This is a genomic window from Bifidobacterium sp. MSK.13.1 (assembly GCF_019131435.1).
Classification (GTDB): Bacteria; Actinomycetota; Actinomycetes; order Actinomycetales; family Bifidobacteriaceae; genus Bifidobacterium; species Bifidobacterium pseudocatenulatum.
In genome coordinates this window covers 1-115343 of sequence record NZ_JAHOMM010000003.1, presented here as the reverse complement: position 1 = coordinate 115343, position 115343 = coordinate 1, and the positions used below count along the sequence as shown (strand labels likewise).

Here is a 115343-nt window from a genome sequence, read left to right as displayed (position 1 = left end):
TCCAGAACGATATCACGCAGTCCACTCCGGCCAGCTTCGAGCCGACCATCGACTACGTGGTCACCAAGGTCCCGCGTTTCGCCTTCGAAAAGTTCCCGGGTGCCGATCCGACGCTGACCACTTCCATGAAGTCCGTGGGCGAGGCCATGGCTCTGGCAGGCAACTTCCAGGAATCCCTCGGCAAGGCCATGCGTTCCATCGACAAGCGCCACATGGGCTTCAACTGGGACGGCGACAAGCCTGACGTACAGGAAGTCGAGCAGCTGTTGGAAGCCATCAAGGTGCCGACCGAGCATCGTTATCTGCAGATCCAGCGCGCCCTGTGGGGAGGCGCCACCGAACAGCAGATCTTCGATGCCACCAAGATCGACCCGTGGTTCATCCGCCAGTTTGTACTCATCAACGAGACCGCCCTTGAAATCAAGGAAGCGAGCAAGCTGAGCCGCAAGCTGCTAAAGAAGGCGAAGCTGGCAGGTCTTTCCGACCTTCAGATCGCACACCTGCGCCACTTGGGCGACGAAGGCGAAAACACGATCCGCGAACTGCGTTGGTCGTATGATCTTCGTCCGGTTTTCAAGACGGTCGATACCTGCGCTGCCGAATTCGACGCGGTCACGCCGTACTATTACTCCTGCTATGCGGACGAAAGTGAACTGCGTCCGCGTGAGCGTGAAGCCGTGATCATTCTCGGCTCCGGTCCGAACCGTATCGGCCAGGGCATCGAGTTCGACTACACCTGCGTACATGCCGTGCAGGAGCTGGGCAAGGACTATGACACCATCATGGTCAACTGCAACCCGGAAACCGTGTCCACCGATTACGACATGTCCGATCGTCTGTACTTCGAGCCGCTTACCTTCGAAGACGTACTCGAAATCTACGAGGCCGAAAAGAAGATGGGTCCGGTCAGGGGCGTTATCGTTCAGCTCGGTGGCCAGACCCCGCTGTCTCTGGCGGCTCGTCTGAAGGCTGCCGGTGTTCCGATTCTCGGTACCACGCCTGAATCCATCGATCTGGCTGAAAACCGTGAGCTCTTCGGCGAAGTGCTGAAGAAGGCCGAGATGAACGCGCCTCGCTATGGCACCGCTCTGAGCCTTGACGAAGCCCGTGAGGCGGCTCATAACATCGGTTATCCGGTGCTGGTGCGCCCGAGCTACGTGCTTGGCGGTCGCGGCATGGAAATCGTGTACGACGACGCCCAGCTGTGCAAGTATGTGGATCGCGCATTGAAGGAAGCTCAGGCCGATACCGTGGTTTCTGGCCGTCTGCCTTCTCCGTTGCTGATCGACAAGTTCCTGCAGGATGCCGTGGAAATCGACGTCGACGCCTTGTTCGATGGCGAAGAGCTGTATATCGGCGGCATTATGGAACATGTTGAGGAAGCTGGCGTGCATTCCGGTGACGCCGCATGCACTCTGCCGCCGAGCACCCTTTCCGATGACCAGATCCGCCGTCTGCGCGAAGGCACCTATGCCATCGCCAAGGGCTGTGGCGTGCAAGGCCTGATCAACGTGCAGTATGCCTTCATGGCCAACACCCTGTACGTTATCGAGGCGAACCCGCGTGCCTCCCGTACCGTGCCGTTCGCATCCAAGGCGACCGGTGTGGCACTGGCCAAGGCCGCGGCCCGCATTATGGCCGGCGAAACCATCCAGCAGCAGCGCGATAACGGCTTGCTGCTGCCTCATGGAGACGGTGGTGACATTCGCCGCGGCCAGCAGGTTGCCGTCAAGGAATCCGTGCTTCCGTTCAAGCGCTTCCGTACGCCGCTCGGCAAGACCGTAGACGTGCTGCTCGGACCGGAAATGCGTTCCACCGGCGAAGTCATGGGCTTCGACCGTGACTTCCCGCATGCGTTCGCCAAGAGCCAGCTGGCCGCCTACGATGGCGGTCTGCCGACCAGCGGCAACGTGTTCATCTCCGTGAACGATACCGACAAGCGTCAGCTGCCGTTGTTCGCTGCGCGACTGGTGGAGCTTGGATTCAACATCTGGGCCACCGAAGGCACCGCATCCGTGCTTCGTCGTTACGGCATCGAGTCCAAGATCGTCGACAAGATCAGCGTGCGTATGGATTCCAATCCGGACGATCCGATCACCACCTACCATGCGGAGGGCAGCGTCGGCAAGAACGTCGTTCAGCTGATCGAAGAGGGTGCCATTGATCTGATTCTCAACACGCCGAATTCTCGTGGCTCCCGTTCCGACGGTTACGCCATCCGTTCAGCCGCTATTGCCGCGGATTTGCCTCAGTTCACCACCATGACGGAATTCTCCGCCGTGTTGATGGCCATCGAGGCCGTGCGTAATAATGATTATCAGATCATGAGCATTCAGGATCATTCCCAGCAGCTATTCGAGTTGGAAAGCCGTGAGTAATGATGAGCAGCCTCAGCAGTGAAGAAATGAGTGCCCAGCGTTCGGACTTCGGTCTGCGACTGAGCAATTCCATGGCCCAATATGGTCCGCTATGCGTGGGAATCGATCCACACAGGCAGCTTCTTACTGACTGGGGCTACAACGTAGACGCATTGGGTGCCGAACTATACTCCATGCGTATGCTGCAGGCAGCCAATGGGCGAGCGGCAGCTGTCAAATTCCAGTTCTCCATGTTCGAGCGCTACGGTTCGAAAGGTATCGCAGCGCTCGAGCGGGTACTGTACGCAGCCCGTCAAATGGGTATCATCACCATCGTTGACTGCCTGCATGGAGGCTTGCCGACTACGGTGTCCGCATTCGCCGATGTCTATTTCAAGCCGAGGTCTCCGTTGCTTGCCGACGCCATCACTTTGCTGCCATATTATGGCGCACGCTCGTTGGGCGGTGTCATTAACGATGCCCTGAACAACGGTCGAGGTGTATTCATTGCATCGCTGACCTCGAACCAAGAGGGCGCCAGCCTGCAGACCGCCATTCGTCAGGCAGGCGAGTACAAGGGCAGAACAGTGGCGTACGGCATTGCCAGCACGGCTCAGAAGTTCAATAAGGGCAATGACGGTATGGGTTCCGTAGGCTTGATCATCGGTGCCACCATCGGTCAGTGGATCAATGATTCCGGTGTCGATCCAGCCAAGTTCACTGGTCCTATTCTGTCTCCGGGCTACGGATGGCAGGGTGCTGAAACCCGCGACCTCAAGACGGTGTTCAAAGGCACCAAGGGCAATGTGCTCGTCACCGTGTCTCGCTTCATCGCCACGCATGGTCCGGATATTTCCAGTTTGGCCGCGGCTACGGAATCCGTGGCGCTCGATATTCGTCAAGCGCTCATCGAGGCCCAGAACGAAGTCGATGATGAGATTTTGGATGATGAAGAAGACGAGTAAATCATCATCGATTTGTCAACAATAATTCCTTCTTGTAAATATCTTCAGCAACTAATACAGAGTGAGGAAGCAATGACCGACTCCCAGCATGGCCGTTTGATCGTCCTTTGCGGACCGGCAGGTGTAGGCAAAGGCACTGTTCTCGGGCGCGTGCGCGAGCAGCATCCGGAAATCTGGCTGTCGGTATCCGCAACCACACGACAGCCTCGTCCAGGTGAAGTGGATGGCGTGAACTATTTCTTCATGCCCGAACAGGAGTTTCTCGACAAGGAAGCTGCCGGTGAGTTCTTGGAAACCGCCGACGTGTTTGGTCTCGCACATTACGGCACTCCCGTGAAACCTGTCGTGGAACATCTTGAGCGAAATATTCCAGTCATTCTGGAAATCGATATTCAAGGTGCTCGCAGTGTCAAGCAGCGTGCGGGGGAGTTGGGTATCGAGGTAATGACCGTGTTCATCGCGCCGCCGTCATTTGAAGAACTGGAACGACGCTTGATCGGGCGCGGCACTGAAACTCCGGAACAGCAGGCGAAACGATTGGAAACCGCAAAAATCGAGCTTGCCGCGGAATCGGAATTCGACAAAGTCATCGTCAATAATGTTGTGGATGAGGCAGCAGATGAACTGTGGAACCTTATCGCAACGGAATTCGATTTGTAATCATAATAATTACAAGGATTGTAATATGCGCTCGAACATATCGGGCGCATATTTTTATATAAAAGAAGCCAAGTATGAAATAAAAATGAGGATTGCGCAGCATATTAACTGCACAATCCTCATTATGTTATTTAATATTCGCTAGGATCAGGCGAGACCGGAAAGCTTGTTGATCAGCTCCGGATCGCGCGTGGCACCCTTGTCTGCGGAGCGGGCGAACGCCGCGTAGGCCTTCAGCGCCTGGGAGACCTTGCGGTCGCGGTGCGCCACATAGCCGTCGCCGGCTTCGAGTTCGGTGCGGCGCTGGGCCAGCTCTTCGTCGGAAAGCTCGACGTTCACCGTACGGTTCGGGATATCAATGTTAATGATGTCGCCGTTCTTGATCAGGGCAATCGGGCCCTTGTTTGCCGCCTCGGGAGCGATATGGCCGATGGCCAGACCGGAGGAGCCGCCGGAATAGCGGCCGTCGGTCAGCATGGCGACCTGCTTGCCGATACCCTTGCCCTTGACGAACGACGTTGGGTACAGCATCTCCTGCATGCCAGGGCCGCCCTTCGGGCCCTCGTAACGGATGACCAGCGCCATACCGGGCTTCAGAGTGTCGTTGAGGATGACCTCGATGGCCTGTTCCTGGGATTCGACGACCAGTGCCGGTCCACGGAAGGTCCAAATCTCCTTCGGCACACCGGCGGTCTTCACCACGCAGCCGTCAGGGGCGAGGTTGCCACGCAGCACGGCCAGACCGCCTTCGGTGACGGCCGGATGATCGATGTCGTGAATCGCGCCGTTCACACGGTCGCGGTCGAGGGAGTCGAACAGCGTGGTATGCGTCCACGGATCAGGGGACACGATGTGACCCGGGGCCGCCAGATACATCTGCTTGGCTTCCTCGGTGCAGGTATCACGCATGATGTCCCAGTCGTTGAGTTTGTCCTCAAGCGTCTTGTAATCGATGGAATGCACGTCGCGGTGCAGCTTGCCGGCACGGTCGAGCTCGCCGAGAATGCCAGTGATGCCACCGGCGCGATGCACGTCGGAGATCTCCCATTCGCCGGACGGCGAAGCCTTGCAGATGCAGGGCACGGTGTGGGAGATGCGCTCGATGTCGTCAAGCGTGAAGTCCACGTCGGCGGACTGCGCCATGGCGAGGATATGCAGCACTGTATTGGTGGAGCCACCCATGGCCACATCCATGGTCATGGCGTTCTCGAACGCTTCCTTGGTGGCGATGGAACGCGGGAGCACAGTCTCGTCATCATCGTCGTAATACTGCTTGGCGATCTTGACGATCTGCTCGGCGGCGCGCTTGAACAAATCCTTGCGGTAGGAGTGCGAAGCCAGAATGGTGCCATTGCCTGGCAGGGCCAGGCCGATGGCCTCGGTCAAGCAGTTCATCGAATTCGCGGTGAACATGCCGGCGCAGGAACCACAGGTCGGGCAGACGGTCTTCTCATAGGCGAGCAGATCCTCTTCGTTCAGATTGTCGTCGGCGGAGGCATACATCACGTCGATCAGATCGGTGTTCTTCTTCACGGTTCCGTCGGGAAGTACCGTGGTGCCGGCCTCCATCGGACCGCCGGAGACGAAGACGGTCGGGATGTTCAGACGCAGAGCGGCCATCAGCATGCCCGGCACGACCTTGTCACAGTTCGGGATGCAGATCAGGGCGTCGGCACAGTGCGCGTTCACCTGATATTCCACGGTGTCGGCGATGATGTCACGGCTCGGCAGGGAGTACAGCATGCCGGTGTGTCCCATGGCGATGCCGTCGTCAACGGCCATCGTGTTGAACTCACGCGGAATGCCGCCAGCTTCCTTGATGGCCTCGGAGATCAGTCGACCAACCTTGTTCAGGTGCACGTGGCCGGGCAGGAACTCATCGAAGGAATTGGCAATGGCGATGATCGGCTTGCCGAAATCCTTACCGTCCACGCCAGCGGCACGGTAGAGGGCGCGTGCGCCCGCGAATACTCGTCCATTCATCAGTTTTGCAGATCGCATTTCCATGTTCTCTATTGTGGTGGTTAAGCGGGACACGGTTTTGTCAAGAGTCACTATGTGGAATTCCCAGAAGCGTTATATTCGCGAGCATTGCCGAAGATGCTTGCGCTTGCCGAAAACATGAGAGAAAGGGCTTGAATCAGGTCCAGTGGCGGCCCTATACTTAAGACTTTGGAAAAGAAGCTTTTGGCTTATCTGATGATTGGGAGATAATCAATATGGCATTCGGCACTCAGCCAACCCCGACCGGTCTTGCGGAACCGCCGATCGATGACTTGATGGAGCATGCGGACTCCAAGTACGCTCTTGCTATTTTCGCAGCCAAGCGTGCTCGCCAGATCAATTCCTATTTCACCCAGCTCAACGAGGGCCTGCTGCAGAACGTCGGTCCGCTGGTGGAGTATCAGAATCAGGAAAAGCCGCTATCCATCGCTTTCCGTGAGATCAATGATGGTCTGCTTGAAGAGACCCTCGGCGAAGACGATCTGACCGAAGGCAACTGATGTAACGGTTCTTGCGATAAGAACCGGATTCCAAGTTTTCATTCGCCCCGATACCTGAGCGGTGCGCTTTGAATAGTCCATAGTGAAGCTATTGATTGCGTATGCGAAGGACGGGGCGTTTTTTTCGTAGCAATCAGAAGGGCGAACGTGTGGGGCGTTCGTGAAAGGAGCAGCCAGATGGCTGAATTGAAGTTGATTTCCGCTGAGTCAGTGACGGAGGGGCATCCGGACAAGGTCTGCGATCAGATTTCCGACGCGATTCTTGACGATATGCTTGCTCAGGATCCGCAGTCCCACGTGGCCGTGGAGACATGCGCCACGGTTGGCCAGTTCTTCGTGTTCGGCGAAGTGACGAGTGAAGGCTATTCCGATATTCAGAGCATTGTGCGTTCTGTGGTGCGCAATATCGGCTATACCAGTTCTCGCGTTGGTCTTGATGCGGATTCATGCGGCGTGACCGTTTCGTTGACCGAGCAGAGCTCTGAGATTAACCAGGGTGTGGCTCGTTTGAGTGGCGAAGCGGAGTCGAAGGCATCTCGCGAGCAGCGTTATGAGGCGCAGGGCGCCGGCGATCAGGGCGTGATGTTCGGCTATGCGTGCGACGAGACCGATGTGCTGATGCCATTGCCGATTTATTTGGCTCATCGCTTGGCTTACCGTCTTACTGAGGTTCGTAAGAATGGCGAAGTGCCTCATCTGCGTCCCGATGGCAAAACCCAGGTGACCATTGAATATGATGAGCATGATGCTCCCGTTCGTCTTGACACGGTGTTGGTGTCCACGCAGCATGATCCTCAAGTCGATCAGGCGTGGCTTAAGGAGCAGTTGACGGAACATGTGATTCGTCCTGTGCTTGATGATGTGCTTGCCGATCGTGTGGCGCATGATGAATATCGCGTGCTTGTCAATCCGACCGGTTCGTTTGTGTTGGGCGGTCCGGCTGCCGATGCCGGTCTGACCGGTCGCAAGATCATCGTCGACACGTATGGCGGTGCGGCTCATCATGGCGGTGGCGCGTTCTCCGGCAAGGATCCGAGCAAGGTGGATCGTTCCGCTGCCTATGCGGCGCGTTGGGTGGCCAAGAACATTGTGGCGGCAGGTCTGGCCCACAAGGTTGAGGTGCAGGTGGCGTATGCCATCGGCGTGGCCGATCCGGTGTCCATCAATGTGGAAACGTACGGCACTGAAAATGGTGTGACTCGCGAGCAGATCCAGCAGGCTGTGCGTAAGGTGTTCGACCTTCGACCGGCCGCCATTATCGACGAGCTTGATCTGAAGCGTCCGATCTATTCCAAGACCGCTGCTTACGGTCATTTCGGACGCAACGATGCTGATTTTACCTGGGAGACCACCAATAAGGTCGACGAGCTGAAAGCCGCCATCGAAGGCTGAGTTACCCTTGAATCATGAGTACTGAGGATGCCGAGCAGCTGGCGCTTGACGGGCTCGCCCCGCGCAAGCGGCGCAAGCGTGCGCCCGCGGTTAAAACGCCGGCTGCGGAGCATCCCATAGCCCAAGTGGTGCTGGATATTCAGGCCATCCATTTGGGGCAGACCTTCGACTATTACGTTGAGGAGAAGTATTCCGAAGCCGCCCAGCCCGGCGTAATGGTGCGTGTCCGCTTCGGCGGGCAACGGGTCAACGGCATCATTTGGAAACGGACCGATACCAGCGAAACCCCTGAATCGTCATTGCGGTTCATCGAACGGGTGGTCATCGATCGTGTGCTTGTGTCGGAATCCATGCGCAACGATGCCACACTTATCGCGGACGCATTCGGCGGAACGCGAGCCAATATCCTGCGTTTGGCGGTGCCTCCGCGCGTGGCTCGCGTCGAACAGGAACAACGTAGCGGCAATCGAACGGGTATTGAAAAAAACGGACGTATCGAATCGCTTGCCAAGATCGAGCGGGAATCGTACGAGCAGTTGCAGCGGCAATACGGTAATATCGACCTGCTTCGTACGGCATTGGAAGGGCAACGTTTCCAAGCGTTCGTGCTCGACCCATTGCCGGGATCCCATCATTGGAGGCAGTGCGTGGCCTGGATGGTGGCCGCGGCCTTATTGCAGGGCAAACCGGCGGTACTGGTGTTGCCGACCATGCGTGAGATTGAGGACATGGCCGAAACGTTGCAGTCGATCGGCTTGCGCTGTTTCGCGCCAACCCAATCATCCAACGGTGCGTACGGCGGCGATTTCGCCATTCTGAACGCGCAGATGGCGCCTGCTGAACGGTATCGTGCGTATCTGGCCATCAGTGGAGGGCAGGTGCGGTGCGTGATCGGCACACGGGCGGCGATGTATGCGCCGGTGGATGGCAATGCGTTGTTCCTCATTCTCGATGACGTGTGCTATCAGGATGCCGATGGCATGATGCCTTACGCCAACGCCCGCGGAGTGTTGCGGTTACGTGCAAAAGCGCATAATGGCGTGTTCGTCGCGATGGCCAATGCGCGCAGTGTGCAAAGCCAGTGGGAAACCGATGCGGCGCATGTCGGTGCCACCCAGGTCAGCGGTTTCAGTACGCCGATTCACGCATTCCCTGCCGTAACCAAGGAAGCGAGTCCTTGGATTCGTTGGCTGAACCGTGACGAATTGGCAAGACTTGCGGATTCGACCATCGGAGCGCGTGTGCCGCACACTGCGGTGCGAGTGCTGTCGAAGGCGTTGGAAAGCGGTCCGGTGCTGTTGAGCATTCCGCAGGATGGCATCGGTGAAGCATTGAGCTGCGCGAAATGCCACCGTCAGGCTCGCTGCTCGTACTGCACGGGTCCATTGGAACGGTTACGGGATGGGTCGGTGCGTTGTCGTTGGTGCGGTGTCGCCACTGTGCAATGGGCTTGCCCGGCATGCCATAACGAACGTATGCGCGTGGTTCGTGTGGGTGCCGCCGGAACTGCGCAGGAGCTGAGTCGACTGTTTCGTGGCGTGCCCATTGTGCTTTCAACGCCGAGCCAGCCACGCGGCATTGTTCCCGATATCGGGTTTGCGCCGCAGTTGGTCATCGCCACTCCCGGCGCAGAACCCCGTGTGCGTGGGAGGAACCCCTCGGAATGCGAATACCGGGCCGTGGCCATTCTCGACGCATGGACCAGCTTGTACGCCTTCGGCATTGACGCGGGCGTAGACACGTTGACGTCGTGGATGCGCGCGGTTTCGCTGTGCGCGCCGCGAATCAGGGGAGGTCAGGCCCTGTTGATCGGCGAAACCGATCCCACGCTCGCTCAATCGTTGATGCTTTGGAATTCAACGTTGCTGGCGCAAACCGAATTGCGGGAACGTGAACAAACCGCATTGCCGCCTGTGTTTGCCGCCGCATGCGTATGGGGACGTCGTGACGCGGTGAAGGTCACGCTGGAACGTATCGGCGCGTTGGGTGGGGGTGACCTGTCCGCCATCGAAACCACCGAAGGCATGCTGCCGTCCGTATTGGGGCCGGTACCTATTCCGCAGCCTCGGACCATTGATTCGCGCGAATTGGAAGGCACTGCGGATCGTGTCAAGGCGGTGGTGCGTGTGCCGCAAAGTCGCCGAGGTGAGTTGGCGTTGCGTTTGCGTTCCGCCAGTGCCCGCCATGTGGCCGCGCGCGAACCGGGAGAACTGCGTTTTCAGCTTGATCCGAAGGAGCGAATCTGACGCACGTCCCCTCGCCGTGAAAAACTAGACAGGTTGGCAGTTCGGCATGAGGCCGCACAGCAGTGAATGGAGGATCATATGAAGGGTTGGCCTGGAGAGCCTGATATGGAGTACGACGTGCTCATGGCTGACGGCGAAGCTGCGGTGAATGCGGGCAAGCCGATCACCGATGTGATTTTCGATTTCGGCAACGTGCTCGTCTACTGGGATCCGGTGGCCGTGATGACGCCCCGCTATAGCGACGAGCTTGTTGAACAGTTCCTTGACAACGATATTTCCGGCTTCTACGACATCAACGATGAACTGGACTGCGGCATGTCGAATGATGACGGCGTCGCCCTGATGCGTGAACGTTATGGAGACAAATGGGCCGACATGCTGCAGTACTATCTCGACAATTTCGTCGACTCGTTGACCGGCGTGGTGCCGGGCGCCCGCGTGCTCATCAACGATTTGAAAGCGGCCGGCGTGCATGTGTGGGGATTGAGCAACTGGCAGAAGGATCTGTTCCCGATCGCGCTCGACAATTTCGATATTCTGCGCAGCCTCGACGATCGTGTGGTTTCCGGATATGTCTCCCTGCGTAAGCCGAATAAGGATATTTACGAGTTCGCGTTGCAACAGTTCGGCATTGACGCTTCCGGCGCGGTGTTCGTGGACGATAAGGCCATGAATATCGTAGGTGCGAACAATGCGGGCATTCGTGGCGTTCGATTCAAGGATTCACGTGCGTTGCGTGCGCTGCTGATTGATGCGGGTGTGAAGATTCCCGCGGTGCATCAGGCATAGTGTGTTGCGTTCCGCTGCCTTACATGCTGTTGATGCGGCCGGAATGATTCCCACGATGATAACGATGTGATGAGGATTTGATAAGGAGGACTTTTCGTGCTGAAAGTGCTGTTTGCCGGTACTCCGGATGTTGCGGTGCCGTCGTTGAAAATGCTGGCTGAAGATACCGAGCGTTTCGAAGTGGTCGCAGTGCTCACCCGACCGGATGCTCCTACCGGGCGTGGACGCAAACTGGTACCGAATCCCGTGAAGCAGGCCGCTCTTGATCTTGGTTTGCCGGTGATTGAATCCGATCCGAGCGAGGAAACGTTCATTTCCGAACTTGCTGCGACCGGTGCCCAGGCCGCGGCAGTGGTGGCGTATGGCAAAATCCTGAAGCAGGATGTGCTCGACGCGCTGCCGATGGGATGGTACAACCTGCACTTCTCGCTGCTTCCGCAGTGGCGTGGCGCGGCTCCCGTGCAGCGTTCCATTTGGGCGGGCGAGAAGGTGACCGGAGCCACGGTGTTCCGCATCGTGCGAGCCATGGATGCCGGTCCGATTCTGGCGCAGTCCACTGTGGAAATCGGAGCGCATGAAACGGCGGGTGAGCTGCTGAACCGTCTTGCCGAGGATGGTTCCCGTTTGCTTGCCGCCTCGCTGCAGGCCATGGCCGACGATCAGATCGCGCCTGTGGAACAGCCTGCCGGCGCATATGAGGTGGCTCAGAAGATCACGGTTGAAGACGCGCATATTCGTTTCGACATTCCTGTATTCGCGGTGGATCGTCAGATTCGAGCCTGCACGCCCAATCCGGGCGCATGGTGCGAACTGCACGCCAATGCCGAAGCAGAACCGGCCACGTTGCATGTGTTGCGTGCGCAGGGCGCCGATATGAGCAATCCCAACACACCCGTTTCGCTAGAACCAGGGCGGATCGTGGCCGGAAAAAAGAACGTGTGGGTGGGTACTTCCTCAGATCCTTTGGAATTGCTGGAAGTCAAAGCCCAAGGCAAAAAAGCCATGCGTGCCGCCGATTGGGCGCGTGGCGCGCATCTCGACGGAGCCTACTGCAAGTAGTGTCGAATAAACGGATCATAACGATATTGCCGTGTGAACATCATCATTTCACACGGCAATATCGTTATCCTGCAATATCGGATTTTGCTATATCGCGACTCGGATCTATCGGGATTCGCATCATCGAAGAATGCGAATCAACGAAGAAAATCAAGAATCCGGGTCAAATCACGTTCGTTCACACGATGCGGAGCATCCGCCTGAACCGCAGGCTTGGCGCAGAACGCCACGCCAAGCCCGGCGGCATGAATCATCGGCAGATCATTGGCTCCATCGCCAACCGCAACAGTCTGACCCATGCTGATGCCCATGCGTGAAGCCCAATCACGCAGTGACTGCAATTTCACATCTTTCGTAACGATATCGCCAAGCACATGGCCGGTTAAACAACCATCAGCGGCTTCCAAACGATTCGCAATCCAAAAATCAAGATGCGCGTCGGCGGCAAGACGGTCCACGACTTCATGGAAACCGCCGGAAACCACGCCGACCTTCCAACCATGCGCATGCAAAGCGTCAATCAAATCAAGCGCCCCCTGTGTGAAATGCACGCGACGATACACATCATCGAACACCGAAGTCGGCAGATCCTTAAGCAGCGCAACACGAGCCTGCAACGCCTCGCGAAAATCAAGTTCGCCATTCATCGCACGTGCGGTAATCGACGCGATCTGCTCGCCAATTCCAGCGGCGGCGCCCAGCTCGTCGATGACTTCCTCATCGATCAGCGTGGAATCCACATCCATCACCAGCAGTCCAGGCTGGGAAAGGGTGGGAGTGGGCGCAATGTTCGGCGATTCTTGTTCAAGCATGGTTTTGATTGTCGGAAATCATGAGGACAATGGGTATTCTTAAGGGTTGAGCATGTTGAATGCGAATGCGCCATGACATGACGAAATGACGGAACGGCTCGAAACGCATTCGGTGGAAAGCGAGGCTGATGAAATGGATCAACGTGATGAGACGTTGGCGTCGTTGGGTGAGGCCAACGACCAGTTGATGGCCAAGAATCATGCGTTGGCCAAGGCGTTGAGCCGTGCCACCCAGGAGCTCACCAAGGCCAAGGCCCAGCTGAACCAGTTGGCGGGACCGCCCATGACCTTCGCCACCATGGTTCGCGTGCATTCCTCTCGCACGGACGAACAGGGGGTACAGCATGCCAGCGCCGAGGTGATTTCCGGAAGCCGTCGCATGATCGTGCCGGTTGCGGCGAATGTGCAGGCATCCAGGCTTGAGGCTGGGCGCACGGTGCTGCTCAACGAGAACATGGTGGTGGTTTCGCAAGCCGGCACCGATGCTGTGGGCGCAGTGCGCACGGTGAAGCAGGTCATTGATGATGGGCGATTGCTGGTCGCGGATGGCGGTGGAAACGTTGCGTTGGTCCGCCGTTCGGGAGCGCTGTCGAAAACTTCGATCAATGTGTCCGACCGTGTTACGGTCGATTCGTCCATGAGATTCGCGCTTGCGTTGGTTCCCGCGCAGGATGATGCCGACTTGGTGCTTGAGGAAGTGCCGGATGTCACGTTCGCTGATATCGGCGGTTTGGATGAGCAGATCGAACGTATTCGCGATGCCGTGCAAATGCCGTTCCTGCATCGCGAACTGTTCGAACGTTATGATTTGAAGCCGCCGAAAGGCGTGCTGCTGTATGGGCCTCCAGGCAATGGAAAGACGCTGATCGCCAAGGCTGTGGCCAATGCGCTCGCCGAAGGCGCTGCCGGCGGTCGTGGCGTGTTCCTGTCGGTGAAGGGGCCGGAACTGCTCAACAAGTTCGTGGGCGAGTCGGAACGCCTGATCCGCATGATTTTCAAGCGTGCGCGTGAGCGTGCGGCGGATGGCAAACCGGTGATCGTGTTCATTGACGAGATGGACTCGCTGCTGCGCACTCGTGGATCCGGCGTGTCGTCGGATGTGGAAACCACTATTGTGCCGCAGTTTTTGGCTGAACTTGATGGCGTGGAAACGCTTGGCAATGTTATGGTCATCGGCGCTTCGAACCGTATCGACATGATTGATCCGGCGGTGTTGCGTCCTGGTCGTTTGGATGTGAAGATTCGTGTGGAGCGTCCGAAAGCGGCTCAGGCGGCGCAGATCATCCGCCATTATCTGACCGACGATTTGCCGTTGGTGCCAGGGGTGGATGCGAAGGCTTTGATTGGGGTGCTGGTCAGCGATATCTATTCGACGGACGAGCACCGGTATCTGTGCGACGTGTGCGATGAGCATGGGCAATGGCATCCGATCTATCTGGCGGATGTGGTGTCGGGTGCGGTGCTGAAAAACATTGTGGATCGTGCCAAAACCCGTGCTGTGAAAATCTCCATCGAAAGCGGACAGCCGGCGGCGATTGGCGTCGATCTGTTGGCGAAGGCCGTCGACGAGGAGTTTCTTGAAACCCGCGATGCGGTGTTGGATGCCAATCCGGAACAGTGGAGCCGTATCAATGGTTTGGAAGCAGGGCGCATCACCCGTATACGACCAGTCGAATAATGCTGGCAGGCAACGCGAAATCAGACGAAGGGAAGTCGTATCAATGAGCGTTCGTCGAATCATGGGCACGGAAACGGAATACGCGGTTTCCGCTCTCGAAATGGAGCATTACAATCCGGTGAAGCTATCGTTCGATGTGGTCGGTGCCGCGGCGAACGAACAAACCAAGCATATTCGCTGGGACTATCGGCAGGAGGATCCGGTCAACGACGCCCGCGGCACCAGGCTGGAACGTGCATCCGCGCATCCTGATCTGTTGACGGACGCGCCGCAGCTCAACATCACCAATGTGATTGCAGTCAATGGCGGCCGTGTGTATGTGGATCATGCACATCCTGAATATTCCGCGCCCGAAACCGATGATCCCTTCGATGCCGTGCTCTACGACCATGCCGGCGATCTCATCATGCGTGAGTGCGCGCGCAAAGCCAGCGAACAGACCGGTATCGCAATCGCGCTGCACCGTAATAACGTCGACGGCAAAGGTGCAAGCTGGGGCACCCACGAAAATTATATGATGCTGCGTTCGGTGCCGTTTGACCAAGTTGCGAAACTCATGACGGCACATTTTGCAGCGAGACAGATTTTTACCGGATCAGGTCGCGTCGGTATCGGCGAACGAAGCGAAACCGCCGGATACCAGCTCAGCCAGCGCGCCGACTATTTTCATATGAAAGTCGGTTTGCAGACCACATTCGACAGGCCGATCATCAATACTCGAGACGAATCGCACAGCACGGATGCATACCGTCGATTGCATGTGATTGTCGGGGACGCCAATCGTATGGATGTGCCGCAGGCGCTGAAACTCGGCACCACCAGCATGCTGCTGTGGCTGCTTGAGCATGCCGAAGAGGCGGGATTGAACATAGACGAAGCGTTGGAGCCAATCATGCTCGCCGATCCGGTGAGCGCCATGCACGAGGTGTCTCATGATTTGACATTAGGTGCCATGTTGCCGCTGGAATATGGCGGCGAGACCTCGGCATGGCAGATTGAGGTCACCCTGCGTGGCCTGGTGTATGCTGCCGCTGCCGTGATCTATGGAACCGACACGTCCGGTGAACCGGCATGGTCTGACCGTTCGACCCGTAACATCATGGCGATGTGGGGGCAGGCGCTCGCCGATGTGGCTGCCATCAGGCATGCCGATGATGATGCGCGTTTGACGATGCGCGAGCAAGCTGGCCGCATTGAATGGCTATTGAAATGGCAGTTGTTGGAGAAGCTGCGTCGTAAAATTGGCTCCGGTTGGGATGATGCGCGTATTGCGGCCGTCGATTTAAAGTGGGCTGCGATTGATCCCGCTGACTCGATTTTCGATCGGTTGCGTGCCCAAACGGAGCGGTTGTTTACGGACGGGCAGTTGGTGCAGGCTTCGGTGGAAGCGCCTTCCGATACCCGTGCTTGGTTGCGTGCCGAAATGATTCGTCGTTTTCCAGAACAGGTTGTGGCCGCATCGTGGTCGCATCTTACGGTGCGCCATCGAACGATTGGTGATAATACCGTGGAGAATCCGATGGTCTCATTGGATATGTCAGACCCTCTGAAATATAGCAAATCTCAATGTTCCCGCTATTGTGAGCGTGTCCAAGATGCGGCGTCGATTTTGGAAATGTTACGGTGAAATGCAATCTGTGCGGGTAACATTGCCATCAATTGGTCGCGAAGAACGACCATTGACAACAGGTAACATCATCCCGGTATTTTGAGGAGAGGACGTGCCGGGACTGTACAGAGGAAACGAAAAGGCATATCTATGGAACTGAGGCAAATCGCCCTCGAAGTCGCACGCATCCTGCAGGACGCAGGCAAGCATGCGTTGAACGACCAGATGAATCCGCACGACATGAGAAAACTGGAAGTGTCCGAAGACTGCTTCCACTTCACTTCAGACACCGACAAGCGCCTGCAGCAGTTCATCAGCAACCGCCTGACCTATGTCAACGTGTTCGACGGCTTCTGGCAGCTTCGCCCTGAACAGTGCTATCCCGGCCAGCGATACTGGTGTGTGGGTGGCATCGACGGCGTGATCAATTTCGCGCGAAGCATGCCGGAATGGGCCATCACCGTGACATTGTTCGAATTCAACGACCAGTGCTCCGCACAGCCGATCCTTTCGATTGTGCACGCTCCGGCACTGGGATTGACGTATCTTGCGGTGCGTGGATCCGGCGCGATTCGTATTCGCAAAACTCCGTTGGGAGACAAACGCGAGAAAATCATTCCTTCCACCACGTCGTCCCTCGATGGTTCGGTGGTGAGTTTCGGCATGTCTCCGGTATCGTCCGAATCGCAGCGTGCGCTCGATGTGGTGGCGAAGATTGCCGGACGTCCTGCCGATATTAAACGTGTCGGCCCGGCGTCCCTTGATTTGTGCAAGGTGGCCGACGGTACGTACGATGCGTATTTCGAACCGCACTTGCATGAGTGGGACGTACCTGCCGTGTCTGCTGGTGCTGTGGTGATTTGGGAGGCGCAAGGCCATCTGACCCAGTGGAACGGCGAAAGCGTTCACTGGCGCCAGGAGAACGATGTGATGGCCACCAATGGTCTGATCACCAATGATCTGAGCCAGTATTTGGCATAGTGTTGCATGCTGCGCCACACCTGATATAAGGTGTGGCGCAGCGTTTTTTTGCAGGTTTGCAACCGGAAGTTACAGGGAGGAATGTCATGCCTCAGGAATTTGAACAGGCTCAATCCGCATCCGCAGGCCAAGAGGTGGGTGACATTGTCGAATCCGCCGGCGTACAAGTCGACGGAACCGCTGATGCGTTGGATGCCGTGCTTGACGATATCGAATCGGTGCTCGAGTCCAATGCTGAGGAATATGTCGGTAGTTTCGTGCAAAAAGGCGGCGAGTGATGCCGCAGCTGCGAGACAGCGGCAATCATTCCTCGTCACCGCTTGATGCGGGAACGTTGCGTGAGGTTCATTCTTTCGCTCGTATTTTCGGCATTGAAACGGAATACGGCGTCAGCGTGACCGGTGCGGATGTGCCATGCGACGCCAGCCAGACGGCAATGATGATGTTCCAGCCGATCGTTGCCTCCGCGCGATCGACCAATACGTATATTGAAAACGGGTCGCGACTGTATCTTGATGTCGGATCGCATCCTGAATATGCCACGTCCGAGGCCTGCGATCCCATGGACGCCCTTGCCGTGGATGCGGCCGGCGAACTGGTGATGCGCGATCTTGCGTTGGACGCCCAGCAAAGGCTTCGAGCCACGCATGGGCCACGTGCCACAGTGCATGTGTTCAAAAACAATGTGGATTCCGCAGGGCATTCCTTCGGCTGCCATGAAAACTATCTGGTACGTCGTTTTGTGTCGTTGGACGTCATCGAACACGAATTGCTGCCGTTCCTGATTACCAGGCAGCTGTTCACTGGCGCAGGCAGGGTGACGGAATCAGGTTTCCAGATCACGCAGCGTGCCGATTTTCTGGATGAGGCTGTTTCATCGGCGACCACAAGATCGCGTCCAATGGTCAACACGAGGGATGAGCCGCATGCCGATCCCGACGCCTTCCGAAGGCTGCATGTGATCATCGGCGATTCAAACCGTTCTCAATGGGCCACGATGATGAAGCTGGCCACCACGCATCTGGTGCTGTGCGTTATCGAACAGGCTGGGCGTGAAGGACGTGAGTCGGGATTCTCGCGGTTCGCGTTCGCGGACGCCGGTGCCGCAAACCGTGCGGTCAGTCGCGATATGAGCGGCGTGAATGCTTCGTTTGCCATGGCCGATGGATCGACGTTGCAGGGTGGTGCCGTAGCCATGCAGGAACGTTATCTACAGGCTGTGGAACAGTTCGTGGATGAGCATCCGGAAGTGGCTTCGTCGTTGCCTCGCACCGATGTGCACGATGTGCTTCGTCAGTGGCGCAATACGTTGGAAGCGTTCCGTTCCGGCAATGCAAATGCTTTGGGAGACAGCGTGGACTGGGTGTGCAAGTACCGCCTGTTTGAAGCGTTACGTGCCCGTTCCAGTGCGGATCTTCCGCTGAGCAAGCTGGAACAGTTGGATCTGGACTATCATGACGTGGCCAATGGCGCGTTGTATGCGTCGTTGCTTCGCCGTGGTGCCTTGCGTTCGCTGATTGACGGTCGTGAGGCGCAAAAGGCGCGTACCATGCCGCCGGCGGATACTCGTGCCGCATTGCGCGGCAGATTCGTCAGTGCGGCCAAATCGCATGGCGCGCAGTATTCCTGCGATTGGACCAGACTATCGTTGCATGCGCCGCGGAAGATGGATATGGTGCTGCTGGATCCGTTCCAATGCAGGGAGAATGAGGATTTCCAAGCCATGATTGGCGCTTTGGAGTAAGCGATGGTGGCAATGGGAAACGTCGATGGGAGTGGGGTGTGGCCGACAGGCTTCGGTCACACCCCACTCCCATATCGGTATGTTCTCCTGAATTGTTTTGCGATTGCGCTGCGGTCGCTTTCGTTTTTGATTGGCTTGAATCAGGCTTCGCCGCGATATTTCGCCATCATCTGCGATTGCAGCTGTTGCGCGCTTGGCGGCGTCCATGTGATGGCATCCGCGCCCGCTTCGATGGTGGCGAGGATGCGATCTTCGGATCCGCCTCCCGATGCCAGGATCGGTATTTCCGGATGATGCGCACGTATGCTTGCCACGACTTGCGCGGTGCGTGCTCCGGCTGCGACGTTGATGATGGCCGCACCGGCGAGAATCTTGCATTCGGTGATTTCGTCGTCTTCCGTGACTGTTGCGATAACGGGAATGTCGACCATGGACATGGTGGTTTCGATGGTTTCCGCGGGTGCCGGCGCGTTGATGACGACGCCTGCCGCACCTTGCATTTCAGCCACCATGGCCAGCTCGGTCACACGCGGACCGGTGGTGGTGCCTCCTCCGACGCCTACGAAAAGTGGCATTTGTGCCACAGTGAGCAACGCCTGTGTGATCACCGGTTCTCCAGTGAACGGGTAGACGGCGAGAATGGCGTTGGCATTGGTATTACGGATGATCGCAGCGTCGGTGGTATAGGCGAACGATTTGAGCGTATGGCCTTTGACTGTGATGCCGCCGCAATGTTGCGATATGACTGCGGGTACTCTCGCATTGGGGGAGGAGAGGCGACCTTCGATGCGTGCGGTTCCATAACGGGTTCGTGACACATGTGGTGTTGTGGAATGCTGTTCCACGGCCACGGCTTCACTGGGAGTGAACAGGGATCGTTTGTCGATGCGGATTGGTTTGGGGGCATTTGCTTCGGGAATGGTCTCCTGCTCGTCGCTCATTCCTGCACCTCCGTATCTGTGTGATTCAGCATAAGGAATTCATGGATGGCTTTGCGTCGCTCGACAACCTCTTCATCGAGAATCCTGGTGTCGGTGTTGTCGATGATGCGCTGCAGAAGTTCGCTGAGGGTGGAAAGATCCTCGGTGCTGAGGCAGTCAAGCATGTGCGTTGCCGTGTCATGGCTTTTGGGAAGTTGTTGCAGCGGTGGCACGCCACGACGTGCCGCTTCGACGTTGCATACTCGTGTGGCGGCTCGTAGCGCGGTCTGTGTGCGTGTGGCCTTCAGCTTGGTATGCAGCAGCAGAATGTTCAATTCATGCAGTTGATTGATGACTTCCTTGCGTTGATCGGTCATGTCTCTCTCCATCTATATGGACACGATGTCTAATATATATGCATAGTGTAGCGCAGAATGACGCTTGTACAAGTGTCATGAACGACGAAAGCCCCGACCGTCATGGTCGGGGCTTTCGTCGTGTAAGCAACATATCAGTACATGACTTACTTGGTGACAGCCTTCTTCAGCAGGGAGCCGGCGGAGATGCGAACGCCGTAGGTTGCCGGAATCTCGATGGTCTCGCCGGTGCGCGGGTTGCGTCCGGTGCGGGCGGCGCGCTTGACGCGCTCAGCGGAGAACAGGCCGGTCAGCTTCAGGCCTTCGCCGGACTGCATCGCCTCGACGAACACGTCCTGGAAAGCGTTCACAGCTGCCTCAGCCTGTGCCTTGGTCAGGTTGGACTTCTGAGCGATCTTCGAGACGAGATCAGACTTGTTGTATGCCATAAAGCATCCTTCTTGGGTCAGGGGACATTCTGATTACGAACATCCACGTTCTCTATGATATTAGCGCACTCTTATGAGGAAAATGGCATTTTACAAGGGTTTTGGTCGCTTTTTTGAAAATCAGGGGGAAAACAAAGTGTACGGGGGTGTTTGTCAGATCAAATTATGCATGTCAAGCCATTTCATGGCCAACGCACCGACCGGAATACGCAACCAGTAGAAGGCGATTCGGTAGACAAGAGTAGCGGAAACCGCGATGGAGGAGGGGATGCCCACGGCAGTGAACGCCACCGACAGCACGGCCTCCACGGCACCCAGACCGCCAGGAGTGGGAACCGCGGAGCCCAAAGTGTTGGCAAGCAGGAAAATGAAGGTGGTTTCCGCAGGATTCGTGTGGTATCCAAACGCCATCAATGCTGCCCAGAATCCCAGTCCGGTCGCAAGGTTAAGCACCAGTGCGCCGGCAATGCCAAGGGCCAGTTCCTTTGGCCGTGCAAGCACATTGACCAGGTTGCGCGCGTATGCTTTGACCACTGGAAGGTATTTCTCGGTCACCAAATGACGCACTGGAGGAATCGCCATGGCGGCCGACACAACCAACGCGACGATGGCGATCACCATGATCAGCGTATTGGTCGGAATCATGCCGGACAATGTGTTGCGGCCGGTGAATAGGCCAATCGTCAGCAACAACACGATGGTAGTGCCTCCCTGTACGGCCCAGACCGCGCTCATAACCGCGGTCGCAGCCGTACTGCGATAGCCGCTTTTACGAAGGAACTGCAGGTTGACGAATGCTGGACCGACGCCGGCCGGCATGGACACCGCAGTGAAACCGGACGCCATCTGAGAGCAATACAAGCCGATCGTGTTGCGTTTATCGGAATCCATGAACACACCCAAGGTGATAGCGGAACCAAGCCACGCCACAAAGCCAAGCGCGACGCAAACCAACGCCATGGCGAGATTGGCGTCTCTGACGGCCTTGATCATTTCGGCCGGCTGAATCTGGGTGAACACCACATATACGGCGACCACCAGCAGCGCAATCGCAATGAACGAGCGAAGACTGAACCGGGAAAGCGTGACTTTTTCCATGGAATCCGCGACATCCTGCGGAGCGAGCGCCGAAATACGCGTACGTAAATCGGTAAGCACATGCTTGTCCCAGCCAGGCAATGCGCGCGTGGAAGCGGGAATGGCAGCCTTCTGTATGAAGGGTGCCAAATCGATCAGCTGCTCGTCTCCCCAAGTCCTGCGAGCGCAGGCGATCGCACGATCATTGCCATTGAGTGTGGCAAGAAGAACCAGCAACTGTACTTTGTCGAGTGCGAAGTTCGGAGCGGAACTGCCATAATCGCCATTATGCCAACCTGCGATTACCGGATGCCCGTTTTCCATGCGGGACAGGGTTTCCGGAGTGATGCGACGATGGGTGAAGCCATGATGGTGTGCTGTGGTGAGATATTCCATGAACGCTTCCATATCATGGTCGGACATGGTGTTTTGGTTGCATTCCAATGGCATGCGGTTGCGGTGGAACACCAGAATGGAGGATTCTCCATAATCGGCCACACCATACACGCGCGGAGTTTCCAAACCGGCATTGGACAGGCCGAGAATCATGGCGTAATGATGGTGCATGGCGTCAACCGAGGAACGGTCGCGACGCATGGAAACACCGGTCAGGCGAAGCCACTGCCATACTTGGTTGAGATATCCGGCCGCATGCACTTGATTGTCGAGTACGGAAACGGTGTATTGCTTGCCGTCATAGTCGACAACATCGTAAATACGGGAATTTTCGGTCAGATCGTCATCCAGCGTGGCCTTCAATACTCCCGAATCGACGTAGGGGGCGACTCGGCGGGTGAGCAATGATGTGTCAATACCGATGGAACGCAATGATTGCGCGATTTGTGATCCCCACGCGCCATTGTTCTGCGTGCCTATGGCGAAACGGATCAGCATGCCGATAACACGGCCTATGGCGTAGGATGCGATGACGCCAGCCAGTGAATTCCATGAAAGCACGACCATCAGCACTGCCACTGCATACAGCACGTTCCAGCCCCATTTGGTGCATGAGCGGATACGCCGAGGGCCGGAGACGGTGAGGAACGATGCCATGGCGGCATAAAAATCGGGGAGCAGTCCAGTGCCTACGGATGTGCTGTTGGATTGCAGTGGAATGATCAGCATGGTATTGCCGGAGTTGCTGATCAGCGCGGATATGCCCCACACCGCAAAGAATCCGAATATGAGGGAAACCACGGAAATCACGCTTTGCAGCCACTCTTTGGAAGTAAGCAGCTGGATGAGCACGCTGACGGTGATGCATACGATGGCAAGCTGCTGCAATAATGCCGAGGGAACATCCATCAGCCAGCTGACCACGCGGCCGGCGGAATGAACGTCGGATTCCACGCCGGACGCGGTGCCATGCAAGTACACGGAGAACAGAATCACGCCTATGCCGAGCACCAAGGCGAAGAATGCGTGCGTCAGATCGGCGAAATCACGACTGCGCTTCGGCGGCACATCGTCGATATGCGGGGCGGGCTTATTGACTGCAGGGGAGTGAGACACTGTTGACTTGCTCCATACGTGAGATTGGCTTCAGGTGGGTCATATCGCCCCACTGCATTCGATAATACGCCCTGAGGGTGGCTACGAAATACGCGGCCACCCTCAGGGCGTATGGTTTTGGTACTTATTTGACAGCTTCGGTTCAGCGGTCGAAATCTACCAGTTTGCTGGCGACGCCGGTATATGTTGCCGGAGTCAGCGCCTTCAGACGAGCCGTGGTAGCGTCATCGAACGCCTGCTGATCGATGAACTGCTCGACGGCTTCCTTGGAGATCTCATGGCCGCGCATAAGCTCCTTGACTTTCTCGTACGGCTTGTCCATGCCCGGCAGGCCGGCAAGTTCGCAGGCGCGCATGGCGGTCTGGATCGGCTCGCCAAGCACCTCCCAGTTGGAGTCCAGCTCGGCTTCGATGGCGATGTCGTTCGGATGGATGGAGTTCAGACCGCCCATCAGATTGTTGAGCGCGAGCACGGAGTAGCCCAACGCGGAGCCGATGTTGCGTTGCGTGGTGGAATCGGTCAGATCGCGCTGCCAACGGGATTCGACCAGCGTTGCGGACAGCGTGTCGAGCAGCGAGCAGGAGATCTCCAGATTGGCTTCCGCGTTTTCGAAACGAATCGGATTGACCTTGTGCGGCATGGTGGAGGATCCGGTAGCACCCTTGACTGGAACCTGGGCGAACACGCCACGGGAGATGTACATCCACACATCCACGCACAGGTTGTGCAGAATGCGGTTGGTGTGGCTGATGGTGCCATACAGTTCGGCCTGCCAATCATGCGATTCGATCTGAGTGGTGAGCGGATTCCACGTCAGACCCATGCGGTTGGTGACGAATTCGCGGGAGACGGCCACCCAATCGACATCCGGGCATGCGGCCAAATGCGCGCCGAACGTGCCGGTAGCGCCATTGATCTTGCCGAGATATTCCTGAGCCCTGACCTTGTTCAGCTGGCGGTTCAGACGGTACACGTACACTGCGAGTTCCTTGCCAAGCGTGGTCGGTGTAGCAGGCTGGCCGTGCGTTAACGACAGCATGGCCTTGTCACGGTATTCCTCAGCCTTCTGAGCCAAATGGTCGACGATGGCCTGAGCGCCCGGCAGCCACACATTCTCGATGCCGTTTTTCACGCAGCGGGCGATGGACAGGTTGTTGATGTCTTCGGACGTGCATGCGAAATGTACCAAAGTCTTCAGGCCGGTCAGCTGGGTGTCGTGGCCAAGCACGTCGGCGGCCTTGTCGAGCTGGTCGTCGATGTAGTATTCCACGGCCTTCACATCATGATGGGTCTTTGCCTCATGGGCGGCGTGTTGCGCGATACCCTCGGCGCCGAACTCCTCAGGAATGGCGCGCAGAAACGCCTGTTCCTCATCGGTGAGCGGCTTGACGCCGGGAACGATGGTCTGGTTGCCGTTGCCCTCGAAACCGTTGGCCAGCAGAATCATCCATTCGACTTCGACGCGCATGCGCTCGCGGTTCAACGCAGGTTCGCTCAAATATTCGACAAGCGGAGCGGTCTGCTGATGGTAGCGGCCGTCAAGAGGGGTCAATGCGATTGCAGGGGAGATATCAGTAAGCTTCATAGACTACAGCATACGTTCAGCCGTAAACGAGAGTTGCGTATCTGTCCGCTCGGTGGATGGCTTTCATGATGTATGCCGTGATACCGTTCTTGTTGCGCCGTGGCTGCAGTGTTTTTTCATTTGCTCATGCGCCCTTCGAAATACATGACTTCCTGCAGATCGCCGTCGATGATCTCATCGAAATGCCGTTCGTGGGTGTTCACTGCGGTGGATCCCATGTCCGTTGCGTTCTGGTATGCGGCTTGGTGATATTTGAGCCAATGCGTGATTTCCTTGTTGTCTGGAGCGTCTGTGACGGGAGTGCCTGCGAACGTTGATTCCTGGTTGCTGCTGGATTTGCTTGCGGTGCCGCGTACGGTCAGCCAATGGTCGGAACTGGGGTTGGCGGCGCCATCGAGGGCCGCCACGAGCTCGTCGTCCATTTCCACGCTGGTCACCCATGTTTTTTCCGGAATCGGATGATTGGCGACGGGCGACCCGGCGGTAACCACATGTTCGATGTCATAATCGTCTTTCAGGTCCGAGGCGATGGTGGCGGCAACGATGCCACCTTGCGAATGTCCGATCAATGCGACGGGCTCATTGGATTTGATGCCGGCCTGTTTCATGGCTTCCTGCACCATTCGCGCACTGTCCGCTTCCATGCGTTGCTTGCTGTCCGAACTCATGAGTTCGACGTTTTGCGGCCACCCAAATGGAGAATCGTGCTTGCCGTCTGTGCCTGGAATGGTGACGAGCCATGAGTTGGTTCCGTCGGATTTACGGTATTTGGAGATGGCGATGGTGCCGTAGTCAAGTCCGCTGTCGAGATCGGTCTTGCCGAGACGTTCCTCGGCAAGACGTCGAAGATCCTCCATGGCCTCTCCGACATTATGCGATTCACGCACCACTTCGGTTTTCGGATGGACTTGGGTGACGGTGAGATTGTTGCCCTGGATCAGGTTGTAACCGCGCGACGATGCCTTGGAGATGGTGCCGGCTGCATGGTTGACCTCATCGGTACGCAGCAGGCCTTTGGCCTTGCCGTATCCGCTGACCGCGGCGCCGGCCGCGCTCATGATGCCTTCCTGCGCCCAATCCAACGAGTCCAGCAGATATATGGGATTGGATTTGCCCTCATTGGTGGATCCCATCACATATCCCAAGGCGGACATGGCTGCGCCGGCGAGTATCGATTCCTTCGGGAACGATGTGATCGCCACTTGCAGCAGTTCGTTCAGTGTTCTTCTGCCAGCGTCGTCGACCTGGGAATATAACGATTGCGCGCGAATGATCAGCGCCGATAGCTCAGACAATCTTGCCGCCATGGCTCCCAGCGCGCTTGCATGGGCGTCACATTGTTCGACGAGCTGGTCGTATGGCAGTTCGATGTGATCCGTGGCATTGCAATAGGGGCTTGATCCGGACAGCGAGGCGATGGCCGACGACGCATAGGGGTAGGAGGAAAGCTGAAGGCTCAATGCCCGGACTGAATCATGGGCGCGGTTCAGAGCGTCGGCTTGATGGCTGAGGGCTTTTGCCGCGCGCATATATGCCTCGGTTTCCTCCGTGGAGTATTTGCATCCGCCGCTGACTTTGGCGGTCACTTCCCAGCTCATGCCGCACCTACTGCCCATAGGAGACGCAAGGTGGCGTTGATCGAATCCCGTAGCGTCAGGGATTGCTTGCGTAACTCATCAAGCCGCGCGCGGTATGATTCGGCGGCGGTTCCTGTCCAATCGGGCAATGAACTGGATGCGAGCGTGGCGTCAAGATCGTCAAGATGTTTCGATATGGATGTGAGCTTGGCATTGACGAGCAGTTGGGTGGTTCGCACGCCAGCACGGCAATGGCATGGCATGCCTGGCGTTGAGGCCAAGGTGTTGATGAGGTTGAACCCCAGTCCGGGAATAAACGGATAGGTGATTGATGCGTTCATAGCTATATTGGAGCACATCGGGCGGTTGCCCAAGCCGGCGAACAAGGCTTGTGGTCGGAGGACGGGCGAAAAGCACGATGTCGGCGTGTCATCGTTGAAAAATCAACAAAAACACGCCGACATGCCTGTGGATAACTTCCTGAAATAAGCCCCCTTACCAGGGTTTTGCGGGCGAAGATGTTTGGTTGGAATCCTGCTTGGCCGCCGAACCGGAATCATCGGAATCGGATTGGGCGGACTGTGCGTTCTGGGCCAGAAGCTCCTCCACCTTCTGACGCTGCTCGTCAGTCAAGGTTCCTCCGTTGCCTTGGCCTCCATCGGTGACGGATTGCCCACCTTCGATGGCTGTGTCGGCCTCGGTGCCGTCGGCATGCTGCATCTCTTCGATTTTCTTGCGTATGGATTCGGTCAGTTTTGCCGAAACTTCGGCATTATGCTCGATGGATGTGCGTACGTTTGGCAGCAGCAACATGCCGGCCGCGCCAGCTTCACGGAATTGCGCGTCGGTCTGCTGCTGTTGGGTCTGCAATTTGTCGAAATCGGCGTCTTGCTGTTGGCTGGCTTTGATATTCGCATTCAGACTGTCCGTGGCCTGGTTGTAGTTGCTGACGGATGCGAGATTCACTATGCCAAGCACGCCCACAATAACCGATATGGCTGCGATGACGGCGATGGCGATGCGAACGGGCAGCGATGCACGCGCTGTAACGGTTGTGCTCACAGCAGCCTCCTTGATTGCGTGATCCATGCCCCGGCCTCGAACGTCAGCAGCAGCGCTACGGCAATGGCGAACGGCCAGACCATGGCGACGGTTCTTGTGCGTTGCTTGGATGTCTGCGTGACACGCCATTTGCTGGATGCCTCTTTGGAATCCCCGCCACTCATGGTCGTCGTGGCATTGAGCTGGATGGCGGTTCCACTGAGCTCGTCGGCGATGGCGTTCATTTCGTCGGCATTCATACGGGACACGCCAGGCTCGCCGGTTTCCGGATCGGTGACCCATTGCGTGTCGCCTTCCTCCACGCCATCGCCGGTCACGGGGATATTGCCTCCCTGCTCGCTGCCCACGGCGACGGTGAACGCATCGGAAAGGTAGCGTCGCAACGATGAGAACGTTCGGCGTGTTTTCGACGAGGTCTGCTCGCCATCCGAAATCAGGTACAGCACGATCGCATCATCGGGATGCTGATCGTGAATCGACTTGCATGTGAGCAACAACTGGTCAATCGGCACATCCAAGGTCGAACCGGCCGAAATGGAAGTCGATTCCGGTGCAAGCGTGTCCGCCCAATTATCGATCGCCTTCGAATCAGGCGTCAACGGAACATCCAACGTTCCCGAAGCGCCGAATCGCAATGCCGCGAAACTGGAATTCGGATACATGGCGGCAATATCCTTCACCGCCTGCTTGGCAACATCCAAGCGGCTGAGCTGTTCGTCGGAACCATACTGCGCGTCCGCGACCGCCATGGAACCGGTCACATCCACCGCCACCACCACATCGGTGGTGTTAATCGCACGGCTGTTCGTGGACGAGACGATGCTTGGCGTCAATGCCATGATGGCCACCAGCGCACAAATCATCGATCGTCTTGCGCAAGCCCAGACGGTTTCATCGCTTTGGCTGCGTCTACGGATATGAAGCACAATCTGCGCGACTGCGCAAACCAGCATGATCACGCAGATCGCCGTGCCTAAAGGCCATCCCAAAGCAGGGGAGAGCGTCAGATTGGTCATCGCCTCAACCTCCAAGCCAAGAGCAGCCAAATCACTATCGCCACTGCCAATGCCAGCGTCCACCATCCCGGTGCGTCCGATATTGCGGCCTTGCTGCTTGCCGCGCTGTCATGGTTGCGCCGCGATTCGATTTGCTTGACCAGCTCAGCCACGGAAGCGCCGTTCGATTGCGTGAGAAACACGCCGCCATGCGATTCGATTTCGGATTCGAACTGTTTGGTCATCTGTTCCGATTCGCTTTGCTGCGGTCCGGAGAACAGTCCGTCCACGGTGATTTCCGCCTGTTTGGTCAGGTCAAGAGCCTCCTGAAGCGTGTATGTCGGATCTCCGGAAACGACATTGTCGGTGGCGAGCACAATGGAAGCGGCATGTTGACGGGATGCGGTCTCGGCGTTGGAACTGCCGTAGGCGAAACCTGGCAGCATGGCTGCGCAACTCACCACGCCGTCGCCGATCAGGGAAGTGGCCTCTTTACGATTCTGCGTACCTTCCAGCCAGTCGGAAATCGCTTGGTAATCGCTGTCTTTCATCTTGTCGATATCATCCTGCGATTCGACGCCTTTCAGTATCGTGCTGGTCTTGTCGAGCTGTTCGGACACCAATTCGTAATCGTCGGTCAACGGAAACACGGTACGTGACGTGGAATTGAAAATGCTCAATCCGATGCGCTCGCCCTTGAAATTGTCCACCAATGTGCGGTAGGTATCGATCACTTCGCGGTCGTATGGCAACGCCGAACCAGATACGTCCAAGCACAGCACGATGTCGCGGCTGCTCGCACGCTCCTCTCCCTCATCCACGGTGCTGGGGCGTGCCACCAGCGCTATCGCCAGCACCAGTGCCATCACCAACAGAACGACGGCGGCACGTGACATGGTGCGCCACTGCCGAAATAATCTCGATGCGGTTTCGGTGTTGAGATCGTCATCCAAACTGAACGTCCGCACGGATCCTGAGTCGTTATGCCTGCGTTTTGCGGACGCCAATACCATGATGGCGATGACGGCCAATGACGCAATCAGGCCTGCAAGGCCTACCCACGGCCAGTGCCATGACAATTCCATTCATCGCCACCTTTCCACAAGATTGGCAACCCACTCTCCAGCCTGTTCAACCGTGGCCTCTCTGGCCGTGTGATTGCGTTCGGCATCCGCGAATTCCGGCGGATACAATGCCTCGATGGTCTGCCTGAGCAGGGTGAGCCCATGCTGGTTGCCGGTCGTGCGAGGTGTCGCTTCAATATCGGTGAGCGTCTGATTGCGCACGTCGCTGCCGGTGGCCGTGGAGACGAAATCTCTGGCGATCGATGCGAGCAGGGCGAACGCTTCCTCTCTTCCGAGATCGCCGTTGGCATGACGGTCCACCACATCGTTGATGCGTTCATGCCATATCGACGTGCCCGTCGATGCGTCGTGACGTCCGCGATTGGTTTTCTTCGTTGGCTTGAGAGTTGGTTTCGACAGCCATACCACCAAGACGACAAGTGCCACGGCAAGGATGAGGCATACCGCGACAACGATGCCCAGCCCCGTTTCGATATGAATCGGGTCCAGTGTGTCGAAATCGTTGCGAGACAAGGCGATGTGATTCATGCTTTGCCTCCCAAGGTGAGTGAGGACGGTGCTTTGAGCTGATTGCGTGTGGAGCGAGATAGGGATGCGGATACCATTCGTACGAATTCCCGGAACATACGTTCGCTTGAATCGGCACGGATCACTGTGGAACCGCAACGATTCAGCTCATGTCTGATGGACGCGGACAGATATTCGCGATGCGTGCGAACCTCCTGCGCCGTTTTGCCGGTGCGCAGGAATGCCGGAATGCGGCGGTCGCTGCCCGCGTCGAATACGTCGCGCGCATGGCTATTGTCGAACGGATTAATGGTTGCGACATCGATGAGCACCATCGGATGGGTCCTTGCGATCCTGCAAATGGACTCCACGTGACGTTCCTTAAGTGCGTGCTCATCGGTGGCGATCACCACCAACGCATCCCTGTCGCGAATGCGACGGGCGTACTCCAGCAAAGCGTCGATATTGCGAGGTTTGTTCCAATCACGCTGCAGCGCATTGTCCAACGTCTGTTCGAATTGCGTAAGTCCGCCATTGAATGGCACACGGGTGATCGAGCCTGAATCGCCGAATACTATGGACACTTCGTCACCACGACGCAGGCTGAGCGCCGCGAACATGCATAGGGCGTTGGCTGCGACCTGATGAACCTGTTCGCCGGAAACGCAGGTACCGGTCATTTCCTGTCCGACATCGAGCAAAAGCCAGGCGCGTGAAGTGGATGGGCGTTCGCGCTGCACCACCATGGGGCGGCCCACACGGGCGCTGGTCTTCCAATCAATCCGTTTTGCCTCGTCTCCAGGCTCATAGATGCGGATATCCATGACATCGTCGGCGCCGAAACGCTTGTCTGATGCGTGCGCACCCTCAAGAACACCGAGCGCCTTGCGAACAGTCGGCAGGCTCAACGTGGTTCCGAGGGTTTCGATCTTACTGCGGATCGGATCTTCGGAACGAATTGCGTCGATCATGGAACGGGAACCGCCTGAACGATCGAGTCCACGACCTGATCGCTGGTGACGCCGTCGGCAAGGGCCTCGAACGTGAGCAGGATGCGGTGGCGAAGCACTTCATGTGTGAAGGCTTTGACGTCTTCCGGAATCACATAGTCGCGGCCTTGCATCAACGCGTTGGCCTGTCCGATGCGAGTCAGCGCGATGGACGCGCGTGGCGAGGCTCCGAGACGCACTAGTGTGGACAATCCCTGCACCGGCTTGGTGCCGGCTCCTCGGGATGTGGCAGTGATATCGACCGCGTATTTCATGATTGCGTCGGACACATGCACGCGACGGGCCGCGGCGCGCAGGAATTCGACATCGCTGATGGACACGACGTCACCGGTGAGCGTTCGTGAATCAAAAGTGTCGGAGCCGCGGTGGGTGAGCATGGTGAGCATGCGCTGTTCCTCCTGCGCGGTCGGATACGTCATGACGGCTTTCATCATGAAACGGTCCATTTGCGCCTCAGGAAGGTTGAACGTGCCTTCCTCCTCGATTGGATTCTGTGTAGCGATGACCATGAACGGTTTCGGCAGTGCGATGCACTGGCCGCCGATGGTGGTGGCTCCTTCGGCCATGGCTTCAAGCATGGCCGATTGGGTTTTTGCGTTTGAACGGTTGATTTCGTCGAGCAGCACGAAGTTGGCGTGGATCGGGCCGATCTGCGTGGAGAACTTCTGCGTCGCGAAATCGAAGACCTGGGTGCCCACCAGATCGGATGGCATCAGATCAGGCGTGCATTGCACTCGCTTGAACGATCCGGACACGGAAGTCGCCAGCGTCTGCGCGGCCGTGGTCTTGGCCAGACCCGGTACGGATTCGATGAGAATATGTCCGCCTGCCACCAGCGTGGTGATCAGCGATTCACGCAGGTTGTCCTGTCCAACTAGGGTCTGCGCGAAGCGTGCGCGGATGCACGTGCCGAGCTGTTTCGCCCGGTTGATGTCCTCTGGGGGCAACGTGCTCGGTTTGGTGACGGCCGGCATTGGAACGGGGGTTGGTGTCGGTACCGGATTCTTCGGAGGGAATAAAGCCATAGTTGCTACTGTAACGGGTCAAGCTGACGGGAGGGACCAGTCCACAGGCTTCTCGCCTGCGGCGATGAGCGCTTGGTTGGCGCGGGAGAACGGTTTTGAACCGAAGAATCCGTATCGCGCGGACATAGGACTCGGATGAGGTGAGGCGATAATATATGCGTTGGTGAGCAGCGGTCCCAGCGTCTGCGCCTTGCGCCCCCACAGGATGGCGACCAAGGGTTTGATGCTGCCATCGGGATTGCGGCGGTTGTTAAGCGCTTTGATCGCCGCGTCGGTAACGATCTCCCACCCCTTGTCCTGATGGCTGCCGGGCTTGCCCGCTTCGACGGTCAGGCATCTGTTGAGCAGCATAACGCCTTGATTCGTCCAAGGCGTCAGATCGCCGTTCGTGGGCATGGGTACGCCGAGGTCATCCGTCAGCTCCTTGTATATATTGGTCAGACTACGAGGAATGGGCTGGACATCGGGCGCCACGCAGAAGCTCAGTCCCACCGGATGACCGGGGGTTGGGTAGGGGTCTTGGCCCACGATAAGCACCTTGATGCTGTCGAATGGGATGGTGAAGGCGCGCAGAATGTTCGCGCTGGCGGGAAGATACCGGCGTCCGGCTGCGATTTCGCCTCGAAGGAAATCGCCCATGCGGTGCACCTGTGGCTCGACCTCGGCGAGGGCATTCGCCCATCCGGGCTCCACGAGATCTTTCAACGGCTTGATGTTCGATTGTGTCATGCATCTTACTGTACGACGTGTTGCGGTCCTGATGACAGGGGTGGTTTGGTTTTCACGGGATGGTTTCACGAACGTTCGGAATAGGGGTGGGAATGCGGCTCGATTGTGTTCTGACTGAGGTGGTCGGTACACTTGGCAGATAAGTGTGTGAGAAACGAGGTTTGCAATATGGCTAAGCAGGACAAGGAGACCTACGATTCCTACGAGAAGGATGTGTACGACAATCCTCCGGCGGGACCTATGGGTGTTCACCGTGGCGCGCGTTCCGCGGCGTCCCGGGCCATGCCGTACGTCATTGTCATCATTGTGGCGCTGCTTGCTGGTTTGCTGTTCTGGAGCATTTATTCAGGTGAGATCAACAATCTGAAGATGCCGTGGTCGTCGCAGGAGAGTTCGACTACTTCAAGTGCCGAAAAGAGCAAGAGCGGCGAGAGCAAGTCCAAGTCCCAATCCGACTCCGCTTCCGGCAATAAGACGGACGCATCCAATGCCGATTCGCCGACCGACTCGCAGCAAAATGATCAGAACGCCGACCAGAATGCCGGCCAGAATGCCGAGCAGACGGATAACGCCACTGCGCAGCAGGCTGTGAACACGGGTACTGAGGTTCGCGTCGTGAACGCGACGAATATCACCGGTTATGCGCAAAGCAAGGCCGACGTGCTGACCCAAGCCGGGTATACCAGTGTTTCTGCCAGCAATCCGACGGGAAACGTTCCTTCGCAGACCGTGGTCTGGTATCAGAACGAGACCGATAAGGCGACCGCCGAAAACGTCGCACAGACGCTGGGAATTTCGAATGTGCAGCAAAGCGATGGGCTCGTCACGCCAATCGTTGTGGTGTTGCTTGACTGAAAAACGCCGTGAGCGAAACAAAAAAGCCTTGTTCTTTTCCCAAAGAACAAGGCTTTTTTGTTTTCCTTGGAATTCCAACGTTGATGGCTTATTTAGACGAACAATTCTTCTTGCTTACAGCGCAACTGGCGACATGGAGTTTGGCACTCTCGTCCTGAGAGTGCTAATCTGCCAGTTAGCACTCGAGGAGCGAGAGTGATAACTGGCAGCTGACGGCTGGTGCGTTCTTCGCTTCGAAGGTGGGAATAATACCGTGTAGCCATATGTGGAGGAACAATGGCAAAGATCATTGCATACGACGACGAAGCTCGTCAGGGAATGCTCGCGGGCCTCGACAAGCTCGCTGATACCGTCAAGGTCACCCTCGGTCCGAAGGGCCGCAACGTGGTCCTCGACAAGACCTACGGCGCTCCGACCATCACCAACGATGGTGTCTCCATCGCCAAGGAAATCGACCTGGACGACCCGTACGAGCGCATCGGCGCCGAACTGGTCAAGGAAGTCGCCAAGAAGACCGATGACGTCGCTGGCGACGGTACCACCACCGCAACCGTGCTCGCCCAGTCCCTGGTGCACGAAGGCCTGAAGAACGTCACCGCCGGCTCCAACCCGATCGCTTTGCGTCGTGGTATCGAGAAGGCTTCCGAAGCCATCGTCAAGGAGCTTATCGCAGCTGCCAAGGACGTTGAGACCAAGGATCAGATCGCTGCTACCGCAACGATTTCCGCCGCCGATCCGGAAGTCGGCGAGAAGATCGCCGAAGCTCTTGACAAGGTTGGCCAGGACGGCGTCGTGACCGTTGAGGACAACAACCGCTTCGGCCTGGATCTGGACTTCACCGAAGGCATGCGTTTCGACAAGGGCTATATCGCTCCGTACTTCGTGACCAACGCCGAAGATCAGACCGCAGTGCTCGAAGAGCCGTACATCCTGCTGACCTCCGGCAAGGTGAGCTCTCAGCAGGACGTCGTGCACATCGCCGAGCTGGTCATGAAGACCGGCAAGCCGCTGCTGATCATCGCTGAAGACGTTGATGGCGAGGCTCTGCCGACCTTGATTCTGAACAACATCCGCGGCACCTTCAAGTCCTGCGCCGTCAAGGCTCCGGGCTTCGGCGATCGCCGTAAGGCCATGCTGCAGGATATGGCCATCCTGACCGGCGCCCAGGTTGTGTCCGACGAACTCGGCCTCAAGCTCGACTCCGTCGACATGTCCGTGCTCGGCACCGCCAAGAAGGTCATCGTCTCCAAGGACGAGACCACCATCGTGGCCGGCGGCGGCTCCAAGGAAGACGTGGCTGCCCGCGTGGCTCAGATCCGTGCCGAAATCGCCAACACCGATTCAGACTACGATCGTGAGAAGCTGCAGGAGCGTCTGGCCAAGCTGGCTGGCGGCGTTGCCGTCATCAAGGTTGGCGCTGCCACCGAAGTCGAGGCCAAGGAACGCAAGCACCGCATCGAAGATGCCGTGCGCAACGCCAAGGCCGCCATCGAAGAAGGCCTGCTGCCGGGCGGCGGTGTCGCTCTGGTCCAGGCTGCAGCCAAGGCCGAGAGCGATGTCAAGCTCGAAGGCGACGAGGCAACCGGTGCCGCGATCGTGTTCCGCGCCATCGAAGCCCCGATCAAGCAGATCGCCGAAAACGCTGGACTGTCCGGCGACGTGGTGATCGACAAGGTTCGTTCCCTGCCTGACGGCCAGGGCCTGAACGCAGCCACCAATGAGTATGAGGACCTGCTGGCCGCCGGCGTCACCGACCCGGTCAAGGTCACCCGTTCCGCACTGCAGAACGCAGCTTCCATCGCTGGTCTGTTCCTGACCACCGAGGCTGTTGTGGCCAACAAGCCGGAACCGCCGGCAGCCGCTCCGGCCGCTGGCGCTGACATGGGCTACTGATCCAACGGTTTGGCAAAGCCTGACGGCATAAGCAAAAAGCTATAAGTGGAGTCCGTTTCCCATAGTGGACGCGGGCTCCACTTTTTGTTTGCGCCAGCTATTGCTTTGATTGCGTCGGAAGTACCTGCCGCTACTGCGCAAACAGACGCGATGCCTGCATTTCGGTTTCCGCATACAGTGCGGATGCCTGCGTCAGCGCATGCTGAATCGATTCGAGCGACTGCTCCATCTGCTGTTGGGCGGCACGCCATTGTTCCGCCACCGCATTGAACTGTGTGGCCGCTCCGCCCCTCCAGACGCTCTGCAGATTGTTGAGATTGGCGTACATGCCCTGCACCGACTGACGTATCGCTTGGATGGAGGCGTTTACCGCCGCGCTCGAGGATTGAATCTGCTCGCTGTCCACCTGAAACTGTGCCATGATGATCCTTTCGTTGCCAGGTACTTTTGTGTGCTCGGTTGGTACCGTTCGCTCGCACTTGACGTATCTGAACGGTAATGTGGACTGTATGGCAACAGTGAACGCGATGAATGAAAAAACCAGGGTTGTGGTCGGAGGATGTGCGAAAATGTGCCCAATCGGTGTGTCGCGACAACGGCAAAACTTCAGAAATCGTTGGAATGTAGCGGCTTGCATGCTTCTTTCTATGCTGTTGTGTTGTGCGATGATGTTGTGGATAACTCCCGTCGGCAGCGCGGAAGACAATACGGGCACCGGAATCACGGCCACGGAAAATATCACCGACACTGAGAATCTGCTCGGATCAAACGTCGCCGAGATCACGGATGCCATCAGCGCGACAAAGCAGGAAACGGGCGTCACCGTGCATTTGCTGTACCTGGCAAGTTTCAACACCGAAGAAAAACCTGCAAAATGGGCGAGCGCGCTGTTGGAATCGCTTGATCCGAAACCGAATACGGTTTTGCTGGCGGTCGCTTCGAACGATGGCAATCTCGTGGTTGCCGTTTCGTCGAATTCCGACGAATGGTTGAAGAAGAAGTCGACGGTCGATGCGCTTTCCGATGCTGCGCAGAAACCTTTGATGGAAAGCACTCCGGATTGGTCGAAATCCGCAACCGATATGATGGATCAGATTGCGGTGCAGAAGAAGACCTCGACGTCGTCGCAGACCGTGCTGTTGGGTGTTGGCGGCATGATAGCCGTGCTGGTGCTGCTGATTGTGATTATGGTGGTGTTCCATATTCTGCGCAAGCGTGGCATCATCAAGCGCAAGGTGCGCAAGCATGCGGGAAGGCATGCCGCGATTACTGTGCGTTCCGAGCCGGTGAAGGCGTGGAGTGTCGATGGTGAGCTGTCCGTTGAAGCGCATGATGGAGGGCAGACGTCAAAGGAAGACTCAGAATCCGTTCAGGAAACATCCAGTGAACAGAGTGATGCTTAAAGCATGAGCAAGCCTATTGAAGCATCCATTGTCGTTGTTGACGACGAACCGTCCATCCGTGAGCTGTTGGTGGCATCCTTGCATTTTGCGGGTTTTGAAGTGAATACCGCGGCTTCGGGATCTGAAGCCATCGAAGTCATCGAGAAAATACAGCCTGATTTGATTGTGCTTGATGTGATGCTTCCGGATATCGACGGTTTCACGGTGACCCGTCGTATCCGTCAGGAAGGCATCACTACGCCGGTGCTGTATTTGACGGCTCGCGATGATACTCAAGACAAGGTCATGGGTTTGACCGTGGGGGGTGACGACTATGTGACCAAGCCGTTCAGTCTTGAGGAGGTCGTTGCGCGAATCCGTGCCATTCTGCGCCGTACCCAGGAGCAGGTTGAGGATGATCCGATTATCCGCGTCGCGGATCTGGAGATCAATGAGGATTCGCATGATGTGTCCCGTGCCGGACAGCCGATCGATTTGAGCCCCACCGAATACAAGTTGCTGCGTTATTTGATGGATAACGAGGGGCGTGTGCTCTCGAAGGCGCAGATTTTGGATCATGTGTGGCAGTACGATTGGGGCGGGGACGCCGCGATTGTTGAATCGTACATTTCATATCTGCGCAAGAAGGTCGACGGACTTACGGTGGAGGATGAGAACGGCGAGAAGCGCAAGGTGGCTCCGCTTATCGAAACGAAGCGTGGCATCGGCTACATGATTCGTGCGCCGAAGAACTAAACGGTCCCGCGATGAGTCAGGATACCCGTCAGCCGTCGGCTGACCCGCAGAACACGCAGAAGAACGGCGGCCAGCCGCGTCCGCAACGTGTGCCTTGGCATCGGCGGATCGGCAGGAAGGTGCAGGCCATTCCGTTAAGCACCAAGCTGGTCACTTGCATCATTGTGTTGTTGACCATTGGCACTATCGGCATTTCCTTTTCCATTCGCACGCTTGTGGGCAATTATCTGCTACAGAAAACCGACACGCAGTTGGTGAATCAGGCGCAGATGATTTTCAATAGCATGGATTCGCTGGACAGCACCACGAGCGAGGATGGCCGGAGCTTGGTGAACACGTATTATGTCGAGGTGCGGGACAGCGAATACAAGCGTACCGGCGCTGGGTCGGTGCCTATGCTCCGTGAGGGCGTGGTGTCCGAGCCGAGTCTGCCTTCCGACGGCAGTATCGACGGGGTCACGCTCGGAGAGCCGTTCACCACACAGGCGGTGGTGCACGTTACCACCAGCAGGGTGCCGGATCATGCCATCATGCAGGCCGCACAGTCGCCGTGGCGTGTTGTGGCGCTGCCTTGGAGCGAGAAAACCAAAACGGGGCAGGTCAAAGACAGCGGCGTCGTGTTCATCGGATTGTCGCTGAGTGACCAGATCGACACGTCCAACACGTTGACGCGGTTCTGTGCCATGGTCGGCATCGCGGTGGTGTTGATCGGCGCCATTCTTGGCACCATCGTCGTGCAAAGCACGCTTGCTCCGCTGAAACGTATCGAGAAGACCGCTGCGAAGATTGCGGCAGGGGATTTGAGCCAACGTGTTCCCGATTTGCCGGAAAATACGGAAGTCGGATCGCTGTCCATGTCGCTGAACACCATGCTGACGCGTATTGAGGAAAGCTTCCACGCGCAGGAGGAAACGACCGAGAAGATGAAACGGTTCGTTTCCGATGCCAGCCATGAGCTGCGTACTCCGCTTGCCGCGATTCACGGATATGCGGAGTTGTACAAAATGCAGCGTGACATGCCCGGAGCATTGGAACGTGCCGATGAGTCCATTGAACATATAGAAGCGTCCAGTGCGCGTATGACGGTGCTTGTCGAGGATTTGCTGTCATTGGCGCGGTTGGATGAAGGACGTGGCATCGATATCACCCAGCAGGTGAAGCTGACTTCCGTGGTCAATGATGCGGCTGATGATCTGCACGCGCTCGACCCGGATCGTGGCATCACCTGCGGCCAGGTGGTATTGCAGGCGGGATCGGATATGGAACATCCTTCGCGTCTCGCCTTCCAGCCGGGAACCATGCCGGACATCACGTTGACCGGCGATGCATCACGCTTGCGTCAGGTGGCCACGAACATTGTGGGCAACATCCATCGGTACACGCCGGCCGATTCCCCGGTTGAAGTGTCCATGGGCGTGCTTCCGGCGTCCATCAGCCCGGAATCATTGTCTCGCATGCCATCCAACGAGCAGTCGTTGCATCACTTTATCGAGGCCATCGAGGTGGGGCAATCCATGCAAGTCGGCATGAATTACGCAATTGTGCGATTCAGCGATCATGGTCCCGGCGTTCCCGCAGATGCACGCTCGAAGATCTTCGAACGGTTCTACACGGCGGATCCGTCCAGAGCACGACAGAAGGGCGGTACGGGTCTCGGCATGGCGATCGCCCAGTCCGTGGTCAAGGCACACCATGGTTTCATCTGCGCTTCCGGCAGTGACGGGACTGGATTGACACTGACGGTAGTGCTTCCGGTGGCTCCTGTGGAACCACGTCCGTTGGCGCAGACCAGTGACGAACGCAAGGTCGACAAGCGTGGGCGCAGGCCGAAAAAACAATGATGCAAACATGCAAAAAGGCATGATCTGACGATTGTTGGCGCAAGAGATGGTTACATATCCCACCTCTTGCGCTAAACTGTATCTTTGATTTGTAATCGGCGGACGATTGTTCTTTCGTTCGCCTGAAGGTATGTGGATTACGTAAGAGTGAGGTGACAATGCCTAGCGGACGCGTTCGTTGGTTCGATGCGAACAAAGGCTATGGTTTTATTCAGAACGAGCAGGGTGCCGATGTGTTCCTGCCTGCAGCCGCCCTGCCGGAGGGCGTGAAGACGTTGCGTAAGGGTGCAAAAGTCGAGTATTCCGTGGTGGAGGGCCGCCGTGGTCCGCAGGCAATGGGCCTCACCCTTGTGGCATCCGCGCCGTCTCTGGTCAAAGCAACTCGACCGAAGCCGGATGATATGGCCGCCATTGTGGAGGATCTTATCAAGCTGCTGGATTCCGCGGGGAACCAGTTGCGCCGCCACCATTATCCGTCTCCGGCTGAAAGCAAGAAACTGGCCACGCTGATGCGTGCCGTGGCCGATAACTTCGACGTACAGGAATAATTCATGTCCGATACCACAATGGATCCCAAGGCGATCGCCCAGGCGGTGGCCATCGAAGTCGCCGATGAGGATGGCCAAGTCGGTGACTTCGTCGAAGCCATCGACTTGGGAGACAACGTTACTGATTTTCGTTTTGAAACCTGCATACGTGGGTATGAGGGATGGCAGTGGTCGGTGACGTTGTATCGCGATGCTGAGTTGGACCATTGGACGGTCAATGAGTCATCGCTGGTGCCTACCGACAAGGCGTTGCGCCCACCGGAATGGATTCCATGGAAGGATCGTCTTGAACCGACCGATTTGGCGGTGACCGATTCGATCGGCACCGATCCCGATGATCCACGTATGGAAGAGGGGTTCCGCAGAACTAAACCCGTTGAGTCTGCCGAAAGCGTTTCCGACGATGTGCAGACCGTCGAAGCGGCGGACGGCGGCGACAATGCCGGAGCGGACGCTGACGTGGTTGACGGTTCGCAAGACGAGAATGCCGTAGCATCGGTGACCTCCGAAGAGGACATCGACGAGGCGGTTGAGGAATTCGATCTGTCCCGCAGGCACGTGCTCACGCCTTTGGGCCGTTCCCAGACCGCGAAACGCTGGTATGAGGGACCGCGCGGACCGAAATCGTTGTCCACCAAAACATCGGATGGCAATCCATGCTCGACGTGCGGATTCTTCATTCCTCTGAAAGGCGAACTGAATCTTCTGTTCGGCGTGTGCGCTAACAAGTGGAGTCCTGATGACGGTCGTGTCGTATCCATCGACCATGGCTGTGGCGAACATTCCGAAATCGAGCCGCCGGAACCGTCTCACTTGTGGGTGCAGTCGAAACCTGCATTTGACGACCTGCATATCGATATCATCGCGCAGGCGCCGCGTGATGAACGCGGTTCCGTCGAACTGATCGAGCAGCTGTCGGCGAATGAAGACGGCAATCCGAACGATGAGGAAGAAGCCTCCGAAGCCGATATCGAAGCCAATACCGTGGATGATGATGCGAATCAGGAGGAAGTGCTCGAACATACGGCCCAGCAGGATGAGCCGGAGGTGGAATCCACCGTTGATTTGAGCGATGACGAAGAGCCGGTTATCGTCGGATCCGAAGAGGATGAAGCGACGGATGCGGAACCCACCGAAGCCGAGGAAACGGACACTGCAGAGGAAAACGCTCCGGAAGCTGAGTAATCCTGTCTTATCGAGGATATGAAAGAAGTCCGTTCCCTATGTAAGGAAGCGGACTTCTTTCATATCCTCAAAGGTTTAGTGCACGACAGTGACGGTGCAGTCGGCGAAATTGACGATTTGCTTGGAGACGGAACCAAGGAAATGCGCGTCCAAGCCGGACAATCCACGGGAACCGACCACTAGATGGCGTGCGTAACGGGATGCCGCGATCAGCCCCTTCGCAGCGGAAATATGGAAGGCGTGCGATTCGATCTGGAAATCGTCGGGAATGCCGGCAGTGGGAATCTCAACCGAATCGAGCAGCTCGTCAAGAATGCGTTCCGCCCGTTCCTGACCGACGGCAATCGGCGCTATGGCGTTCTCATATCCCTCGATGACGCCAAGATCCTTGAGCTGCCAGCAGAACATCACCTGCAGGGGAGCGTGATGCAAAGCCGCCAGGTCGATAGCGAATCGCAAGGCGTGTCGCGAGGTTTCCGAACCATCGACGCCAACCACGATCGGCCGCTGGTTCTTAGGCAGAGGGGAGCCGGGCAAATCGTACGTCACCGTGTTCTCCGAAGGCGTAAGCGCGTTGGCGATGGCATCCTGCACGCTGGATTCCTCGTCGTCGAGAATGCGAACTATGGTAACGGGAACCTGTGCGGCTTCGGCAAGCGATTCCGAAAGCGAGCCGAGGAACCAGCGTGCCACTCTGCCGAGTGAACGGCGTCCGACTACGATCTGCTGCGCATCCTTGCCGATCTCCAGCAATGCGGACGTTCCTGTGGCCTTGACCGACGTGAGTTTGACATGATCCTCATTGATGGTCATGCCCTGCGAAGCTTTGGAAACCCAGTCGCGAAGCCGTTGCGCGATCTCATGGCGGACTTCGGCCCACTGCTCTTCATCTTCCGGTTCCGAGCCCATATCCCAGGAATGGGACCATGCGAACACCGCATTGACCTGCTGGCCGGTAAGCGATGCCTCGTTCAGCGCCCAGCGTAATGCGGCGAAGGATTCGTCGGAACCGTCGACGCCGACGACGATGTCGTGCAAGCGGATATCTGCGAGCATCCCGGATTCGGTTGCATTTAGGGTGGTGTCGCTCATCTTGGTGACCTCCTTGGTCGTTGCTATATGTCAAGCATATCCGTTGCGTTGCGTCGAGAGCGCAATTTACGCGCGGATGAAAACAAACGTCATCGCGAATCGGTAGAGTGTTGATGGACTAACAAGAGTGGAAGGACAAGCATGTTCGAACGGTTTACCGACCGTGCGCGGCGCGTGATCGTGCTGGCGCAGGAAGAGGCTCGTACCCTCCAGCACAACTACATCGGTACCGAGCATCTGCTGCTTGGCCTGATTCGTGAGGGTGACGGCGTCGCAGCCAAGGCGCTGGCCTCAAAGGGTGTGACCTTGGATGACACCCGCAAACAGGTCGAAGAGATGATCGGTAAGGGGAATGCCACGCCGAACGGCCACATTCCCTTCACCCCGCATGCCAGGCAGGTGTTGGAGCTGTCGCTGCGTGAGGCGTTGCAGCTGGGGCACAGCTATATCGGCACCGAGCATATCCTGCTCGGTCTGATTCATGAAGGCGAAGGCGTCGGCACCCAGGTGCTGATCAAGATGGACGTCAATCTTGGCGAGCTGCGCAGCGCCACCATCGACCTGATCCGTGGCAATTCCGGTGATGGCAAGGGTGATGGCAAGGGCGATTTGGCCAATGCCGGTGGCGTGCAGGATCGTCGCAACCAGACCGGTTCCGCGATTCTTGACCAGTTCGGCCGCAATCTGACCGCTGAAGCTGCCGCCGGCAAGCTTGATCCGGTGATTGGGCGTTCGAGTGAGATCGAGCGTGTGATGGTGGTGCTGAGCCGCCGTACCAAGAACAATCCGGTGCTGATCGGCGAGCCGGGTGTCGGCAAGACGGCCGTGGTCGAAGGCTTGGCGCAGAAGATCAATGCCGGCGACGTTCCGGAGACGCTGAAGGGCAAGCAGGTCTATTCGTTGGATCTGGGATCCATGGTGGCTGGCTCGCGGTACCGTGGCGATTTCGAGGAGCGTCTGAAGAAGGTGCTCAAGGAGATCAAGACGCGCGGCGACATCGTGCTGTTCATCGATGAGATCCACACCATTGTGGGTGCTGGCTCCGCAGACGGCGCTCTTGGCGCTTCCGACATGCTGAAGCCTATGCTGGCCCGTGGCGAACTGCAGACCATTGGCGCCACCACCACCGACGAGTACCGCAAGTACATCGAGAAGGATGCGGCTCTGGAACGTCGTTTCCAGCCGATCCAGGTGCACGAGCCGAGCATTGCCGAAACCATCGAGATCCTTAAGGGCTTGCGTTCGCGTTACGAGAACCATCACCATGTGACGATCACCGATGGTGCGTTGCAGGCCGCGGCCGATCTGTCGAGCCGTTACATTCAGGACCGTCATCTGCCTGACAAGGCCATCGATCTGATCGATGAGGCCGGTGCGCGTCTGCGCATTCGTCGTCTGACCGCTCCGCCGGAACTTAAGGAACTTGACACGAAGATCGCCAAGCTTGCCGAAGAGAAGGACCAGGCCATCAAGGGTCAGGACTTCGAAAAGGCCGCTGAGCTGCGTGATAAGCAGGAGAAGCTGGAAGCCGAGCGCAAGCAGAAGGAATCCTCATGGCGTGAGGGCGAATCCGATGTGAAGATGGTTGTGGATGAGGATGTCATCGCCGAGGTGATTTCCCAGACCACCGGCATTCCGGTGTTCAAGCTCACCCAGGCCGAGTCCAAGAAGCTCATGACCATGGAAAGCGAGCTGCACAAGCGCATCATCGGCCAGGATGAGGCCGTGTCCGCATTGAGCCGCTCCATCCGCCGCGCGCGTGTTGGTTTGAAGGATCCGAAGCGTCCGTCCGGTTCGTTTATCTTCGCTGGCCCCACCGGTGTTGGCAAGACCGAGCTGGCCAAGACGCTCGCCGAATTCCTGTTTGACGACGAGGACGCACTGATTCGTGTCGACATGTCTGAATTCTCCGAGAAATATGCGGCTTCGCGCCTGTTTGGTGCTCCTCCGGGATACGTCGGTTACGAAGAGGGCGGCGAACTCACCGAGAAGGTGCGTCGCAAGCCGTTCTCCGTGGTGCTGTTCGATGAGATCGAAAAGGCCCATCCGGATATTTTCAACACGCTGCTGCAGGTGCTTGATGACGGTCATCTGACTGATGGCCAGGGCCGCAAGGTGGACTTCAAGAACACCATCATCATTCTGACCACCAATCTTGGTACTCGTGACATCGCCAAGGCCGCCAACACCGGCTTCAACTTGGGTGCCAACACCGAGTCGAGCTACCAGCGCATGAAGGATCAGGTTTCCGCGGAGCTGAAGCAGCAGTTCCGTCCGGAATTCCTGAACCGTCTGGACGACATCATCGTGTTCAAGCAGCTCACCGAGCCGCAGGTGCGTCAGATCGTCGATCTTGACGTCAAGCAGCTCAATGACCGCTTGTTCGATCGCCACATGTCCCTCGAGCTTACCGACGCTGCCAAGGATCTGCTCGCGCAGAAGGGCTTCGACCCGCTGCTGGGCGCGCGTCCGTTGCGTCGCGTGATTCAGCGCGACGTCGAAGACGCCATTTCGGAGAAGATCCTGATGGGCGAACTCGAAGATGGCCAGCGCGTGAAGGTCGATGCGGAAGGCGAAGGCATCCTGGGCGAGTTCACCTTTACCGGTGAGGCGTTCGAAGAGCCAAATACGGAGCCTGCTGAAGGTGAAGTCGCAGCTGAAACCGAGGCACCTGCCGAATCGACGGAATCGACGGAACTTACGGAATCCGCAGAATCTGTTGAATAAGCAATCGGTGCGTAAGTAACGCGACACACGAAAGGCCTTGAAATCGTATGTAATGATTTCAAGGCCTTTCGTATGCCGAAAGTATTTCGAAACTTGACGAATTACAGTGTCAGCAGATCGAGATCGGCAGTGATTGACGTGTTACGGGTGAACAGTGTGCGACCCTCTCGTACCGAGCGAAGCACTTCGCAACGCTCGTATACGGCGTCGAACACGCTGGAAGCATCAAGCACAATGAAGTTTGCGGGCTTGCCTGCCTCAAGACCATACGAATCGCGCATGCCGAGCGTGGTTGCGCCGTTGACTGTCAGGAACTTCAACGCATCATCGATCTCTTCAAAACTCATCATCTGCGCCAAATGCAGCACATAATCGAGAATCAGCATCATATTGCCGTTACCGACCGGATACCAGGGATCTTGCATGGAATCCTGACCAAGCGACACATTCACCCCAGCTTCGGTGAGCTCCTTGACTCGCGTGATGCCACGACGCTTCGGGAACGTGTCTTGACGCCCCTGCAGATACAGATTTTCCGTAGGTGCGCAGGCGAAATTGATATGTGCGGCCTTCAACAGCTTGGTCAGATGGAAGAAATAGGCATTGTCGGCCGATCCCAAGGAGCAAGTGTGGCTTGCCGTGGTCTTCGAACCGATACCGGCGCGATAGGCGAGTGCGGACAGCAGTTCAAGATAACGTGAGTTTGGATCGTCGGTTTCGTCGCAATGCACGTCGATGAGCTTGTCGTACTTCGAAGCCAGTTCGACCACGGTGTGCATGGAACGTTCGCCGAACTCACGGCACTGCTCGAAATGCGGAATGCCACCGACGCAATCAGCACCCATTTTCAGGCCTTCCTCAACCAAATCCGCGCCGGATTCGCCATGAGGACCTTCATAGGAGTACATGCCCTCCTGCGGGAAGGAGACGATCTGCAGCGTGACAGTATCTTTCAGTTCCTCCTTAAGCTCCAGCAGAGCTTTGAGCGAGGTAAGATTCGGGTCGGTCACATCGGCGTGCGAACGAATGAACTGCACGCCATGACGCATTTCCTTGGCGATGCCGATTTTCGCGCGTTCCTTGATCTCGTCGACAGTGAGATCTGCCTTGGTTTCACTCCAACGCTGAATGCCTTCGAACAGGGTGCCTGACTCGTTCACCGCGCCGGGCTTGCGTGCGGTAAAGACGTAATCAAGATGCAGATGGGTGTCGCAGAATGGTGGACAGACCAGCTTTCCGCCCAAATCGACGACTTCCACGCTCGCCATATCTTTGCCTTGTGCTTCGAGTGTTGCTTTGAGATGGGGTGCAATGCTGATGAACTTGCCGTCTTCGACGAGAATATCTTGGATTGCCGCTGTTTCGGCTGCGGTGCTGCCCGGCATGCCGGTGGCGATGTGTGCGTTGATGAACAGTTGCGTGCTCATAATCACTCCTTCCAATACGAGTTTTCATGCGAGTTTTCGGGTTCCGGCAGACGTTTTGTCATATGTCCATTGGGTTACGGAAGGGAACCTTTGACGTAATCGTTGATGGTTATTGTCGGCGTATTGCTTTGCGGTCACGTTACTTGATGTGACATGTGTATTACTTCGGATTGGACGGTTTGTATGGCTGTTACGGTGAGGGAAGTGCTCGATGATGCCTTGGTTGCGACGGCGGAACCACAGGTTGAAGTTGCTGGCGATAGCTTGGATAATCCGGTGCGTTGGGTGTTCACCAACGAACGCGAGGACGTCGCCTCATTTCTGGCAGGAGGCGAGCTTCTGGTGGTGGAGGGGCGATCTTTAGTTGCGGACGGTCGTGAAAAACGTGCGGACGAATATGTGAAAAGCCTCGTGAATGCTGATATTGCGGCATTGATGGTCGAATTGGTTGAAGAAGTCACCCAACTGCCGAAAATGTTGGTGAAGGCAGCCAAGCATGAAGGACTTACGATTATTGGATTGCGCCGTCGCATTCCTTTCGTCGATATCTGCCAGAGCGTCAATACCATGATTGTGCGTGATCAGATGCGTATGCAGATGCAAGTGGACGTTATGTCAACTTCGTTGCGTTCTGAGCTTGCTCAAGCGTCCAATCCCAAAGCCGTTGCCGATGGCATTGCGAACCTGTTCGGCGAGGATGTGGTCATATTCGACGTGGACGGTCTTGAAGTCGCCCGAGCCGGACAGAACATCAATACCGCTACAGATTGCGGCATTGTACTTGCACTGGAGGAACAGAAACGGCCTTTGGGTGCTTTGGAGATCAGCCAGCGCAATACGGTGTTCGATGAAGCGATGTGCAGAAGGATCGAACAGATTGCCGCTCCGGTTTTGACACTGTATCTCGATGGGGGAGCGCGCGTCGGCATGGTGGCGCATCTGATTGCGGGGCCGGAAGATGGCGTGCATGTTTCGCCGATGGAGGCGCGTGAGGGCCATGCCATGCTTGATGCGTTGGGATTCGCCGCTTCGGGCGTGTATATGCCATTTGCCATGAAACTCAAGTCGGTGGCCAACGCCATGCCGGCAATCGTGTCGATGATCGACGATTTCGAATCCAACGGCGGTTGCGAATCGATCTGTTTGTTGGAAGGCGATTTAATGATCGGTTTTCTCGCGGCGCAAGACAGCGGCGGCGATGTGTCGGTATTTTCAGATCGGTGTTTGCATGCGTTGACGCAAGTCGCTGCAAACGAATACGTATATACCGTGCATGGACGCGCAGCGTTGGACACGATTTCATTGATGGACGCGTTCGGTGCGTTGCGCAGTGTGATTCGAACATGCATTTCGAACGATGCGGAATGCCCATATGGAACCCTCGAATGTGTGGATTCCTCGTTGCTGGAACGCATGTTGGGAATGGAACGTACCGATGAGGCCGTGCGCATGGTGATCACGCAGACGGTTGGGCATGAGCTTATGCATAACGCCATGCTGATCGACACGTTGTGCGCCTGTTTCGACAATCTCGACAACAAGACCGGCGCATGCGAGCAATTAGGTATCCAACGGCAGACGTTGTACAACCGATTGGACAAAGTGACACAGATCGTGGGCATAGCGCCTACCGATAAAATCAGCTGGTCAATGCTGCTTTTAGGTGCGAAAATGGCGAAATCGCAACATAATCACACCATATCTTCCACTTCGGCGCTGTAAGCAAGGGGAACTTGGCAAAACGTCAAAAACAAACGGTTGCGGTTTAACAATCAGTTCACTTTGGCGCAAATACTTCGGGCGATAGTCAGAGTCACAACGTTCGCCGGGTATGAAGAAAACGCGAACGTACAGACAGATTCAGCAGAAGAAAGCAGGTGACATGATGAGTGCCAGTGCAACAATCGCAACCGCCAACAGGGCTTCCGTGTCTGAACAGTCCGAAGAGCAGAAGATGGTCAAGAAAGTGGCCGTCTCGTCTTTCCTCGGCAACTTCATTGAATGGTTCGACTACGCTTCCTATTCCTACTTCGCGACCACCATCGCTTTGGTGTTTTTCCCGTCCGGCAATCACATGGTCGCCATGCTGCAGACGTTCGGCGTGTTTGCACTATCATTCGTGCTTCGTCCGATCGGTGCACTGTTTTGGGGTAACTTCGGCGATAAGAAGGGACGCAAGGGCGCTCTTGCGATTTCCATCATGTTCATGTCGGGTGCATCGTTCCTGATTGGCTGCCTGCCGTCATATGCTGTGATCGGCATTTTCGCTCCGGCACTGTTGCTGCTGCTTCGCATGGTGCAGGGCTTCTCCGCTTCCGGTGAATATGCCGGCGCCGCAACCTTCCTTGGCGAATACGCGCCGACCAAGAAGCGTGGCATCTACTGCTCGCTGATTCCGGCATCCACCGCCATCGGTCTGCTCGTAGGCTCCACGCTCGCCACCGTGATGACCGCTTCGCTGAGCTCTGATGCACTGACCTCTTGGGGATGGCGTATTCCGTTCCTCATGGCCGGCCCGCTTGGTCTGATCGTGCATTTCATCCGTACCAAGCTCGCTGATTCGCCGGTGTATGCTTCCATGACCGAAGCTTTGGACGACAAGCAGCAGTTCGCTTCCACCACTAAGAGCGTTTCCCCGCTGCGCGAGCTGTTCCAGAACCACTTCAAGACTTTGGTCATCAGCTTCGGTGCCTGTGTGCTCAACGCGGTCGGCTTCTACACGGTGCTCACCTACCTGCCGACCTATCTGAGCGACACGGTTGGCATGGCTGCCGCACAGTCGTCCACCATCACCACCATCTGCCTGGTACTGTATGTGGCTTTGGTGTTCGGCATGGGTCACATCTCCGACATGTTCGGACGCAAGAAGGTGCTGATTGGTGCATGCGTGGCCTTCATCGTGCTCACCGTTCCGGCCTTCATGGCGCTGAACACCGCACAGTTCTGGCCGGTGCTGATCGTTGAGCTCGCCATGTGCGCCACCCTGACCGCCAACGACGGTACGCTTTCGAGCTACCTGACTGAAACCTTCCCGACATCGGTTCGTTTCACCGGCTTCGCATTCAGCTTCAACCTTGCCAACGCCATCTTCGGTGGAACCGCGCCGTTCATCGCAACCTGGCTGATCTACACCACCGGTTCGAGCATCGCTCCGGCCTGGTACATGGTGGCGGTGGCCGCCGTGGCACTGGTCGCCATGATCCTCTCTCACGAAAACACGGATAAGGATCTGAGCCGCATCTGAGAAGAAACGGTTTTTACGAAACAATTCCTCGAAACAATAAACGCCGTCCCTGAAACATCGATTGCAACATCGATTCGCGGGGACGGCATCATCGCAATCATTATCAATTGTTGAAACGCAAACCAACAACAGCACATAAAGGAGCAATCATGAGCAGCAGCCGTCGGATGGACCATATGACCTGGCCGGAAATCGAAGCATCGAAATCAAAGCCGGTTATTGTGCCAATCGGCTCCACCGAACAGCATAGCCAGCATCTTCCCCTTGGTGTGGACGCCATGATCGCCAGCCATGTGTCTGAAGACCTCGCCGAACGCATCGACGGCATCGTGGCACCGACCATGAACTACGGGTACAAGTCGAAGCCGCTTTCCGGAGGCGGCCCATTGTTCCCCGGCACCATCGACATGAACGGTGTGACGGTGATCAATCAAATGCATGATGTGCTTGGCGAGCTGATCGCGGACGGTTTCACCAAAATCGTGGTGATGAACGCGCATTTCGAAAACGAGGCATTCATTATCGAGGCAATCGATCTGATCACCCGCGAAACCAGGGGAGTGGCCACCATCGTCGAAACCAACTGGTGGGATCCGCTGCCGGAGAACGTGGTCGAGCAGGTGTTCGACGGACTCGTGTTCCCCGGTTGGGCGTTGGAACATGCCGCAGTGACGGAAACCTCATTGATGATGCATTACGAGCCGGAATTGGTGCATATGGACCGTGTGATTGACGAAGGCAATGTCACACCGAAGGCTTACGTGCGCTACCCGGTGCGCAAGGGCGACGTTCCGGATTACGGAGGACTGGCCACTCCTGCAGGTTCCAGCGCCGAACGAGGTAAGCTCATCGTCGATGCCTGCATTGATGCGGTGGCCGATATTTGTGCTACCGAATTCGGCGAATGATAGTTGAATATTCTGTATGGTGATTGCGCACGTGAGAACACGTGCGATTATACGAAGAAGGCTGGTATGTGACGGATGTCGTTACGTACCAGCCTTCTTGATTATGCCTGAGTGAAGTCCAGCTGATATTTGACCGCATCTCTGTGGTGCAACCAAATATCAGGATGTGCGACTTACTTGATGGCGTTCAGCCACTGTTCCTTGGTGGCCTTCTCGGATTCGAGCTTGGCCTTCTTCTTCGGATCGGATTCCGCGGCGATCTTCTGATCAAGCTCAGCGAGCTGAGCGTTGAGCTGTTCTTCGAAGGAGGACTTGCGGGCGTCGGCTTCCGGATCGGACTGCTTCCAAGCGGCATCCTCAATGGCCTTGATCTGCTTGTCTACAGCATCGAGACGGCCTTCGATGCGGCGCACTTCGTCACGCGGCACGTAACCGATCTGGTCCCACTCCTCCTGAATGGCGGCGAGAGCCTGACGGGCCTGCTTGGCCTCTTCTTCGCTTTTGACGGGAACCAGCGCCTCGGCCTTGACCAGCAGCTCTTCCTTCTTGGCAAGATTTTCCTTCTCGGAGGAGCTGATCTGATCACGATCGGCCTGACGTGCGTTGAAGAAGGTGTCTGCGGCGGCGCGGAAACGCTCCCACATGGCATCATCGTCACGACGACCGGCACGACCGGCCTTCTTCCAACGATCCATCAGCTCGGTGAACTTGCGGGAGGTTTCAACCCAAGCGGTGGAATCCTGCAGCGCCTCGGCCTCGGCGATGATGGCTTCCTTGGTGGACTTGGCGGAATTACGCTCTTCGTCACGGTTCTGCACCCACTTGCGGCGGGCGAAATTGAACTTGGTGCGGGCCGCGGAGAAACGAGCCCACAGGGCGTCCGCATCTTCCTTGTCGATGCGGACGTTGTTGCGCTGATGCTCCTGCCACTGCTGGAAGAGCGAACGGAACTTGTCTGCGGTGGAACGCCAGTTGGTGTTCTCGTCGAGGGAATCAGCCAGCGCCTCGGCCTTCTCCACAATGGCGGTGCGCTCCTCGACGGCCTTGGCGATAGCGGCCTTGCGTGCCTCGGTCAACGCGGTTTTCTTGGCTGCGCCTTCCTCCTTCAGCGCCTCGAACTGGGCCTTGAGAGCGGCCAGATCACCCACCACTGCCGGCTGTTCGGTTTCCGCGGACAGCGTCTTGATGGTCTCGTCGATTTCGCGGGACTTCACATTGTTGGACTTGAGCTTGTTCGCGAACAGGTCCAACTTGGCCTTCAAATCAAGGTAACGGCGGGCATACAGAGCCAGCGCCTCTTCCTTGGAGGCATCAGGGAACTGACCGACCTCACGTTCTCCTTCGCCGTCCTTGACGAACACAGTACCATCGTCGGCGACACGGCCGAATGCTTCGGCGGTCTTCACATCGGCATCGGAGAAGCCGGTGGATGCGGCAGCCGGAGCGGTGTGCTGTGGAGCTTTCTTGGCGAAGGCCGCGGGGCTCGGAGCATGGGGCTTCATCGAAGCCGGGCTCGGAACGGCCGGTTTGCTGGCCTTGACTGCGGGCGTCGTTGCCTGCTCGGTGGTTTCATTGGTGTTCTCGGACGCGGTGACATTCTCGTCGGCCATGGCCAGCTCCTTTAAGTAAGCTTCATGTAGTGCAGGGGATGCGGATCGTGCGAACGTGCTTTCAAAGCCTGAAAAACGCGCTGCATTTTCCGCAACCTCATTTATTATAGGGAATCGTGGCAAAAGGCGCATCTATTTCAGGATTTCCAGAGTGGCTCCCCTCTGAACGTGTTGTGGAGCAGCGTGTTATCGACACGCTCCGTGAAGTTTTCGAGCTCAATGGCTTCATTGGCATTGAAACTCGTGCTGTTGAGCAGGGTTCGAGTCTGCTCAAGAAGGGCGAAACCAGCAAGGAAATTTACCTGCTGAGCCGCCTTCAGGAGGTCGGTCATGAGTCCGACACTCCGATTGAGGACCGCCTTGGTCTGCACTTCGATTTGACTGTTCCGCTGAGCCGTTATGTGGTCGAACATTCCGGCGATTTGGCATTCCCTTTCAAGCGTTGGCAGATTCAGAAGGTCTGGCGTGGCGAACGCCCGCAGGAAGGTCGTTTCCGCGAGTTCGTGCAGGCCGATATCGATGTGATCGGCAACGGTGATCTGCCCGATCATTACGAGGTCGAGCTGCCGCTGGTCATGGTATCGGCATTGGAACGTCTGCGTGAGTTCGGTTTGCCGAAGGCCACCGTGCATGCGAACAACCGTAAGCTTTCTGAAGGTTTCTACCGTGGTCTTGGCTTGACCGATGTCGAGGGCGTGCTCCGTGAGATCGATAAGCTCGACAAGATCGGTGCCGACGAAGTGGCCAAGTTGCTGGTCGAAGGCTGTGGAGCCGACGAGAATCAGGCACGTGCGTGCCTTGAGCTGGCTGAACTGACCGCAGCTGACGGCGCTGAACTGTCCGGCAAGTTCGACACGCTGTGCGAGAAGCATGGCATTGCCAATGATTCCGAGGCGTACGTGCTCGCACGTCAGGGTCTTGACACGTTGGCGATGATTGTTGACGAGGCCGCTCGTATTCGCCCGGGCTCCGTGATCGCTGATTTGAAGATCGCGCGTGGTCTGGATTACTACACCGGTTCCGTGTATGAGACGTTCCTTGACGGTGCTGCGGCTCTTGGTTCCATCTGTTCCGGCGGTCGTTACGACAATCTCGCATCGCAGGGCAATAGGAAGTATCCGGGCGTGGGCCTGTCCATTGGCCTGTCCCGTCTCGTTTCATACATGCTGCACACCGCCGGTGCCCATGCGAATCGCGTGTCTCCGGCTTCCGTGCTCGTGGCCGTGTGGAACGAGGAGGACCGTTCCGCTTCCAACCAAATCGCCAATCAGCTGCGCGCCCGTGGCATTGCGGCAGATGTGGCTCCGACCGCAGCCAAGCTTGGCAAGCAGATCAAGTATGCCGACAAGCTCGGCATCCCATACGTGTGGTTCCCCGCGGACAAGTCCGCGCAGGACGCTTCGGACGAAGTCAAGAACATCATCACGGGCGACCAGCAGCCGGCCAACGCACAGTCTTGGGAGCCGGATACTGTGTATGCCCAGCAAACCGTTACCGTAGAAGCCTGAAATCGCAAGACTTCAATCATTAGAGAACAAGGAATAGGGGAAGCATGAGCCAGACGGCTTATAGAACACATCATGCAACCGAAGTGACCGAGGAACTCGTCGGTCAGAAGGTGACGCTCTCCGGTTGGGTCGATCGTCGTCGTGACCACGGTGGCGTGGCCTTCATCGATCTTCGTGACAACACCGGTCTTGTGCAGGTAGTTATCTACGACGAAGACATGGCACGTCCGCTGCGCTCCGAGTTTGTGATTCAGGTGGTGGGCGAGGTCCGCCTGCGTCCGGACGGTAACGAGAATGATCATCTGGCCACCGGCAAGATCGAGGTTGTGGCGGAAAACATCGAGGTGCTCGCCAAGTCTGACGCGCTGCCGTTCCAGGTGTCCACCGCGTTGGAAAACGAGTCCGAGAACAAGCTGCCGGGCGAGGAAGTTCGCCTCAAGTACCGTTATCTCGACCTGCGCCGCCCGTCCATGCAGCGCAATCTGAAGCTGCGTTCCCAGATGTCGAAGGCTGCTCGCCACGCTCTGGAAGAGATGGGCTTCGAAGAGGTCGAAACCCCGACCATGATCAAGTCCACTCCGGAAGGCGCTCGCGATTTTGTGGTGCCGGCCCGCTTGGTGCCAGGTTCTTGGTACGCGTTGCCGCAGTCCCCGCAGCTTCTCAAGCAGCTGCTGATGGTTTCCGGCGTGGAACGCTACTACCAGCTGGCCCGCTGCTACCGTGACGAGGATTTCCGTGCAGATCGTCAGCCGGAGTTCACCCAGCTCGATATGGAAATGGCGTTCGTGGATCAGGAAGACGTGATGGCCATGGCCGAAAAGGTCATCGCCGCCATCTGGAAGTCCGCAGGCTATGAGATCCAGCTGCCGATTCAGCGCATCACTTGGCAGGAAGCCATGGATAAGTACGGCTCCGACAAGCCGGATCTGCGTTTCGGCAACCCGCTGATCGAGCTGACCGACTACTTCAAGAACACTCCGTTCCGCGTGTTCCAGGCTCCGTACGTTGGTGCGGTGCTCTTCAAGGGTGGTGCGGCCACGCCTCGTCGCCAGTTCGACGCTTGGCAGGATTGGGCCAAGCAGCGCGGCGCCAAGGGCCTCGCCTACGTGGTGTTCGCTGAGAACGGCGAGCTCAAGGGACCTGTTGCCAAGAACCTGTCTGAAGAGGAGCGCGCTGGCCTGAAGGAAGCCGTTGGCGCAGAAGACGGCGATGCCGTGTTCTTCGCAGCAGGCCGTCGCACCTCCGCTCAGGAGCTGCTGGGTGCCGTGCGTGTGGAACTGGCCGATCGCGCCGGTCTGCTCAAGCCGGACGACTTCGCTTTCACTTGGGTTGTGGACTTCCCGCTGTTCAAGCCCACCGACGATCCGGATGACGACGATGTGGCAGTCGGCCACTCCAAGTGGACCTCCATGCACCATCCGTTCACCATGCCGTCCAAGGATTGGATCGACACCTTCGACAAGGATCCGGAACACGCCATGTCTGATTCCTACGACATCGTGTGCAACGGTAACGAAATGGGCGGCGGTTCCGTGCGTATCCACCGTGATGACATTCAGGATCGTGTGCTCGATGTGCTCGGCATCACTCCTGAAGAGGCTGCCGACAAGTTCGGCTTCCTGCTTGAAGCCTTCAAGTACGGCGCTCCGCCGCACGCTGGCATCGCTCTCGGTTGGGATCGTACCGCCGCCATCCTGGCTGGCGCCGACTCCATCCGCGACGTCATCGCCTTCCCGAAGGCTGGCGGCGGTCGTGATCCGCTGACCGGCGCCCCGGCTCCGATTTCCGACGAACAGCGTGCGGAAACCGGCGTTGATTATGATCCGGAAGAAGACGAAGACTGATAGTGTTTTCGCTTTGAGATAACAGGCTGTCTTTGCATGAGAGACCGTGCAAGGACAGCCTGTTTTTATTGTTTACGCTGTCTATTTTCTCTTGCTGCCGGTATGGTGGAGCAAAGATGAGTATCTGAAATATTATGAGAAAGAACTGAATCTGTAGTATGAATTTGAAGCAATCGTTGGAAAAACATGATTTTCATGGTGTCTGGATGCGACTTCTCGCGTTGGCGATGATACTGATTGTGGCAGTGAGTGCACTCATCGCATCCCCAGTTAGTGCTAACGCCGCCGAAGTCGGAGATCCCTCCGCAGTCAAGGGCAAAACCTACGCGGTCGGCACCGATACCACATTCGCACCGTTCGAATATCGCGAGAACGGCAAGATGACCGGTATCGATATGGAACTGATCCATGCCATCGCCCAAGAAGAAGGATTCGAAGTCACCATCCAATCATTGGGTTTCAATGCAGCATTGCAGGCTTTGAGCTCCAATCAGGTGGATGTGGTGATCGCAGGCATGTCAATCACCGACGAACGCAAGGCGACCTACGATTTTTCCAATCCTTACTTCCAGTCCGGTATCCAGATGGCCATCGCTGAAAACAACGATAGTATTACCAGCTACAAGGATCTTGACGGTAAGACCGTTGTCGCGAAAACCGGATCGGAAGGCGAATCCTACGCCAAACAGCATGCAAGCGAATACGGCTATACCGTGACTTCCGTGGACCAGTCATCAACCATGTATGAGATGGTCAAATCCGGCAATGCGGATGCCGTGTTTGACGACTATCCGGTGCTTGCCTACGGTGTTTCCCAAAACAACGGTTTGAAGATCGTGACTCCGAAGGTGCCGCATGGTGAATACGGCATGGCCGTGAACAAAGGCAAGAACGCCGATCTGCTGGCCGCCATCGACGATGGTCTGAACAAGCTCATCGCTTCGGGCGAGTATGAGACGATTGTCGCACAGTATTTGGGTGCCGATGGCGCGAAGGAACAGGTCGAGGCGATTTCCGGCAAGGTCACCGACAACGGTGCCGACGGTGAGGCGCAGAAGAAGGTCGGTTTCTTTGGTCTGGTCAAACAGTCGATGCCGGCTTTGCTGACTGGTCTGAAGAACACGCTGTTGATCACGTTGCTGTCGTTTGTGATCGCACTGGCGTTGGGTGTTGCTTTCGGCTTGATGAAAGTATCGGAGAACAAGATTCTGAGAGGCGTGTCCAAGGTTTATATCGCAGTGTTCCGCGGCACTCCGATTCTGGTGTGGGCGTTCTTCTTCTATTTCGGTGTGCCGCAGCTTATCGGACACAGTGTGAACATTTGGGTTGCAGGTGCGTTGACGTTGTCGCTCAATTCCGGCGCATATCTGGCGGAGATCGTGCGTGGCGCCGTGCAGTCCGTTGACTCTGGTCAGATGGAGGGAGCACGATCGCTTGGCCTCAACCATCATCAGGCCATGGCGCGCGTGATCATGCCTCAGGCCACTGCAATCGCCATGCCGTCGATCATCAACCAGCTGGTCATTATGATCAAAGATTCCTCGCTGCTGCTGGCCATCGGCTTTGGTGAATTGCTGTATCAGGCGCAGCAATTGTATGCGGCGAACTTCCGCGTCACCGAAACGTTGCTGATCGTCGGTGTGATGTACTTCGTGGCCATCACCATCCTCACATGGCTGGCCAATATCGTTGACAGGAAGGTGAATCGATGAGCGAGAACTGCAATCACGGCAACAATGATGGCGAAGTGATCATCGACGTCAAGAATCTGCATAAAAACTATGGTCATATGGAAGTCATCAAAGGCGTCGATCTTACGGTACGCAAGGGCGAGGTGATCTGTATCATCGGACCGTCTGGTGCCGGCAAATCCACCATGTTGCGTTGCCTGAACGGACTTGAACAGGCATCCAGCGGCCAGATCGTGGTCAACGGTCATGATCTGGGTGATCCGCATGTGAACATCGACCAGGTTCGAGAGCAGGTTGGCATGGTGTTCCAGCATTTCAACCTGTTCAACAACATGAGCGTGATTGACAACATCACGCTTGCGCCGAAACTGGTGCACAAGGAAACCGACGAGCAGGCGCGTGAACATGCGATGGCATTGCTGAAAACCGTGGGATTGGCCGAAAAGGCCGATGTCATGCCTCGCTCGTTGTCTGGCGGTCAAAAGCAGCGTGTTGCCATCGCACGATCCTTGGCCATGCGTCCGAAGGTCATGCTGTTCGACGAGGCCACGTCGGCGCTTGACCCGGAGATGGTCGGTGATGTGCTCGAAGTCATTCGTGAGCTGGCCGAAGACGGCATGACCATGGTGCTGGTGACCCACGAGATGGGTTTCGCCCGCGAAGTGGCCACCCGCGTGATCTTCACCGACGCCGGCGTGATCGAGGAGGAAGGCACTCCGGACGAGATCTTCAACCATCCAAAGAGCGAACGATTGAAGACGTTCCTTTCCAAAGTGCTCTGAGTGCTCTCTTGGCCCCGGCGATTGCTTAATCGCTGATCGCGGATGAAATGCTGCGATCGTGTGACGGATGGTCATACGAATCTGCATGTAAAAGACAGGCGAATGTAGGGTGAAATTCATCTTGCGTTCGCCTGTTCGGCTCTTTCTCGTTGCTTGGCGTTCCTACGTTGGTATGCATGAGCATTGGTGATACATGGCGTCGCGTTGTGGATGGTTTCAAATCCAAGGTGCCCGAACGAGTGGTGTTCGGTGCGGTGGTTGTATTGTTCGTAATAGCGGTGCTGGCTATCGAATTGCCACGATGGTGGTAGCTGCCACGTACGGCGCTCAAGATATCGGTATTGCGGTCGATAACGCGCTATGATGCATTTTGGGACAACGTTGTCTCATATTTCGAGCACGTCAGGGGGTGGTGACGGCCGCGGAAACATGGCTTTCATATACTATCCGTATGACAGATATCAAAGAAACGCAAGAGACGCGCCCGATCATGCCGGGTACGGAAGACAGCGACCGCCCGCTGGTCGAATTGACCCACGTTGAAAAGCACTACGGTGACTTGCATGTGCTCAAGGACATCAACCTCACCGTCAAGAAGGGCGAGGTGCTGGTCATCGTCGGTCCATCCGGTTCCGGCAAGTCCACGATGTGCCGCACCATCAACCGTTTGGAAACCATTGATTCCGGTGATATTCGCATTGATGGCAAGCCATTGCCCCAGGAAGGCAAGGAGCTCGCCAGCCTGCGTGCCGAGGTCGGCATGGTGTTCCAGTCGTTCAACCTGTTCGCCAACAAGACCATTCTTGAGAATGTGACGCTTGCGCCGATCAAGGTGCGCCACATGGATAAGAAGGCGGCCGAGGATCTCGCCATGGACCTGCTCTCCCGAGTGGGAGTGGCTTCGCAGGCTTCCAAGATGCCATCGCAGCTTTCCGGCGGTCAGCAGCAGCGTGTCGCCATCGCCCGAGCGCTTGCCATGCAGCCGAAGGTCATGTTGTTCGACGAACCGACGTCCGCACTTGATCCGGAAATGGTCAATGAAGTGCTTGACGTCATGGTGGAGCTGGCTCACGAAGGCATGACCATGCTGTGCGTGACCCACGAAATGGGCTTCGCGCGCAAGGTGGCCGACAAGGTCGTGTTCATGTCCGACGGCCAGATTCTTGAGCAGAGCACGCCGGAGGACTTCTTTGAAAATCCGAAGACCGATCGTGCCAAGGACTTCCTGTCGAAGATTCTCACCCACTGAAATGACTGACGGGAATAAGACAGAAGAAGGATTTTCGATATGAGACTTTCTATGAGGGCGAAGCGTATGCTACGCAGGGTTATAGCGACCTTCTGCGCATGCGCATGCGTGTTCGCAGTGTCCGCCTGTGGCGCGGACGACGCCGATGGCAAGATTCGCGTCGGTATCAAGTTCGACCAGCCTGGTTTGGGATTCAAGAAGTCCGGCACCTATGTCGGCTTCGATGTGGATGTGGCCAAGTACATCGCCAAGAAACTCGGCTATTCCGAAGACCAGATCGTATGGAAGGAGGCACCGTCGAAGCAGCGTGAGGCCATGCTGCAGAATGGCGATGTCGATTTCATCGTCGCCACGTATTCCATCACCGACGAACGTAAGAAGGTTGTCTCCTTCGCTGGACCGTACTTCGTTGCGGGTCAGGATCTGCTCGTGCGTAAGGACGAAACCTCCATCAAGGGACCTGAGGATCTGAACGGCAAGCGTTTGTGCTCCGTAACCGGTTCCACTTCCGCGGTCACCGTCAAGGAGAAGTTCGCCAACGAAGTGCAGCTCATGGAGCAGCCTGGTTACGCGGAGTGCGCTACCGCACTGTTCTCTGGCATTGTTGATGCGGTGACCACCGACGACATTATTTTGGCTGGTCTTGCCTCCGCGTCCCGCGGCCGTCTGCGCGTGGTCGGCAAGCCGTTCACCCAGGAGTATTACGGCGTCGGCATCAAGAAGGGCGATACGAAGCTGGCCACCCAGATCAACAACGCCATCGCCGATATGATCCAGGATGGTTCTTGGCAGCGTGCCATTTCCGACAACACGAAGGGCACCGCATACACGCCGAACGCGAAGTACAATCCGCCGGAGCCGACTGAGGGGGAGAGATAATGGAAGCGTTCATCTCATTGTTCAGCCAGTACAATGTGCCGGCTGCGTTCTTGGTGAACATTGAACTGACCCTGTGGTCGGCGTTGTTCTCCACGATTCTTGGCGTCATCCTCGTGATGATGCGCATCTCGCCGGTCGCGTCGCTGCGTATGGTCTCGGGTGCTTACGTCGAGCTGTTCAAGAACCTGCCGTTGACCATCATCATGGTGTTCATGGTGCTGGGTGCCTACGCGCAGCTGAAGCTCAGCTTCTCCGACACGTTCGCCACCAACTTCTTCTGGCTTGCCGTCACCGGTTTGAGCCTGTATACGGCGGCCTTCGTGTGCGAATCGCTGCGATCCGGCATCAACACCGTGCCGCTTGGCCAGGCTGAAGCCTGCCGTGCGCTGGGATTGAACTTCATGCAGTCCGCCACCCAGATCATTCTGCCTCAGGCGTTCCGTGGCTCCGTGGCACCGCTGGGCAACACGTTGATCGCATTGCTGAAGAATTCCACGGTTGCGGCCGCGGCTTCCGTCGCCACCGAAACCTCGTCGTTGATGAGCGAAATGATCGAATACCGTTCCGACGTGATTGTTCCGATCTTCCTGATCTTCGCATTCGGTTATGTGATTCTGATCATTCCGATCGGCATGCTGACCACGTATCTGTCCAACAAGCTCGCGGTGAGGAGGTGACGCACCATGGCAAGCGATGAAAGCGCGGTGCTGTTCGACCAGCCCGGTCCTAAGACCCGTAAAACCATTCGTATCGTCAACTGGATTGCCGGCATTGTCTTTGCAATCGTAGTTGTGCTCATTCTCATGAGGCTTCACAATCCGCCGGATGGCGAGAACCAGCTGAGCTGGGAGTTGTGGAAGCCGGCGCTTGACGCTGAAGCATGGACCGATTTCTATCTGCCCGGATTGTGGGCCACGATTCGAGCTTCCGTGTTGGCAGTGATCGGCGCAGTGCTGTTCGGTCTGATTTTCGGTATCGGCCGTCTGCTGCCGAATATCGTGATTCGTGCGGTTTCCGGCGCCATCGTTGAGTTCGCACGTGCGGTCCCTGTGCTGCTGCTCATGATCTTCTTCTGGCGTTGGTTCGCTTTCGCAGGCATGTCAAGCCCCGCATACTGGGCTGTGGTGCTCGCATTGGTGATCTACAACGGTTCCGTGGTGGCCGAGCTGGTTCGTTCCGGTGTCGGCAACCTGCCGAACGGCCAGCGTGAGGCGTCGCTCGCCTTGGGCTTGACCCGCACGCAGTCGCTGATGGAAATCGAAGTGCCACAGGCCATCTACGCCATGCTTCCTGCCGCCGTGACGCAGTTGGTGGTGGTACTGAAGGATACCGCTCTCGGCTCGATCATCATGTACACCGATTTGCTGCAGGAATCGCGTCGACTTGGTTCGATGTACTTCAATATTCTGCAGACATTGGTTGTGGCTGCCGTCATCTACTTCATCGCATGCTGGCTGCTGAGCCGTCTTGCGGAATGGCTGCCGGAACGCATGCAGAAGCACACTGCGGCACCTGCCGAACCGGAACCGGTCGCTCCGATCGCCATTATGGATCCGTCGAACGTGAACCAGATCGCCGTGGCTAGGGAAGGTGTGCCGCTTGGCGGTGCCCAGCGCCTGTACCATGTGCACCATCGTGGTTCCAACGCGTCGATTCGCCATTGGCGTCAGACCCGCTATGTTCAGGGATTCGATGAGACGCATCCGGAAAGCCAAGTCGAGTTCGATAAGAACGGCAGGCCGATCAAAGATACGTCCAAGCAGGACAAGCTGAGATTCGACAAGCCGAAGTCAGACAAATCAAAGGGTGATAAGCCCAAGCAGTGACGTCATTTGATCTGAGAAGACCGATAGGGCGCTGGTTTCTTGCAAAGAGCGAGGAATCGGCGCCCTATTGCGTGAAAGAAGTCAGACAAAACGTCAGAAAAGCGGGATGCGGCGATTGGGTGCGGCGATGCCACGGTTCAATCGCCGCATCGTCTATCATAGGGGACAAGCGAGGAGGCTTGACATGTCAGACAAAGACAAGGATGCGAAGACGTCGTCCATTGCGAAGACGTTGAACAAGGTTGAGGACAGGCTTGAGAAGGGGGAGAACTGCAGTTCCGTTGCCGAAGGGCTTGCGAATGTTGCCAAGGCCAGCGAGTTGCTCAGTTCCGTGTGGACGCTTCCGCCCAGTCAGTTATTGCGATTCCATCATGATACGAGGGTCGCTGCAATCGATGGCGATTCCACGCCGGGTTTCGACGGCAACAAAGATGATGCGGAACGATTCATTGCGATCAGTTCTTCTGAAATCGCACGATATCAGCGGCTTATGTACGCCAATGGAGTGAAAGGTTCCCGCCGTCGTCTGTTGATTATTCTGCAGGGCATGGATGCTTCCGGCAAAGGCGGCATCGTGCGTCACGTATTCAGCCAGGGCGATCCGATGGGCATGCATTATCACGGTTTCGGTGCTCCCAAAGGCGAGGAAAAGGACCACGATTATTTGTGGCGCATCAAACGGGAACTGCCGCAGAATGGTTGGATCTCCATTTTCGATAGATCGCACTATGAAGATATCGTCATGCCGCGCATTTACAAAACCTATCCGGAAGAGGTATGGCAGGCGCGATATGACGAAATCAACCGATTCGAATCGCAATTGGTTGCGGACGGATGCTCCATCATCAAAATATTCCTTGTGGTGAGCAAAGAAGAGCAGAAGGAGCATTTCCTCGGCAGGCTGGAGGATCCGACCAAATATTGGAAGTTCGACCCCAGCGACCTTGAAGCGCGTGCCCGTTGGAACGACTACATGGCCGCATGGCAGGACGTGTTCGCGCGTACGAGCACCGAGCAGGCGCCCTGGTACCTGGTGCCTGCCGACAATCGTTGGTATTCAAGGGCGGTTGTGTCTGAACTGCTCCGTAACGTATTGAAGAACATGAACATGATCTGGCCGCCCCTGGAAGTCGACGCCGACGAGATGCGACGTCAGTTGGAAACGCTGTAGTCGAAGAACACGACTTCGCCGCTCGACTGTGTGGTGTCCAAATCGACGGTTCCGGTGATGGCCCAATCATGGTCGCCATCGGAATCGTCGATGATCTGACGCACCTTCCAACTGTGCTCGCTGTTCTCCTTGGAATCGTCGAGGATGAACAGTTCGCGGCTACGGGCCTTCGCATCCGTGTTGACGTATTCGTGCTCATCGTAGAAGTCGTCGAGCGCATCCTCCCATTCGTGAACGCCATAACCCCAGTCTTTGTCAAGCGCGCCGAGCTCGTCGGGTTTGTCGAGATCCATGAGCTGTACGCGGCGGAACATGGCGTTGCGCACGAGCACGGTGAGGCCTCGACGATCCTCCACCACGGCCTGCTTCGCGCCGGGCGCGGCCAGGTTCGCGGCGGCTTCGGAAGCGTCGGTGCCGGCTCCCGCGTTCTCCCATTCGTCGACCAGCGAGGAGTCGATGGAACGAACCACAACGCGCAGCCAGGAGATGATGTCCCGTAACTGTTCGTTGCGCTTCTCCAAAGGAACGGTACGCGCCAGCGCGCGATATGCGTCAGACAGATAGCGCAGCAGCGTGCCTTCGGAGCGGGCGATATTGTAGCGCGCGATGTAACCGGTGAAATCGGAGGCCGTTTCGACCATGTCCCGGATCACCGATTTCGGGCTCAACCAATAATCATTGGCCCAAGGCACATCGTGACGGTATTCGTCGAACGCAGCCTGAAGCATGTCTTCCAATGGTTTCGGATACGTGATCTCCTGCAAGCGGTCCATACGTTCGTCATAGTCAAGACCGTCTTCCTTCATGCGGATCATCGCCGCGTCGCGGGCTTGACGTTCCTGCGCGCGCAACACCTGCTTCGGATCCTCCAACGTGGCTTCCACCATGGAAATCACGTCAAGCGCGTAACTTTCCGATTCCGGATCAAGCAGTTCCAACGCAGCCAGCAGGAACGGGCTCAACGGCTGGTCAAGCGCGAAATCATCCGGCATGTCGACGGTCATGAAATAGTCCTTGCCACCATCATCGCGGTCTTCCGTTTCGATCACATTCGTGTCGAACAAGGTCTGGAAGATCTCGTCGGCACGATCATGAAGACGCTCCTTCTGTTCCGGAGTCTGCGCAGAATCGTCGATCAGGCGATCGATGCGGTAGCGTGCGTCGCCGCCCTGCGCCACTTCGTTCAACACCATGGAATGCGTGACCTTCATATGCGGCACCAAAGTTTCAGGGTCCGCGTCGATCAGCTTATCGAACGTGTTCTCATTCCACGTGACGAAGCCCTCAGGCGCCTTCTTGCGCTTGACTTTCTTGAGCTTCTTCGGGTCGTTGCCCGCTTTGGCGAGGGCCTTGGCGTTCTCGATTTCGAATTCCGGACCCTCGGCGATGACCAAGCCCTCCGTGTCGAAGCCCATACGTCCCGCACGCCCCGCGATCTGATGGAATTCGCGGGCACGCAGCTTGCGCATCTTCGTGCCATCGAACTTGGTCAATGCGGTCAACACCACGGAATGAATGGGCACGTTGATGCCGACACCCAACGTGTCAGTGCCGCAGATCACCGGAAGAAGACCCTGCTGGGCGAGTTGCTCGACCAGACGGCGATAGCGGGGAAGCATGCCTGCATGGTGAATACCCACGCCGGTACGCAGCAGACGCTGCAGAATCTTACCGAACGCCGTGGTGAACTTCGTGCCCTTGATCGCCTCCGCAATGGCCGCACGTTGCTCCTTGCTGGACACTCCCGTGCTCGCCAGGGCGTTCGCCGTCTCCAATGCGGCGTCTTGGGAGAAATGCACCACATAGATCGGCGTTTCCCCTCTGCCGAACGCCAGTTCGACGGTTTTCTCCAACGGGTCAAGCGTGTACTCGTACGTCAACGGTACCGGACGCGGCGCATCGGCGATGATGTCGACGTCCGTGTCCGTCATGTCCTCCAACTTGTCGGCGATTGCATCGACGTTGCCCAATGTGGCGCTCATCAGCAAAAACTGCGTGTTCGGCAATGTCAGCAGCGGAACCTGCCAAGCCCAACCACGCTCCGAATCGCCATAATAATGGAATTCGTCCATCGCCACACAGCCGACATCGGCATGACGGCCCTCACGCAATGCCTGGTTCGCAAGAATCTCCGCAGTGCAGCAGATGATCGGCGCATCGGCGTTGATGTGCGTGTCTCCGGTGATCATGCCGACGTTCTCACGACCGAACACCTCCACCAAATCAAAGAATTTCTCAGACACCAACGCCTTGATCGGAGCCGTGTAATACGAGCGACGGCCCGTGCACAACGCAGCGAAATGCATACCCAACGCCACCAGTGATTTGCCGGAGCCGGTGGGCGTGTTCAAAATGACATGATCGCCCGCGAGCAGGTCCATGATGGCCTCTTCCTGATGGGGCCACGGCTCAACACCTTTGACGTCCGCCACCCACTCGAAAAAGCGCTCGTAGATCTCGTCCGTGTCGATGTTGCGCTCGCCATCGCTCCAATTCGGCGCCAAGGCGCCCAAAGAACCGTAATTCGTATCGTCAGCCATGATTGCCAGTCTAGCGGCTGGCATGAACTCAAATGTCGAACGTGTGTTCGAATTATTGCGTATGTTGCGGTACAGTAGAAATTATGACTGAGGATTTGTTTGGTGCGATGGACGCTCCCGAAGATATGACACGCCCGCTGGCCGTGCGCATGCGTCCGTCGAGCGTGGACGAAGTGGTGGGCCAATCGCGGGTGCTGGGACAGGGCTCTCCTCTGCGCAGACTCGCCAATCCGGCGTCTAAAGGCTCGCTGACCGCGCCGAGCTCCATTATTCTGTTTGGACCTCCCGGAGTCGGCAAAACCACGCTTGCCTATATTGTGGCCAAACAGTCCGGTCGAGTCTTCGAAGAGCTTTCCGCAGTCACCTCCGGCGTCAAGGACGTGCGGGATGTACTCAGACGCGCCCATGATCGTCTTGTTGCGGAGGGCAAGGAAACGGTACTGTTCATCGACGAGGTGCACCGATTCTCCAAATCGCAGCAGGATGCATTGCTGCCAAGCGTGGAAAACCGTGACGTCACTTTCATTGCGGCCACCACGGAAAATCCAAGCTTTTCCATCATCAAACCGTTGTTAAGCCGATCCGTGGTCGTCAAACTCGAATCGCTGGAACCCGACGACCTGAAAACGCTCATCAACAGGGCCATCGAAAGCGAGCGTGGGCTTAAAAACGAAGTCAAAATCAACGACGAAGCCGTTGACGAAATCGTGCGTATGGCCGGAGGCGACGCGCGAAAAACACTGACGATCCTTGAAGCCGCCGCGGGGGCGCTTACCGGAGACCAAGCGCGCAAAAAAGGTACGAAACGGCCAATCATCACTCCCGACGTGGTATCGCAGGTCATGGACGTGGCCACCGTGCGCTATGACAAAGACGGCGACGACCATTACGATGTGATTTCCGCATTCATCAAATCCATGCGTGGATCCGACCCGGACGCCACCATGCACTACTTGGCACGGATGTTGCGCGCCGGCGAGGATCCGCGATTCATCGCACGGCGCATTATGATCGCAGCTTCCGAGGAAGTCGGTATGGCGGCTCCGCAGATACTGCAGGTCACCGTCGCGGCGGCACAAGCCGTGTCCATGATCGGCATGCCCGAGGCGCGCATCATTCTCGCGGAAGCCGCGCTCGCCGTTGCCACCGCTCCGAAGTCGAACGCCAGCTACAACGCCATCAACAGCGCGCTCGCCGATGTGGACGCGGGATTGATCGGTCAGGTACCCTTGCACCTAAGGAATGCGCCGACCGCCCTGATGAAAAGTTGGGGCAATCATGAGGGGTATCGGTACGCTCATGATTGGCCGGGAGCCGTGGCTCCGCAGCAATACATGCCGGACAAGCTGGCAGGGCGGGAATACTACCATCCGAACGATCGCGGCTACGAGCATGAGATCAAACCGAGACTGGAGAAAATTCGCAAAATCCTGCATGAGAAGAACGGTGATAGGGGCTGATCGTTTCTTCCCGCCGCTGACGAGTTCACCCATATCCGTGTACAATGCTGACCTAGTGAACGTTAACATACGTTCGTGCTCAACGTGGAGGGCGAGTCTGGGCAAACTTGGACGCAGTGTTGAAGGGAATGACGAAGCAATGCGAAATATGCAGGATGAGTCTAATCAACGATTGATCATGATCGTCGACGACGATCAGGCTTTGGGCGAGATGCTATCCATCGTATTGGAGAGCGAAGGATTTAAAACCGTGACCTGCTTGGATGGGTGGCGTGCGGTGGAAATGTTCCCGACATTGCAGCCGGATTTGATGTTGCTTGATGTGATGCTCCCCGGTTTGGATGGCGTCCAGGTGGCGCAACGCATACGGCAGAACTCGAATACGCCGATCATCATGCTTACCGCCAAATCCGACACCACCGATGTGGTGAAAGGCCTGGAAGCGGGGGCGGATGATTATGTGTCCAAACCGTTCGAGGTGGTGGAGCTTATGGCCAGAATCAGGGCTCGGCTGCGCATGCCCAAGGTAAACGCGCCTGCAGGCAAGGATGAGGGCGACCTGACTGAACGATTGCAATGCGGCACGCTCGTAATGGATAGGGCTGAGCATACCGCCACCAAAGATGGTGTGGATCTGCAGCTGACGCCGACGGAGTTTGAATTGCTGTACGTGCTGGCGGCTCACGCGGGTGAAGCCCTGAACCGTGCGAACTTGCTGAAACGTGTTTGGGGATACGTAAGTGGCGGAGATACCAGATTGGTCAACGTGCATGTGCAACGGCTGCGCATAAAGGTGGAGACCGATCCGGAGAATCCGCGGATCGTGCAGACCGTGCGCGGGATCGGATACAAGTTCGTAGCCCCGACGGTATAAGCGAACCATGCTGATGAGAACCCATCGAGTGTGGTGTATCTGGCATCGTGACAGACAGCAGGTGCGCCGATCATTGCAGGCGAGAACGGTGGCCGTGTCGATGCTGGTGGTGTTGCTGACGGCCGCGTTGCTGTCTTTGTTTTCCATGTACGTCATCAGGGGATCCGTGCTGAAGCAGGCGACGGATGACTCGCGCAGCGATTTCTCATCGCAGATTGTGCGCGTCCAGAAGCATCTGAATGCCTCGAATCTAACTGGAACGGACCAATACCAGCAGTTAGTGAGCAATCTGGCGTCCGAATTGCAAAGCAATGGTTCGAGCAATCTGGTCGGCGTGTACCTGATGGAACGTGATGCAGCGGATTCTGCGGAGCGTGGATTCGTGCCGGTATCGACGGAGCCGGAATATTCAAATCTGGTGTCGTCATCTATGCGCAACCGCATGCGTGCCGATACGTCCGGATTGATCTACTATCAGCCGGTACGTATTCCGAGAACTTCCGGAGGTACGCCCGGCGCGGTTTTGGGATCGGTGATTTCGTCGAATAACATGGGCTCATTGGAAGTGTTCGCACTGTACTCCTACCAATCGCAGCAGCAGGCGCTGAGTCAGATCCAGATCAACATGCTGATGGTGTGCGTGGCGTTGAGCGTGTTGATCGGGATGATCATTTTTCTGGTCATGCGTTCGGTTATCACTCCGGTACGGCGGGTCGCCTTGGCTACGGAAATCATGGCATCGGGAACTTTCGACGCCCGCGTGGCGGTGGACAGGGCCGATGAGATAGGCGTGCTGCAGAAATCGTTCAATGAAATGGCCGAATCGTTGGAGAATCAGATCGAAGAGCTGGAAAAAGCCGGGGATATGCAACGCAGCTTCGTTTCGGACGTCAGCCATGAATTGAGAACACCGGTGACGACCATGCGTATGGCCGCCGACATGCTGTCGATGCACAAAGACGAATACGATGCCACCACAAAGAGAACGGTGGAATTGCTGGATGGCCAGATCCGCAGATTTCAGGAAATGCTCGCCGATTTGTTGGAGATTTCGCGTTTCGACGCCGGGTATGCGGCGCTTGATTTGGTGGAGGCCGATATACGCGAGCCCATCGAACAGTCGGTTGAAGCGATTTCCGCCATCGCCCAGACCAAACATGTGCCACTGGATGTGCATATGCCCAACGTGGAAGTGCTTGTGAGAATCGATACGCGTCGTATAAGCCGTGTCGTACGCAATCTTCTCGCTAATGCCATCGATTTCGCGGAGGGCAAGCCGGTTGAGGTCCGTCTTGCCGCCAATCAGCGAATGGTAGTAATCAGCGTGCGCGATTACGGCGTTGGCATGACCTCGGAACAGTGTTCCAGAATGTTCGACCGGTTCTGGAGGGCGGATCCTTCCAGAGCGCGCACTACCGGAGGAACCGGTTTGGGCATGTCCATCGTACTGGCTGACACGAAACTGCATCATGGTGATGTTGCGGTGCGATCGCGGCTGGATGAAGGAACATGGTTTTTGGTGACGTTGCCTCGCAATCCGGACGATGTCGATTGCGGTATGAACAACGCTCCGATTCGATTCGCGACCGATGGCGACGATATGCGGGTGGTCGGAGGCTTTGGCGTTGCCGATAACGGATTCGTGGACTATCTGACCAATAAACCCATGGTGGAGGGGCTGTGATGACTGCGAAAAACATTCGTCGTGTGATTGCCGCGGTCTCATTAGTGGTATTGCTGGGATGCTCCATGATGCATCTGGCCGGATGCTCGAGCATATTGGGACTTCCTGAAGATGGTCCGGTGCAGACCATGACCCCGGAGGAACAAAGCACAAGAAGAGTGTTCACGTCTCCCGACGGGCCGGCCGATGACGCGCAGCCGGAAGCCATCGTCAAAGGATTTTTCGACGTCATGCCTGCGGGAGTGCAGAGTGACGGGTTCGCCACGGGCAAGCAGTTCCTTACCGATGGTGCCGCATCAAGGTGGAATGCCGATAACCGGACTACGGTATATGCCGACGTGCCGAAATTCGTGCGTAAGGCCAGCACGGTGGAGTCAGGGCAAGGCGGGCAGAAAACCGTGGTGAGCGTCAGCCTCCAGATACAAGGGGAACTGGATGCGCATGGCGTGTATACGGCGGTGGCGAGCGGAGGGGCAAAAACCTACGATTTCTCCCTCTCCAAAGTGCGTGGCCAATGGCGGATCAGCAAACTGCCGACAGGCGTGATGATCAGCTCCTACGATTTCGAGCAGGTGTACCGTCAGGTTTCGCTATATCAGTTGGGCTCTTCCGAAAAAGAACTGATCCCCGATGTTCGTTGGCTTTGCTGGAGGGATTGGCGGACGCGCGCCGTGCAGGAACTGCTTGCCGGAAATGCGGCATGGCTGGAAGGCGCGGTAAGCGACACCAATACCAAGCGGATCGTGTTGCAGCCCGACGGTGTGCAGATGCGCGATTCGGTGATGGAAATGAGTCTCTCATCGGCGATGGAACGAATGACGGATGCCGAACGTGGCATTTTGGTCAGGCAGATTCGCCTATCGTTGGGGGACGGCAGCGCCGAGACGGAAATCAAGGTGATGTCTGGAAACCATGACTATTCGCATGCCGATGATTCGTCGTCTCTTGATGCGCAGACTCCGCTGAATCCCATGTATACGTTGAGCGTCGGCAATATCATTTCGTTGAAATCCTACAGCGCCATTCGTGTGGCGCAAACGGATCTTTCGGACGTGCGAAGCTTCGTTTTCTCAGAACAGGGCGGAGCCGTGCTTGGTCGTGACGGATATGTGAAAAGGCTCGCAGAGGACGGTTCCACCCATGCATTGATGTTTTCAGGACGCATGATGAAAACCATCTGCAAAGGAAACGACTCCGAGATTTGGGGCATCGACACATCTGGCAAGCACATCATGGTCGATGATGACGGCACGGTTCTCACCCTTGACGTTCCCGGCCTCGTATCAGCACAAACGCTCCATTCCATGAGGCTTTCCCCTGAGGGGGACCGTATCGCATTCTCCATCGAATCGGATGGGGGAGCGCAGTCGGGTGTGGCCATCATCGGGATATGCCGGGACCATGATGGCTCCGTGGCTGGGCTGTCCCAAGCGTTCGCTTTGGTTTCCACACAGTCCAATGTGTCGATGATGACGTTCTATAACGACGTCACTTTTCTCTATGCCACGCAATACGAGCGGGGGCGTGCGCAGATCGGACGACGTCAGATGGTGCCTGGTCCTGAAACGAGTCAGGCGCTACCCGACAATGGTGCGGTCGATATGGCCACAGGAGAAGTCGGCACATATCGCAGGCTTGTCGTACTCGACCATCTCGGAGTGGCGAGAACGGTCGACGGATCGTTGGATGGTGCATGGACGATTGCTGATTCCCAAGTTACGTCGTTATCTGTGCAATAGTGAAAAAGTTGTAATTCCGCCATTGTTATCGTTTCGTTATTGACTTGTTATCGAAACGTTATTGCTATGGATTGAGACCTTGGATTGTTCGAACGATACTGAAAACACTGATGGCAAGGAAGCCCATCAATAGAAATACTCGAGGAGGAGTTTTCATGAAGAATTGGAAGAAAGCTATTGCGATTTGTGCTTCGGCGGCAGCTATGGCCAGCATGGCGGCCTGCGGTGGCGGCAGCTCCGATGGCGATTCCAGCTCCAGCAAGAGCGATAAGAAGACCATCGGTTTCGTGGCAGTCGGTCCGGAAGGCGGCTTCCGTACGGCCAACGAGAACGATCTGAAGAAGGCATTCGAGGATGCCGGATTCGATCTGGTGTACTCCCCGACGCAGAACAACGATCAGCAGAAGCAGATTCAGGCATTCAACAAGTTCGTCAACGACGAAGTCGACGCGATCGTGCTATCCGCAACCAACGATTCCGGTTGGGATGACTGCTTGGAGAACGCGGCGGAAGCTGAAATCCCGGTCTTCACCGTCGACCGCAACATCGATATCAAGAGCGATGCGGCAAAGAAGGCAGTCGTCTCGCACATCGGCCCGTCCAATGTCTGGGCCGGCGAGCAGGCCGCTGAATTCGTCAACAAGAGCTTCCCAGATGGCGCCAACGGCTTCATTCTGGAAGGACCGGCAGGCCTGTCCGTGGTGACCGATCGTGGCACCGGTTGGGATAACAAGGCAGCAAGCAATATCAAGGTGCTTGAGTCCCAGTCCGCCAACTGGTCCACCGATGAGGCAAAGACCGTGACAGCAGGTCTGCTCGACAAGTACAAGTCCGACAATCCGCAGTTCATCTTCGCCCAGAACGATGAGATGGGTCTCGGCGCGGCACAGGCCGTTGATGCCGCTGGTCTGAAGGGCAAGGTCAAGATCATCACCATCGATGGCACCAAGGCCGCTCTGCAGTCTCTGGTCGACGGCGATCTTTCCTACGTCATCGAGTACAACCCGATCTTCGGTAAGGAAACCGCCAACGCCGTCAAGGATTATCTGGATGGCAAGTCTGTTGAATCCGATATCGAGATCGAATCCAAGACCTTCGATGCAGACAGCGCCAAGGAAGCCTTGGATGCCGGTACCCGTGCGTACTGATCCGATCAGATAACTTTCCGAATAGCATCTCTCCTTTTCACATAGCCCAAGAACGGTGCACCGCATAGCGCGATGCACCGTTCGTTCCATCTTGGGCAAATATCACAAAACGATAACAATTTCGTAAGGCGAAGACATGGTAGATAAGCAACCAATCGTCGTGATGAAAGGTATCACGATCGAGTTCCCGGGCGTCAAGGCCCTGGACGGCGTCGACCTGCGTCTGTATCCAGGTGAAGTCCACGCTCTCATGGGCGAGAACGGCGCTGGAAAATCGACGATGATCAAAGCGCTTACCGGCGTGTACAGGATCAACGCGGGTTCCATTGAAGTGGAAGGCAAGCCGCAAACCTTCACCGGTACCGGTGATGCGCAGAACGCGGGCATCGCCACCGTGTATCAGGAAGTTAACCTGTGCACCAATCTCAGCATCGGCGAAAACGTCATGCTTGGTCATGAGGTGCGAGGGACGCTGGGCATCAACTGGAAGAAAACCTATGAGGAATCGAAGAAATTCCTCGCCCAGATGGGTCTGGATCATCTTGATCCGAGAGCACCGTTGAGCTCCATTTCCATCGCCATGCAGCAGCTGGTCGCCATCGCCCGAGCCATGGTGATCGATGCCAAGGTGCTGATTCTTGACGAACCGACGTCATCGCTTGACGCCAACGAAGTGCAGGATCTGTTCAAGATCATGCGCAAGATTCGTGATTCGGGTGTGGCGATCCTGTTCGTGTCCCACTTCCTTGACCAGATTTACGAGATCACCGATCGCCTGACCGTGCTCCGCAACGGTAAGTTCATCAAAGAAGTCATGACCAAGGACACTCCGCGTGACGAGCTCATCGGCATGATGATCGGCAAGAGCGCGGACGAGCTGAGCCAGATCGGCGCCAAGAAGGCGCATCGTGACGTGACTGAAGGTGAACAGCCCATCGTCTCCGTCAAGCAGCTTGGTCTGAAAGGCACCATCAATCCTACGGACCTAGATATCTACCCAGGCCAGGTTGTCGGCTTCGCAGGCCTGTTGGGATCCGGACGAACCGAACTCGGCCGACTGCTGTACGGTGCGGACAAGCCGGATTCCGGTACGTACGAGCTCAAAGGCAAGAAGACCAGTATCTCCGATCCGTACACGGCATTGCGCAACAAGATCGCATACTCCACGGAGAACCGTCGAGACGAAGGCATTATTGGCGATCTGACGGTCCGCGAGAACATTCTGATCGCCTTGCAGGCGACGAGAGGCATGTTCAAGCCGATTCCGAAGAAGGAAGCCGACGAGATCGTCGACAAGTACATGAAGGAGCTGAACGTTCGTCCGAACGATCCGAACAAGCTCATCAAGAACCTGTCCGGCGGCAACCAGCAGAAGGTGCTGATCGCACGTTGGCTGGCCACGCATCCCGACCTGCTCATTCTGGACGAGCCGACGCGAGGCATCGATATCGGCGCCAAGGCGGAAATCCAGCAGGTGGTGCTTGATCTTGCCGCTCAGGGCATGGGTGTGGTGTTCATCTCGTCCGAAATGGAAGAGGTGGTCAGGCTTTCTGACGACATCGAAGTGCTGAAGGATCGCCACAAGATCGCCGAACTCGTCAATGACAACACGGTTTCCCAGGAAACCATCGTCCAAACCATCGCGAACACGAACGTCAATACAGGAAAGGAGGCATGATGAGCGACAAGAAAACAAAGCAGGACGGCGATTCCCTCGTCAAGAAGCTGCTGTCGTCAAACCTCACATGGTCTGTGGTCGCACTGATTGTGCTGATCGTCATCTGCACCATCTCCGATCACCAATTCCTCTCGTTGAGCTGGAATAAGAACACCGGAGGTCTTTCGGGACCGCTGATCACCATGCTGCAGGAATCGGCGCGTTATCTCATGATCGCCACCGGCATGACATTGGTGATCTCCACTGCAGGCATCGACCTTTCCGTAGGTTCCGTTATGGCGGTTGCCGGTGCGGCGGCCATGCAGATGCTGACTTCCGGCGTTAACGTGTGGCTGGCGATTTTCCTCGCACTGCTCATCGGCCTCGGTGTCGGCTGCATCAACGGCGCATTGGTTTCCATTCTGGGACTGCAGCCGTTCATCACCACGCTGATCATGATGCTCGCAGGTCGAGGATTGGCCAAGGTCATCACTTCCGGCCAGAACACTGATGCCAGCTCCGTTGCAGGCGGCGCGCCGCTGAAATGGATGGCCAACGGCTTCATTCTGGGCATTCCCGCCAATTTCGTCATCGCATTGGTCATTGTCGCGCTGATTGGCCTGCTGTGCCGCAAAACGGCCATGGGCATGATGGTCGAATCCGTCGGCATCAATCCGGAAGCCTCCCGCATGACCGGCATCAAGCCGAAGAAGATCCTCTTCCTCGTATACGCGATTTCCGGTCTTCTGGCAGCCGTGGCAGGCCTGTTCGCCACCGCATCCGTGATGCGCGTCGACGTGGTCAAGACCGGGCAGGATCTTGAAATGTATGCCATCCTCGCAGTCGTTATCGGCGGAACCTCGCTGCTTGGCGGCAAGTTCTCCCTGGCTGGCAGCGCGCTTGGCGCGGTGATCATCGCCATGATCCGCAAGACCATCATCACCCTCGGTATCGATTCCGCCGCAACACCGGCATTCTTCGCCGTCGTGGTGATCGTGATCTGCGTGATGCAGGCTCCGAAGATTCATAACCTTGGCGCGGAAATAAAACGTAAGTGCGCGCTGAAGACGCAAACTAAGGCGGTGGCAGCATGACTTCTGCAACAGCTACTCAGGTCAAGAAGACCGTGAAACCGACTCGGCGTCGTCTTGACGCTCAGATGATTCCAACCATCGCAGCAGTGGTGATCTTCATTCTGATGATCATCATGGGTCAGGCGCTGTTCGGCACCTACCTGCGTCTTGGATTCGTGTCGTCCCTGTTCATCGACCATGCCTACCTGATTATTCTGGCCGTGGCTATGACGCTTCCGGTATTGACTGGCGGCATCGATCTGTCGGTTGGCGCCATCGTCGCCATCACCGCGGTCGTCGGTGTGAAACTCACCAACGCAGGCGTCGCGGCTCCGCTCGCCATGGTCGTCATGATTCTCATCGGCGTGGCGTTCGGCCTATTGACCGGCACCCTGATCGAAGAATTCAACATGCAGCCGTTCATCGCGTCGCTGGCTTCGATGTTCCTGGCGCGAGGCATCGCATCCATCATTTCGACCAAGGCGCAGACCTTCCCCGAAAATAACAACTTCGATTTCATTTCGCAGAAGATCACCATCATCGACAATCCGAAGATCTCCCAAGATCTGTACATCAATGTCGGTGTGATCATTGCGGCGCTCGTGGTTATCTTCGGGTACATCCTGCTGCACCATACACGCACCGGACGCACCATCTACGCCATCGGCGGCTCGCGCTCCTCCGCGGAACTCATGGGCTTGCCGGTCAAGCGCACGCAGTACGTCATCTACCTGACCTCCGCCACACTGGCCTCCATCGCCTCCATCGTGTACACGGCCAACATCCGCTCTTCCATCAACACGGTCGGCGTCGGCTGGGAACTTGATGCTGTGGCCTCCGTGGTCATCGGCGGCACCATCGTCACCGGCGGCTTCGGCTACGTGCTCGGTTCCGTCATCGGCGCTCTGGTCCGTTCCACCATCGACCCGCTGACCTCCGACTTCGGCGTGCCGGCCGAATGGACCACCATCGTGGTCGGCCTGATGATCCTGATCTTCGTGGTGCTGCAGCGTGCGGTCACCGCCTTCAACAAGAAAGAATAGGAGGAACGGCTCCAGTTCATACCATTTGTTTCTGATTCCCTTTGCGTAAGGCTGGACGTGCCGAAATGGTACGTCCAGCCTTACGCATGCCGTTCCCATCTAGGTCAGGGCTTCCATTACACTACACAGTGGTTTTCATACGAATGAATCATAGACGGCATCGCACAGGGCCGTAGGAAAAAGTGCGCGGATAAGGAATTATGGAAGAACGGAACATTACTACAACAACTGCAGCCACTGAATCGCAGGCGATTACGACAAACGCCGGAACTCAGGAAGCGGCGATTTCAGACGAACGCATCCCCGGCAAACTCATCGGAGCGATTGTGGCGGTCGGCTCCCTCGCCTTCATCGGCATTCTCACCGAAACCGTGATAACGGTGCTTTTCCCGCAACTCATGCGGGAATTCAACGTCGACACCGCAACCGTGCAGTGGATCACCACCATCTACCTGCTGGTGGTCGCCGCAACCATGCCGTTGTCGTCGTATCTTAACCGTCGGTTCAAGCACCGCACGCTGTTCCTTGCCGCGGTGTCGCTCGCGGTGCTTGGCTCGTTGATCATGATCGTCGGTCATGCGTTCCCGGTCATTCTCATTGCCCGTGTGATTCAAGGCATGGGTTCCGGTGTGGCCACGCCGTTGATGATCAACATCATTCTTGAACAGTCGCCAAAGAGCAAAGTCGGTCGTTTGATGGGCGTCGGTTCGCTGGTCATTACCGTCGCTCCGGCAATTGGTCCGACCGTTGGTGGCGCGGTGTCGAGCATTCTGCCATGGCGTGCGATTTTCGTGATTGTCATTCCGATCATTCTGCTGGTCTCGTTGCCGGTCGGTTTAAAATGCGTCGAACAGCATCGCCCGACGGAAGAGGCACGTCTCAATTCGTTGCAGTTCGTGTCGATTGTGCTTGCATTGTGCGGATTGGTGATGTTCCTGAACCAAGCTGGAGTGGCCGTCAGCGCCGCGGTTTCCGGCGGCAGCGCCACGGTGTCGGCAGTGTTCGCCGTGGTGAGTCTGATCGTTGGATTGGGGGCATTGCTGTTTTTCGGCTGGTCGTCGAAGCGTTCGTTCTCGCCGCTGATCCGTTTGGGCTGGCTGCGTGACCCGATGGTGTTGTTGCATTTGATCGCCTACATGCTGCTGCCGATCGTCGGCATCGGTTTCGGTTATGTGATCACCAATGTGGCGCAGCTTTCGTTGGGAACCAGCGCGTTCCTGTCCGGCGCGTTGGTGCTGCCGGGTGCGCTGATCGGCGCGTTTTTCGCACCGGTGGGAGGTATGCTGTACGACCGTTTCGGACCGGTGCGTCCGATTCTCGGCGCGTTTTTCGCCGCGATTTGTGGGCCGATTCTGCTGCTGGTATTTTCCATGCGACTGACACCCGTCACGCTTGCCGGTTTCTACTTCATTTTCGGATTTGGTTATTCGCTTGGTTTTTCCAATATCATGACCAATGCGTTGCGTAACATCGCACCTCAGTTCATGCCGGACGGCAATGCCGTGTTCAACACCTGCCTGCAGTTCGGCGGCGCGGCAGGCACCGCGCTGTTCTCCACGATTCTGTCGGTGGCTCAGGCTGGCGCAGGCGAAGAGGGGGGTGCCACGTTCCGTCACGCTACGGCTGTCGGTGGCAGCTGGACGTTCGCTACCATGATTGGTATCGTGGCCATTGCCATCTGTTGCTTGATTGCGGCGTTCCGTATTGGTGCGAAACGTAATAGCAGGCTATAGAAAAAGCCTGTAGCGTAAAGTGAGGAAAGCGTTCCGTCAAGGAATATCGGCTTGCTATGCTGTCTCTACCGTGTTATTGAGAGGACAGCAATGAGACTACAGCACCCGTATAGCGGCATCACTACCGGTCTGCTCAAGCCGATTACGGCGGCGCTTTCCATAGTTGCGCTGCTTGCGGGCTGTGGATCCGTGGAGGCGAAGGATTCCCAGCAGGAAGTCACCAGTGCCGATAAGGTGGTCAGCGTCAATATCACGGAACCATCGAATGGCTTGCTGCCAAGTGACACCAGCGATATGGCCGGTTGGAAAATCGTCAGCCAGCTGTATGACGGCCTGGTCACTTTCGATGCGGAAGGTAATGAGACGTTGGTCGAGGCCGAATCGATCACGCCGAATGACGACGCTTCCGAATACACCATCGCACTTAAACCGAATCTGGCGTTCTCCAATGGTGAGAAGATCACCGCCGACACGTACGCGAAAAGCTGGTCGTTCGCGGCCAATGCTGCCAATGGACAGGTCGGAGCCTCCATTTTCGAAGATATTCAGGGCTATGATGAGCTGCAGGATGCAAGTGGTTCCAAAACCGCGCAATTGTCAGGCCTTACCGTGGTCGACGACACTACGCTGAAGGTCAAGCTCAAAGCGTCGAATTCGGCGTTCCTGTACAAAATCGGAGATATCGCGTTTCTGCCGATGCCATCCGAAGTCATCAAGAATCCCAAGGAATACGGGCAAAAGCCGATTGGCAACGGTCCGTACAAGCTGAAGGCGTACAAAAGCGGCGAAGAAATCATTCTTGAAAAAGACGACTCCTACAAGGGGCCGCGCGAAGTCAAGAACGCAGGCATCGATTTCAAGGTGTATCAAAGTCTTGACGCGGCCTATTCGGATCTGCTGGCAGACAATCTTGACGTGCTTGATGCCATTCCGACTTCCGCGTTGAAAACCTATCAGAACGAAAAGAACATCACCGCCGTCAGTAAGCCCGGTCCGTCGTTCTCAGCATTTACGATTTCGCAGAATCTCAAGCATTTCCAAGGTGAGGAAGGCAAGTATCGCCGTCAGGCCATCGCGCATGCCATCGATCGTAAGAACATCGCTGGCTCGATTTTCGGCGGTACCGTGACGCCCGCCACCGATTTCCTTGCGCCGGTGATCAAGGGATACGATACCGATCTTGACGCTGATGGCGTGCTTACGTACGATGAGACGAAAGCCAAGGAATTGTGGGCGAAGGCGGATGCGATTTCGCCATGGAGCGGCACGTTCCGCATCGCATACAGCGCCGATGGCACCGATAAGGAGTGGGTGGAGGCTGCGGCCAATTCCATTCGCAACGCGCTTGGCATCGATGCGGAAAGCTATCCGTTCGCCACGTCCAAGGAACTGCGCAGCGCCATTCAGGAGCGCACCATCGACGCGGCATTCAAATCGGGCATGCAATCCGATTATCCGCATCCGGAAGGCTATCTGGTGCAGGCATACGACTCATCGGCAGCGGACGGCAAGGGTTTGAACAACGGTGATTACAAGAGCGACGAATTTGATGCGCTGATTGACCAGGCTGCTGCGGAGACCGATTTGGACAAGGCCGTGAGCCTGTATCGGCAGAGCGAACGTGTGTTGCTGAAGGATTTGCCGGTGATTCCTTTGTGGTATACCAACGTGACCGCGGCATCGGCCAAAAACGTGGAAGTGAGCTACAACTATATGGGCGTTCCCGAATACAACACCATCGTCAAGTAAGGTTTGTTCTAGCGTGAAGACTCCACTGTGAGCGCAATTTCACCACCCGTCGCTTCGAAGCGGTAGGCTGTGAAACTATAGAGAACATAGGAAAAGGAGACAAGGTGAGCAACCTCAGTGCACCCCTGCCCGTCATGGCCGGCGAAGATATGCCGGCCGGACCCGCCGATCCGATTTTCAACCGTCTGCTGAAAGACCGCATCATTTGGATGGGCGAGGAAGTCAAGGACGAAATGGCCAATCGCATCTGCGCACAGATGCTGATGCTGGCAGCTGAAGATCCGAAGAAGGATATTTGGCTGTACATCAATTCCCCGGGTGGTTCCATCACCGCAGGCATGGCCATTTACGACACCATGCAGCTTATCGAGCCTGACGTGGCGACCGTCGGCTTGGGCATGTGCGCATCCATGGGCCAGTTCCTGCTGAGCTCCGGCACCAAGGGCAAGCGATTCCTGACCTCGCATGCCCGTGTGCTGATGCACCAGCCGTCCGGCGGCATCGGCGGCACCGCCACCGACGTGCGCATCAACGCTGAACTGATCATGGACATGAAGAAGACCATGAGCGAGCTGACTGCCGAACAGACCGGCCATACCGTTGAGGAAATCTACCGCGACAACGAGTACGACCACTGGTTCACCGCGCAGGAAGCGCTGGAATACGGTTTTGTGGATAAGCTCGTTTCCACGCACGACACGATGAACGCCACCAAGGGAGAGTGAACATGGCAAGCGAAGAATCCCGATTCGTAGCCCGCGCAGAGCGTCTCGCAGGACCGACCGGAGTGGTTGGTTTCCAGGCTGCAGCAGCCCGCGAAGCCGCTTTCGCGCCGCAGAACCGTTATGTTCTGCCGCAGTTCGAAGAGAAGACCCCGTACGGTTTCAAAAGGCAGGATCCGTACACCCGCTTGTTCGAAGACCGCATCATCTTCATGGGCGTGCAGGTCGACGACACTTCCGCCGATGACATTATGGCTCAGCTCCTGGTGCTCGAAAGCCAGGATCCGAACCGTGATGTGATGATGTACATCAACTCTCCGGGCGGTTCCATGACGGCTATGACCGCCATCTACGACACCATGCAGTACATCAAGCCGGATGTGCAGACCGTATGCCTTGGACAGGCCGCTTCCGCAGCCGCCATTCTGCTGGCCGCCGGAGCCAAGGGCAAGCGTCTGATGCTGCCGAACGCGCGCGTGCTCATCCATCAGCCGGCCATCGATCAGGGCTTCGGCAAGGCGACGGAAATCGAAATCCAAGCCAAGGAAATGCTGCGTATGCGTGAATGGCTTGAGAACACGCTGGCCAAGCATACCGGTCGCGATGTGGAGAAGATTCGCAAAGACATCGAGGTCGACACCTTCCTGACCGCACCTGAGGCCAAGGAATACGGCATTGTCGACGAAGTGCTGGAACACCGTAGCTGAACGGCGCATATGCGAGGTTCCATCTGAAGTCGCATCTTCACAAATCAATACCCCTGCCGGGCGTTGGCAGGGGTATGCTGTTCTTCAATGATGATTGCATGATGGCGATTGCTCAATGGCAGGTACGGCAAACAAAGGGGTGCGAATGGGACGAGTGGTCAGCTACAACGATGAAGTGTCACGATGCACGTTCTGCGGCAAAACCGAAAATCAGGTACGTAAGCTCGTTACCGGATCAGGTGCGGCCATTTGCGACGAATGCATCGAACTGTGCGTCGACATCATTTCCGAAGAACGTGTCAAAGACGCCCAGCTGAACACATTGCAGCTGCCGAAACCCGCACAGATCAGCGCCTATCTCGACAACTACGTGGTCGGGCAGGAATCCGCTAAAAGAACGCTTTCCGTGGCCGTATACAACCATTACAAGCGCGTCAATATGGAAATGCGCGAATCCGCGGCATTGCGCGATCGTGCGGCGCATGCGAGCGACGATCCACTGGCCGGCGTGCAGGTGTCCAAATCGAATATCCTGCTGCTGGGGCCGACCGGCGTGGGCAAAACGTATCTTGCGCAGACGCTGGCGAAGGTCATGAATGTGCCGTTCGTCATCGCCGACGCCACCACACTCACTGAAGCGGGGTATGTGGGCGACGATGTGGAAACCGTACTGCAACGGCTTATACAGGCCGCTGACGGCGATGTGGCGCGAGCGCAGCAGGGCATCGTCTATATTGACGAAATCGACAAGATAGCGCGTAAGAGCGGCGAGAACACGTCTATTACGCGAGATGTGTCCGGTGAGGGCGTGCAGCAGGCTCTGCTGAAGATTTTGGAAGGTACTGTGGCATCCGTGCCGGTGGAGGGTTCGCGTAAGCATCGTGAGATGGAGACGGTGCAGATCGACACTCGTGACATTCTGTTTATCTGCGGCGGCGCGTTTGTCGGGCTTGCCGATATTGTGGCGCAGCGTTTGGGCGCTCGTGAAAGCGGATTTGGTGCCGCGTGGCATGATCATGAGGTGCCGAATCGTGAGCTGCTTGCCCAGGCTTCGGCCGACGATCTTGCCGATTTCGGTTTATTGCCTGAATTCATCGGTAGATTGCCGGTGGTGAGCGTGCTTGAGGAGCTTACGGAGGATGATTTGGCGCGCATTCTGGTCGCACCGGAGAACGCACTGGTCAAGCAGTATCAGAAGTTGTTTGCGATTGACGGGGTGACGTTGACGTTCACTGAGGGGGCGGTGCGGCAGATCGCGGCCACTTCGATTCGCAGGGGCACGGGCGCCCGAGGCCTTCGATCGATTATCGAAAAAACCTTGGAGGACACGATGTTCCAGCTACCAAGCGTGACTGGCGTATCGGAGGTGATGGTGGATGAGGCGTCCGTCAATGGTTCCGGCACTCCGAAACTATTGAAGGTTTCCACGGAGGAGATTCCTCGCAGACGTGCCGCGTAGTGCATTCGGCGTGTTGCGCGTCGTATGTGCGAGAGTTCAGATTTCGTAGGGTTGAAGCAAGTATGGATGCCGGTGCGAAATCCACGAAAACAGGCGCGACACGCCGAGATTTTGCTGCGCGGCCATTTGGGTGTATCTTATTCGAGTTGCCGAAAACAAGCAACGTTGCGCGAGTAGCCCAGCGGATTAGAGCAGCTGACTACGGATCAGCAGGTCGCAGGTTCGAATCCTGTCTCGCGCACCGGCCACCGGTCATCAGGCGGCATAAATAAATGAGATGACGTTGCGCGAGTAGCCCAGCGGATTAGAGCAGCTGACTACGGATCAGCAGGTCGCAGGTTCGAATCCTGTCTCGCGCACATGAACCTCCTTCGCGAAATGCGGAGGAGGCTTTCTTTTTTCTGGAAGTGACGGCGGCGCTGCCGTGAATAGTGTTCGAGTCAATGCGATTCGCAAACCTACCAGAATGCTTATGTAAAGCGGCTGTTGTCGAGATACGTTCGGTTTCTCTCCGAGCGAACGGTGTGGTACAAGAAAAGCCGCCATGCCGAATAAACCCGTAAACACCAGTGAAAAAGACGGTTTGGAAACATAAACGCCGACACCTCTCGGTACACTGGAACCGCTATTGAAGCGTCTGCGCATGCCAATACCGCAGACGCTTTTCTTAAGTGAATGGCGGGCCGTGGATACTCGCGGCAACAGACGGGAGAGCAATGACCGAACGTAAGCAGGGACTCTGGGCGAAAATACGATACATAGCCGCTTCCGACCGCATATCTGGTCTGATTATGCTTGGCTTCGCCCTCGCAGGTCTGTTGCTTGCCAATCTGCCGTTCACGGCGCATGCGTTCGAAGAGTTGGAGAATTTCCGCATCGCCATTCCCTACACCAATATCGATATGGGATTGGGACACTGGGTGCAGGATGGTCTGCTGACGGTGTTCTTCCTGACTGTCGGACTGGAATTGAAACAGGAACTCGCCACAGGTTCGCTGTCGAACCCCAAGGCTGCTGCAGTGCCGATGCTGTGCGCTGTGGGCGGTATGATGGCTCCTCCGGTGTTGTTCCTGCTGGTATTGTTCCTGTTCTCCGGTTTCGGATCCGATCCGTTGGCCATCGCTTCGGGAACGAGTTTCACCTTTGGTGAGATGTCTCATGGTTGGGCGGTTCCTACGGCCACTGATATCGCGTTCTCTTTGGCTGTGCTTGCTTTGTTCGCCAAAGCGCTGCCGGGCTCCATTCGCGCGTTCCTGATGACGCTTGCCACAGTGGACGATCTGCTGGCCATTATTCTGATCGCGGTGTTCTTCTCTTCGGTGAACGCATGGTACTGGTTCGTCGGCATCGCCGTATGCGCTGTCGTATGGTATTTCCTGGTGCGTATGCGCAAAGTGCCATGGCTTGCCGTGGCCATTGTCGGCATTCTGGCTTGGGTGATGATGTTCGAAGCTGGTGTGCATCCTACTTTGGCTGGCGTGCTTGTTGGATTGCTCACGCCGGCTCATGAGCGTTTCGGAGAGAAAACCCCACGCGCCGAACGCTATGCGGACAAGCTGCAGCCGTTTTCCGCGTTGCTGGCTCTGCCGATTTTCGCCTTGTTCGCCACTGGTGTGCATTTTGAATCGTTGACGTCGGCCCTGTTCATTTCGCCGGTCGTCGTTGCCGTTATGGTGGCTCTGGTGGTCGGCAAGCCGTTGGGCATTATGATCACGGCATGGCTTTCCACGCATGTGGCCGGATTGAAAATGGCTAAGGGATTGCGTGTGCGCGACATGTTCCCCGCGGCCTGCGCATGTGGCATCGGCTTTACCGTATCTTTCCTGATTTCCTCGCTTGCATATCAGGATGCCGAACTGTCTGCTGAAGCACGTTTCGGTGTGTTGGTCGGTTCCATAGTCGCGGCGGTGATTTCCGGCATTCTGCTGAGCCGCCAATCCAAGAAGTTTGAGCTTGCCGCTGCCGCATCCTCGAAGCATAAGCATCATACTGCTGACGAGGATGCTGCTGGGGAAGTGGAATCCGTGTTGGAAGACGGCACTGTTGTGGTCAGCCAGATGATCGACACACATCCAAAGGTCAAATAACGACGTTCCGGCGTATGGCATTCCGCGCCATACGCCAGACACAACAAAAGCCGACACTCATCACTTATCCGTGAGTGTCGGCTTTTTGTATGAGGAAACGGTAGGCCGCTGGGAACGGCATGCTCTAGCGCTTGACGGCCACGAGCAAACCTGTACCTGTCGGGGTGAGGGCAGTGACGAAACGCTCATCGGATTCCACGGTTTCCAGCAAACCACGCATGGCAATGGATTTGGCGTCACGATTGGCGGGATTCAAAACGCCGCCTGCGGATGTGGCTGAATCAAAAGCAAGAATATCGGTGAACACGATTACGCCATGCTTCTTCAACAGGCGGGGAGCCTGCTCGAAGGAAGCGCCGTAATTTTCCGCGTCACCGGCAACTACAATCAAATCGTAGTTTTCTGCATTCAGACGTGGCAAAAACACGTCGACGGGAGCGTTGACGGCGCGAAGCGTGGTCTGTGTCTCGTCGGAAAGCCGATTAAACAACGTACGAATCAGCGCAATACCCTGGGAAGAGGAATCAACCGCCGTAAGCTGACCGGAATTATCCAAACCGTTGACCAGCTGCAACGTTTCCACCACGGAACCGGTGCCGACGGCGATCACCGATGTCGCATTCACCATATGCACGAGCATGCGCAACAGCTCGGCTTGGGCTGCTGAACCCTGCGGAATGCCTGCTTCTTCAGCATGGGTGCGAATAGCATTCAAGTCGGTTGACTGGCGGGAGAACGCATGGTCCTCAACGTATTCCCATGACTTGGCGAGATTGGTATATGACGTTCTATCCATGGGTTCAGCGTTCCTTGACTTGGGCGATCAGCTGCCAGATTTCCTCGCCGACGTCAATGCCACGCGGGCATTCGCGGGTACATGCGCGGACCGACTGGCATGCGGCGATGCCATCGGCGGAATCAATGGCATCCATGCGTGCGTTCGCCTGACCGTCGCGGGAATCGTTGATGAAACGAGACGCCGCGATAAGGGCTGCAGGTCCGATGAACGCTTCGCCGCCCGCATACACAGGGCAGCTGCCTTCGCAAGTGCCACAGGCGATGCAGTTGCTGAGAAGCTCATACTTGGCAAGCTGCTGGGGATTCTGCAGATATTCGAAAGCGTTGATCTTGCCGTCCGCAGTGGTGGCGAGTTCTCCACGCGCCTGCAGATAGGGCTTGAGTTTTCTGATTTGGTTGAGCATCTGATCGATATCGGCAATCAAATCGCGCTGCACCGGGAAACCCGGCAGGGGAGCGAGCTCGATGACGCCAAGATCCCCTGCGCCGACCGCATTTTCCTGAATGTCGGAAACATCTCCGGTGTGTCGGAATCCTTCATCGTCGACCAATGTCGGATTCGACGGTTTGGCCCAATCCTTGACGGACGCGGTGCACAGCAGGGTGGGGGTGCCGTTGATGGACACCGCATCGGAACCGCACATGCCATGTCCGCACGAATAGCGGAATGCCAGCGTCGGATCGATGGTACGTTTGATCTTCAACAGGCAATCAAGCACCGTGTCTTCCGGACGCACGTTCAACGTGTAATCCTGCAACCACTGCTTGCCGCGCGGGCGGCGGCGCGCCGACATGCCGGAATCCCCAAACGGAGAGCTTTTTCTGGCGAACGGAGAGCCGCCACGTTCGCGGTCGCGGGCACGCTCGGCGCGCGGGGCAAACCTATTCACCCGCAATGTCACCGTATTCACGCCGTTTTCCATACCGCTCATGTACCCGCCTTTCCAGTAAAACCGTCAACTAGTCTGCCATACGCCGTGCCCAGCGGAATCAGTATTCGCGGGCTTTTGGCGGCATATTCACAATGTGCACCGGCTGCCAGGAAATCTGGCCGGAGGCATTCACCATGGAATGGGCCAGGAAATGCTCATCGTCGCGTTCCGGAAAATCAAGACGCTTCAGCGAGCCACGGGATTCGTGACGCGCATCGGATGAGGTGAGTACGGCCTTGCCGAGTTCCAGAAGGTGGCGGACCTCCCAAATGGCGGTGATCTCCTGGTTGAACGTGGGGGAGTCGGAATGCGCGTGCAGGGCTTCGGCACGGGGCGCAAACTCATCATGCAATGCCGTTAGCGCCTGTTCGATACCCTGCTCGTCGCAACGCACGGCGACAGCGCGTTCCATGACGGTACCCAGATCGGCCATCAGCTGGTAAGGATTGTCGGCTGCATGCTCCTCGTCTTCCGGAAGCTGCACCAGCAGATCCTTGAGTTCGTTGGAACGGGTGTCAGCGGCCTGCTGGACCGCATCCGAACCATTGTCGGCGTCGGATTCAGCCATGGGATCGTTCACTGGAGCGCTGGAAATGCGTTCCGCCAGCGCCTTGCCGGAGCGGGTGCCGAACAGGCATGCATCCAGCAGGGAATTGCCGCCGAGACGGTTTGCGCCGTGCACGGACACGCATGCGCATTCGCCGGCAGCGAACAGGCCTTCGACGACATTTCGTTCGTCGTTCTGCCAACGGTAGACTTCGCCGTCGGTGGTGATCGGAATGCCACCCATGGTGTAATGCGCGGTAGGCTTAACCGGCACGAAATCGTGTGTCGGATCAAGATCCGCATATTTTTCGATGGTTTCCACCACCTGCGGCAGTACCTCATGCATATGGTCGGCATCAATACCGGTCATATCAAGCCACACGCAATCCTTTGGCCCTTCGGGGTCCTTCGGATCCGCCACGCCGTGGCCGGCATCGATTTCAGCCATAATGGAACGGCTCACCACATCTCGTGCAGCCAAATCGGCATGGCCGGGAGCATACTTTTCCATGAATGCCTCGCCATCGGCATTGCGAAGCACGCCGCCTTCCGCTCGTGCCGCTTCAGACAGCAGAATGCCGGTATGCGCCAGACCAGTCGGGTGGAATTGCACGAATTCGCTGTCTTCAAGCTGCAGTCCCGCTTGCAGTGCGAGAGCCATGCCGTCGCCGGTCAGATCCCATGAATTGGAGGTGGTGTGGAATAGGCGGCCTGCGCCTCCGGTGGCCAGAAGCACGTTGCGTGCGTGGATGGCGTGCGTTTGGCCCTTATGCGTGTCAAATGCCACTACGCCTTCGACTTTGGATCCGTCTTCGGTGATTACCAGATCGGTCACGTACCATTCCTCGGCGAATTCCACGCCTTCGGCCACGCATTGCTGCCACAAGGAGAAGAGGATCTGATGGCCGATGCGGTCGGCCGCGTAGGCGGCGCGGCGAACCGGTTCCTTGCCGAAATCCTTGGTATGTCCGCCAAAACGTCGTTGTGCGATATGGCCGTCCTCAGTACGGGAGAACGCCACACCGTCATGTTCCAGATCGATTACGGTTTCCGACGCCTCTTTGGCGAGCAGTTCGGCCGCGTCCTGGTCGACGAGCCAATCGCCGCCTTTGACCGTGTCGAAGTAGTGCCAGTGCCAGTCGTCTTTTTCGACGTTGCCGAGGCTGGCCGCAATGCCGCCTTCCGCGGAACCGGTGTGCGAGCGCAACGGCTGGAGTTTGGAGATCACCAGGATGTTCGGCTCGATGCCGGCTTCCTTCAGGGCTTGCATTTGTTCGCTTCGCAGCATTCCCAATGCTGCGGACAGGCCTGCTGCGCCTGCGCCGACGATTACTGCATCATACATATCTTCAACATGCTTCGGACTCATAGCAACGATTTTCGCACAAGGTGTGACCTCATTGCGGTTTGCCGGTTGGCGGGTTTGCCGCTGCATGCGTGGTTATGCGTGTCTGATGCGTATGTTTTCGATGGATTCCGTTGATCTGTGCAGACTTGGCGGTGGCGTTGTTGGGCGTGATGTCATGTGGCGCTTGCGTCGGTGATGGTGATGTTGCCATGCTGTGTGCAGATAAGTCCGTTGAGTTCCATTAATCCCAGCTCCATGCTGATTCGTGAGATTGAGTATTCTCCGGGATTGCTTTCGGCCAGGATGGCGAGTAGACCGTCAGTGGAGACGTGGCCGTATTTCGCGCTGCATGTTCGTATGGCTTTGAGTATGGCTGCAGTGGCGTTGGTTGGTTGCGACAGACTGGTGTCGGTTGACTCTTCCGACGGTTCGTCGTCGTTGTCTGCCGCGTCGGCTGATTGCGGGCGATGCGCTGCGTGGCAGAATTCGTCGATATCGGTCAGCGAGCAGATGATGGAGGCTTGGCCTTCTTGTATGAGTCGGTTGCATCCTGTGTTGTGAGGCATGGTTACATCTCCTGGCACGGCGAATACACGGCGGTTGAGTTCGTTGGCCCATCCTGCGGTGTTAAGCGCGCCGGAGCGTGCGCGTGCCTGGGCTACGATGAGGGTGGATGATAGCGCCGCTATCAGGCGGTTCCTGATAAGGAATCGTCTGGCTTCCGGAACGGTTCCGGGGCAGAGTTCCGAGATGAGCGCGCCGGAATGGTTGATGATGGTTTCGAAGAGGCGCTCGTTGCTTTTCGGACCGATATAGTTGAGTCCTCCGGCGAATACCGCGACGGTGCGTCCTGCGAGGGGCGTTCCGATCTCGTCCATGGCTTGGATGGCTCCCCAGTGGGCGGCCGCATCGGTGCCCAGAGCGCCTCCTGACACTATGAGATGGCCTGCTCGGGCCGCTTGTTTGGCGAGCTCGTGTGCGCTTTGCCTTCCGTACTCGCTTACGCCGCGTGATCCGACGACACCGACCGGTTCGGAGCATGACACCAACGCTTGGGGGTCACCTTTCCCCCATAGGCATAATGGCGCGGCCCAGTCCGTGTGTATGGTGAGGTCGGCAAGCTGCGAAGGCCAGTAGGGGTGATGCGGCGCGACGATCCACTGCGTGCCGTTTGCGGTGAACCACGTTTTGAGCTCCTCGTGGTCGGTGCTGGGCAATGTGGTCAGGCGATGCTGCCACGAGACCATTGCGCCGTGGAAGGAGGCCATACCTCGAGCATTGATGGTGCGTCCCCAACGTGTAATGCCGTTGATGAGCGCCGCGTCCAAGGTTTTATAGGCTGCCGTGGCCACGCTTTCATGATTGCCCGGACCGCTGTCGGCAAGCAGTTGCAAGGTATGCGTGGCTGATCCGATGCCTTTGACCAGCGCGTACATCATCGCATCGGCGCTGTCCAGACAATAGGTGAGCACCGCGCGTGACAGGGTCTCATCGTCGATGGCGGTTGCGTTGACGCTCGTATCGGCGGTTGTGTTCTCGTTCATGTCAACCTCGTTCTCATGGAGATTCCTTGCATCATCTCTTCCGGTCCGGGAGAGGTTTTGCCTGACAGGTCGGATAGCGTCCATGCGAGTCGCATGGCTCGGTCCGCCCCTCTGAGGCTGAGCCGTTCGCTGGCCAACGCATGGTTCATGAGCTCGATGGCTTTTGTGGACGTGTTGGCGCGAAGCCATGTTCCGGTGGCTTGCGCATTGCAGACCCATCCGAATTCCCGGAAACGTTCCTGTGCCGTTTGCCTTGCCACCATGACCCGCAGGCGGATGGCGTGGCTGGATTCGCCGGAAGGAACCGTGCCTGGGTTGATGCGTTCCACAGGAGGCACTTCGATCTGAATGTCGATGCGGTCGAGGATCGGCCCCGACAGGCGGCTGAAGTACTTGATACGGTCTTTTTCCCTGCACGTGCAGCGCTCGCCGTTGCCGTATGCGTAGCCGCAGGGGCAAGGATTGGCCGCCATGATCAGTTGGAATCGTGCCGGATAGTAGGTGGTGCCTTTCGCGCGGGATATCGCCACATACCCGGATTCCAATGGTTCGCGCAAGGTTTGCAGGGTGCGTGCCGAGAATTCGGGCGCCTCGTCCATAAATAGGATGCCCCGATGCGCCCGCGTGATCGCGCCTGGTTGAGCCAATCCCGCGCCGCCGCCGACCAAGGATGCGGTGGATGCGGTATGGTGCGGCGCTTCGAATGGCGGAACATCGCTGATGCCATAGCTGGGCAATGTGCCGCATAGGGAGCGGATCGAGGCGACTTCCAGTTGTTCCGATTCGCTGAGCGGACTCATAATGCCGGGAATGCGCGAGGCGAGCATGGTTTTTCCGGTGCCGGGAGGACCGGTCATCATCAGATGATGGCCGCCGGCAGCCGCCACTTCCAACGCCCATTTGGCCGTTTCCTGCCCCATGACTTCGTTCATATCTCCGGGAGGAGGACATACCGACATGGCGCCGTCGTTGGCATCCACGTCTCGGATCATATCGGGTATCGTATAGTTCGCGGTGCCTCCCATCAGTTCGATCAGTTCGCCGACGTGACGTATTCCAATGGCGTCGACGTCGGGCACAAGGGCCGCCTCGTCCAAATTGGCATGCGGTACGATCACCTTGCATACGCCTTGATCGCGTGCATGCAGCAGAATCGGCAGCAGACCGTTGATGGGCAGTACCGTGCCATCGAGATTCACCTCTCCGAGCACGACGGTGTCGTTCAAGCAGTCATGCGGTATCGTTCCGGATGCGCTAAGCACGCTCGCTGCGATCGCCAGATCGTGTGAGGATCCGCGTTTGGGCATGGACGCCGGCGAAAGATTGACCGTAACCCGTGTTTCCGGCCATTTGGCACCGCTGGCCTGACATGCGGATTTGACACGTTCCCTCGCTTCGGAGAGCGAGGTGTCGGGAAGTCCGATGATGGAAAAGTAGGGGAGTCCCGGAGATACGAACGCCTGGATTTGGATGATGAAGGCTTTCAGGCCGATGAGACCCACGGAAAGCGCGCTGCCGATAGCCATCAGAACGCTCCTTCGATATGGTGGACAAGCGGTTTGCCATCACGGACGATGACGGTGACGACGTCGAAGCGCACGCCGTTATGCGGCGTGCGATGGTCGCTGTCCGACAGCCATTGCACGGCCGCGTGGCGCAGGTTGATCTGCTTGGATGACGTCACGGCTTCCTGCGGAGTGCCATAGCGGAGCGTCCGCCTGGTTTTGACTTCGACGAAGACGATGATTCCCGTATCGTCGCGTGAGACGACGTCAAGTTCGCCATATCGGCAGTGCCAGTTGCGGTCGAGCGTCTGCCAGCCTTGGCTTTCCAGCCATGCGGCCGCATACTGTTCGCCGAGTTCGCCGACCTGTCGTGCGCACAGTGTGCCATCATGCAGTCGCCGTGCGATGGAATCAAGAAGCTGTTCCGAGCGCTGCGTTGCGTTCGGAACGTTATGTGTTGTGTTGCCGTTCATGATTCAAGTCCAGCAGAAAGGACCGGCGCGAAGCAAGGGCGAACGGCGAATGTGGATAGAGGATGCGGTTTCGGGCGTGTTTGGGATAGTTGGTGGATAACTTGCCGTTATCCACATTGCTCCACAAGGCGAGCGGCCATGGAGCGCCCGAAACCGCATATGGTTGGAATGTTCAGCGGCGAACCAGACGCGTCAACTCGTCAAGGTTCAGCTCGAAGCTCACACCGCGCTCAGTGTGGTTCGGCTGGAATTGCGTGCTTTCCATGGCATGGCGTACGAATTCACCGGCGATATGCGCCGATTCAGCCAGAGGTCTGCCGGCCATCACCGCACCGCATAATGCGGATGCGAAGGCGTCGCCGGTGCCATGTGTCATGAACGGCAGCTTGTCGTGCGCAAGCTCTTGCTTGCCGGATGCGCCGGAAGTGGCCGATGCCACATAGTTGCGAATGATGCCATCCTGACGGTCAACGCCTTTGAGCACCACGTTTTTCGCTCCCAAGGCAAGCAGCGCGTCAATAATGCCGTTCACTTCCGCGTTGTCGATGTTCTGCCCCGGGTAGGTGCGTCCCGTCAGCATGGACGCTTCCGTCAGATTCGGCATCAGCACGTCGGCGCCATCCACCAGCGTGCCCATCGCCTCGCATAATTCCGGCGTGTATGTGGCGTAGATCTCGCCGCCGTCTCCCATCACCGGATCCACCAAACGCAAGGCGTGCGGGTAATCCGCATACAGACGTTTGATAATCGTGACTTGTTCGGCGGAACCGAGGAAACCGGAATACACGCCGTCCAAATCGACGTTCTCCTTGCGCCACGCATCCAGATAGCCGTCCAAAATTTCGGTCGTATCGTGGAACGTGAACACGCTGTAGCGCGTATGCGCCGAAAACAGCGCCGTCGGCACGGGGCATACGTCGCATCCGGCCGCCGACAGAATCGGAATGGCCGCCGTCAGCGAGCACTTGCCGTAACCGCACATGTCGTGCACCGCGGCCACACGTGGAATGTACCGTGGGTCACGGTCGAACAGAATCACATCATTCATGGGAACCCTCTCTTGCGATTGCCTGACCATGACTTTAGCCGCTTGCCTGACTTCACCGCCCCATCGCCTCGTACGGCGGGTCACCATGATGCCGTTTGCTGGCGTGTCGCAAGTTTTTTGATGGCTACCAGAGTAGTTTTGCAAAGCCTGGATGGCAATGATTGCAACGGTTTATAAGGGGATATAGGCAAGTGCGATAACGCTCGGTTTGCATTGCGAAGCGACGTCGGATTATTGTCGCTACCAACACCTGACCAACCGCCACACACGGCAAGGCGGGTGGTCAGCAAGACAAGCAACGAACCACTTCCCCACAAGGAGCAGAAACCATGGCAGATTCCAAGAACTACCGCTTCGAAACCCTGCAGCTTCACGTCGGCCAGGAGCAGGCCGACCCGGCAACCGATTCCCGCGCGGTGCCGATCTACCAGACCACCAGCTACGTGTTCCATAACTTTGATCACGCCGAGGCGCGTTTTGGTCTGGCCGATCCGGGCAACATCTACGGCCGCCTGACCAATTCCACCCAGGGCGTGTTCGAAGACCGCATCGCAGCCCTTGAAGGTGGCGCCGCTGGTTTGGCAGTCGCTTCCGGCGCCGCCGCGGTCGAATACGCCGTGCGCAACATCACCCAGTCCGGCGACCACATCGTGGCTGCCAAGAACATCTACGGCGGCACCTTCAACCTGCTGCGCCACACCCTGCCGCGTGACGGCATCACCACCACCTTCGTCTCCGCTGAGAACCCGCAGGAGTTCGAGGATGCCATCCAGGAGAACACCAAGCTCGTCTACTTCGAGACCTTCGGCAACCCGAACGCCGACCTGCCGGATTTCGAAGCCATCACCGCCATCGCACACAAGCATCATCTGCCGGTGATCGTCGACAACACTTTCGCCACCCCGTACCTGTTCCGCCCGCTGGAGCACGGTGCTGACGTCGTGGTCGAATCCGCCACCAAGTTCATCGGTGGCCACGGCACCACCCTCGGCGGCGTGATTGTGGAAGGCGGCAACTTCAACTGGGCCGAAGTGCCGGGCAAGTTCCCGACCCTGACCGAGCCGGATCCGTCGTACCACGGTCTGAACTTCTACGAGGCTCTGGGCGGTTCCGCGTTCGTGACCCGCATCCGCGCCATCCTGCTGCGCGACACCGGCGCAACCCTGTCTCCGTTCTCGGCCTTCTTGCTGCTGCAGGGCACCGAAACCCTGTCGCTTCGCGTCGAGCGCCATGTCGAGAACGCGCTGAAGGTCATCGACTACCTGAAGACCGTTCCGGAAGTCGAATCCATCTCCCACCCGTCCATCGAAGGCCGCAAGGACAACGAGCTGTACAAGAAGTACTTCCCGAACGGCGGCGGCTCCATCTTCACCTTCGACATCAAGGGCGGCAAGGACGCGGCACGCGTGTTCATCGACAACCTGCACCTGTTCAGCCTGTTGGCCAACGTGGCCGACGCCAAGAGCCTCGTGATTCACCCGGCCTCCACCACGCACTCTCAGGAGACGCCGGAGGAGCTTGAGGACCAGGGCATCCACCAGGGCACGATCCGTCTGTCCATCGGCACCGAGAACATCGAAGACATCCTCGACGATCTCAAGGGCGGTTTCGCGGCTCTGCGCGAATCCGGTCTCGCCAAGTGAGGCGTATCGGATCGGCGGAATAACGCCATCCTGAGCAAATGAAACGGTTTGTGGCACCGAAGAGAAGGTTGGTGCCACAAACCGTTTCGCCATATTCGCGGACGTTGTCATCGTAATGTAGCGCAGATGGTATAGAATCTGCGATTGTTACGAAAAGTAATATCTAAATTCTATCTTTTGAAAGAAAGAAGTTCAGATTTCTTTCAAAAAGATAAATAGTGGTAATGATATTGCGGATTACGTAAAGAGAGAAGAGAGAGGCGATTATGGCTCAAGAAGTCAAGAACGATATCAAAAAGGCGTTGCAGGTCAACACCATTCCGCTGATCGCCATTATGACCGCGGTCACCACGGTGCTGACCATGCTCGTGAAGATCCCGACCCCGATCCGTGGCTACCTCAACCTGTCCGACACCATGATCTATTTCAGCGCGTATGCGTTCGGACCATGGGTGGGCGGCATTATCGGCGGTCTTGGCCCGGCGTTGAGCGATCTGATTTCCGGTTATCCGCAGTGGGCCATCTTCACGTTCGTCATCGATGGCCTGCAGGCCGTGCTCGTGGGCCTGCTCGTCAAGAAGTTCAATCCGGCGAACATCATCATCGGTTCGGTGATCGCAGGCGTATGGAAGGTGTTCGGCTATTTCATCGCAGGCGGAATCCTTTCCGGATTTGGCCCGGCGTTGGGTGAGATCGCGGGCAACTCCTTCCAGATGGCGGTGGGTCTGATTGTGGGCTTCGCGCTGTTCATCGCCGTTCGTCAGGCCTATCCGCCGCTGGTACGTTTGGGCAACCTCGGTATTAAGGCGGGGGAGTGATACATTAATATCATGTGAAGGCAGGCCCGTGGATTTGCCGATGAAAGGCGATTCCACGGGTTTTATTGTGAAATGCGGTTACCGGCTGCGGAAAAAAATGCGTGAAAGCACGGGGTGAGCGTCATGATTACGGTTCGCGACTTAGGATGGAAGTACGCGCCACTGACCGACGGGAGCAAGCCGGTGGAAAGTCTCAAGCGCGTCAGCTTCGACATCCGGTCCGGATCCTTCGTCGGCATCATCGGACCGACCGGAGCGGGCAAGTCCACGCTATGCATGGCATTGGCCGGCATCATTCCGAACCTGGCCGACGGCACCATGAGTGGCGTCGTGGAAGTTAACGGCATGAATACGAGCAGGCACTCCGTCTCGGCACTGTCGGAGCGCGTCGGCTACGTGCAACAGGATCCGGAAGCGCAGCTGTTCTGCTCGAGTGTCGAGGATGAGATCGCTTTCCCGCTGGAAAACCGCGGAGTAGCCCCAAACATCATCGACAAGCAGATCGACATCATGCTCGACTTAGTCGGCATGGCCGGATACCGCAAGCGTGTGCCGACCAGCCTGTCGGGAGGCCAGATGCAGCGCGTGGCCATCGCCGCCGCGCTCGCGGCGGAACCCGATGTGCTTATTCTTGACGAACCCACCGCGGCCCTCGACCCCGAAGGCAAGCAGGAAGTGTTCGACGTGCTCGACCGCATTCGCCAGACCCGTTCCATGACGGTGATCATGGCCGAGCAGGATACCGAACACATCGCCTACTGGGCCGATCAGGTGCTCTTCATGGTCAACGGTGAAGTGGTGCGCAATGGAGACGCCAGCCTATTTACCCGGGAACGTAGACTGTTGGAATCCTCCGGCGTGCGGGTGAGCGACGGACCATCTCCCGTCATCAAGGCGTTGCCGGTAGGGAACGACGCCAAGCCGAAGCATGCGATCATCAGTCTGGACCATGTGACGCACCGCTATGGGCAGGGCGGCAATGCGTCTCCCGCACTGGACGACGTCAGCTTGGATATCGAACAGGGCGCCTTCGTAGGGCTTATTGGGCGCAACGGGTCAGGCAAAACCACGCTCGCCAAGCATCTGAACGGGCTGATTCAACCCACGCAAGGAATCGTGAATGTGGATGGGCTCGACGTGTCGAAGCATAGCGTGGGCGAAATGGCCGCGCACGTCGGATTCGTATTCCAAAATCCCGACCATCAGATTTTCTGCTCCAGCACCAAAGAGGAGATCGCGTTCGGCCCGACCGCGCTCGGACTTGACGCGGCCACCGTGTTCAAACGTGTCGACGAAATGATGACATTGTTCGACCTGCACCGGTATGAGGATGTTTCGCCGGCCACGCTCGGCTACGGCGAACGACGTGCGGTGGCATTGTCTTCGGTGATCGCCATGCGTACGCCAATACTCGTCCTCGACGAACCTACGGCGGGTCTCGACCATCGTCTCGCATCACGATTCCTTGGAACCGTGGAAAAACTCAACCGGCATGGCGTCACCGTCATCATGATCAGCCATGACATGCGTGCCGTATATCGGTATTGCACGCACGTGCTCGAATTGGAAGACGGTCATATCGTGCAATATGGACCGATCGACAAATCGCAGGAAGCGCAACAATCGCCCGCGCGACAGGCGCGGCAGCCGTACAAGTCGCGCGGTCCGGTATCGGCGACCCACGTATTGTTGAAAATCGCCAAGGATGAATGCGACAAGGAGGAACGCTGATGGATGCCGACCTGTATGTGCCAGGCGACGGATGGTTGCATCGCACCGATCCGCGCGTCAAATTCCTCATCTCCATCGTCATGCTGGCCCTTTGCCTCGTATGGCGTAACTGGGCGTTCATCCTCGGCATCCTCATTCTCGAACATGTGATGCTCGCCACCGACCGTGTGCCCGCCGAACGCATTGGATGGGTGTGGAAGATCCTCGCCGTGCTCATCGTGTTCATCGTGGTGCTTTGGCCGGTCTTCGACCAGAGTGGAACGCACGTGCTCTGGCAGTGGGGATGGTTGCGTCTCACGCAGGAGAACCTGCTCATGGCGGCGGTGATGGGTCTGCGCATTCCAGCGCTCGGCTTTGCATGTTTCATCACGCTGTTCACCACCAGCCAGACCAAACTGGTTCGTGGCCTTACCTCGCTTGGTATGCCCTACAAGGCCGGGCTTACCCTGGCAACCGCATTACGGTATATTCCCGTGTTCTTTTCCATCTTCCAATCCGTGTCCGAAGCGCAGCGTGCGCGAGGGCTTGATCTGAGCGGCAAAGTCAATGCGGCAGGTAAAAAACGCAACATATTCGTACGTCTCGTAGACCGGTTCAAATCGTATCTGCCGATCATCATCGCCGTATTGATCCGCGCCTACAAAATGAGCCAAAGCGTGGGCTGGGCCATGGAATCGCGCGGACTCAACCTGAATCGGAACGGTGTGAAACGCACATATCGGGTCAATCTCACGATGAGCATTGCCGACTGGATTATTCTCGTGATTGCCATCGCCGCCGCCGCAGGCAGCGTGTGGTTGATGACATGGCTGTCATAGGGGGGGTGCAATGACACAGGATGAAGGGCGTACCACAATCACCGCACGTGATTTGAAGGTGGTATCGGCACTGCAATGCAACGGACGCATGACCATGCAGGCGCTTGCCGATAAAATCGGCATTTCCGTATATGCGGCGACGGAAAGCTACAAACGGCTCACCGATGCGGGCATCATGACCATTGTGCCCGTATGCAATCCGTTGAGTCTCGGCAATTACAGTCAGGTGCTTGTGGGACTGCGCATCAACGGCAATCGCAACGAGGCGCTCGCCATGCTCAAAGCCATGCCTCAGGTCACCTATGTGGTCTGCACGCTGGGCGATGCCGACATCATCGCCGAAGCCGTGGTGTATTCAGCCGACGGTATGGACCATTTCCTGAAGTACGATTTGCGCGCACTGCCCGGATTGACCCGTCTGCAAGTGTTCTCCTGCGGTCGATTGGTGCTTGACGACCATAATGTCAGCGTGGTCAACCGTCTGCTGGCCGAACGCGGCGAAACTGGATTCATGACCAAACGTGAGGCCAGCGTCGGCACCGATATTCCCGTGCATCGGTTGGACGCGCGATTCGTGCACACGTTCAACGAATTGCAGAAAGACGGCAGGGCAAGCTACGCCATGCTGGGGGAACATCTTGGTGTGACGCACACCGCGATTCGTGGGCGCGTCAAAAAACTGGAGGATTCCGGTGTGATGCGCATTATGGCCACGGTAAGCCCCATGCGTTTAGGTGGATTCCGCCAAGCGTTTCTCGGCATCGGTGTGAAGCCTCCGTATCGCCTCGACGTCGAACAGTTGCTAGCGATCGACGAGGTGACATATGCAATGAGCGGAGTCGGTTTGAATGGCGCCGACTACCTCATCGAAATCATCGCCGGAGATGACGAGGACTTATGGCGTGTGGTGGATGAGTCCATCCGTTCGCTGCCAGGCGTGGACCAGACATGGTGGGCTTCCACCGTCAGCGTGGAAAAAGAGTCGTACTGGCTCGAACCTCCGCAGGATGGTGTACTCCTCGACGATTGATGAATCAATGGTATGAGACGTTTCATTTTTACTCATTCTCAAGGATGAGATGATAATTCAGACCAACGCATGATATTGGAATCAGCTGTTTTTCCGTAATTTTGGAGGTAATCCAAAGAAAGGAATGACAGCATGGATATCAGGGACACCATCAAAGCTACCAATACGGCCATTGCAACCGTGGATCTTGTGAAGGACTACGGTTCCGGAAATAACACGGTGCATGCGTTGCGTGGCGTCAACGTCGCTTTTGAAAAAGGAAAATTCACGGCGATTATGGGACCTTCCGGTTCCGGCAAATCCACGTTGATGCACACGTTGGCAGGACTGGATTGTGCAACCGGCGGGCACATCATATTCAATGGCGACGATCTGACGCGCATGAACGACAATCAGCTTACGTTGCTGCGCCGCCGCGACATCGGATTCATCTTCCAAAGCTTCAACCTGCTGCCGATGTTCACCGCCGAACAGAACATTCTCATGCCATTGACCTTGGCTGGAGCGAAACCCGACCGACAGTGGTTGCGTCTGCTGGTGGAAACGCTTGGCCTTAAGGAACGTCTCAACCATCGTCCGAACGAACTATCGGGAGGCCAGCAGCAGCGTGTGGCCATCGCACGAGCATTGATCACCAAACCGAAACTGGTGTTCGCAGACGAGCCCACCGGCAATCTTGACTCCGTATCAAGCGCCGAAGTGCTGAGCTTCCTGAAACGTTCCGTCAACGAACTTGGCCAAACCATCATCATGGTCACGCATGATGCGGTCGCCGCGTCTTACGCCGACCGTGCGCTCGTGTTCGCCGACGGCCAGATCGTGGCGGACGTAAACAAGCCGACAGCAGACCAGATGAGTGAACTGCTGATGAAGGAACGTGAGGCCGCCACAATGAATGTGGCTTCCGCGAGACATTCCCGCTAAACGCACTATAGAAGCATTCGAAGAAGGGAACAGAATCCACCATGTGGTCCATCACTTTGAAACTCATGCGAAAAACCAAGCGCATGCTCATACCCGCAGGCATCGCCATCATGATCGGCACGGCGTTCATCGCCAGCACCTTCCTGTTCGGCAATGCCATGAACGACTCCCTGACACGGCAGCTGACCGCCATGTTCGGAAACGCCAACTATGCGGTGAGCATCAACAGCTCCGACCTGAGCGATAAGGAACTCAACGAGGCGTATTCCAGCACTGTCGGCGACTTTCATCTCGACCAGATCGCCGGCATCGAAGGGGTTGGCGGCGTCCGTGCCTCGGTGGAAACCGGCGTCAGCGTTTCCAAGGGAGACAGCACCGTCAGCGGCGAGATCATTTCCACCGCGGCACAGAAGAACATGCTCCCCGTGAATATCACGGAAGGGGACCAGCCGAAGGATTCCAACGAAGTCGCGCTGCCGGAAGACATGGCGAAACAGTTGAACGTCGGCGTTGGAGACACTGTAAGCCTGACCTCCCGATATGCGGTAGGCGACGATGGCAAAGCCAAGGCGGACAACGTGCGCGTGGTAGGACTCACGTCCGATCCGAACGGCGCCTACTCATACTATGGTGGTGCGATCGTAGGATCCAACAATCTGCTTGCCGCAATGCAGGGAGTGGACGATTTCAACGCCACCGGAACAACAATGGTGTATCTCGACCTTGCCTTGGATGGAAACAGCGTATCCGCAAAAACCATCAACGGTGTGAAAGCGTTGCTGCCAAAGCATTTCGATCTGATGTCACGACAGCAAATCAGTGACGAAAGCATCAAATCCTTAAGCGGCAACCAAACCAACATCGTCACCACATTCCTTATGTGCTTCGGCGTGCTTGCCATGTTCGTGGCGGCTCTGGTGATCGCCAACACGTTCCAAGTGCTCGTGGCGCAACGCCGCCGCACACTCGCCTTGCTACGCACCATCGGCGCAAAGAAAGGCCAACTGTATGGTTCCGTGCTGTTCGAAGCGGTGGTGCTCGGCTTCGTCGCATCCGTGCTTGGCGTGGTGCTTGGAAGCCTGCTCATGTGGGGCATGTGCGTCAGCGACATCATGCAGGCGGGTATGCGGTTCAACTTCTCCTGGCAAGCCGCCGTCGTACCGATTCTCTTCGGCATTGTGGTGACGGTGCTTGCATCCATGGGATCCGCACGTTCCGCCACCGCGGTAACGCCATTGGAGGCATTGCGTCCGATTGAACTGACCGACAACCGTCGTTCCAGCCTTACGCGAGCCATAATCGGTATTCTGATGGTGGCGGTCGGTATCGCCATGGCCATATTCTCCATCTGGCAGGTGCAGGCCACCAACGGCGGCGAGGATGCGAGCGGCGATCAATTCACGATGATTCTGCTCATAGCCATCGCCGGTGCCGCACTGGTGTTCCTCGGCATGGTGGTCACCGCGGTATTCTGGATGCCGACCCTCATGAAGGGCGTTGGAGCGTTGGCCTCGCTGACAGGTCCTTCCGCAACAGTTGCACACGCCAACATTCAGAAGAATCCGCGACGCATCGCAGCAACCGGTGCCGCTCTGCTCATCGGTGTCACCTTGGTCTCCACCATCGCAACCGGTGCCGCTAGCGCCAAAGAGACTATGAATGGTGCGCTCGCCACCCGTTATAGCGTCGACATCGTGGCCATGGGCGATGACATCAGCCAGCAAATGGTCAAGGATGTATCTGACATCAACGGCGTGTCCGACACGTTGTATGCGCCGGCGGTTTCCGTGACCTTGGAGAAAGCGGATGGAACCCAGCCTACGTCCGCATTGCTGGTCGGCGTGAAAAACATCGATCAGGTCAAGCAGGTCATGCGTGCCAACTTGGGTAACGCCTCCATCGACAGTGATAGCGTGCTCATGCCAACATACAATGCGCAAACCGGCAAGGAGCTGCAGTTCGCCAATGGCACGGCTGATTTCTCCACTGAATGGAACCAGAACGGCGACGCTACGCGTTCGCTGACATTGCAAGCCAACCAAGCCGACTACCGTCGTGTATCCGCGCAATATGGAGCTGTCGGATTCGTGGATGAAAGCCATTTCACCAATGGTGACCTTGATGCCGCCACCCATGTGTTGCTGGTCAAGGCAGACACTGGCAAGTCGGGAGTTTCCGTTGACGACATCTACAACGACATGCAGGCCGCATTGGAGAAGAGCACTGATGCGACAGTGACCGGACCGATCGCCGAACGCATCGTATGGGCGAACATGATTGACTCCATGATGATGCTTCTGGTGGGGTTGATCGCCGTGGCCGTGCTCATCGCACTTGTCGGCGTAGCCAACACGCTGTCGCTGTCAGTGATCGAACGCACCCGAGAATCCGCCACACTGCGTGCCATCGGCATGACGCGAGGCCAGTTGCGACGCTCCCTCGCGGTGGAAGCCCTGCTCATCTCGCTGGTATCCGGCATCTCGGGCGTACTGCTTGGCACACTGTTCGGCTGGCTGGGCGCATACGTGGTGTTCAGCATGTACGGCAAAGTGGTGTTCCCGTTCGAATGGGGCATTAATGGCATCGTACTCGCCGTGGCAGCCGTGGCAGCACTGCTCGCCAGCGTATTCCCCGCACGCAGGGCAGTGAGCACGCCTCCTGTTGAGGCGCTCGCCGAAGCCTGAGCTTCATAGCAAACACAACGAAAAGGACTCCTACCACAAACATGGTAGGAGTCCTTTTTGCGTATCATGCATACGCAAAACAACAAACCAGTCAGACCAAATGGTTTTCGTAAGCGAACACCACCGCCTGTACGCGGTCACGTGCATTGATTTTCGCCAGAATATGCGCCACATGCGTTTTCACCGTCGGCAGGCTGATGAAAAGCTTGTCGGCAATCTCCTGATTCGACAATCCATGCGCGATCTCAATAAGCACTTCGCGCTCGCGGTCGGTCAGGTCATCCAATTCAGGATCGGTATATGTTGAATCCGTAGTAGAAGTAGTTGCGGAATTTTCAGGCCTACCAACGTTCGCAGCCATGAAATCGCCTTCCATCATTTTCTCGATAAGACGTTTCGTGGCGGACGGTGCGATAATCGCATTACCTTGAAAAACCGTGCGAATCGAATTCAGCAATGTTTCCGGTTCCGTATCTTTCAGCAGAAAACCGGAAGCTCCGGCAGTGATCGCAGCCATAACATATTCATCCAAGTCGAATGTCATCAGAATGATCACTTTGGTATGAGTGACTTCTGATTGCGTTCCATCGGCAGCGAAGCGATGCCGCAACGCACTGATCTGCCGAGTCGCCTCGATACCATCCATGCCGGGCATGCGCACGTCCATCAACACCACGTCAGGATGCAGCGTTTCCGCCAACGCCACAGCTTCCGCGCCATCGCGAGCCTGCGCCGCAACCGCCATATCAGGTTGGGAGCCGATCACCATGGCGAAACCGGCACGTACCAATTCCTGATCATCGGCAATGACCACACGAATCTTCTGTTCCTCGCTCATACTCTCCACCTTATCGGCATTGTTCCGCTCATAGCGCGAAACGAACCCTTAAATCTCCCTGAAAAACTTGAATCGGCTATCGAGACACGCGCTGCAGCTGCTCCTCCAACGGTGCTGCGGGCCTCAACTGCAGTTCGCTCGCACTGCCGGCATGAGCGTCATCGCTGAAACCAGTCTCACGAAGCACGCCAAGCAGTTCGCGCATACGCTTAAGCGCGGCGCGCCCCTGCTCGCCAATGGCTTTGAACGCTGCGGAAATCTCGTCGGCGGTAGGCTCCTTGCCTTGTGCTTCGGCGCTGTCCAACATATGAATACCATCGACGGCCTGGCTGATCACGCTGTTCAACGTGGCGGTGACTTCAGCCTGAATGCTGGCACTGATACGGTCACGTTCCATATTCGCCGCGAGAATACGCTGCTTCTCCTGCTCGGCCACCAGTGCCTCTTCGCGAGCCTGCAATACCAGTGCGTTTGAATCGCTGGAACGTGCCCAACGTGCCCACGCCATGATGCCGGCGCACAGCATCAGCACTGCAACCGTATACATGACACCGGTAAAGAACGCTGCACTACTACTTGACGTGGCTGAAACCGGTTCTGTTAAGCCCGCGGAAGCGGCGATGGCGCCGAACAAGGTAGTGTATCCGTGTTGATCAGCTGCGATTTTCAAGCCCATCAGAGCTGAACAGGTGACAGCGGCAAGACCGGTCCAGCGCCATGCGTGTTCACGCCCATACAATACGGCTGAATACAGCGCACACAGCGACGCTACGATATGTCCAACCTCAATCAATCCCAAAAATACCAATTGCACAACCGACAATACGAACACAATAAGCGCGCAAGTTTCGGGGAACCTGCGTCGAAGAGCCAGTGCCAGCAAGCAGCATGCGGCGATCGCATGAGAGAGCTGCGCATCGCGTGAACTATCAAAAAAGAATGTAATCGACATGCGATTCAGCAGCATGACCAATATCACGGCGCCAACGGAATCCATGAGCACATAATGGTGCTGCGTCCACGCGGAAACACGTTCCACCCAATTCAGCCCTCGCGAATTGGATGTATTGGCAAGTTCTACGGATTTCAGTTTCAACGATGTGAGCAAATCATGCAGATTGGGTGCGGTAATGCGCAAGTGTTGCAGGGCGTTCGAACGATGATCGCGACCGGTTGGTGGGTTGGTTTCCTGCGTCTGTTCCGATGGTTGATCTGGGATTCGCGCCGATATGTTGACGGCTGTGTGAGGCGCGATTGCTTCGTCGGATAATTTCGCTTTGCTGGATATGGCAGTTGTGTTGCACGATTCGGACTGTTCCGAGGCATACTGTTCGCCGGTTTCGTCTGTCGCTGGCTCTTTACCGCCGTAAGGCAGGGTGGCCATAACTTCGAAGCCTCCGCCGAGTTGAGGGCCAGCCTGCAATGAGCCTCCGGCCGATTCGATGCGTTCCTTCATGCCCAACAGGCCGTAACCTGGCGTATGCCCGTCGATATTGGCCGCCGCGCCACGACCATTGTCGGTGACGCTCAAAGTGAGCAAACCGTTGTTCCATGACTCTTTGATATGCACATCGACGTGCGGCCCCGCATACTTGCGGATATTCGTCAGCGCCTCCTGCACTACATGGTAGGAAGCTATCGAGGCTTGTTCACCGAGTTGTTCTGGGCTGGCGGTGCCGGTGATATTCCGTCGGATTCGAATGTCGGGGGAGACGTTTCGCGCTTGTTCCACGAGATTGCCTATATCGTTATAATCGGCGTGCGGTGAACCCCCGAATACTCCCAGAAGACGTTGCATGTCATGCAGTGCGCGTTCCGATTCGTGTCGAATCGTCTCCATGGTGTTTCTAGCCACCGCGGGATCATGCGTGCCTGCATAGCGGCCGCCATCAGACTGCACGATGATGATTGACAGGGTGTGCGCCACCACATCGTGCATGTCACGTGCGATGCGTGCTCGTTCCGCCAACGCGGCGATATCGCGTTCATCCTGGTCTCGCGCGGCGATTGCCTCATTGCGTTCCCGCATCGTGCGAACGGTTGCCAGACGGGCACGCTGCCAGAACGCTACAATGACGGTGGAAATGATACATACTTCGAAAATCGGCGTCAGCACCAGCATGTATTGCGCCACCATGTCGGCGACTTCCGACATGGATGTTCCTGTGTAGATGGAGCCGAGAGTGTCTTCCATGACCATAACGCCATTTGGATTTGAGCTATTCCAACCGCTCCATGTATGCACTTTTCCTCCGGTGAGCAGCGGTCCATTGGTCATGGCCCATGCCACCAGCGCCGAAGCCAGAAGACCGATGGCCAACGCCAAAATAATGAAGGCTTTCGTGTTTTTGGGATTGCCGTAGACGATCACCGAATACAGCATGACCAATGCCAGAATATCGGCGCCCAACAGGCAAGGGCCGAATATGAGATGCGCCAAGGCCCATGCCACGCAGAGCAATGCGCCGGTCTGCGGCCGCCATCGACGAATCAGCAGCGGAACAAGCATCACCATCTCCCATGCTATTTGCGCGGAAGGGCTGAGATCGAACAGCAATCCCGGATTATAGGTGACGCTGCCGGTCACGCCGAACAACAGAAACCCCACAACAATCGTGATAATGAGATCGCCCGCGAAGACATGACCATGCATCCACGACAAGAGACGCTGCTTGAAATTCGACATATGCTCCACCCTAGCGCCAGATACGCTGTGACGCCATCATGCGCAGGAATGAAATAGCGGCAAGATGAAGCCGCTTTTGTGAGGTAAGGTTGTTTCCGCGTGTGGGTGGGATGGAAGCCATCAAGAAGCCACTACTCGCATTGAACATGCCGATGACGCCAAAGGAAAGGTGAATGCATGACACTGCTGAGCGAATACTACGTGCCCGGATTGCATATTGAGGATCGTTCCATCAAGGTGCCGTTGGATTGGACGGGTCACGAGCCCGGTCATGGGTTCGATGGCGAATCGATCAGCCTGTTCTACCGTGTGGTCACCGCTCCCGAACATGTGCATGACAACCTGCCGCTGCTCGTGTTCCTGCAGGGCGGTCCCGGCGGTTCCGGTCCGCGTCCGCTCGGTCCAAGTTCCGATGGTTGGATCGAGGAGGCCATCAAGCATTTCCGCGTGGTGTTGCCGGATCAACGTGGCACGGGGCGTTCGTCTCGTGTCGACACGCATGTGATTGAGGGCATGGACGGCGACGGCAAAGCCGGTGCCGCGTTTTTGAAGCGTTTCCTCGCCGATTCGATCGTTCGTGACTTCGAGCATCTGCGTCGCACCGAATTCGGGGGCGCACGTTGGGCCACGCTTGGCCAAAGCTATGGCGGATTCCTGACGTTGACGTATCTTTCGCTGTTCCCGCAAGGAGTTATCGCCAGTTTCACCACGGGCGGCATTCCTCATGTTCCCGCCGATGCGACCGACGTGTACCGTCATACGTTCCCGCGCATGGCGGCAAAGACGAAGCAGTTCTACGAGCGTTACCCGATCGATATCGAACGTGCCGCGGCCGTCTCCGACATTCTGCAATCGCGCAAGGTCACATTGCCGAACGGCGATCCGCTCACGGTGGAACGCTTCCAATGCTTGGGATCCGATTTCGGTATGAAGCCAAGTTTCGAACGCGTGCATTGGATTCTTGACCAGGCATTCCTTGACGGCGACGGTTCGGCCTCGACCTCGGCGGAACTGTCTGACGAGTTCCTGTCTTCCGTGATGGATGCGACCTCGTCTCGCCCGCTGTATTGGCCGTTGCAGGAGTTCATCTACGCCAATGGCGAGCTGGAAACACCGATTCGCTGGGCCGCCCAGCGCGTGCGCGGCGAGCATCCGGAATTCGCGGGTGGCATTCGTCCGCTTAATTTCACCGGCGAGGCCATGTTCCCGTGGATGTTCGAGCAGGAACGTGCGTTGCGTCCGTTCAAGCCGGCCATGGACGTGCTTATGGAAGACACGCATTTCGGCACGATCTACGATGCCGACCAGTTGGCCCGTAATGAGGTTCCGCTGCAGGCTGCCGTCTATTTTGACGACATGTACGTCGATTCTGGATTGCAGCTCGACACGCTGTCTCGCGTCGGTCGTTCACATTATTGGACTACCAACGAGTTTGAACATGACGGCGTGCATGGTTCAACAGTGTTCAAGCACCTGTTCAATGAAGCATTGAACCGCGGAGATTTGGCGGAGTTGTTCTGACGATCGTTCAGCAACGACGAGTATCGATAGCAAAGGAAAGAAACATGGCCAATCCAACCATCGGATTCATCGGATACGGCAATATGGCACAGGCGATCGCCGAAGGCCTAGTCAACGCTGGCGTCGTCAATGGCGGCGACATCGTGGCCTGTGCCGCGCATTACGACAAGCTGGAACGCAACGCCGCCAAACTCGGCGCAAAAGCGGTGCGTACCGCCGCGCAAGTCGCCGAAGCAGCTGACATGGTCGTCATCGCCATCAAACCGTATCAGATCGAAACCGTGATCGCACCGATCATTGATCAGCTGGCGCAAGAGAACACCATCGTCGTGTCCATTGCGGCAGGCTGGGATCTGAACAAATTCCGCGACCTGTTCGGAACGTCTTTCGAACAGGCACACATCCAATGCACCATTCCGAACACGCCGATGGCTGTCGGCAAAGGCGTGCTGGTCACGGAAATCGACAACACGCTCACGCAGGAACAGACGGAAACCTTCGAAAGCCTGTTTTCGTCAATCAGCCTGATTGAACGCGTGGACACCGCGCATATGGGCATCGGCATGTGCATCGCCGGCTGCGCGCCGGCCTTCACCGACATGTACATCGAAGCATTGGGCGATGCCGGTGTGAAATATGGATTGCAGCGTGCTACCGCGTATCGTCTGGCTGCCAAAATGGTGGAAGGCGTGGGCGCGCTCTATTTGGCCAACGAAACGCATCCGGGTGCCATGAAAGACGCTGTCTGCTCTCCGGGAGGCACCACCATCAGGGGTGTCGCATCGTTGGAGGAAAGCGCGTTCCGTGGTGCCGTTATCAAAGCAGTCGACGCCATCGAAGCCTAATACTAAGCTAGGGAACCATGTCTCTTACTATCGGAATCGTCGGACTGCCGAACGTCGGCAAGTCCACCATGTTCAACGCATTGACCCGCAACAACGTGCTGGCGGAAAACTATCCGTTCGCCACCATCGAACCGAACACCGGCATTGTGCCGTTGCCGGATGACCGTCTGCCGGTGCTCGCCAAGCTCGTGCATACGGAGAAGATCGTGCCGGCCACCGTCACGTTCGTCGACATCGCAGGCATTGTCAAGGGCGCTTCGGAAGGTGAAGGTCTGGGCAACAAGTTCCTCGCCAATATTCGCGAAGCCGACGCGATCTGCGAGGTCGTGCGTGCCTTCGAAGACGATGATATCGTGCACGTCAACGGCAAGGTCGATCCGTCCGACGACATTGAAACCATCAACACCGAGCTGATCCTCGCCGATCTGCAGACCATCGAGAACGCGCTGCCGAAGCTGGAGAAGGATCTGCGCGGCAAGAAGATCGAACCGGCTTACATGGAAGCCGTCAAGCAGGCGAAGACCATTCTTGAAGCTGGCGAAACCATTGATAAGGCTACTCGCGAAGGTCGTTTCGACAAGGATTCCGTCTACGATCTGCACTTGATGAGCGCCAAGCCGTTCATCTACGTGTTCAACGTGGACGATGTCGAACTGCAGAATAAAGACATGCAGGCCAAGCTCGCCGCATCCGTGGCTCCGGCCCCCGCCATCTTCCTCAACGCGCAGTTCGAAGCCGATCTGACCGAACTCGATGAGGCCGACGCGCGTGAAATGCTCGCCGACGCCGGTCTTGAGGAGTCCGGCCTGGATCAGTTGGCGCGAGTCGGCTACGATACGCTCGGCCTTTCCACCTTCCTTACCGCAGGTGAGAAGGAAGTGCGTGCATGGCAGATCCACAAGGGCTATACCGCCCCGCAGGCTGCCGGTGTGATTCACACGGACTTCGAAAAAGGCTTCATCAAGGCCGATATCGTCTCCTACGACGATTTCGTGGCTGCCGAAGGTTCCATGGTCAAGATCAAGGAGGAAGGCAAGCTGCGTCAGGAAGGCCGTGACTACGTGATGCAGGACGGCGATATCGTCGAATTTAAATTCAACGTCTCGAAGTAAGTGTTTCTCTGGCTCCCCTCTTTTGAGGGGAGCTGTCGCTACAAGCGACTGAGAAGCGGCACGGATAAGGCCTGAGAAGTCGTCTTCTCAGGCCTTTGTCATGACATTGTTCTGCAAGGATTGGCTGCTGCAGCAACATAATGTGTGTTTTATTATTCGGCCTTGGCGGCTTGCTGGTCAATCCAATTGTTGACGTCGGTGATCGCCTCGTCAAGGGTTGCTTTGGCGGCTTTGTAGTATTTGGAATCTACAGGTTGACGATTTCCGCGCCGAACGGCCAGAGCGCAAGCTTGGCCATCTTGAACGCTTGAATGCCGAGCGGAATGCCGATGATGGAGATGCACAGAATCAGTCCCACCAATGCCCATCCGATTGCGATGGCCAACCCACCAAGAATGATCCACAGGATATTGCCGAGAACTCGCATGATTTGCCCCTTTCCGATTCCGGTCGATGCCTCGCATATTCAGCTTCACTATTTTGTCAGACAGCATGACGGAAACACGAGACGCAACCCCTAGCTCGCCCCTGATTCATCCCCGGACCGCTATTCAGGCGGATCGTATGCGGTAAGCCCAATCCTTTTGTGAAGATTTTGTGTATTGTCGGGCATGCGTGGGTTTCACCGTCGATTTGAATGATGATAGGCTTCTCGATGTCTGCCGTACGAAGACCCATCAAGGAGATGCCATGAACCTGTATCGCTACGCGATGTTCATCGCACGCGCCTGCCGTGGGTCGTTCGTCGGCAATGTTCTGTTTGCCAATCCACAAATGGCCCTATTCTCGATGCTGGTGTAGCGGGGACACGCCTTATGCCGGGATGTACCGATGGCCCATCCGCAGTCGACGTCGCATGAATCGCTCACCATAGCCATCAACTTACGCAAAGCCGCGAATCGTTTGCCGTATATGAATGCGGAACGGATGGCGGCTTTTCCTTTACCCCGGACTCATCGGTGTCCTCGCGTCTTGACACAAGCATGGGGCCGGATCGCCCACACATGCCGTTACCAACAGAAGGAAATGCTGTGACCTCACAGAAAACCGCGGAACTCGGGTCCGCCGCCAGTTCCGCAAAGCCTATTGATCCGCACACCCGATTCATCATCGTGGGCGTGATCGTCGTCGGCTCGTTCATCGCGCTGCTCAACCAGACCGTCATGTCACCGGCCTTGCCGGCACTGATGCGTGATTTCAATATCACCACCGGCACCGTGCAGTGGGTGACCAGCGTCTACATGCTGGTCTCGGGCATCATGGTGCCGATTTCAGGCTATCTGATTGATAAATTCTCCACCCGAAAGCTCTTCGCCGGAGCTCTTGCCACTTTCATGGTCGGCACACTGCTGTGTGCCGTCGCGCCGAATTTCATGCTGTTGCTCGTCGGACGCATACTGCAATCCGCCGGCTCCGGCGTGCTGTTGCCATTGGTCGCCGTAGTGCCGATGCTCGTCTATCCGCCGGATAAGCGCGGCACCGCCATGGGCATGGCCGGTATCGTCATGGCCGCCGGCCCGGCTATCGGCCCGGTTGTCGGTGGTCTGGTGATTGACAGTTTCGGATGGCGCCCGATGTTCATTGGCATCGCAGTCGTGGCACTGGTCATCCTTGTCGGAGGCACGATGATGCTCAAGAACGTCGGCGAGTTGAAGAACCCAAAGCTCAACATCCTGTCCGTGATCCTTTCGACCATCGCGTTCGGTGGCCTGCTCTATGGCTTCTCGTCCGCTTCCACGATGGGATGGACCAGTCCGGTCGTCATTACCTCAATCGTCGTTGGTCTTGTGGCCTTCGTCGCATTCGTATACAAGCAAGTCAAGCTCGATGAGCCATTGTTGCGCGTTGACACCCTTGCCACCCGCAACTTCCGCAACTCCGCGATTCTGGTCACTCTGATCAACGCCGCAGTCGCCGCAACCAACGTGACGTTGCCTATCTTCATCCAGAATGTGCTCGGCCAATCCGCCACCGTCACCGGCATGGTCATGCTGCCCGCCGCGGCGATCGGCATCATCCTGAGTCCGGTCGCCGGTGCCGCATTCGACAAATTCGGCCCGCGAGGCGTGGGTATCGGCGGCCTTGCGCTCATGACCATCTCTCTTGGTCTTCTCGGCACCATCAACACCAGGACATCAGTGCTGTTTGTCGCCGTGTTCTGCGCATTGCAGGCATCCGGTCAGGCTATCGCCAACATGCCGATAAACACTTGGGGCGTCAACGCTTTGCCGAACGACATGATCGCCCATGGCAACGCCATCGCCAACACCGGCCGCCAGATCGCGGCAGCCATTGCGACCTCGCTTCTGGTCACCGCAGAAACATCCGTGACCGCCTCGCGCATGTCCCAGGGTGTGAAGTCCGCCACGGCCAGCGGCATCGCGTTCTCCTACCTGCTGTGCGCCGCCATCTCGCTGATCGCCCTGATCATCTGCATCTTCACCGTCACCAGCCGTGCCAAGGAGGAGGCCGCACGCAACGCCAAGGCCTATGAGGCGCAAGCCTCCGCCGAAGTCGCGGCCGAAACCACTGAAGGCCAGCCCGCCGAGCATCACTACGCCGGCGCATACGTGGCCCCCGCCGCCTCCCTGTTCAAGCAGGCCCAGGAACAGTCCATCGGCGGGATCATGGACGATCAGCCCTACAGCTGCCTGGACAGCGATGACATCACGCATGTGGTACGCGAGTTCATCCGCCTCAACGTCTCCAGCCTTCCCGTGGTGAACGGCGATGGCAGGCTCGTCGGCTTCGTCAGCGACGGCGATGTCATGAAATCGATTGCCACCTATGAATCCCGTACGGTTTCCACCGGCACCGGTTCGACGATGGTGGTGTTCGACGACGAAACCGTGGCCTCCAAGGTGCAGGCGCTCTCCGGCAAAAAGGTGATGGACATCGCCACGCGTAAGGTCGTTGCCGCCACTCCCGACCAGCATGTTGGAGAGGTGGCCCGAATCCTCGCCAAGAAGCAGTTCAAGAAACTGCCGGTGGTGGATGGTGATGGCAGACTCGTCGGTGTGATCCGCCGTAAGTCCGTGATGGAACATGCCTTCGACGCGCTGTTCCCAAAGGATGATCGGTGATTAGGCGCCATCATCGCTGAATAGAATGAATGGAATATGAGGCTTCCCTTCTCGCGGGGGAAGCCTCATTGCTTTGTCCGCGGAGTCTTACGGCACCTGCGCAAGGGCAACGTCACGTCTTCATGATATACTATTGAATAGTGTGTTCCTCTCGTTGCATGGTGACGCTAACGCATGGCGTCACGATACTGAAGCCTGCCATCTAACGGCGGGTACGGCTCGTTGCTGGAGTCGTGCACGCATACGCGCGTCGGCGTGCGTATGCCGTGATGTGACCTTTGTAGTGGAATTGAAGAATTGAGAACACTCGTATGTCTTCTAGTAGTACAACAACTGAACCAACTGTGCGCGAAACACCCGAGGTTTCCGGCGATGACAATGCGAATGCGCGCGCAGCGGTCCATAGCGCGAACAAACCCGGTGCCGCCTATGCCGCAGCAGTGGCCAACGGGGAATCCGAGCGTGCGTGGATCCGCCGTGTAGTGCTTCTACTCACCGGCCAGGCGTTTTCGCTGTTGGGCTCCAGCATCGTGCAGTATGCCATCTGGTGGTGGATCGTATTGCAGACCAGAACCGGTTCGGCGATGCTGCTGGCCACTCTGTTCGGCGTGGTGCCGCAGGCCGTGGTCTCGATCTTCGGCGGCTCCTGGGCCGACCGTCACAGTCGCAAGTTGCTGATTATGCTGCCGGATATGGTGATTGCTGTGGTCACCGTCGTGCTGTCGCTGAGCTTCGCGATGGGATGGGCGAGTCTGACCATGATTTTCGTGGTGCTGTTCATTCGTTCGGCGGGAGGCGGGGTGCAGACGCCCGCTGTGCAGTCGTTCATACCGGATGTTGTTCCCTCGGGCAAACTATTGCGCGTCAACTCAATATACGGCGTGATTAATTCGGCGAATACTATTGTGGCACCTGCGGTGGCTGCTGTGCTTATCAACACAGTGCCGCTGTGGTCGATTCTGTTAGTCGATGTGACCACGGCCATTATCGGCGTCGGCTTTGTGGCGTTGATCAAAGCGCCGAAGAAGAGCGCGGAACATGTTGCGAGGCGTATGGCTGAAGCGGAGAATAGCGGGCAACCCACACTCGAACCTATGTCGGATGCCAATGCTGATCGTTCGCTGATTGCCAGCGTCCGTCGTGTGTTTGCTGACTTGAAAGATGGTTTCAGCTACACATGGCGCCGGGCGAACCTGCGCAACGTGGTGCTCGGTGGCGCCTTGGTGTGCTTCGTGTCCGTGGCGCCGATGAACCTTACGCTGTTGCTCATGACCCGCGAATATGAGGGCATCGATTTGAATCTCGGATTCATCAACCTGACCACCGCCTCCGATAAACTCGCCGCCAACGAGCTGGGATGGAGCATCGGTATGCTGCTCGGCGGCGCGCTGATGTCTACCATCGGTGCCAAGCTCATCCGCAACAACATGCGCGTGGTCGCCTTCGGCATCGCTCTGGTGGGCGTCTCCGTCGTTGGTCTTGGCGTGGTTCACAATCTGCTGGCGTATTTGCTGATTGATGTGGTGAACGGTTTGGCTTCGGCCATCTGCACGGGCCCGATGCGCACCATCATCCAGACCGAGGCCGATGAGAGGATGGTGGGCCGTGTATTCGGCCTTGACACCACCCTGAGCGCGCTCGGAATGCCGCTCGGCATGTTGATCTTCGCGCCACTGGCCGACGTGATCCCGATTTCGCTGGTGTTCATCATCGGCGGTGTTCTGACCCTGCCCATCGGCATCTATCTGTTCGGCCAGGCGCGCCGTAACGTCAGTGCGCAGGTGACGAGAACAGCGGCCTGACAGGCACCTGACGGCCACCTGCCAGACGTAAAGTCAACTACCAGATTTGCGCATACAGATCGTAAGACACATACTTCGGCAGATCGTAGACGGTAATCGAGAATGGCGTGGATCGGCCATTGCCCGGCCAATCCACGAATGCGATATCTCCATAGATGATTGCGTTCTGTGCGTTACGCAGTACTAGGGAAATCTTGATTTGCTGTCCATCAGATGGCTTGAATCCATCTGCCACGGCGCGGACCTCGCCATTGAACGTCGTGCCGCCGTCCCTGTTGTCTATTTTGGATATTCCACTGATGGGGAAGGCGGCGGTTCCCTGAGCCTTGGCGACGTTGTATGTATCCGGATTGAGCACAGTAAAATCAACCGTTTCTGGACCAGCATGTTGGAGAGGTGGCCCGAATCCTCGCCAAGAAGCAGTTCAAGAAACTGCCGGTGGTGGATGGTGATGGCAGACTCGTCGGTGTGATCCGCCGTAAGTCCGTGATGGAACATGCCTTCGACGCGCTGTTCCCAAAGGATGATCGGTGATTAGGCGCCATCATCGCTGAATAGAATGAATGGAATATGAGGCTTCCCTTCTCGCGGGGGAAGCCTCATTGCTTTGTCCGCGGAGTCTTACGGCACCTGCGCAAGGGCAACGTCACGTCTTCATGATATACTATTGAATAGTGTGTTCCTCTCGTTGCATGGTGACGCTAACGCATGGCGTCACGATACTGAAGCCTGCCATCTAACGGCGGGTACGGCTCGTTGCTGGAGTCGTGCACGCATACGCGCGTCGGCGTGCGTATGCCGTGATGTGACCTTTGTAGTGGAATTGAAGAATTGAG

Annotated in this window: 92 protein-coding genes, 2 tRNA genes and 1 pseudogene (1 of these 95 running past the window's edge); 63 read left to right on the top strand and 32 right to left on the bottom strand. The window is 57.0% G+C overall.

All coding sequences use genetic code 11. The annotated features are described in order from the left end of the window. The 3 genes from carB to gmk form a co-directional block, all read left to right on the top strand. Nucleotides 1-2378, top strand: the 3' portion of a protein-coding gene (carB, locus tag KSY55_RS05250) for a carbamoyl-phosphate synthase large subunit (protein WP_055063117.1). 1003 nt of this gene lie to the left of the window's left edge; 2378 of the gene's 3381 nt are visible here — the last part of the coding sequence; its start codon lies off the left edge, out of view; its stop codon occupies nucleotides 2376-2378. Between the two features lie 2 nt (nucleotides 2379-2380). After that, entirely contained in the window at nucleotides 2381-3322 is a 942-nt protein-coding gene (pyrF, locus tag KSY55_RS09110; RefSeq protein WP_022244927.1) for an orotidine-5'-phosphate decarboxylase, read from the top strand. A 72-nt stretch (nucleotides 3323-3394) separates the two neighbouring features. Continuing rightward, complete coding sequence (gene gmk, locus KSY55_RS09105) at nucleotides 3395-3982, top strand: guanylate kinase (RefSeq protein ID WP_004219511.1); 588 nt, start codon at nucleotides 3395-3397, stop codon at nucleotides 3980-3982. Between the two features lie 147 nt (nucleotides 3983-4129). Here the strand turns inward: gmk and ilvD are convergent, their stop codons facing one another. After that, nucleotides 4130-5989: a dihydroxy-acid dehydratase gene (gene ilvD / locus KSY55_RS05240; protein WP_004219507.1), complete on the bottom strand. Its 1860-nt coding sequence runs from the start codon at nucleotides 5987-5989 to the stop codon at nucleotides 4130-4132. A gap of 212 nt (nucleotides 5990-6201) precedes the next feature. Here ilvD and rpoZ point away from each other — a divergent pair, with 212 nt between their 5' ends. The 5 genes from rpoZ to fmt all read left to right on the top strand — a co-directional run bounded on the left by rpoZ (nucleotide 6202) and on the right by fmt (nucleotide 11972). Beyond that, nucleotides 6202-6486, top strand: a complete 285-nt coding sequence (gene rpoZ, locus KSY55_RS05235; protein ID WP_003836480.1) for a DNA-directed RNA polymerase subunit omega — start codon at nucleotides 6202-6204, stop codon at nucleotides 6484-6486. Nucleotides 6487-6663: 177 nt separating this feature from the next. After that, complete coding sequence (gene metK / locus KSY55_RS05230) at nucleotides 6664-7878, top strand: methionine adenosyltransferase (RefSeq protein WP_022244924.1); 1215 nt, start codon at nucleotides 6664-6666, stop codon at nucleotides 7876-7878. A 14-nt stretch (nucleotides 7879-7892) separates the two neighbouring features. Beyond that, entirely contained in the window at nucleotides 7893-10124 is a 2232-nt protein-coding gene (locus KSY55_RS05225) for a primosomal protein N' (protein WP_217749589.1), read from the top strand. A 78-nt stretch (nucleotides 10125-10202) separates the two neighbouring features. Further along, entirely contained in the window at nucleotides 10203-10913 is a 711-nt protein-coding gene (locus KSY55_RS05220; RefSeq protein ID WP_022244922.1) for an HAD family phosphatase, read from the top strand. A 96-nt stretch (nucleotides 10914-11009) separates the two neighbouring features. Beyond that, nucleotides 11010-11972, top strand: coding sequence for a methionyl-tRNA formyltransferase (gene fmt / locus KSY55_RS05215; protein WP_004219500.1), 963 nt, complete (start codon nucleotides 11010-11012; stop codon nucleotides 11970-11972). Nucleotides 11973-12109: 137 nt separating this feature from the next. On the opposite strand, the gene serB is transcribed toward fmt, so the two are convergent. Then, the gene (serB, locus tag KSY55_RS05210) at nucleotides 12110-12784 is read right to left on the bottom strand and encodes a phosphoserine phosphatase SerB (protein ID WP_004219498.1); all 675 of its coding nucleotides are present in this window, start codon (nucleotides 12782-12784) and stop codon (nucleotides 12110-12112) included. A gap of 133 nt (nucleotides 12785-12917) precedes the next feature. Between serB and arc the strand changes: the two genes are divergently transcribed. From arc to pafA, 5 genes are all read left to right on the top strand, one after another. Next, nucleotides 12918-14462, top strand: a complete 1545-nt coding sequence (gene arc / locus KSY55_RS05205) for a proteasome ATPase (protein WP_022244921.1) — start codon at nucleotides 12918-12920, stop codon at nucleotides 14460-14462. Nucleotides 14463-14505: 43 nt separating this feature from the next. Continuing rightward, the gene (gene dop / locus KSY55_RS05200) at nucleotides 14506-16089 is read left to right on the top strand and encodes a depupylase/deamidase Dop (protein ID WP_217749588.1); all 1584 of its coding nucleotides are present in this window, start codon (nucleotides 14506-14508) and stop codon (nucleotides 16087-16089) included. A 132-nt stretch (nucleotides 16090-16221) separates the two neighbouring features. Then, nucleotides 16222-17052 carry an inositol monophosphatase family protein gene (locus KSY55_RS05195; RefSeq protein ID WP_004219491.1) on the top strand — a complete coding sequence of 277 codons (831 nt, stop codon included), beginning with the start codon at nucleotides 16222-16224 and terminating at the stop codon, nucleotides 17050-17052. 86 nt (nucleotides 17053-17138) lie between these two features. After that, nucleotides 17139-17330: a ubiquitin-like protein Pup gene (locus tag KSY55_RS05190; RefSeq protein ID WP_004219490.1), complete on the top strand. Its 192-nt coding sequence runs from the start codon at nucleotides 17139-17141 to the stop codon at nucleotides 17328-17330. Beyond that, nucleotides 17330-18796 carry a Pup--protein ligase gene (gene pafA / locus KSY55_RS05185; protein WP_217749587.1) on the top strand — a complete coding sequence of 489 codons (1467 nt, stop codon included), beginning with the start codon at nucleotides 17330-17332 and terminating at the stop codon, nucleotides 18794-18796. The genes KSY55_RS05190 and pafA overlap by 1 nt, the downstream gene beginning before the upstream one ends. Before the next feature lie 140 nt (nucleotides 18797-18936). On the opposite strand, the gene KSY55_RS05180 is transcribed toward pafA, so the two are convergent. The 14 genes from KSY55_RS05180 to KSY55_RS05115 all read right to left on the bottom strand — a co-directional run bounded on the left by KSY55_RS05180 (nucleotide 18937) and on the right by KSY55_RS05115 (nucleotide 32685). Beyond that, nucleotides 18937-19737 carry a hypothetical protein gene (locus KSY55_RS05180; RefSeq protein WP_004219488.1) on the bottom strand — a complete coding sequence of 267 codons (801 nt, stop codon included), beginning with the start codon at nucleotides 19735-19737 and terminating at the stop codon, nucleotides 18937-18939. After that, nucleotides 19734-20093, bottom strand: a complete 360-nt coding sequence (locus KSY55_RS05175) for a hypothetical protein (protein WP_022244919.1) — start codon at nucleotides 20091-20093, stop codon at nucleotides 19734-19736. Before KSY55_RS05175 ends, KSY55_RS05180 begins: the two co-directional genes overlap by 4 nt. Nucleotides 20094-20239: 146 nt before the next feature. After that, nucleotides 20240-20521, bottom strand: a complete 282-nt coding sequence (locus tag KSY55_RS05170) for an HU family DNA-binding protein (RefSeq protein ID WP_003808664.1) — start codon at nucleotides 20519-20521, stop codon at nucleotides 20240-20242. 153 nt (nucleotides 20522-20674) lie between these two features. Further along, entirely contained in the window at nucleotides 20675-23110 is a 2436-nt protein-coding gene (locus tag KSY55_RS05165) for a lysylphosphatidylglycerol synthase transmembrane domain-containing protein (RefSeq protein WP_022244918.1), read from the bottom strand. A gap of 142 nt (nucleotides 23111-23252) precedes the next feature. Beyond that, the gene (purB, locus tag KSY55_RS05160; protein WP_055063123.1) at nucleotides 23253-24695 is read right to left on the bottom strand and encodes an adenylosuccinate lyase; all 1443 of its coding nucleotides are present in this window, start codon (nucleotides 24693-24695) and stop codon (nucleotides 23253-23255) included. A 116-nt stretch (nucleotides 24696-24811) separates the two neighbouring features. Further along, on the bottom strand, nucleotides 24812-26293 hold the full coding sequence (locus KSY55_RS05155; protein WP_004219480.1) for a triacylglycerol lipase: 1482 nt from the start codon (nucleotides 26291-26293) through the stop codon (nucleotides 24812-24814). Then, entirely contained in the window at nucleotides 26290-26613 is a 324-nt protein-coding gene (locus KSY55_RS05150; RefSeq protein WP_004219474.1) for a hypothetical protein, read from the bottom strand. The genes KSY55_RS05155 and KSY55_RS05150 overlap by 4 nt, the downstream gene beginning before the upstream one ends. Nucleotides 26614-26767: 154 nt before the next feature. Then, nucleotides 26768-27334: a DUF6466 family protein gene (locus KSY55_RS05145; RefSeq protein WP_226559783.1), complete on the bottom strand. Its 567-nt coding sequence runs from the start codon at nucleotides 27332-27334 to the stop codon at nucleotides 26768-26770. Continuing rightward, the gene (locus KSY55_RS05140; RefSeq protein ID WP_004219468.1) at nucleotides 27331-28350 is read right to left on the bottom strand and encodes a VWA domain-containing protein; all 1020 of its coding nucleotides are present in this window, start codon (nucleotides 28348-28350) and stop codon (nucleotides 27331-27333) included. Before KSY55_RS05140 ends, KSY55_RS05145 begins: the two co-directional genes overlap by 4 nt. Continuing rightward, on the bottom strand, nucleotides 28347-29414 hold the full coding sequence (locus KSY55_RS05135; RefSeq protein WP_217749586.1) for a VWA domain-containing protein: 1068 nt from the start codon (nucleotides 29412-29414) through the stop codon (nucleotides 28347-28349). The genes KSY55_RS05140 and KSY55_RS05135 overlap by 4 nt, the downstream gene beginning before the upstream one ends. Beyond that, nucleotides 29415-29942, bottom strand: coding sequence for a hypothetical protein (locus KSY55_RS05130; protein WP_004219465.1), 528 nt, complete (start codon nucleotides 29940-29942; stop codon nucleotides 29415-29417). Further along, nucleotides 29939-30892 (bottom strand): DUF58 domain-containing protein, encoded by a 954-nt coding sequence (locus tag KSY55_RS05125; protein WP_217749585.1) that lies wholly within the window; start codon nucleotides 30890-30892, stop codon nucleotides 29939-29941. The genes KSY55_RS05130 and KSY55_RS05125 overlap by 4 nt, the downstream gene beginning before the upstream one ends. Beyond that, nucleotides 30889-31956: a MoxR family ATPase gene (locus tag KSY55_RS05120; protein WP_022244914.1), complete on the bottom strand. Its 1068-nt coding sequence runs from the start codon at nucleotides 31954-31956 to the stop codon at nucleotides 30889-30891. The genes KSY55_RS05125 and KSY55_RS05120 overlap by 4 nt, the downstream gene beginning before the upstream one ends. 18 nt (nucleotides 31957-31974) lie before the next feature. Continuing rightward, complete coding sequence (locus KSY55_RS05115) at nucleotides 31975-32685, bottom strand: uracil-DNA glycosylase (protein WP_004219460.1); 711 nt, start codon at nucleotides 32683-32685, stop codon at nucleotides 31975-31977. A 168-nt stretch (nucleotides 32686-32853) separates the two neighbouring features. Here KSY55_RS05115 and KSY55_RS05110 point away from each other — a divergent pair, with 168 nt between their 5' ends. Then, the gene (locus KSY55_RS05110) at nucleotides 32854-33540 is read left to right on the top strand and encodes a LytR C-terminal domain-containing protein (RefSeq protein WP_004219458.1); all 687 of its coding nucleotides are present in this window, start codon (nucleotides 32854-32856) and stop codon (nucleotides 33538-33540) included. Between the two features lie 276 nt (nucleotides 33541-33816). Further along, entirely contained in the window at nucleotides 33817-35433 is a 1617-nt protein-coding gene (gene groL / locus KSY55_RS05105; RefSeq protein ID WP_004223639.1) for a chaperonin GroEL, read from the top strand. Between the two features lie 130 nt (nucleotides 35434-35563). Here the strand turns inward: groL and KSY55_RS05100 are convergent, their stop codons facing one another. Continuing rightward, a complete protein-coding gene (locus tag KSY55_RS05100) occupies nucleotides 35564-35854 on the bottom strand; it encodes a WXG100 family type VII secretion target (protein WP_022244912.1) in 291 nt (96 codons plus the stop codon). An 88-nt stretch (nucleotides 35855-35942) separates the two neighbouring features. On the opposite strand from KSY55_RS05100, the gene KSY55_RS05095 reads away from it, so the two are divergent. The 5 genes from KSY55_RS05095 (at nucleotide 35943) to KSY55_RS05075 (ending at nucleotide 41145) form a co-directional block, all read left to right on the top strand. After that, complete coding sequence (locus KSY55_RS05095; protein ID WP_033524287.1) at nucleotides 35943-36836, top strand: TPM domain-containing protein; 894 nt, start codon at nucleotides 35943-35945, stop codon at nucleotides 36834-36836. Between the two features lie 3 nt (nucleotides 36837-36839). Then, nucleotides 36840-37571, top strand: a complete 732-nt coding sequence (locus KSY55_RS05090; RefSeq protein WP_003836535.1) for a response regulator transcription factor — start codon at nucleotides 36840-36842, stop codon at nucleotides 37569-37571. A gap of 11 nt (nucleotides 37572-37582) precedes the next feature. Next, a complete protein-coding gene (locus KSY55_RS05085) occupies nucleotides 37583-39412 on the top strand; it encodes a HAMP domain-containing sensor histidine kinase (protein ID WP_118279657.1) in 1830 nt (609 codons plus the stop codon). Between the two features lie 158 nt (nucleotides 39413-39570). Beyond that, nucleotides 39571-39960, top strand: a complete 390-nt coding sequence (locus tag KSY55_RS05080; protein WP_003836539.1) for a cold-shock protein — start codon at nucleotides 39571-39573, stop codon at nucleotides 39958-39960. 3 nt (nucleotides 39961-39963) lie between these two features. After that, nucleotides 39964-41145 (top strand): DUF3027 domain-containing protein, encoded by a 1182-nt coding sequence (locus KSY55_RS05075; protein ID WP_118279656.1) that lies wholly within the window; start codon nucleotides 39964-39966, stop codon nucleotides 41143-41145. Between the two features lie 75 nt (nucleotides 41146-41220). Here the strand turns inward: KSY55_RS05075 and KSY55_RS05070 are convergent, their stop codons facing one another. Then, nucleotides 41221-42237: a universal stress protein gene (locus tag KSY55_RS05070; RefSeq protein ID WP_004223651.1), complete on the bottom strand. Its 1017-nt coding sequence runs from the start codon at nucleotides 42235-42237 to the stop codon at nucleotides 41221-41223. Between the two features lie 141 nt (nucleotides 42238-42378). On the opposite strand from KSY55_RS05070, the gene KSY55_RS05065 reads away from it, so the two are divergent. After that, the gene (locus KSY55_RS05065; protein WP_022244909.1) at nucleotides 42379-44964 is read left to right on the top strand and encodes an ATP-dependent Clp protease ATP-binding subunit; all 2586 of its coding nucleotides are present in this window, start codon (nucleotides 42379-42381) and stop codon (nucleotides 44962-44964) included. A 101-nt stretch (nucleotides 44965-45065) separates the two neighbouring features. Here the strand turns inward: KSY55_RS05065 and KSY55_RS05060 are convergent, their stop codons facing one another. Next, on the bottom strand, nucleotides 45066-46391 hold the full coding sequence (locus tag KSY55_RS05060) for an amidohydrolase family protein (RefSeq protein WP_004223655.1): 1326 nt from the start codon (nucleotides 46389-46391) through the stop codon (nucleotides 45066-45068). Between the two features lie 183 nt (nucleotides 46392-46574). On the opposite strand from KSY55_RS05060, the gene KSY55_RS05055 reads away from it, so the two are divergent. The 3 genes from KSY55_RS05055 (at nucleotide 46575) to KSY55_RS05045 (ending at nucleotide 50543) form a co-directional block, all read left to right on the top strand. Then, nucleotides 46575-48113 (top strand): PucR family transcriptional regulator, encoded by a 1539-nt coding sequence (locus KSY55_RS05055; protein ID WP_022244907.1) that lies wholly within the window; start codon nucleotides 46575-46577, stop codon nucleotides 48111-48113. Nucleotides 48114-48276: 163 nt separating this feature from the next. Beyond that, complete coding sequence (locus tag KSY55_RS05050) at nucleotides 48277-49635, top strand: MFS transporter (protein ID WP_118279676.1); 1359 nt, start codon at nucleotides 48277-48279, stop codon at nucleotides 49633-49635. Nucleotides 49636-49784: 149 nt separating this feature from the next. Next, on the top strand, nucleotides 49785-50543 hold the full coding sequence (locus KSY55_RS05045; RefSeq protein WP_033524274.1) for a creatininase: 759 nt from the start codon (nucleotides 49785-49787) through the stop codon (nucleotides 50541-50543). 173 nt (nucleotides 50544-50716) lie between these two features. Here the strand turns inward: KSY55_RS05045 and KSY55_RS05040 are convergent, their stop codons facing one another. Next, on the bottom strand, nucleotides 50717-52153 hold the full coding sequence (locus KSY55_RS05040; RefSeq protein WP_022244904.1) for a DUF349 domain-containing protein: 1437 nt from the start codon (nucleotides 52151-52153) through the stop codon (nucleotides 50717-50719). A gap of 116 nt (nucleotides 52154-52269) precedes the next feature. Here KSY55_RS05040 and hisS point away from each other — a divergent pair, with 116 nt between their 5' ends. The 10 genes from hisS to KSY55_RS04995 all read left to right on the top strand — a co-directional run bounded on the left by hisS (nucleotide 52270) and on the right by KSY55_RS04995 (nucleotide 63103). After that, entirely contained in the window at nucleotides 52270-53661 is a 1392-nt protein-coding gene (hisS, locus tag KSY55_RS05035) for a histidine--tRNA ligase (RefSeq protein ID WP_022244903.1), read from the top strand. Between the two features lie 44 nt (nucleotides 53662-53705). Then, nucleotides 53706-55505, top strand: a complete 1800-nt coding sequence (gene aspS / locus KSY55_RS05030; protein ID WP_004223671.1) for an aspartate--tRNA ligase — start codon at nucleotides 53706-53708, stop codon at nucleotides 55503-55505. A gap of 239 nt (nucleotides 55506-55744) precedes the next feature. Then, nucleotides 55745-57217 carry an ABC transporter substrate-binding protein/permease gene (locus KSY55_RS05025; protein ID WP_259328509.1) on the top strand — a complete coding sequence of 491 codons (1473 nt, stop codon included), beginning with the start codon at nucleotides 55745-55747 and terminating at the stop codon, nucleotides 57215-57217. Then, a complete protein-coding gene (locus tag KSY55_RS05020) occupies nucleotides 57214-57978 on the top strand; it encodes an amino acid ABC transporter ATP-binding protein (protein WP_004223673.1) in 765 nt (254 codons plus the stop codon). Before KSY55_RS05025 ends, KSY55_RS05020 begins: the two co-directional genes overlap by 4 nt. Nucleotides 57979-58154: 176 nt before the next feature. After that, entirely contained in the window at nucleotides 58155-58289 is a 135-nt protein-coding gene (locus tag KSY55_RS09225) for a hypothetical protein (RefSeq protein WP_255298649.1), read from the top strand. 140 nt (nucleotides 58290-58429) lie between these two features. After that, nucleotides 58430-59227, top strand: coding sequence for an amino acid ABC transporter ATP-binding protein (locus KSY55_RS05015; RefSeq protein ID WP_004223676.1), 798 nt, complete (start codon nucleotides 58430-58432; stop codon nucleotides 59225-59227). Between the two features lie 66 nt (nucleotides 59228-59293). Then, a complete protein-coding gene (locus KSY55_RS05010) occupies nucleotides 59294-60106 on the top strand; it encodes a glutamate ABC transporter substrate-binding protein (protein ID WP_065441003.1) in 813 nt (270 codons plus the stop codon). Further along, nucleotides 60106-60783 (top strand): amino acid ABC transporter permease, encoded by a 678-nt coding sequence (locus tag KSY55_RS05005; protein WP_004223681.1) that lies wholly within the window; start codon nucleotides 60106-60108, stop codon nucleotides 60781-60783. Before KSY55_RS05010 ends, KSY55_RS05005 begins: the two co-directional genes overlap by 1 nt. Nucleotides 60784-60789: 6 nt before the next feature. Continuing rightward, complete coding sequence (locus KSY55_RS05000; protein ID WP_004223683.1) at nucleotides 60790-61932, top strand: amino acid ABC transporter permease; 1143 nt, start codon at nucleotides 60790-60792, stop codon at nucleotides 61930-61932. Nucleotides 61933-62116: 184 nt separating this feature from the next. Further along, complete coding sequence (locus KSY55_RS04995) at nucleotides 62117-63103, top strand: PPK2 family polyphosphate kinase (RefSeq protein WP_022244898.1); 987 nt, start codon at nucleotides 62117-62119, stop codon at nucleotides 63101-63103. On the opposite strand, the gene KSY55_RS04990 is transcribed toward KSY55_RS04995, so the two are convergent. Next, nucleotides 63085-65643 (bottom strand): RNA helicase, encoded by a 2559-nt coding sequence (locus tag KSY55_RS04990; protein WP_034880701.1) that lies wholly within the window; start codon nucleotides 65641-65643, stop codon nucleotides 63085-63087. The two genes, KSY55_RS04995 and KSY55_RS04990, sit on opposite strands and share 19 nt — an antisense overlap. An 83-nt stretch (nucleotides 65644-65726) precedes the next feature. On the opposite strand from KSY55_RS04990, the gene KSY55_RS04985 reads away from it, so the two are divergent. The 16 genes from KSY55_RS04985 to nhaA all read left to right on the top strand — a co-directional run bounded on the left by KSY55_RS04985 (nucleotide 65727) and on the right by nhaA (nucleotide 84778). Next, nucleotides 65727-67103, top strand: coding sequence for a replication-associated recombination protein A (locus KSY55_RS04985; RefSeq protein WP_217749584.1), 1377 nt, complete (start codon nucleotides 65727-65729; stop codon nucleotides 67101-67103). A 139-nt stretch (nucleotides 67104-67242) separates the two neighbouring features. Next, the gene (mtrA, locus tag KSY55_RS04980; protein WP_303246371.1) at nucleotides 67243-67977 is read left to right on the top strand and encodes an MtrAB system response regulator MtrA; all 735 of its coding nucleotides are present in this window, start codon (nucleotides 67243-67245) and stop codon (nucleotides 67975-67977) included. A 7-nt stretch (nucleotides 67978-67984) separates the two neighbouring features. After that, a complete protein-coding gene (mtrB, locus tag KSY55_RS04975; RefSeq protein WP_051662159.1) occupies nucleotides 67985-69661 on the top strand; it encodes an MtrAB system histidine kinase MtrB in 1677 nt (558 codons plus the stop codon). Further along, nucleotides 69661-71400, top strand: a complete 1740-nt coding sequence (locus tag KSY55_RS04970) for an LpqB family beta-propeller domain-containing protein (protein WP_117656428.1) — start codon at nucleotides 69661-69663, stop codon at nucleotides 71398-71400. The genes mtrB and KSY55_RS04970 overlap by 1 nt, the downstream gene beginning before the upstream one ends. 155 nt (nucleotides 71401-71555) lie before the next feature. Beyond that, complete coding sequence (locus KSY55_RS04965) at nucleotides 71556-72548, top strand: substrate-binding domain-containing protein (RefSeq protein WP_022244893.1); 993 nt, start codon at nucleotides 71556-71558, stop codon at nucleotides 72546-72548. 136 nt (nucleotides 72549-72684) lie between these two features. Next, nucleotides 72685-74226, top strand: a complete 1542-nt coding sequence (locus tag KSY55_RS04960; RefSeq protein WP_004223717.1) for a sugar ABC transporter ATP-binding protein — start codon at nucleotides 72685-72687, stop codon at nucleotides 74224-74226. Continuing rightward, nucleotides 74226-75299, top strand: a complete 1074-nt coding sequence (locus tag KSY55_RS04955) for an ABC transporter permease (protein WP_022244892.1) — start codon at nucleotides 74226-74228, stop codon at nucleotides 75297-75299. The genes KSY55_RS04960 and KSY55_RS04955 overlap by 1 nt, the downstream gene beginning before the upstream one ends. Further along, nucleotides 75296-76321, top strand: a complete 1026-nt coding sequence (locus KSY55_RS04950) for an ABC transporter permease (protein ID WP_004223719.1) — start codon at nucleotides 75296-75298, stop codon at nucleotides 76319-76321. The genes KSY55_RS04955 and KSY55_RS04950 overlap by 4 nt, the downstream gene beginning before the upstream one ends. Nucleotides 76322-76521: 200 nt before the next feature. Beyond that, nucleotides 76522-78054 carry an MFS transporter gene (locus KSY55_RS04945; protein ID WP_254881871.1) on the top strand — a complete coding sequence of 511 codons (1533 nt, stop codon included), beginning with the start codon at nucleotides 76522-76524 and terminating at the stop codon, nucleotides 78052-78054. A gap of 90 nt (nucleotides 78055-78144) precedes the next feature. Then, nucleotides 78145-79803 (top strand): ABC transporter substrate-binding protein, encoded by a 1659-nt coding sequence (locus KSY55_RS04940; protein ID WP_117645658.1) that lies wholly within the window; start codon nucleotides 78145-78147, stop codon nucleotides 79801-79803. 104 nt (nucleotides 79804-79907) lie between these two features. Further along, nucleotides 79908-80528 carry an ATP-dependent Clp protease proteolytic subunit gene (locus tag KSY55_RS04935; protein ID WP_022244890.1) on the top strand — a complete coding sequence of 207 codons (621 nt, stop codon included), beginning with the start codon at nucleotides 79908-79910 and terminating at the stop codon, nucleotides 80526-80528. A 2-nt stretch (nucleotides 80529-80530) separates the two neighbouring features. Further along, entirely contained in the window at nucleotides 80531-81232 is a 702-nt protein-coding gene (locus KSY55_RS04930) for an ATP-dependent Clp protease proteolytic subunit (protein WP_004223728.1), read from the top strand. A 145-nt stretch (nucleotides 81233-81377) separates the two neighbouring features. Next, nucleotides 81378-82691 (top strand): ATP-dependent Clp protease ATP-binding subunit ClpX, encoded by a 1314-nt coding sequence (clpX, locus tag KSY55_RS04925; RefSeq protein WP_217749582.1) that lies wholly within the window; start codon nucleotides 81378-81380, stop codon nucleotides 82689-82691. Between the two features lie 167 nt (nucleotides 82692-82858). Beyond that, nucleotides 82859-82932: transfer RNA gene (locus tag KSY55_RS04920), tRNA-Arg, on the top strand. A gap of 44 nt (nucleotides 82933-82976) precedes the next feature. Continuing rightward, nucleotides 82977-83050: transfer RNA gene (locus KSY55_RS04915), tRNA-Arg, on the top strand. A 357-nt stretch (nucleotides 83051-83407) separates the two neighbouring features. Then, nucleotides 83408-84778: a Na+/H+ antiporter NhaA gene (nhaA, locus tag KSY55_RS04910; protein ID WP_217749581.1), complete on the top strand. Its 1371-nt coding sequence runs from the start codon at nucleotides 83408-83410 to the stop codon at nucleotides 84776-84778. Nucleotides 84779-84902: 124 nt separating this feature from the next. Here the strand turns inward: nhaA and KSY55_RS04905 are convergent, their stop codons facing one another. From KSY55_RS04905 to KSY55_RS04875, 7 genes are all read right to left on the bottom strand, one after another. After that, a complete protein-coding gene (locus tag KSY55_RS04905; protein WP_004223752.1) occupies nucleotides 84903-85574 on the bottom strand; it encodes an O-methyltransferase in 672 nt (223 codons plus the stop codon). Between the two features lie 4 nt (nucleotides 85575-85578). Next, on the bottom strand, nucleotides 85579-86508 hold the full coding sequence (locus KSY55_RS04900; protein WP_065439409.1) for a succinate dehydrogenase/fumarate reductase iron-sulfur subunit: 930 nt from the start codon (nucleotides 86506-86508) through the stop codon (nucleotides 85579-85581). A gap of 58 nt (nucleotides 86509-86566) precedes the next feature. Next, complete coding sequence (locus tag KSY55_RS04895) at nucleotides 86567-88423, bottom strand: FAD-binding protein (protein WP_033524292.1); 1857 nt, start codon at nucleotides 88421-88423, stop codon at nucleotides 86567-86569. A gap of 152 nt (nucleotides 88424-88575) precedes the next feature. Further along, nucleotides 88576-89946 carry a DNA-processing protein DprA gene (locus tag KSY55_RS04890; RefSeq protein ID WP_117784131.1) on the bottom strand — a complete coding sequence of 457 codons (1371 nt, stop codon included), beginning with the start codon at nucleotides 89944-89946 and terminating at the stop codon, nucleotides 88576-88578. Next, on the bottom strand, nucleotides 89943-91472 hold the full coding sequence (locus KSY55_RS04885; protein ID WP_217749580.1) for a YifB family Mg chelatase-like AAA ATPase: 1530 nt from the start codon (nucleotides 91470-91472) through the stop codon (nucleotides 89943-89945). Before KSY55_RS04885 ends, KSY55_RS04890 begins: the two co-directional genes overlap by 4 nt. After that, nucleotides 91472-91924 carry a YraN family protein gene (locus KSY55_RS04880; RefSeq protein WP_080789544.1) on the bottom strand — a complete coding sequence of 151 codons (453 nt, stop codon included), beginning with the start codon at nucleotides 91922-91924 and terminating at the stop codon, nucleotides 91472-91474. The genes KSY55_RS04885 and KSY55_RS04880 overlap by 1 nt, the downstream gene beginning before the upstream one ends. A 172-nt stretch (nucleotides 91925-92096) precedes the next feature. Further along, a complete protein-coding gene (locus tag KSY55_RS04875; RefSeq protein ID WP_117612197.1) occupies nucleotides 92097-92972 on the bottom strand; it encodes a pyridoxamine kinase in 876 nt (291 codons plus the stop codon). 329 nt (nucleotides 92973-93301) lie between these two features. Here KSY55_RS04875 and KSY55_RS04870 point away from each other — a divergent pair, with 329 nt between their 5' ends. The 7 genes from KSY55_RS04870 (at nucleotide 93302) to KSY55_RS04840 (ending at nucleotide 102620) form a co-directional block, all read left to right on the top strand. After that, nucleotides 93302-94615 carry an O-acetylhomoserine aminocarboxypropyltransferase/cysteine synthase family protein gene (locus KSY55_RS04870; RefSeq protein WP_004223775.1) on the top strand — a complete coding sequence of 438 codons (1314 nt, stop codon included), beginning with the start codon at nucleotides 93302-93304 and terminating at the stop codon, nucleotides 94613-94615. Nucleotides 94616-94881: 266 nt separating this feature from the next. Continuing rightward, a complete protein-coding gene (locus tag KSY55_RS04865; protein WP_117754758.1) occupies nucleotides 94882-95433 on the top strand; it encodes an ECF transporter S component in 552 nt (183 codons plus the stop codon). Nucleotides 95434-95556: 123 nt separating this feature from the next. Then, nucleotides 95557-97164 carry an ABC transporter ATP-binding protein gene (locus tag KSY55_RS04860; protein WP_022244886.1) on the top strand — a complete coding sequence of 536 codons (1608 nt, stop codon included), beginning with the start codon at nucleotides 95557-95559 and terminating at the stop codon, nucleotides 97162-97164. Continuing rightward, nucleotides 97164-97982: an energy-coupling factor transporter transmembrane protein EcfT gene (locus KSY55_RS04855; protein ID WP_004223783.1), complete on the top strand. Its 819-nt coding sequence runs from the start codon at nucleotides 97164-97166 to the stop codon at nucleotides 97980-97982. Before KSY55_RS04860 ends, KSY55_RS04855 begins: the two co-directional genes overlap by 1 nt. A gap of 10 nt (nucleotides 97983-97992) precedes the next feature. Beyond that, a complete protein-coding gene (locus KSY55_RS04850) occupies nucleotides 97993-99012 on the top strand; it encodes an Lrp/AsnC family transcriptional regulator (RefSeq protein ID WP_022244885.1) in 1020 nt (339 codons plus the stop codon). Nucleotides 99013-99144: 132 nt separating this feature from the next. After that, nucleotides 99145-99936, top strand: a complete 792-nt coding sequence (locus KSY55_RS04845) for an ABC transporter ATP-binding protein (RefSeq protein WP_004223788.1) — start codon at nucleotides 99145-99147, stop codon at nucleotides 99934-99936. A 41-nt stretch (nucleotides 99937-99977) separates the two neighbouring features. After that, entirely contained in the window at nucleotides 99978-102620 is a 2643-nt protein-coding gene (locus tag KSY55_RS04840; protein ID WP_217749579.1) for an ABC transporter permease, read from the top strand. A 91-nt stretch (nucleotides 102621-102711) separates the two neighbouring features. On the opposite strand, the gene KSY55_RS04835 is transcribed toward KSY55_RS04840, so the two are convergent. Together KSY55_RS04835 and KSY55_RS04830 are read right to left on the bottom strand one after the other, a co-directional pair. Beyond that, nucleotides 102712-103458, bottom strand: a complete 747-nt coding sequence (locus KSY55_RS04835; protein ID WP_217749578.1) for a response regulator transcription factor — start codon at nucleotides 103456-103458, stop codon at nucleotides 102712-102714. Between the two features lie 76 nt (nucleotides 103459-103534). Next, on the bottom strand, nucleotides 103535-106144 hold the full coding sequence (locus KSY55_RS04830; RefSeq protein ID WP_217749577.1) for a histidine kinase: 2610 nt from the start codon (nucleotides 106142-106144) through the stop codon (nucleotides 103535-103537). A gap of 177 nt (nucleotides 106145-106321) precedes the next feature. Here KSY55_RS04830 and KSY55_RS04825 point away from each other — a divergent pair, with 177 nt between their 5' ends. From KSY55_RS04825 to ychF, 3 genes are read left to right on the top strand one after another with little or no spacing between them, the layout of a single operon-like run. Beyond that, nucleotides 106322-107665, top strand: a complete 1344-nt coding sequence (locus KSY55_RS04825; protein ID WP_118233294.1) for an alpha/beta fold hydrolase — start codon at nucleotides 106322-106324, stop codon at nucleotides 107663-107665. 44 nt (nucleotides 107666-107709) lie between these two features. Beyond that, nucleotides 107710-108510: a pyrroline-5-carboxylate reductase gene (proC, locus tag KSY55_RS04820; protein ID WP_004223801.1), complete on the top strand. Its 801-nt coding sequence runs from the start codon at nucleotides 107710-107712 to the stop codon at nucleotides 108508-108510. A 17-nt stretch (nucleotides 108511-108527) separates the two neighbouring features. Continuing rightward, complete coding sequence (ychF, locus tag KSY55_RS04815; protein WP_055063144.1) at nucleotides 108528-109622, top strand: redox-regulated ATPase YchF; 1095 nt, start codon at nucleotides 108528-108530, stop codon at nucleotides 109620-109622. A 247-nt stretch (nucleotides 109623-109869) separates the two neighbouring features. Here the strand turns inward: ychF and KSY55_RS04810 are convergent, their stop codons facing one another. Further along, a complete protein-coding gene (locus KSY55_RS04810; RefSeq protein ID WP_065439400.1) occupies nucleotides 109870-110049 on the bottom strand; it encodes a YccF domain-containing protein in 180 nt (59 codons plus the stop codon). 604 nt (nucleotides 110050-110653) lie between these two features. Here KSY55_RS04810 and KSY55_RS04800 point away from each other — a divergent pair. Both KSY55_RS04800 and KSY55_RS04795 read left to right on the top strand, forming a co-directional pair. Continuing rightward, the gene (locus KSY55_RS04800; RefSeq protein WP_217753810.1) at nucleotides 110654-112705 is read left to right on the top strand and encodes an MDR family MFS transporter; all 2052 of its coding nucleotides are present in this window, start codon (nucleotides 110654-110656) and stop codon (nucleotides 112703-112705) included. Nucleotides 112706-113016: 311 nt separating this feature from the next. Continuing rightward, complete coding sequence (locus KSY55_RS04795; protein ID WP_065446522.1) at nucleotides 113017-114507, top strand: MFS transporter; 1491 nt, start codon at nucleotides 113017-113019, stop codon at nucleotides 114505-114507. 37 nt (nucleotides 114508-114544) lie between these two features. Here KSY55_RS04795 and KSY55_RS04790 read toward each other — a convergent pair. Further along, nucleotides 114545-114886, bottom strand: a pseudogene (locus KSY55_RS04790) (serine/threonine protein kinase); the annotation flags it as partial. 17 nt (nucleotides 114887-114903) lie between these two features. Between KSY55_RS04790 and KSY55_RS04785 the strand changes: the two are divergent. Next, complete coding sequence (locus KSY55_RS04785; RefSeq protein ID WP_205730320.1) at nucleotides 114904-115041, top strand: CBS domain-containing protein; 138 nt, start codon at nucleotides 114904-114906, stop codon at nucleotides 115039-115041. Nucleotides 115042-115343 lie beyond the last annotated feature (302 nt).

Coding starts and splice junctions, on each gene's coding strand:
- pyrF (WP_022244927.1), top strand. CDS start 2,381: ATGAGCAGCCTCAGCAGTGAAGAAATGAGTGCCCAGCGTTCGGACTTC.
- gmk (WP_004219511.1), top strand. CDS start 3,395: ATGACCGACTCCCAGCATGGCCGTTTGATCGTCCTTTGCGGACCGGCA.
- ilvD (WP_004219507.1), bottom strand. CDS start 5,989: ATGGAAATGCGATCTGCAAAACTGATGAATGGACGAGTATTCGCGGGC.
- rpoZ (WP_003836480.1), top strand. CDS start 6,202: ATGGCATTCGGCACTCAGCCAACCCCGACCGGTCTTGCGGAACCGCCG.
- metK (WP_022244924.1), top strand. CDS start 6,664: ATGGCTGAATTGAAGTTGATTTCCGCTGAGTCAGTGACGGAGGGGCAT.
- KSY55_RS05225 (WP_217749589.1), top strand. CDS start 7,893: ATGAGTACTGAGGATGCCGAGCAGCTGGCGCTTGACGGGCTCGCCCCG.
- KSY55_RS05220 (WP_022244922.1), top strand. CDS start 10,203: ATGAAGGGTTGGCCTGGAGAGCCTGATATGGAGTACGACGTGCTCATG.
- serB (WP_004219498.1), bottom strand. CDS start 12,784: ATGCTTGAACAAGAATCGCCGAACATTGCGCCCACTCCCACCCTTTCC.
- arc (WP_022244921.1), top strand. CDS start 12,918: ATGGATCAACGTGATGAGACGTTGGCGTCGTTGGGTGAGGCCAACGAC.
- dop (WP_217749588.1), top strand. CDS start 14,506: ATGAGCGTTCGTCGAATCATGGGCACGGAAACGGAATACGCGGTTTCC.
- KSY55_RS05195 (WP_004219491.1), top strand. CDS start 16,222: ATGGAACTGAGGCAAATCGCCCTCGAAGTCGCACGCATCCTGCAGGAC.
- KSY55_RS05190 (WP_004219490.1), top strand. CDS start 17,139: ATGCCTCAGGAATTTGAACAGGCTCAATCCGCATCCGCAGGCCAAGAG.
- pafA (WP_217749587.1), top strand. CDS start 17,330: ATGCCGCAGCTGCGAGACAGCGGCAATCATTCCTCGTCACCGCTTGAT.
- KSY55_RS05180 (WP_004219488.1), bottom strand. CDS start 19,737: ATGAGCGACGAGCAGGAGACCATTCCCGAAGCAAATGCCCCCAAACCA.
- KSY55_RS05175 (WP_022244919.1), bottom strand. CDS start 20,093: ATGACCGATCAACGCAAGGAAGTCATCAATCAACTGCATGAATTGAAC.
- KSY55_RS05170 (WP_003808664.1), bottom strand. CDS start 20,521: ATGGCATACAACAAGTCTGATCTCGTCTCGAAGATCGCTCAGAAGTCC.
- purB (WP_055063123.1), bottom strand. CDS start 24,695: ATGAAGCTTACTGATATCTCCCCTGCAATCGCATTGACCCCTCTTGAC.
- KSY55_RS05155 (WP_004219480.1), bottom strand. CDS start 26,293: ATGAGCTGGGAAGTGACCGCCAAAGTCAGCGGCGGATGCAAATACTCC.
- KSY55_RS05150 (WP_004219474.1), bottom strand. CDS start 26,613: ATGAACGCATCAATCACCTATCCGTTTATTCCCGGACTGGGGTTCAAC.
- KSY55_RS05140 (WP_004219468.1), bottom strand. CDS start 28,350: ATGACCAATCTGACGCTCTCCCCTGCTTTGGGATGGCCTTTAGGCACG.
- KSY55_RS05135 (WP_217749586.1), bottom strand. CDS start 29,414: ATGGAATTGTCATGGCACTGGCCGTGGGTAGGCCTTGCAGGCCTGATT.
- KSY55_RS05130 (WP_004219465.1), bottom strand. CDS start 29,942: ATGAATCACATCGCCTTGTCTCGCAACGATTTCGACACACTGGACCCG.
- KSY55_RS05125 (WP_217749585.1), bottom strand. CDS start 30,892: ATGATCGACGCAATTCGTTCCGAAGATCCGATCCGCAGTAAGATCGAA.
- KSY55_RS05120 (WP_022244914.1), bottom strand. CDS start 31,956: ATGGCTTTATTCCCTCCGAAGAATCCGGTACCGACACCAACCCCCGTT.
- KSY55_RS05115 (WP_004219460.1), bottom strand. CDS start 32,685: ATGACACAATCGAACATCAAGCCGTTGAAAGATCTCGTGGAGCCCGGA.
- KSY55_RS05110 (WP_004219458.1), top strand. CDS start 32,854: ATGGCTAAGCAGGACAAGGAGACCTACGATTCCTACGAGAAGGATGTG.
- groL (WP_004223639.1), top strand. CDS start 33,817: ATGGCAAAGATCATTGCATACGACGACGAAGCTCGTCAGGGAATGCTC.
- KSY55_RS05100 (WP_022244912.1), bottom strand. CDS start 35,854: ATGGCACAGTTTCAGGTGGACAGCGAGCAGATTCAATCCTCGAGCGCG.
- KSY55_RS05095 (WP_033524287.1), top strand. CDS start 35,943: ATGGCAACAGTGAACGCGATGAATGAAAAAACCAGGGTTGTGGTCGGA.
- KSY55_RS05090 (WP_003836535.1), top strand. CDS start 36,840: ATGAGCAAGCCTATTGAAGCATCCATTGTCGTTGTTGACGACGAACCG.
- KSY55_RS05085 (WP_118279657.1), top strand. CDS start 37,583: ATGAGTCAGGATACCCGTCAGCCGTCGGCTGACCCGCAGAACACGCAG.
- KSY55_RS05080 (WP_003836539.1), top strand. CDS start 39,571: ATGCCTAGCGGACGCGTTCGTTGGTTCGATGCGAACAAAGGCTATGGT.
- KSY55_RS05075 (WP_118279656.1), top strand. CDS start 39,964: ATGTCCGATACCACAATGGATCCCAAGGCGATCGCCCAGGCGGTGGCC.
- KSY55_RS05070 (WP_004223651.1), bottom strand. CDS start 42,237: ATGAGCGACACCACCCTAAATGCAACCGAATCCGGGATGCTCGCAGAT.
- KSY55_RS05065 (WP_022244909.1), top strand. CDS start 42,379: ATGTTCGAACGGTTTACCGACCGTGCGCGGCGCGTGATCGTGCTGGCG.
- KSY55_RS05060 (WP_004223655.1), bottom strand. CDS start 46,391: ATGAGCACGCAACTGTTCATCAACGCACACATCGCCACCGGCATGCCG.
- KSY55_RS05055 (WP_022244907.1), top strand. CDS start 46,575: ATGGCTGTTACGGTGAGGGAAGTGCTCGATGATGCCTTGGTTGCGACG.
- KSY55_RS05050 (WP_118279676.1), top strand. CDS start 48,277: ATGAGTGCCAGTGCAACAATCGCAACCGCCAACAGGGCTTCCGTGTCT.
- KSY55_RS05045 (WP_033524274.1), top strand. CDS start 49,785: ATGAGCAGCAGCCGTCGGATGGACCATATGACCTGGCCGGAAATCGAA.
- KSY55_RS05040 (WP_022244904.1), bottom strand. CDS start 52,153: ATGGCCGACGAGAATGTCACCGCGTCCGAGAACACCAATGAAACCACC.
- aspS (WP_004223671.1), top strand. CDS start 53,706: ATGAGCCAGACGGCTTATAGAACACATCATGCAACCGAAGTGACCGAG.
- KSY55_RS05020 (WP_004223673.1), top strand. CDS start 57,214: ATGAGCGAGAACTGCAATCACGGCAACAATGATGGCGAAGTGATCATC.
- KSY55_RS09225 (WP_255298649.1), top strand. CDS start 58,155: ATGAGCATTGGTGATACATGGCGTCGCGTTGTGGATGGTTTCAAATCC.
- KSY55_RS05015 (WP_004223676.1), top strand. CDS start 58,430: ATGACAGATATCAAAGAAACGCAAGAGACGCGCCCGATCATGCCGGGT.
- KSY55_RS05010 (WP_065441003.1), top strand. CDS start 59,294: ATGCTACGCAGGGTTATAGCGACCTTCTGCGCATGCGCATGCGTGTTC.
- KSY55_RS05005 (WP_004223681.1), top strand. CDS start 60,106: ATGGAAGCGTTCATCTCATTGTTCAGCCAGTACAATGTGCCGGCTGCG.
- KSY55_RS05000 (WP_004223683.1), top strand. CDS start 60,790: ATGGCAAGCGATGAAAGCGCGGTGCTGTTCGACCAGCCCGGTCCTAAG.
- KSY55_RS04995 (WP_022244898.1), top strand. CDS start 62,117: ATGTCAGACAAAGACAAGGATGCGAAGACGTCGTCCATTGCGAAGACG.
- KSY55_RS04990 (WP_034880701.1), bottom strand. CDS start 65,643: ATGGCTGACGATACGAATTACGGTTCTTTGGGCGCCTTGGCGCCGAAT.
- KSY55_RS04985 (WP_217749584.1), top strand. CDS start 65,727: ATGACTGAGGATTTGTTTGGTGCGATGGACGCTCCCGAAGATATGACA.
- mtrA (WP_303246371.1), top strand. CDS start 67,243: ATGCGAAATATGCAGGATGAGTCTAATCAACGATTGATCATGATCGTC.
- mtrB (WP_051662159.1), top strand. CDS start 67,985: ATGCTGATGAGAACCCATCGAGTGTGGTGTATCTGGCATCGTGACAGA.
- KSY55_RS04970 (WP_117656428.1), top strand. CDS start 69,661: ATGACTGCGAAAAACATTCGTCGTGTGATTGCCGCGGTCTCATTAGTG.
- KSY55_RS04965 (WP_022244893.1), top strand. CDS start 71,556: ATGAAGAATTGGAAGAAAGCTATTGCGATTTGTGCTTCGGCGGCAGCT.
- KSY55_RS04960 (WP_004223717.1), top strand. CDS start 72,685: ATGGTAGATAAGCAACCAATCGTCGTGATGAAAGGTATCACGATCGAG.
- KSY55_RS04955 (WP_022244892.1), top strand. CDS start 74,226: ATGAGCGACAAGAAAACAAAGCAGGACGGCGATTCCCTCGTCAAGAAG.
- KSY55_RS04950 (WP_004223719.1), top strand. CDS start 75,296: ATGACTTCTGCAACAGCTACTCAGGTCAAGAAGACCGTGAAACCGACT.
- KSY55_RS04945 (WP_254881871.1), top strand. CDS start 76,522: ATGGAAGAACGGAACATTACTACAACAACTGCAGCCACTGAATCGCAG.
- KSY55_RS04940 (WP_117645658.1), top strand. CDS start 78,145: ATGAGACTACAGCACCCGTATAGCGGCATCACTACCGGTCTGCTCAAG.
- KSY55_RS04930 (WP_004223728.1), top strand. CDS start 80,531: ATGGCAAGCGAAGAATCCCGATTCGTAGCCCGCGCAGAGCGTCTCGCA.
- clpX (WP_217749582.1), top strand. CDS start 81,378: ATGGGACGAGTGGTCAGCTACAACGATGAAGTGTCACGATGCACGTTC.
- nhaA (WP_217749581.1), top strand. CDS start 83,408: ATGACCGAACGTAAGCAGGGACTCTGGGCGAAAATACGATACATAGCC.
- KSY55_RS04905 (WP_004223752.1), bottom strand. CDS start 85,574: ATGGATAGAACGTCATATACCAATCTCGCCAAGTCATGGGAATACGTT.
- KSY55_RS04900 (WP_065439409.1), bottom strand. CDS start 86,508: ATGAGCGGTATGGAAAACGGCGTGAATACGGTGACATTGCGGGTGAAT.
- KSY55_RS04895 (WP_033524292.1), bottom strand. CDS start 88,423: ATGAGTCCGAAGCATGTTGAAGATATGTATGATGCAGTAATCGTCGGC.
- KSY55_RS04890 (WP_117784131.1), bottom strand. CDS start 89,946: ATGAACGAGAACACAACCGCCGATACGAGCGTCAACGCAACCGCCATC.
- KSY55_RS04885 (WP_217749580.1), bottom strand. CDS start 91,472: ATGGCTATCGGCAGCGCGCTTTCCGTGGGTCTCATCGGCCTGAAAGCC.
- KSY55_RS04880 (WP_080789544.1), bottom strand. CDS start 91,924: ATGAACGGCAACACAACACATAACGTTCCGAACGCAACGCAGCGCTCG.
- KSY55_RS04875 (WP_117612197.1), bottom strand. CDS start 92,972: ATGAATGATGTGATTCTGTTCGACCGTGACCCACGGTACATTCCACGT.
- KSY55_RS04870 (WP_004223775.1), top strand. CDS start 93,302: ATGGCAGATTCCAAGAACTACCGCTTCGAAACCCTGCAGCTTCACGTC.
- KSY55_RS04865 (WP_117754758.1), top strand. CDS start 94,882: ATGGCTCAAGAAGTCAAGAACGATATCAAAAAGGCGTTGCAGGTCAAC.
- KSY55_RS04860 (WP_022244886.1), top strand. CDS start 95,557: ATGATTACGGTTCGCGACTTAGGATGGAAGTACGCGCCACTGACCGAC.
- KSY55_RS04855 (WP_004223783.1), top strand. CDS start 97,164: ATGGATGCCGACCTGTATGTGCCAGGCGACGGATGGTTGCATCGCACC.
- KSY55_RS04850 (WP_022244885.1), top strand. CDS start 97,993: ATGACACAGGATGAAGGGCGTACCACAATCACCGCACGTGATTTGAAG.
- KSY55_RS04845 (WP_004223788.1), top strand. CDS start 99,145: ATGGATATCAGGGACACCATCAAAGCTACCAATACGGCCATTGCAACC.
- KSY55_RS04840 (WP_217749579.1), top strand. CDS start 99,978: ATGTGGTCCATCACTTTGAAACTCATGCGAAAAACCAAGCGCATGCTC.
- KSY55_RS04835 (WP_217749578.1), bottom strand. CDS start 103,458: ATGAGCGAGGAACAGAAGATTCGTGTGGTCATTGCCGATGATCAGGAA.
- KSY55_RS04830 (WP_217749577.1), bottom strand. CDS start 106,144: ATGTCGAATTTCAAGCAGCGTCTCTTGTCGTGGATGCATGGTCATGTC.
- KSY55_RS04825 (WP_118233294.1), top strand. CDS start 106,322: ATGACACTGCTGAGCGAATACTACGTGCCCGGATTGCATATTGAGGAT.
- proC (WP_004223801.1), top strand. CDS start 107,710: ATGGCCAATCCAACCATCGGATTCATCGGATACGGCAATATGGCACAG.
- ychF (WP_055063144.1), top strand. CDS start 108,528: ATGTCTCTTACTATCGGAATCGTCGGACTGCCGAACGTCGGCAAGTCC.
- KSY55_RS04810 (WP_065439400.1), bottom strand. CDS start 110,049: ATGCGAGTTCTCGGCAATATCCTGTGGATCATTCTTGGTGGGTTGGCC.
- KSY55_RS04795 (WP_065446522.1), top strand. CDS start 113,017: ATGTCTTCTAGTAGTACAACAACTGAACCAACTGTGCGCGAAACACCC.